General features: G+C 47.3%; 99 protein-coding genes, 2 pseudogenes and 2 riboswitches (1 of these 103 only partly in view). Of the genes and pseudogenes, 29 read left to right on the top strand and 72 right to left on the bottom strand.

From position 1 onward, the window contains the following. Nucleotides 1–329: 329 nt before the first annotated feature. From BM415_RS16035 to bcp, 8 genes are all read right to left on the bottom strand, one after another. Entirely contained in the window at nucleotides 330–1697 is a 1368-nt protein-coding gene (locus BM415_RS16035; protein ID WP_091159758.1) for an NCS2 family permease, read from the bottom strand. Between the two features lie 165 nt (nucleotides 1698–1862). Then, nucleotides 1863–1963: riboswitch (purine riboswitch) on the bottom strand. Nucleotides 1964–2212: 249 nt separating this feature from the next. Beyond that, entirely contained in the window at nucleotides 2213–3751 is a 1539-nt protein-coding gene (guaA, locus tag BM415_RS16030) for a glutamine-hydrolyzing GMP synthase (RefSeq protein ID WP_091159756.1), read from the bottom strand. 142 nt (nucleotides 3752–3893) lie between these two features. Further along, nucleotides 3894–6194, bottom strand: a complete 2301-nt coding sequence (locus BM415_RS16025; RefSeq protein WP_091159755.1) for a transglutaminase-like domain-containing protein — start codon at nucleotides 6192–6194, stop codon at nucleotides 3894–3896. A 28-nt stretch (nucleotides 6195–6222) separates the two neighbouring features. Further along, nucleotides 6223–7440 carry a DUF58 domain-containing protein gene (locus BM415_RS16020; protein WP_091159753.1) on the bottom strand — a complete coding sequence of 406 codons (1218 nt, stop codon included), beginning with the start codon at nucleotides 7438–7440 and terminating at the stop codon, nucleotides 6223–6225. A gap of 6 nt (nucleotides 7441–7446) precedes the next feature. Continuing rightward, complete coding sequence (locus BM415_RS16015; protein WP_091159752.1) at nucleotides 7447–8418, bottom strand: AAA family ATPase; 972 nt, start codon at nucleotides 8416–8418, stop codon at nucleotides 7447–7449. A gap of 191 nt (nucleotides 8419–8609) precedes the next feature. Further along, nucleotides 8610–9431 carry a TerC family protein gene (locus BM415_RS16010; RefSeq protein ID WP_091159750.1) on the bottom strand — a complete coding sequence of 274 codons (822 nt, stop codon included), beginning with the start codon at nucleotides 9429–9431 and terminating at the stop codon, nucleotides 8610–8612. A 343-nt stretch (nucleotides 9432–9774) separates the two neighbouring features. Then, nucleotides 9775–11190, bottom strand: coding sequence for a polysaccharide deacetylase family protein (locus tag BM415_RS16005; RefSeq protein WP_244533444.1), 1416 nt, complete (start codon nucleotides 11188–11190; stop codon nucleotides 9775–9777). Between the two features lie 302 nt (nucleotides 11191–11492). Continuing rightward, entirely contained in the window at nucleotides 11493–11966 is a 474-nt protein-coding gene (gene bcp, locus BM415_RS16000; RefSeq protein ID WP_091159748.1) for a thioredoxin-dependent thiol peroxidase, read from the bottom strand. 165 nt (nucleotides 11967–12131) lie between these two features. Between bcp and BM415_RS15995 the strand changes: the two genes are divergently transcribed. The 5 genes from BM415_RS15995 (at nucleotide 12132) to BM415_RS15975 (ending at nucleotide 18577) form a co-directional block, all read left to right on the top strand. Further along, nucleotides 12132–13151, top strand: coding sequence for an LCP family protein (locus tag BM415_RS15995; RefSeq protein WP_091159747.1), 1020 nt, complete (start codon nucleotides 12132–12134; stop codon nucleotides 13149–13151). Between the two features lie 240 nt (nucleotides 13152–13391). After that, a complete protein-coding gene (locus tag BM415_RS15990) occupies nucleotides 13392–14705 on the top strand; it encodes a glutamate-1-semialdehyde 2,1-aminomutase (RefSeq protein ID WP_091159745.1) in 1314 nt (437 codons plus the stop codon). Between the two features lie 176 nt (nucleotides 14706–14881). Beyond that, nucleotides 14882–15997 carry a GerAB/ArcD/ProY family transporter gene (locus tag BM415_RS15985; protein ID WP_091159744.1) on the top strand — a complete coding sequence of 372 codons (1116 nt, stop codon included), beginning with the start codon at nucleotides 14882–14884 and terminating at the stop codon, nucleotides 15995–15997. After that, on the top strand, nucleotides 15966–17423 hold the full coding sequence (locus BM415_RS15980; protein ID WP_091159742.1) for a spore germination protein: 1458 nt from the start codon (nucleotides 15966–15968) through the stop codon (nucleotides 17421–17423). Before BM415_RS15985 ends, BM415_RS15980 begins: the two co-directional genes overlap by 32 nt. Next, nucleotides 17420–18577, top strand: a complete 1158-nt coding sequence (locus BM415_RS15975) for a Ger(x)C family spore germination protein (RefSeq protein ID WP_091159740.1) — start codon at nucleotides 17420–17422, stop codon at nucleotides 18575–18577. Before BM415_RS15980 ends, BM415_RS15975 begins: the two co-directional genes overlap by 4 nt. Before the next feature lie 91 nt (nucleotides 18578–18668). On the opposite strand, the gene BM415_RS15970 is transcribed toward BM415_RS15975, so the two are convergent. The 11 genes and pseudogenes from BM415_RS15970 to BM415_RS15925 all read right to left on the bottom strand — a co-directional run bounded on the left by BM415_RS15970 (nucleotide 18669) and on the right by BM415_RS15925 (nucleotide 27588). Next, on the bottom strand, nucleotides 18669–19058 hold the full coding sequence (locus tag BM415_RS15970) for a sensory rhodopsin transducer (protein WP_091159738.1): 390 nt from the start codon (nucleotides 19056–19058) through the stop codon (nucleotides 18669–18671). A 28-nt stretch (nucleotides 19059–19086) separates the two neighbouring features. Continuing rightward, nucleotides 19087–19701: pseudogene (locus BM415_RS25605) on the bottom strand (rhamnogalacturonan acetylesterase); the annotation flags it as partial. A 15-nt stretch (nucleotides 19702–19716) separates the two neighbouring features. Beyond that, complete coding sequence (locus BM415_RS25600; protein WP_244533440.1) at nucleotides 19717–20286, bottom strand: hypothetical protein; 570 nt, start codon at nucleotides 20284–20286, stop codon at nucleotides 19717–19719. Between the two features lie 31 nt (nucleotides 20287–20317). Beyond that, entirely contained in the window at nucleotides 20318–20761 is a 444-nt protein-coding gene (locus tag BM415_RS15960; RefSeq protein WP_091159737.1) for a helix-turn-helix domain-containing protein, read from the bottom strand. 230 nt (nucleotides 20762–20991) lie between these two features. After that, the gene (locus BM415_RS15955) at nucleotides 20992–22260 is read right to left on the bottom strand and encodes an SGNH/GDSL hydrolase family protein (RefSeq protein ID WP_091159735.1); all 1269 of its coding nucleotides are present in this window, start codon (nucleotides 22258–22260) and stop codon (nucleotides 20992–20994) included. A gap of 161 nt (nucleotides 22261–22421) precedes the next feature. Continuing rightward, a complete protein-coding gene (locus BM415_RS15950; RefSeq protein WP_244533439.1) occupies nucleotides 22422–22673 on the bottom strand; it encodes a hypothetical protein in 252 nt (83 codons plus the stop codon). A gap of 68 nt (nucleotides 22674–22741) precedes the next feature. Further along, nucleotides 22742–23611 carry an inositol monophosphatase family protein gene (locus BM415_RS15945; RefSeq protein WP_091159814.1) on the bottom strand — a complete coding sequence of 290 codons (870 nt, stop codon included), beginning with the start codon at nucleotides 23609–23611 and terminating at the stop codon, nucleotides 22742–22744. A 204-nt stretch (nucleotides 23612–23815) separates the two neighbouring features. After that, nucleotides 23816–24811: a UV DNA damage repair endonuclease UvsE gene (uvsE, locus tag BM415_RS15940; protein ID WP_091159733.1), complete on the bottom strand. Its 996-nt coding sequence runs from the start codon at nucleotides 24809–24811 to the stop codon at nucleotides 23816–23818. 83 nt (nucleotides 24812–24894) lie between these two features. After that, nucleotides 24895–25215, bottom strand: coding sequence for a hypothetical protein (locus BM415_RS15935; protein ID WP_091159731.1), 321 nt, complete (start codon nucleotides 25213–25215; stop codon nucleotides 24895–24897). A gap of 107 nt (nucleotides 25216–25322) precedes the next feature. Continuing rightward, on the bottom strand, nucleotides 25323–26429 hold the full coding sequence (locus BM415_RS15930; protein ID WP_091159730.1) for a D-alanine--D-alanine ligase: 1107 nt from the start codon (nucleotides 26427–26429) through the stop codon (nucleotides 25323–25325). Between the two features lie 127 nt (nucleotides 26430–26556). Further along, nucleotides 26557–27588 carry an amidase domain-containing protein gene (locus BM415_RS15925; RefSeq protein ID WP_091159728.1) on the bottom strand — a complete coding sequence of 344 codons (1032 nt, stop codon included), beginning with the start codon at nucleotides 27586–27588 and terminating at the stop codon, nucleotides 26557–26559. Nucleotides 27589–27866: 278 nt separating this feature from the next. Between BM415_RS15925 and acnA the strand changes: the two genes are divergently transcribed. Next, complete coding sequence (acnA, locus tag BM415_RS15920; protein WP_091159726.1) at nucleotides 27867–30575, top strand: aconitate hydratase AcnA; 2709 nt, start codon at nucleotides 27867–27869, stop codon at nucleotides 30573–30575. 158 nt (nucleotides 30576–30733) lie between these two features. Here the strand turns inward: acnA and BM415_RS15915 are convergent, their stop codons facing one another. Continuing rightward, nucleotides 30734–32818 carry a helix-turn-helix domain-containing protein gene (locus BM415_RS15915; RefSeq protein ID WP_091159725.1) on the bottom strand — a complete coding sequence of 695 codons (2085 nt, stop codon included), beginning with the start codon at nucleotides 32816–32818 and terminating at the stop codon, nucleotides 30734–30736. 194 nt (nucleotides 32819–33012) lie between these two features. Between BM415_RS15915 and BM415_RS15910 the strand changes: the two genes are divergently transcribed. Both BM415_RS15910 and BM415_RS15905 read left to right on the top strand, forming a co-directional pair. Further along, nucleotides 33013–34251, top strand: coding sequence for an MFS transporter (locus BM415_RS15910; protein ID WP_091159723.1), 1239 nt, complete (start codon nucleotides 33013–33015; stop codon nucleotides 34249–34251). Between the two features lie 103 nt (nucleotides 34252–34354). Beyond that, on the top strand, nucleotides 34355–35785 hold the full coding sequence (locus BM415_RS15905) for an amidohydrolase (RefSeq protein ID WP_091159722.1): 1431 nt from the start codon (nucleotides 34355–34357) through the stop codon (nucleotides 35783–35785). Between the two features lie 149 nt (nucleotides 35786–35934). On the opposite strand, the gene BM415_RS15900 is transcribed toward BM415_RS15905, so the two are convergent. The 4 genes from BM415_RS15900 to BM415_RS15885 all read right to left on the bottom strand — a co-directional run bounded on the left by BM415_RS15900 (nucleotide 35935) and on the right by BM415_RS15885 (nucleotide 40681). Further along, nucleotides 35935–36789 (bottom strand): manganese catalase family protein, encoded by an 855-nt coding sequence (locus BM415_RS15900; RefSeq protein ID WP_091159720.1) that lies wholly within the window; start codon nucleotides 36787–36789, stop codon nucleotides 35935–35937. A gap of 236 nt (nucleotides 36790–37025) precedes the next feature. Next, on the bottom strand, nucleotides 37026–37505 hold the full coding sequence (locus BM415_RS15895) for a pyridoxamine 5'-phosphate oxidase family protein (protein WP_091159812.1): 480 nt from the start codon (nucleotides 37503–37505) through the stop codon (nucleotides 37026–37028). A gap of 159 nt (nucleotides 37506–37664) precedes the next feature. Then, complete coding sequence (thiC, locus tag BM415_RS15890; RefSeq protein WP_091159810.1) at nucleotides 37665–39455, bottom strand: phosphomethylpyrimidine synthase ThiC; 1791 nt, start codon at nucleotides 39453–39455, stop codon at nucleotides 37665–37667. A gap of 250 nt (nucleotides 39456–39705) precedes the next feature. After that, nucleotides 39706–39816, bottom strand: a riboswitch (TPP riboswitch). A 115-nt stretch (nucleotides 39817–39931) separates the two neighbouring features. Continuing rightward, entirely contained in the window at nucleotides 39932–40681 is a 750-nt protein-coding gene (locus BM415_RS15885) for an IclR family transcriptional regulator (protein ID WP_091159719.1), read from the bottom strand. Between the two features lie 351 nt (nucleotides 40682–41032). Here BM415_RS15885 and BM415_RS15880 point away from each other — a divergent pair, with 351 nt between their 5' ends. Continuing rightward, nucleotides 41033–42025, top strand: coding sequence for an alpha/beta hydrolase (locus tag BM415_RS15880; RefSeq protein WP_091159717.1), 993 nt, complete (start codon nucleotides 41033–41035; stop codon nucleotides 42023–42025). A gap of 183 nt (nucleotides 42026–42208) precedes the next feature. Then, on the top strand, nucleotides 42209–43426 hold the full coding sequence (locus tag BM415_RS15875) for a Fe-Mn family superoxide dismutase (protein WP_091159716.1): 1218 nt from the start codon (nucleotides 42209–42211) through the stop codon (nucleotides 43424–43426). Nucleotides 43427–43563: 137 nt separating this feature from the next. Here the strand turns inward: BM415_RS15875 and BM415_RS15870 are convergent, their stop codons facing one another. The 7 genes from BM415_RS15870 to BM415_RS15845 all read right to left on the bottom strand — a co-directional run bounded on the left by BM415_RS15870 (nucleotide 43564) and on the right by BM415_RS15845 (nucleotide 48959). Further along, on the bottom strand, nucleotides 43564–44379 hold the full coding sequence (locus BM415_RS15870) for a lipoate--protein ligase family protein (protein WP_091159714.1): 816 nt from the start codon (nucleotides 44377–44379) through the stop codon (nucleotides 43564–43566). 141 nt (nucleotides 44380–44520) lie between these two features. Beyond that, nucleotides 44521–44643 carry a zinc ribbon domain-containing protein gene (locus tag BM415_RS25820; RefSeq protein ID WP_285850266.1) on the bottom strand — a complete coding sequence of 41 codons (123 nt, stop codon included), beginning with the start codon at nucleotides 44641–44643 and terminating at the stop codon, nucleotides 44521–44523. 139 nt (nucleotides 44644–44782) lie between these two features. Next, nucleotides 44783–45376 (bottom strand): GTP cyclohydrolase I FolE, encoded by a 594-nt coding sequence (gene folE, locus BM415_RS15865; protein WP_091159712.1) that lies wholly within the window; start codon nucleotides 45374–45376, stop codon nucleotides 44783–44785. A 57-nt stretch (nucleotides 45377–45433) separates the two neighbouring features. Beyond that, nucleotides 45434–45694, bottom strand: coding sequence for a YneF family protein (locus BM415_RS15860; RefSeq protein ID WP_076314651.1), 261 nt, complete (start codon nucleotides 45692–45694; stop codon nucleotides 45434–45436). 103 nt (nucleotides 45695–45797) lie between these two features. Next, on the bottom strand, nucleotides 45798–47639 hold the full coding sequence (gene queG, locus BM415_RS15855) for a tRNA epoxyqueuosine(34) reductase QueG (RefSeq protein WP_091159711.1): 1842 nt from the start codon (nucleotides 47637–47639) through the stop codon (nucleotides 45798–45800). Nucleotides 47640–47721: 82 nt separating this feature from the next. Then, on the bottom strand, nucleotides 47722–48306 hold the full coding sequence (gene lepB / locus BM415_RS15850) for a signal peptidase I (RefSeq protein WP_091159709.1): 585 nt from the start codon (nucleotides 48304–48306) through the stop codon (nucleotides 47722–47724). Between the two features lie 227 nt (nucleotides 48307–48533). Continuing rightward, complete coding sequence (locus BM415_RS15845; RefSeq protein ID WP_091159708.1) at nucleotides 48534–48959, bottom strand: GNAT family N-acetyltransferase; 426 nt, start codon at nucleotides 48957–48959, stop codon at nucleotides 48534–48536. A gap of 516 nt (nucleotides 48960–49475) precedes the next feature. Between BM415_RS15845 and BM415_RS15840 the strand changes: the two genes are divergently transcribed. Then, nucleotides 49476–50087, top strand: coding sequence for a superoxide dismutase (locus BM415_RS15840; protein ID WP_091159706.1), 612 nt, complete (start codon nucleotides 49476–49478; stop codon nucleotides 50085–50087). A 268-nt stretch (nucleotides 50088–50355) separates the two neighbouring features. Here the strand turns inward: BM415_RS15840 and mutY are convergent, their stop codons facing one another. From mutY to BM415_RS15815, 5 genes are all read right to left on the bottom strand, one after another. Beyond that, nucleotides 50356–51510: an A/G-specific adenine glycosylase gene (gene mutY, locus BM415_RS15835; protein WP_091159705.1), complete on the bottom strand. Its 1155-nt coding sequence runs from the start codon at nucleotides 51508–51510 to the stop codon at nucleotides 50356–50358. A gap of 29 nt (nucleotides 51511–51539) precedes the next feature. Beyond that, complete coding sequence (gene acpS, locus BM415_RS15830) at nucleotides 51540–51932, bottom strand: holo-ACP synthase (protein ID WP_091159703.1); 393 nt, start codon at nucleotides 51930–51932, stop codon at nucleotides 51540–51542. 123 nt (nucleotides 51933–52055) lie between these two features. After that, nucleotides 52056–52865 carry an ammonia-dependent NAD(+) synthetase gene (gene nadE, locus BM415_RS15825; RefSeq protein ID WP_091159701.1) on the bottom strand — a complete coding sequence of 270 codons (810 nt, stop codon included), beginning with the start codon at nucleotides 52863–52865 and terminating at the stop codon, nucleotides 52056–52058. Between the two features lie 110 nt (nucleotides 52866–52975). Then, nucleotides 52976–53410 carry a BrxA/BrxB family bacilliredoxin gene (locus BM415_RS15820; RefSeq protein WP_076314658.1) on the bottom strand — a complete coding sequence of 145 codons (435 nt, stop codon included), beginning with the start codon at nucleotides 53408–53410 and terminating at the stop codon, nucleotides 52976–52978. Nucleotides 53411–53847: 437 nt separating this feature from the next. Beyond that, nucleotides 53848–55539: an ATP-binding protein gene (locus BM415_RS15815; protein WP_091159699.1), complete on the bottom strand. Its 1692-nt coding sequence runs from the start codon at nucleotides 55537–55539 to the stop codon at nucleotides 53848–53850. Nucleotides 55540–55780: 241 nt separating this feature from the next. On the opposite strand from BM415_RS15815, the gene BM415_RS15810 reads away from it, so the two are divergent. Next, the gene (locus tag BM415_RS15810; RefSeq protein ID WP_091159697.1) at nucleotides 55781–57043 is read left to right on the top strand and encodes a BaiN/RdsA family NAD(P)/FAD-dependent oxidoreductase; all 1263 of its coding nucleotides are present in this window, start codon (nucleotides 55781–55783) and stop codon (nucleotides 57041–57043) included. 154 nt (nucleotides 57044–57197) lie between these two features. Here BM415_RS15810 and BM415_RS15805 read toward each other — a convergent pair whose 3' ends face one another. The 6 genes from BM415_RS15805 to BM415_RS15780 form a co-directional block, all read right to left on the bottom strand. After that, nucleotides 57198–57665 (bottom strand): hypothetical protein, encoded by a 468-nt coding sequence (locus BM415_RS15805; RefSeq protein ID WP_091159695.1) that lies wholly within the window; start codon nucleotides 57663–57665, stop codon nucleotides 57198–57200. Between the two features lie 187 nt (nucleotides 57666–57852). Further along, entirely contained in the window at nucleotides 57853–59394 is a 1542-nt protein-coding gene (locus tag BM415_RS15800; RefSeq protein ID WP_091159809.1) for an MDR family MFS transporter, read from the bottom strand. A 108-nt stretch (nucleotides 59395–59502) separates the two neighbouring features. Beyond that, the gene (locus BM415_RS15795) at nucleotides 59503–60996 is read right to left on the bottom strand and encodes an ABC transporter ATP-binding protein (protein WP_091159694.1); all 1494 of its coding nucleotides are present in this window, start codon (nucleotides 60994–60996) and stop codon (nucleotides 59503–59505) included. Between the two features lie 13 nt (nucleotides 60997–61009). Beyond that, nucleotides 61010–61546: an ECF transporter S component gene (locus tag BM415_RS15790; RefSeq protein WP_091159807.1), complete on the bottom strand. Its 537-nt coding sequence runs from the start codon at nucleotides 61544–61546 to the stop codon at nucleotides 61010–61012. A gap of 337 nt (nucleotides 61547–61883) precedes the next feature. Continuing rightward, nucleotides 61884–62651 carry an energy-coupling factor transporter transmembrane component T family protein gene (locus tag BM415_RS15785; protein WP_170862511.1) on the bottom strand — a complete coding sequence of 256 codons (768 nt, stop codon included), beginning with the start codon at nucleotides 62649–62651 and terminating at the stop codon, nucleotides 61884–61886. Nucleotides 62652–62683: 32 nt separating this feature from the next. Next, nucleotides 62684–63247, bottom strand: coding sequence for a GNAT family N-acetyltransferase (locus BM415_RS15780; RefSeq protein ID WP_091159691.1), 564 nt, complete (start codon nucleotides 63245–63247; stop codon nucleotides 62684–62686). 189 nt (nucleotides 63248–63436) lie between these two features. On the opposite strand from BM415_RS15780, the gene BM415_RS15775 reads away from it, so the two are divergent. Further along, nucleotides 63437–64429 (top strand): alpha/beta hydrolase, encoded by a 993-nt coding sequence (locus tag BM415_RS15775; RefSeq protein ID WP_091159689.1) that lies wholly within the window; start codon nucleotides 63437–63439, stop codon nucleotides 64427–64429. A 147-nt stretch (nucleotides 64430–64576) separates the two neighbouring features. Here the strand turns inward: BM415_RS15775 and BM415_RS15770 are convergent, their stop codons facing one another. Next, entirely contained in the window at nucleotides 64577–64861 is a 285-nt protein-coding gene (locus BM415_RS15770; RefSeq protein ID WP_091159688.1) for a hypothetical protein, read from the bottom strand. Nucleotides 64862–65000: 139 nt separating this feature from the next. Between BM415_RS15770 and BM415_RS15765 the strand changes: the two genes are divergently transcribed. Beyond that, on the top strand, nucleotides 65001–65480 hold the full coding sequence (locus BM415_RS15765) for a GAF domain-containing protein (RefSeq protein WP_091159686.1): 480 nt from the start codon (nucleotides 65001–65003) through the stop codon (nucleotides 65478–65480). 194 nt (nucleotides 65481–65674) lie between these two features. Here BM415_RS15765 and BM415_RS15760 read toward each other — a convergent pair whose 3' ends face one another. Continuing rightward, complete coding sequence (locus BM415_RS15760; protein ID WP_091159685.1) at nucleotides 65675–67105, bottom strand: aldehyde dehydrogenase family protein; 1431 nt, start codon at nucleotides 67103–67105, stop codon at nucleotides 65675–65677. A gap of 179 nt (nucleotides 67106–67284) precedes the next feature. Between BM415_RS15760 and BM415_RS15755 the strand changes: the two genes are divergently transcribed. Further along, nucleotides 67285–67593: a hypothetical protein gene (locus BM415_RS15755; protein ID WP_091159683.1), complete on the top strand. Its 309-nt coding sequence runs from the start codon at nucleotides 67285–67287 to the stop codon at nucleotides 67591–67593. A 119-nt stretch (nucleotides 67594–67712) separates the two neighbouring features. Here the strand turns inward: BM415_RS15755 and BM415_RS15750 are convergent, their stop codons facing one another. Then, nucleotides 67713–69902 (bottom strand): heavy metal translocating P-type ATPase, encoded by a 2190-nt coding sequence (locus BM415_RS15750; protein WP_091159682.1) that lies wholly within the window; start codon nucleotides 69900–69902, stop codon nucleotides 67713–67715. Nucleotides 69903–70079: 177 nt separating this feature from the next. On the opposite strand from BM415_RS15750, the gene BM415_RS15745 reads away from it, so the two are divergent. Continuing rightward, the gene (locus BM415_RS15745; RefSeq protein WP_091159680.1) at nucleotides 70080–70457 is read left to right on the top strand and encodes an ArsR/SmtB family transcription factor; all 378 of its coding nucleotides are present in this window, start codon (nucleotides 70080–70082) and stop codon (nucleotides 70455–70457) included. A 163-nt stretch (nucleotides 70458–70620) separates the two neighbouring features. Here BM415_RS15745 and BM415_RS15740 read toward each other — a convergent pair whose 3' ends face one another. Next, nucleotides 70621–71781, bottom strand: a complete 1161-nt coding sequence (locus BM415_RS15740) for an AI-2E family transporter (RefSeq protein ID WP_091159679.1) — start codon at nucleotides 71779–71781, stop codon at nucleotides 70621–70623. Between the two features lie 682 nt (nucleotides 71782–72463). Here BM415_RS15740 and BM415_RS15735 point away from each other — a divergent pair. Then, nucleotides 72464–73744, top strand: a complete 1281-nt coding sequence (locus BM415_RS15735; RefSeq protein ID WP_091159677.1) for an ammonium transporter — start codon at nucleotides 72464–72466, stop codon at nucleotides 73742–73744. 321 nt (nucleotides 73745–74065) lie between these two features. Beyond that, nucleotides 74066–74551, top strand: a complete 486-nt coding sequence (locus tag BM415_RS15730) for a CarD family transcriptional regulator (protein WP_091159676.1) — start codon at nucleotides 74066–74068, stop codon at nucleotides 74549–74551. A gap of 61 nt (nucleotides 74552–74612) precedes the next feature. On the opposite strand, the gene BM415_RS15725 is transcribed toward BM415_RS15730, so the two are convergent. The 14 genes from BM415_RS15725 to chrA form a co-directional block, all read right to left on the bottom strand. Next, entirely contained in the window at nucleotides 74613–75596 is a 984-nt protein-coding gene (locus tag BM415_RS15725; RefSeq protein WP_091159674.1) for a Gfo/Idh/MocA family protein, read from the bottom strand. Between the two features lie 154 nt (nucleotides 75597–75750). Beyond that, nucleotides 75751–76062, bottom strand: coding sequence for an ArsR/SmtB family transcription factor (locus BM415_RS15720; RefSeq protein ID WP_091159673.1), 312 nt, complete (start codon nucleotides 76060–76062; stop codon nucleotides 75751–75753). A 57-nt stretch (nucleotides 76063–76119) separates the two neighbouring features. Next, nucleotides 76120–76521 carry a hypothetical protein gene (locus tag BM415_RS15715; protein ID WP_091159671.1) on the bottom strand — a complete coding sequence of 134 codons (402 nt, stop codon included), beginning with the start codon at nucleotides 76519–76521 and terminating at the stop codon, nucleotides 76120–76122. A 124-nt stretch (nucleotides 76522–76645) separates the two neighbouring features. Further along, a complete protein-coding gene (locus BM415_RS15710; RefSeq protein WP_091159670.1) occupies nucleotides 76646–77725 on the bottom strand; it encodes a copper resistance D family protein in 1080 nt (359 codons plus the stop codon). Nucleotides 77726–77727: 2 nt separating this feature from the next. Next, nucleotides 77728–78342, bottom strand: coding sequence for a copper resistance CopC family protein (locus BM415_RS15705; RefSeq protein WP_091159668.1), 615 nt, complete (start codon nucleotides 78340–78342; stop codon nucleotides 77728–77730). Between the two features lie 330 nt (nucleotides 78343–78672). Next, the gene (locus BM415_RS15700; protein WP_091159666.1) at nucleotides 78673–80286 is read right to left on the bottom strand and encodes a gamma-glutamyltransferase family protein; all 1614 of its coding nucleotides are present in this window, start codon (nucleotides 80284–80286) and stop codon (nucleotides 78673–78675) included. Between the two features lie 27 nt (nucleotides 80287–80313). Further along, entirely contained in the window at nucleotides 80314–81327 is a 1014-nt protein-coding gene (locus BM415_RS15695; protein WP_091159664.1) for an ABC transporter ATP-binding protein, read from the bottom strand. A gap of 1 nt (nucleotide 81328) precedes the next feature. Continuing rightward, a complete protein-coding gene (locus BM415_RS15690) occupies nucleotides 81329–82297 on the bottom strand; it encodes an ABC transporter ATP-binding protein (RefSeq protein ID WP_091159663.1) in 969 nt (322 codons plus the stop codon). A gap of 19 nt (nucleotides 82298–82316) precedes the next feature. After that, entirely contained in the window at nucleotides 82317–83147 is an 831-nt protein-coding gene (locus BM415_RS15685; RefSeq protein WP_091159661.1) for an ABC transporter permease, read from the bottom strand. Nucleotides 83148–83151: 4 nt separating this feature from the next. After that, nucleotides 83152–84102 carry an ABC transporter permease gene (locus BM415_RS15680; RefSeq protein WP_090725592.1) on the bottom strand — a complete coding sequence of 317 codons (951 nt, stop codon included), beginning with the start codon at nucleotides 84100–84102 and terminating at the stop codon, nucleotides 83152–83154. A gap of 176 nt (nucleotides 84103–84278) precedes the next feature. Further along, nucleotides 84279–85835, bottom strand: a complete 1557-nt coding sequence (locus tag BM415_RS15675) for an ABC transporter substrate-binding protein (protein ID WP_091159659.1) — start codon at nucleotides 85833–85835, stop codon at nucleotides 84279–84281. A gap of 111 nt (nucleotides 85836–85946) precedes the next feature. Continuing rightward, nucleotides 85947–86426, bottom strand: a complete 480-nt coding sequence (locus BM415_RS15670; RefSeq protein ID WP_244533436.1) for an Lrp/AsnC family transcriptional regulator — start codon at nucleotides 86424–86426, stop codon at nucleotides 85947–85949. A 421-nt stretch (nucleotides 86427–86847) separates the two neighbouring features. After that, nucleotides 86848–87999, bottom strand: a complete 1152-nt coding sequence (locus BM415_RS15665) for a metallophosphoesterase (RefSeq protein WP_244533435.1) — start codon at nucleotides 87997–87999, stop codon at nucleotides 86848–86850. 64 nt (nucleotides 88000–88063) lie between these two features. Beyond that, complete coding sequence (gene chrA, locus BM415_RS15660) at nucleotides 88064–89230, bottom strand: chromate efflux transporter (RefSeq protein ID WP_091159658.1); 1167 nt, start codon at nucleotides 89228–89230, stop codon at nucleotides 88064–88066. Between the two features lie 263 nt (nucleotides 89231–89493). Between chrA and BM415_RS15655 the strand changes: the two genes are divergently transcribed. Continuing rightward, the gene (locus tag BM415_RS15655; RefSeq protein WP_091159656.1) at nucleotides 89494–90126 is read left to right on the top strand and encodes an NAD(P)-dependent oxidoreductase; all 633 of its coding nucleotides are present in this window, start codon (nucleotides 89494–89496) and stop codon (nucleotides 90124–90126) included. 173 nt (nucleotides 90127–90299) lie between these two features. Next, the gene (locus tag BM415_RS15650; protein WP_091159654.1) at nucleotides 90300–90731 is read left to right on the top strand and encodes an Rrf2 family transcriptional regulator; all 432 of its coding nucleotides are present in this window, start codon (nucleotides 90300–90302) and stop codon (nucleotides 90729–90731) included. Nucleotides 90732–90777: 46 nt separating this feature from the next. On the opposite strand, the gene BM415_RS15645 is transcribed toward BM415_RS15650, so the two are convergent. Both BM415_RS15645 and BM415_RS15640 read right to left on the bottom strand, forming a co-directional pair. Continuing rightward, nucleotides 90778–91239 (bottom strand): Lrp/AsnC family transcriptional regulator, encoded by a 462-nt coding sequence (locus BM415_RS15645; RefSeq protein WP_091159653.1) that lies wholly within the window; start codon nucleotides 91237–91239, stop codon nucleotides 90778–90780. Between the two features lie 433 nt (nucleotides 91240–91672). After that, nucleotides 91673–92572 (bottom strand): SDR family oxidoreductase, encoded by a 900-nt coding sequence (locus tag BM415_RS15640; protein ID WP_091159651.1) that lies wholly within the window; start codon nucleotides 92570–92572, stop codon nucleotides 91673–91675. A gap of 284 nt (nucleotides 92573–92856) precedes the next feature. On the opposite strand from BM415_RS15640, the gene BM415_RS15635 reads away from it, so the two are divergent. Next, nucleotides 92857–93207, top strand: a complete 351-nt coding sequence (locus BM415_RS15635; protein ID WP_091159649.1) for a DUF485 domain-containing protein — start codon at nucleotides 92857–92859, stop codon at nucleotides 93205–93207. Next, the gene (locus BM415_RS15630) at nucleotides 93204–94754 is read left to right on the top strand and encodes a solute symporter family protein (protein ID WP_091159648.1); all 1551 of its coding nucleotides are present in this window, start codon (nucleotides 93204–93206) and stop codon (nucleotides 94752–94754) included. The genes BM415_RS15635 and BM415_RS15630 overlap by 4 nt, the downstream gene beginning before the upstream one ends. Before the next feature lie 131 nt (nucleotides 94755–94885). Here BM415_RS15630 and BM415_RS15625 read toward each other — a convergent pair. From BM415_RS15625 to BM415_RS15610, 4 genes and pseudogenes are all read right to left on the bottom strand, one after another. Next, nucleotides 94886–95053, bottom strand: a pseudogene (locus tag BM415_RS15625) (ArsB/NhaD family transporter); the annotation flags it as partial. Nucleotides 95054–95328: 275 nt separating this feature from the next. Then, a complete protein-coding gene (locus tag BM415_RS15620; protein WP_091159644.1) occupies nucleotides 95329–96951 on the bottom strand; it encodes an extracellular solute-binding protein in 1623 nt (540 codons plus the stop codon). A gap of 68 nt (nucleotides 96952–97019) precedes the next feature. Continuing rightward, nucleotides 97020–97937 (bottom strand): carbohydrate ABC transporter permease, encoded by a 918-nt coding sequence (locus BM415_RS15615; protein ID WP_244533433.1) that lies wholly within the window; start codon nucleotides 97935–97937, stop codon nucleotides 97020–97022. A 29-nt stretch (nucleotides 97938–97966) separates the two neighbouring features. After that, on the bottom strand, nucleotides 97967–98821 hold the full coding sequence (locus BM415_RS15610) for an ABC transporter permease subunit (RefSeq protein WP_091159799.1): 855 nt from the start codon (nucleotides 98819–98821) through the stop codon (nucleotides 97967–97969). A gap of 422 nt (nucleotides 98822–99243) precedes the next feature. Here BM415_RS15610 and BM415_RS15605 point away from each other — a divergent pair, with 422 nt between their 5' ends. From BM415_RS15605 to BM415_RS15595, 3 genes are all read left to right on the top strand, one after another. Continuing rightward, nucleotides 99244–100977 carry a sensor histidine kinase gene (locus BM415_RS15605; RefSeq protein ID WP_091159643.1) on the top strand — a complete coding sequence of 578 codons (1734 nt, stop codon included), beginning with the start codon at nucleotides 99244–99246 and terminating at the stop codon, nucleotides 100975–100977. A gap of 20 nt (nucleotides 100978–100997) precedes the next feature. Beyond that, nucleotides 100998–102626 (top strand): response regulator transcription factor, encoded by a 1629-nt coding sequence (locus BM415_RS15600; protein ID WP_091159641.1) that lies wholly within the window; start codon nucleotides 100998–101000, stop codon nucleotides 102624–102626. Between the two features lie 172 nt (nucleotides 102627–102798). After that, nucleotides 102799–103845: an NAD(P)/FAD-dependent oxidoreductase gene (locus BM415_RS15595; RefSeq protein ID WP_091159798.1), complete on the top strand. Its 1047-nt coding sequence runs from the start codon at nucleotides 102799–102801 to the stop codon at nucleotides 103843–103845. Between the two features lie 318 nt (nucleotides 103846–104163). On the opposite strand, the gene BM415_RS15590 is transcribed toward BM415_RS15595, so the two are convergent. The 5 genes from BM415_RS15590 to BM415_RS15580 all read right to left on the bottom strand — a co-directional run bounded on the left by BM415_RS15590 (nucleotide 104164) and on the right by BM415_RS15580 (nucleotide 107910). Then, nucleotides 104164–105075, bottom strand: a complete 912-nt coding sequence (locus tag BM415_RS15590; protein WP_091159639.1) for a class I SAM-dependent methyltransferase — start codon at nucleotides 105073–105075, stop codon at nucleotides 104164–104166. A gap of 56 nt (nucleotides 105076–105131) precedes the next feature. After that, entirely contained in the window at nucleotides 105132–105374 is a 243-nt protein-coding gene (locus BM415_RS15585) for an MFS transporter (protein WP_091159638.1), read from the bottom strand. A 41-nt stretch (nucleotides 105375–105415) separates the two neighbouring features. Beyond that, nucleotides 105416–105589, bottom strand: a complete 174-nt coding sequence (locus BM415_RS25595) for an Rrf2 family transcriptional regulator (RefSeq protein ID WP_280142874.1) — start codon at nucleotides 105587–105589, stop codon at nucleotides 105416–105418. A gap of 177 nt (nucleotides 105590–105766) precedes the next feature. Then, the gene (locus BM415_RS24755) at nucleotides 105767–105958 is read right to left on the bottom strand and encodes a hypothetical protein (protein ID WP_139237000.1); all 192 of its coding nucleotides are present in this window, start codon (nucleotides 105956–105958) and stop codon (nucleotides 105767–105769) included. Next, a complete protein-coding gene (locus tag BM415_RS15580) occupies nucleotides 105937–107910 on the bottom strand; it encodes a glycoside hydrolase family 127 protein (protein ID WP_244533428.1) in 1974 nt (657 codons plus the stop codon). The genes BM415_RS24755 and BM415_RS15580 overlap by 22 nt, the downstream gene beginning before the upstream one ends. Nucleotides 107911–108055: 145 nt before the next feature. Between BM415_RS15580 and BM415_RS15575 the strand changes: the two genes are divergently transcribed. From BM415_RS15575 to BM415_RS15565, 3 genes are all read left to right on the top strand, one after another. Beyond that, entirely contained in the window at nucleotides 108056–108925 is an 870-nt protein-coding gene (locus BM415_RS15575) for a helix-turn-helix transcriptional regulator (RefSeq protein ID WP_091159636.1), read from the top strand. Between the two features lie 144 nt (nucleotides 108926–109069). After that, nucleotides 109070–109612 carry an RNA polymerase sigma factor gene (locus BM415_RS15570; protein WP_091159635.1) on the top strand — a complete coding sequence of 181 codons (543 nt, stop codon included), beginning with the start codon at nucleotides 109070–109072 and terminating at the stop codon, nucleotides 109610–109612. Next, nucleotides 109593–110717: a DUF4179 domain-containing protein gene (locus BM415_RS15565; RefSeq protein ID WP_091159633.1), complete on the top strand. Its 1125-nt coding sequence runs from the start codon at nucleotides 109593–109595 to the stop codon at nucleotides 110715–110717. Before BM415_RS15570 ends, BM415_RS15565 begins: the two co-directional genes overlap by 20 nt. A 73-nt stretch (nucleotides 110718–110790) precedes the next feature. Here BM415_RS15565 and BM415_RS15560 read toward each other — a convergent pair whose 3' ends face one another. Further along, the gene (locus BM415_RS15560; protein ID WP_091159632.1) at nucleotides 110791–111027 is read right to left on the bottom strand and encodes a DUF6953 family protein; all 237 of its coding nucleotides are present in this window, start codon (nucleotides 111025–111027) and stop codon (nucleotides 110791–110793) included. 381 nt (nucleotides 111028–111408) lie between these two features. Here BM415_RS15560 and BM415_RS15555 point away from each other — a divergent pair, with 381 nt between their 5' ends. Then, nucleotides 111409–111948, top strand: partial view of a YitT family protein gene (locus BM415_RS15555; protein WP_091159630.1) — the 5' portion only. Its footprint extends 321 nt past the window's final position; 540 of the gene's 861 nt are visible here — the first part of the coding sequence; its start codon is at nucleotides 111409–111411; its stop codon lies beyond the right edge, outside the window.

Here is a 111948-nt window from a genome sequence, read left to right as displayed (position 1 = left end):
TTTTATTCAACTTCTGATCGAAGCTTACTTGCTGTGTTCTTGTTTGAACGGCTTATTTCTTGGCCGGAATTAGAATATACCATGCTCATAAAAATTATGCAACACTTTTTTTAAAAAAAATATATAAAACTTTCTCTACTCCATCAAACGTTTATGAACTTGATAATTATCTATATATAATGAACCAAAAATCCATTGTTCTCTCACAGATCAGTCACTATCAAGACCGCAGTATAAAATAAAGAGAACCCTATTCATCATGAACAGGATTCTCTCTACATTCAACATATTCGTAATACAGCACTCTGCTATATCTTCTATAATATATGTTACTCCGCACCTATAAAGATATATCTAATCAATACAATGATAAACAACACCCACATTAACCAATGAATCTTCACTTTGCGGCTTGTTGCAATGTTAGAGAACGCTGCGAGTACTACATAAGAAATAATACCAAGCGATATACCGTTAGCAATACTATTCGTCAGCGGCATCATAACGATTGTCAAGAACGCCGGGAACGCATGAAGGAAATCATCCCAGTCAATGTTGCGGACTTGACTCATCATCAGAACCCCTACAATAATAAGCGCCGGAGATGTCGCTGCAGAAGGCACGATCAGCGCTAGTGGAGCAATGAACAATGCCAACAGGAACATAATCCCTGTTGTTACCGCCGTCAGTCCTGTACGTCCACCCGCTTCTACCCCAGAAGAACTCTCTACATAAGAAGTAATTGTACTTGTACCAATAACCGCACCAGCACTTACGCCGACAGCATCAACGAGCATCGCTTTGCCGACAACTTTCTCGCCTTTTTCTTTATTCTTGAACAGTCCCATGCGTGTCGTAGTTCCAACCAAAGTGCCGAAGGTATCGAACAATTCGACAAATGTAAATACAAAGATAATTTCAAAGAGTCCAACCTGGAGTGCCGCTCCCAAATCCAGTTGGCCAAATGTCAAATCGTCAAAGCTAGGAAGCCAGCTTGCGGAGGACAATCCGCTTACATCCGTTACCCCCATCGGGATACCGATCAGTGTTGTTGCAACGATACCGATGAGCATTGCACCCTTCACTTTGATAACCATCAGTACTGCAATAATCAATAGTCCGATCAGCGTCAAAATAACGTCAGCATGTGTCAGGTTACCAAAAGCTAGATTAAAGCTGCCGCCTGGAACAGGACCTGCAATGTCAGTACCCGGATTCACATTCGCTACTACGATATTAGCCATTTTAAGACCGATCACAGCGATAAACAAGCCAATCCCGACGGTTATTGCCATCTTAATACTTTCCGGTACAGCCACGAGCAGCATCTGCCGGACTTTCGTTACCGTAAGTAAGATAAAAATCAAACCTGAAATAAATACCGCACCGAGCGCAGCCTGCCAAGTAATCGCGCCACCCGAGCTAAGTACGACCGTCATGAAATATGCATTAAGACCCATCCCGGGAGCGAGCGCAATCGGAACGTTTACTACAAGCCCCATCAATATGGTTATAAGACCTGCACCTACCGCTGTGGCAAAAAATACGCCGTTAGCCGGCATCCCGGCTCCGTCTGGTCCAAGAAATACATTGTTGACCACCAAGATATAAGCCATGGTCATGAATGTGGTTAAACCTGCAATAACTTCTGTTCTGACATTTGTCCCGTGATCCCTTAATTTAAAGAACCGCTCCATAATCCGAATATTCCTCCTTAGAGATAAGTCGGTTACCTTAAAACGACAAAAAGCCCGCAAAGATGTCTGATCTTCATGGGCTTACGCTAAAAAGAGACACTAAAGCAATCAAAAAGCAGCTTACACATGATTCCGATCATTGGACAGTGTCAGCACCTTCTGAAATTGCACTTCTCTTCTTTTCGTAGCCAGATCATTATGGTGATCTCGTAGAGACTCCCGGGCCAAATCCCCGAGATTATACGAAAAAGCATGTGTTTATTGGTTTTCCTTGTCTCATTCTAGGAGGGATATGTAAAATTGTCAATATAAAAATACGAATAATCCAAAGTTTAAATACTACCAATGTTCGGCAATTTCACGAACATGAAAATTAACAGAAAAGAATGACATGAATTTTCATGTTTTTTCTAAAAAAGGAAAATGAAGAGCCTTCGACACGATGTCGAAAACTCTTCTCATTATATACCGAGTTGTCTGATCCTACTCGATAATTCTATTCGAATTCGATAATCCTATTCCCACTCGATTGTAGCAGGCGGTTTGCTCGTCACATCGTAAACGATACGGTTTACGTTATCTACCTCATTGACAATACGGACAGAGATTTTCTCAAGCACATCCCAAGGGATACGCGCCCAGTCCGCCGTCATACCGTCGATGGACGTTACGGCACGTATACCTACAGTATATGAATACGTACGAGCATCCCCCATTACACCAACACTCTTCATGTTTGGAAGCGCAGTGAAATACTGCCAGATCTCACGATCAAGACCTGCTTTGGCAATCTCCTCACGCAGGATGTAATCCGAATCACGAACGATCTTCAGCTTCTCTTCTGTGACTTCACCAAGCACACGAATTGCAAGACCTGGACCAGGGAAAGGCTGACGATGAACAATTTCATCCGGCAATCCACACTCAGATCCCACGATACGCACTTCATCCTTGAATAGAGCATTAAGCGGTTCGATCAGCTTAAATCTCATATCCTCAGGCAGTCCGCCTACATTATGGTGAGATTTAATGGTTTGTGCTGTAGCGGTACCGCTCTCTACGATATCTGTATAGAGCGTACCTTGTGCCAAGAAATCAAAATCATCGAACTTGCTGGACTCTTCATCAAATACATAAATGAACTCATTACCGATGATTTTACGTTTTTTCTCAGGATCATCAACGCCTTCAAGCTTGGACATAAAGCGATCACGAGCATCTATCTTAACGACTTTCATATCAAACTTGCCAACAAAGGTCTCCATAACGCTCTCTGCTTCACCTTTGCGCAGTAATCCGTGGTCAATAAACATACAAGTCAACTGATCACCGATCGCTTTGTGAAGCAGGATCGCTACAACAGAAGAATCAACACCGCCGCTTAGCGCGCACAGTACCTTCTTGTCGCCAACCGTTTCACGAATATCACGAATCTTGTCCTCGATGAATGTTTCCATGCTCCAGTTGCCTTCACAGCCGCACACTTCATACAAGAAGTTACGAATCATATCGTTACCGTTCACAGAATGACGTACTTCTGGGTGGAACTGAACCGCAAACAAGTTGCGTTCTGGATGACTCATCGCCGCGATTGGCGCACTTTCCGTACCTGCGTCAAGACGGAAGCCGGAAGGCAATGTAACCACGTGGTCACCATGACTCATCCACACGGTTTGGTTCGCTTCAAGCCCTTTTGCAAGATGGGAGCCTTCATTAAACAGCACATCCGCTTTACCGTATTCACGCTTATGGGCACGCTCTACTTTACCTTCAAGCTGATGCGCCATGAGCTGCATACCGTAACAAATACCGAAGATCGGCAATCCCAGTTCATAAATAGCTGGATCTACATGTGGTGCATTTTCTGCGTAAACACTGGACGGTCCACCAGAGAAGACAATCCCTTTAGGTGCAATTTCACGAATCTTCTCAACAGGCGTGTTATATGGAAGCAGTTCGCTGTATACTCCGAGATCACGAATTCTTCTCGCAATTAGTTGGTTGTATTGTCCCCCGAAATCAAGAACAACAACAATTTCATTTGGCTTTATCATTACCGAGCCTCCCTCAATTAATGAGATTAATTATACTGAACGACAAAACCTAACGTCAAGGATAGCTCGTCCTCTTCATCATTAAGAAATAATGTAAATCAAAAAGTCACCACATCCAAAATGTATATTCGTGAACAGTTTATTATCTAAGTGACTTCGAAATCCGCAGACACCGCTTCATAAATGCTAAGCTGGCTACCCGAGAGAACGGCTCTGATGCATAAACCAGAGCCTCCCAATCTGCAGCGAACTGCCGTACCTCATCGTGTACGGGAGTACCGCCCAGAGGCAAGGCTGCGGTGTATTCACGCAGCGTAACCCCCTGCTCGCGCACACCATATTGCTGCGCGATTCGATCCCAGACCGGTGCTCCCACACGCAGGAGGCGCTCACGGTCTGGGAAGGCATGGCTGCGCGGCCAGATCAACCGCAGCCTGAGCCTTATCGCGGGGCTGTAGCTTCGCCCCGCATGCACCGCTGCCGCAAGCAACAGTGCGCAGGCAGTTGCCACAGACAGCGTCAACGGGTGCATAATGGCCGTTAATCGGCTTTTTAAAGCTCTGCTAAACTCGTGCACCATGCTCATTACATCTTGTGCCTCTGATTGCACAGCTTCGTTAGATTCGATGGATCCCGCAGCTCCAAGCTCTTCTAAGCCATATCCGGGAGTTGCCTCAAATGGAATCCACCCTACACTCGGAAAATACACCTCTGCCCAAGCATGAGCATCACCATGAGTCACCGTATACTTGTTTAATTGCTGATCACTGCGTTGCCCCGGGCCAAAACCCTGCACATACCTCGCTGGAATTCCCTGACTGCGAAGCAGCACAACCATTGAAGTCGAGAAATGATTGCAATAACCCTTTTTCGTTGTAAACAAAAAATCATCTACGAAATCCTTGCCAGCCTGGGGTACTCTAGTATCCAGACTGTAGGAGTAATTCGATCTCAAATAGGATGCTACCTTACTTACAGCATCATATCTATTCGTTGTTCCGGCTGTAATATGGGCTCCGAGCTCTCTAATCCGGTTTGGCAGAGTCTCCGGCAGCTGCAGATTCGTGCGTTTAATCTCTGCAGGATCGGCACCCGAAACTTTACGGAGGCTGCTTAGATCGTCGACAGGAACCAAAACATCTGCACTGTAGCTGGTCACAGACTTGTAGCCGTCTGACTGCATATCATCAAATCTTAAATTACCTGAGGCAAAATCACTCACTATATACGGAAACTGCTGGTTACCTTTATTTTGTCCAGCGTAATCTTTCTCATTCTGTGGAAAGTCGACACTCTCAGATTGTTGGAGGGTTATACGAACAGGCACTCCACCTGTAAAAATGTCTGTGCCACCCTGAGCTGGTGTCTGCAGCTCGACCGTTTGTTGGATCAGGCGAAAATAGGGATTCTCCTCAATCTCATCCTCTCGGATACGGCCAGTCGTGCTGATGTAATGTTTGAATTCCTCATCATTATATTCACCCTTCCAGCTTCGTCCATCATAGATTGAGCGGGACTGCCCTCTCCAGTAAGTCGCCACAGGACTGTATGCCGTAAAAAACACTTCATTGTTGGAAACAAGAGGCGCGCCCATGTCACTACCTCCATTGTCATACCCCGTCCTAGCCAAGGCGGATTCAGATGGTGATGATTGCAGTCCATCCGCCCAATCGATAAGACGTTCCCTTGCATCAGCCAGAACATTTGGATCAGGGGATTTGGCAGGAAGAACCGAAGACAGGGCAGCCGCACCTCCAACCAGAAGCGCAGATCCCATAGCAATTCCTATCCACATCAGATGGCGATTCTTGTCCTTGCCACGAATCGAGAAGCTCATACTGTTAAGCTTCGGAAGCTGCATGAGTGTTTGTAAAAATAAAAAACAGCTGATAATTCGAATCATTGCGTCTGTCTTACTTTCACCATTTATCAATTCAACACCGAAGACATACAAAGATGTCACCACACCAAATAACAGGACGGTTCTTAGCTGGATGACCAGTATTTGTACAGCACTCACAAACAAGGACCAGCCCAGCATAACCAATATCGTCTTCGTCTCATCACTTATAAGCCAGATGCCGTCATTATTTAACCAAATTGAGATATCCTGCTTGAGAATCAACGGATATTGAAGCATCCAGTCTACACCTGATATCTCCTTCACCATCCACCACAAGCCTATGAATGAAATGACAAACCGGATCAAAAGGGAGCTGCCGAGTGACAAGCTCCATGTACCGATCAGCAGCAAGAGAAGGGTCAGCACAATCAGAATAACGGAGGTCGGGCTCCTTAGATCCCCACTTATCCCTCCCGGCCTCAGCCATTCTAGAAACATAATAAATAAGGCAATTGAGGCCACTGCGCGGAAATACCAAGGTTCCTGATAAGCTGTTGCGGTACCGACTTCTTTCTGATCAAGACTTTTCTGATTGTACATGTAGTCATTCCTCCTCCCTTATGTCCTACTACACGGCATCGGTCCTTGAATTCATCCGATCAACGCCGATTCCGATCACTTCATATAAATTAACCTGTACATGCTGTCTGCTGTAATGCTCACTGATCATTTTATTCAATTCCGTTGACCTGCCAGTAATCATATAGATTTGGGAGCCTGGGGCAAGATTGCCATAAAAAGAAGGGGTATAGAGCCTGCTTCCCCTCTCCTGAGACTCAAGCTCTCTTCCTCGATCATTCCATGTCCCTGCCGGTTCAAGAGCTGCCAAATAATCCAATTGTTCAAAGTCTTTCGCTTGTCCGACAGGGGTGGTAGGTAAAGCGGTCCATTGGAGTTCAGATTTATTGTTGTCCTCAGCCCTATCCAAATTAAAAACGGTCAAATGAGCACCCCTCCCCTCTTCATATGAAGAACGGAGAAGATCCGCACAGGTAGAAACAGCTTTCTCATAGGCATCCCATGAAAACTGACTACCGCCTTCTGCCCGTTTACACACATAGGCATGGATATTGTTATCCAGCAGGAGATAGACCTGCCCGCCGCTCTGTTCCTCTGGAACCCGGACCTGCAGCTTCCCGCTGCGAGCCGTGCTCTTCCAATGGATATGACGGAGCGGATCTCCTTGGACATACTCTCTGACTTCTGTCCCTAATAAGGTCTGATGATAGCTTGAGTGGGAATCCTGACCTTCCCAGGTTCTCGTCAAACCAGAACGTACATGTCCCGAGCCTGACTGGAGTGATGGATGAACAATCAATGTACAGGGTGCCTCAATCAGACAGCTGCCTGTAAACCAACCGAACACATCTCCCCAGATCACCTTGCAGGTGTCAAACGCATACACTCCTCTATGCACCGCACGAATCGTATAGTTGTATTGATAGATGCGTGATCGTCCCGTAAAAATCAGCTGTTTATGTTCAAGCTGAGAATAAGATGCAGCCTCTTCAATTCTCAGCCAGCGGAGTAACAAAGGTACATCCGCCTCAAGGTAAATACGTACGGTCACTTTATCTCCAGCTGTTACTCTTTCCGCTTCCAATGTCCGCATGATTCGTATATTCCGCGGCTTCAGCCCGAGAATGATTAATCCATAACAAGCTATTGCTGTACAGCAAATCAAGAGAAACAGTAATGTGCCTCCACCTTGGATATGGTAAGCAAGCGACAAGCCAGCTAGCAGCATCACCATGAACAACCAGTTACGACAAGTCCTCCACAACATATTTCATCAGCCTCTTGCCCGCGCAGGCTGCTGAATTGGAATCGGAGTATCCTGTAGCAAGGAACGAACGATGGAGTCTGAATGATGATTGCGGGATAGCTCTCCACGACTCCGAATACGGTGAGATAGTACGGGAACAGCGACTTCCTTAACGTCATCGGGAATTACATACATTCGACCGTTCATGTAAGCCGCTGCTTGTGCAGCACACATCCAGGCAATGCTTCCTCTTGGACTAATGCCGAGTATGAGCTCTGGATGTATTCTCGAGTTTGCTGCAGTTTGAGCGATGTATTCCTTGATAATCGGATCGACAAAAACAGCCGATGCTTCCCTTTGCATTCTGACAAGCTCTTCTGCCAGCATAACCGGTCTGATTAATGAATCTCCCACTCCTCCCTGTCGGTTCATCATTTCCACTTCCTCATTCACCGTGGGATAACCCAAGCTCAGCTTCATCATGAAGCGGTCCAGCTGCGCCTCCGGAAGACGAAACGTTCCTTCGAATTGCAAAGGATTCTGTGTAGCCATAAGCAGGAAGGGCTTAGGCAGCGCATAGGTAGATCCGTCCACTGTTACACTTTTCTCTTCCATAGCTTCAAGCAGAGCTGATTGAGTTCTTGGTGCAGCCCGATTAATCTCATCACCAAGCACAATATTCGCCATAATGGGTCCTGATTTATATTCAAAGTCTCCTGTATTCGGCTTGAACACCGATGTGCCTGTAATATCAGAAGGCATCACATCTGAAGTGAATTGAATTCTTCCAAAGCTCGCGCCGAGACATGAGGCGATCGTCTTAATGAGCCTGGTCTTGCCTGTTCCGGGCACATCCTCCAGCAAAATATGGCCTCCCGATAACATCGCGATCAAGATCAAACGAATTACCTCTTTCTTGCCGACCATAACCGTCTCAACTCGATGCACCACTCTTTCAAGCAAACTTGCAGCATAATCGCTAGATTTTGAGAATTCCATTAACTATCCCCCTCCTTATTTGACGCAGAATAACGTCAGTTTCTCCCTTGTTTTACTTCTATTATTTCCAATCCATAAATGATATAGACACTAGAACGGCTAAAGTCCTTATAAATACAAAAAAAAGACCCAGAGTTCATATTGAACTCCGGATCTTTATCCATACTTCAAGCCATTAGTTTCTTACGATATTAATTAGATGTGTCTTTACCCGGCTGTACTTCCTCGACTTCCTTGGTTGCAACATCCTCGTCGGCAACTTCTCTCTTCGAAGAAGCGAACCATCCAATGACAGCAATCAACACAAGTACAATGTAGAAGCTTGCTTTCCATACAGCATTATGCGGGAAGTGCTCATCAATTAAACCTACATCAGGGTGAGCCAATGTGATTACAGCGAGCTTAACCCCTACCCAACCTACGATTACAAAAGCCGCAAGTTCGAGTCCAGGACGCTTCTGAAGCAATTTAACGAAGAAGGTTGCCGCGAAACGCATAATGACAAGACCGATAAATCCGCCTAAGAAGATAACGATGAACTGTCCGCCGTCCAGGCCGCCGATCTCCCGAATTCCACTTGGAGGTAGCGCAACAGCAAGAGCTACCGCTGCAAGAATGGAGTCAACTGCAAAAGCGATATCAGCAACTTCCACTTTGAGTACGGTCATCCAGAAGCCGGACTGCTTCTTCGCCTTCTCTGGCTTAGGCTTCGCATCCTCTGTCTGCCTCTTGCCAACAAAATGCTTGACCACATGATTTATGGAAATATACAAGAGGTAAAGGGCTCCGAGGGCCTGTACCTGCCACACGTCCACCAAGAATGAAATGATGAACAGCGATGCCAAACGAAATACGAACGCACCAAGCAAACCGTAGAACAACGCCTTTTTACGCTGATCCTCAGGCAGGTGCTTAACCATGATTGCGAGAACCAGGGCATTATCTGCCGCAAGTAATCCCTCTAGAGCAACGAGCACAAGCAGTACCCATGCATACTCTAACAACAGCTCCATGAAACATCCTCCTAGTAATAAAAATAAATTACAAAAAAACCTTCACCGGCTGGTAAAGGTCTCACAAAAAAGAGACCTCTACCACAGTCTTGTGGTAAAGGTCTCGCTAACAACGAATGGTTGCCAACAAAGCCGGGGACTATTCCCGAACTGACGACTTTGCTGTACAGCTACTCCCCTTTAATCACGTTCCTGCTTAACTGATATGATGATCAGCTAAACCGTGATATAAACATATTAAAATCAGAGCTTGAAGTCAAGCATTTTTTGACAATGCATGAATTCCAAGTCCTATCAACGGTTCGCTGTATTTGTATGCGTAAAATTGGAAATGATCTACTATTTACATAGCATAGACGACAACTTCGCCTGTTCCATGAGTCAGGGATTTCACCTCAAAATTGGCAGCATTTAGCAAGGTTCTTAATGGAAGCCACGTGACTCCGTTTTCCATATAAATATCAGCCTCTGCTGCGTATCCTTCTGCTGATGCAGTGACAAGCTGATCATCAGGTCTTACCGTAATTGCATTTTGTCCAAACACGAGCTCGGCACTGCGCTCTGCTGCATTCCACTTCACTGAGCCTCCGAATTTTTCGATCACATCTCTTAGAGGTACAATATACTGTCCATTCTGAAGCCGGTATTCACCGTAATTCAGTTCAGCCATCTGTTTTCCTGCCTCAATGACAAGCGATGGTCCTTCCTCGAAGAGTTCAGCGTTAGGAGCGATAACATTATTTATCCATTTGCTGCTAGGCTGAAACCTTTTCTTCGTCGATTCTTCATTCTTAACACGGAACTGGACCGGCTTCTTCGCAGGATCGAGTACCGCAAAATGATACTGGTGTTTCTGATAGTATTCAATAATTTCCGGCAAGGCTTTAACGGTCTCAGCATGGTTTCCGCCGTCATGCAGCAGAATGACCAGATCCTTATCTGTGCTAACCTCTGTTGCCTGCTGGGCGATTTCTGCAGCCGGGACTCCGCTGCGCTTCGAATCACCGCTGTCCACATTCCAATCCACAACGGAATAACCCGCTTGCTTCATCAGATCAAAATAGTTCTGGTCAAAATGCCCAAACGTACCTCCAGGTGCACGAACCAGCTGCGGTCTGCTGCCGGTAATAAGTCTAATTGCTTCTTCCGTTGTCTTAATCTGTGACCAAAAGTCGGGGAAATTATCATAAAGTTCATCGTAATCGTGATTATACGTATGATTGCCAATTGCGTGCCCCTCTTCATGCATCCGATAGACGAGTTCAGGATAAGTCTCTACATATTTCCCGAGCACAAAAAAAGTAGCCGGCACCTCGTAACTCTCCAAAATATCGAGTACTTCACTGGTGTGCTTCCCTGGGCCGTCATCAAAAGTTAGATAAACTGTTTTTTTACTAGTTTGAAGATCGGACTTCGCCGGTGTTTCTGCTGATGCTTCATTAAGCCGACTTTTAGATTCTTTCGCTACGCTCACTTGTGTTACATTTGCTTCCTGTTTGGTTGCTGCCAGCACGGCCGCCTCTGCAGGCTCCAGCTGGTTGATGCGGGTGTGGGCTGTATGAGTCCGTTGTGTGACTACCACTTTTGAGGCATTTTCCATATTGCTATCCTTAGCAATTGATGAACGATCATCCACATTGCTTTCGCTTTCCACAGACGAATTGGCCGAGCTAATGATTTGGGAGGGAACTATGTACGTTGTTATTGCCAGCACAAACAAGACAACCATACCTGCTAAAATACTCATTTTCGCTTTCATTCTCATTGCCCCCATCTTTTATATTCAATAAGTAGATTTTGAGATTCACAATGCTATCTTATGAAAAGGGCAACTAAAAAAGACTATAAAATTTCAAATTGCTAGATTCATATCCTGGATTAAGGAGACTGCTATATTTCACTCAGCCTTCAAAATAAAATATGGAGCGGATTCATAAAGTTCGTTTTGGGTTATTTCCTTATAAATCAATGCCTCATCCCTGACTAATTGGGTATGTTCTCAATAAAAAAAGCCGATCCTTGTTGGACCGGCGGCAGTATATAATACTTCTTAGCTAACGACTACTTCTCCATATTTGACTCGATAAAAGCAAGCGCGTCATCAATATGGCCCTTCACTCTAACCTTGCGCCACTCTTTCACTAATATTCCTTCTTCATCAATTAAAAAAGTGGAGCGAACGATGCCCATATACTCTTTGCCGTACAACTTTTTGAGCTGCCAGACGCCATACAATTCGGATACCTGGTGGTCCTCGTCTGACAATAATGTGAATGGAAGCTCATACTTAGCAATAAATTTATCGTGCCTGCTCGCAGGATCGGTACTTACCCCTAAGATTACCGTATTCAGTGTGCTGAACGATTCATGAGCATCTCGAAACTGGCATGCTTCATCCGTACAGGAAGCGGTCATATCCTTTGGATAAAAGTAGAGCACAACGCGTTTGCCAAGGTAGTCAGACAACCGCACCTTCTGTCCTCCACTTCCTTCAAGCACAAAATCAGGCGCTTTTGCGCCAATAGTTAGTTCCATGTTACAGCAGTCCCTTCTTCTATAGGTTAACTAATCCGTACAGGCAGAATTGATTTGTATCCTTAAAAGAACTTATAATGTACAAGATATCATATGTATATTAATGTAAATCAACGACTTCTTGACCTTTATATAATTCATGTGACTGTGAAAGGAAGAGCTCAGATGACCAAGAAGACCAAACGAATACTGTGGACAGCCGTTACCGTTGTGATCCTTGCTGTCCTACTGCCTGCAGCTTATTATTTTACTTCGGTTGTAAATGAACTTCAAGAATTGCAGAAAGAAGGCGAGGAGTCCCCTTTCTATAATGTAGAGAAGATAGATCAGGAGAAGACACCTGAGCCTCCAAAGTGGGAAGGTGAAGAACCTGTGAACATACTGCTCATGGGCGTTGACGCCAGAGGCATGGCGGAAGGCGAAATTCCGAGATCAGATACGATGATGGTTGCATCCCTCAACCCGGTTACCAAGAAAATTTCACTGTTCTCTCTCCTTCGTGATACATACACAATAATTCCCGGCTATGGCAGCGATCGCATCAATACTGCGATTACACACGGACCTAATGTAGCGATGCAGGCGGCAAGCGACCTGCTTGGCATACCTGTTCAATATTACGTATATACAGACTTCCAAGGCTTTATTGCGCTGGTCGATGCGATTGGCGGCATTGAATTCGAAGTCGAAAAAGATATGCACTATGTCAGCAAGGCTGATAATCATGAATATGATATTGATCTTAAGCAAGGCCTGCAGCATCTGGATGGTGAAAAGGCATTAATGTATGTCCGATTCCGGCATGATGCCATGTCTGATTTCTCAAGAACTGAAAGGCAGCGCGAGCTGATTGGCGCCATTGCCGATAAAATGCAGACAACAACGTCAATAGCCAAGCTGCCAACCATTTTAAATGAAGTGAATCCATACATCGATACGAATCTCACCTTAAACGACATGTGGAAGCTGGCTTCTCTTGGATATCAGAGCAATTTTCAGGGTAGTGAGCAGATTCCACCGATGAGCCTGCTTGTTGAAGAAAAAATTGGAGGGGCCGCTATTCTGAGCGTAAGAGATTCAGAAGAATTAAAAACCTATGTTCAGGAGATTGTTAATCCGACGGAAACTGAAAAGGTCAAGGATACATCGACCATCGACAAATCAGCCAGTGGTGAAAGCCAGTAGGCTGCGGTAATAGAAACAGCAGCAAGAAACACGAATGGTAGCAGACAGAGACAGAAGTCAACAGCACCCGTGGAAGAAGGCAGCGACTTAGCCGTAGCATTCAATCCTGCTGACCTCCCTGCCATTACAAATCGCAAAGTGCTATACTATAATGGATGCAAGCAAGGGCAGCGTAAGCTGCCCTTTTGAGTTGTCTGCCTAAGGGGTTACATCTAATAGAATACAGAAAGGATGAAACAAATGAATCGTACACAATCAGAGCATCATTACGCTGAGGCTCTTGAGCATATTGTTGGAGGCGTCAACAGCCCTTCACGTTCTTTTAAAGCAGTTGGAGGCGGTGCGCCTGTATTTATGAAGCGCGGAGAAGGAGCTTACTTCTATGATGTCGATGACAACCGCTACATAGACTACTTGGCAGCCTACGGTCCGATTATTACGGGACATGCCCATCCACATATTACGAAAGCTATTACGGATGCAGCAGTGAACGGAACATTATACGGTACGCCAACCACACTTGAGATCAAGCTTGCCAAAATGCTGAAGGAAGCCATCCCTTCTATGGATAAAGTACGCTTCGTCAACTCCGGTACGGAGGCAGTCATGACGACGATTCGGGTTGCCCGTGCCTATACGAAGCGTAACAAGATCATCAAGTTTGCCGGCAATTATCATGGCCACTCGGATCTGGTGCTCGTCGCTGCCGGCTCTGGACCTGCGACACTCGGAATTCCGGACAGTGCCGGCATTCCTGCCAGCATTGCTCAAGAAGTCATCACTGTGCCTTATAACGATCTTGGCGGTCTGGAAGAAGCACTTCAGACATGGGGCCATGATGTTGCTGCTGTAATGGTTGAGCCGATTGTCGGTAACTTCGGTATGGTGATGCCTAAGCCCGGATTTCTAGAAGGGCTGGTGAAGCTTGCCCACGAGCATGGCGCGCTTGTTATTTACGATGAGGTTATTACTGCTTTTCGATTCCACTACGGTTCGACGCAAACCTATGCGGGTCTATATAACCATGATTTGATCAAACCGGACTTGACCGCTCTCGGAAAAATTATCGGAGGAGGACTCCCTATCGGAGCTTACGGCGGTTCAAAGGAAATTATGGAGCAGGTTGCCCCACTCGGTCCCGCCTATCAGGCTGGAACCATGGCAGGCAATCCAGCATCGATCTCCGCAGGAATTGCTTGTCTCGAGGTGCTGAGTCAGGATGGCGTCTATGAGGAAATGGAGCGCTTGACGATCAAATTGACAGATGGAATCAAAGCGGCTGCTGATCGAAACGGCATTCCGCTTACGATTAACCGGATTCGCGGCTCGTTCTCTACTCATTTCTGCGATCATCCCGTTACGAATTATGAAGAGGCTCAGGATACGGATGGAGAAGCTTTTGCAGCATTCTTCCGCCATATGCTGAACCGCGGTGTCCATCTGGCTCCTTCCAAGTATGAAGCATGGTTTCTAACAACTGCGCACACAGAAGCAGATATTGATGCAACCATCGAAGCAGCCGAACAATCCTTTAAGGCAATGGCTGACGCCTAAACTATATAGCTATTATAGAAGCTGCGGCTTTCAGGGAACGATACTTCTGAAAGCCGCAGCTTTTTTACATACGCCATTTTTTCTTTATGAATGAAGTGTATACAGCTGGGCACCTTAAGTAAGTCTCTCGAGTTATATTCAAGGCAATCGTATCCAAACAAGAAAGAGGCTGTTTAATGTATCCAGTGAAACCTTCCTTTCTACAAGCGGCCATGCTGATTATGCTGTCTGTGGGTTTAAGCAATCATGTGTTTATTATTCCTGTTCTGCTGCAGGTGGCAGGACGGGATTCATGGCTATCTGTTCTGGTCTCTTCCCTGCCCATTACCCTGTTTATCCTGGTCGTATTTCTCATATCCAAGCAGCTGAAAACGAATACTCTGGCCGAATGGATCTCAAATAATCTGGGAAAGGCGGGAGGGTTTCTGTTCAAGCTGGTCAGCTCGGTATATTTTCTGCAGGTCAGCTACTTTACCTTCTATGACACGGCCATGTGGGCAAAGTCATCGTATTTGATGGAGTCCCCCATGTTTGTAATTGGATTGATTCTGGCGTTCCTTTCTGTATTTACAGCCTGCTTGGGAATGCGTACTCTAGCCTTTGCTTCTGGTATTTTGCTGCCTCTGGTCGTCATTTTCGGATTCTACGTGGCTACCGTTAACATGCAGTACAAAGACTATAATCGACTTCTGCCCTTATTCGAGCATGGCTATACTCCAATGTTTACAGGAGTATTTTATTGTCTGGCAGGGTGGTTTGAAATTGCGCTAATCCTGTTCATCCAGCCCTATCTCGCGAGTAAATTCAAGCTCTGGCAGCTGCTACTTCTCTTATTTATTATGATTGGGCTGACAGCCGGCCCGCTGACTGGAGCTATTACAGAGTTTGGTCCGAATGAGGCAGAACACATGCGATACCCAGCTTTCGAGGAATGGCGAATTGCCTCACTTGGGAAATACATAACTCAGACCGACTTTTTCTCCATTTATCAGTGGCTTGCTGGATCCTTCACCCGAATTAGTCTAGCCATGTATATTGCCATTGTGGTTTGGGACATTAAGAAGAAACGCAACCTGATCTTCATTATCTTGGGAGTCTTGATGAGTATAAGTTTGATTTATCCCATGAACGACTCACTTTTTCAGAACCTGCTCATTACCTTGATTTTCCCAGTCAATTTTGCTTACTTCAGCTTTTTAATCATTATTGCTCTCATGGCCATTCCCATCGGGAAGCTTAGGAAAAAAAGGAGGGGGAACAATGCAGCCGTACGAGGAAACAGCTCATCTTGACTTCGACAAGCTGAACACCTTGTTCCAGAACTGTGCCGACGTGGTCGTTCGCCAATTCACAGATATGTCCACGCCAATTACTCTGGTATACTGTGACGGACTAACAGATCAGAAAACGATTAACGAAATTGTATTGCCACGGCTCATCTCCGTGGATTTATCGGACAACTCCAGCCTCTCATCCAAGCTGGCTTTGACCTTGAATGAACTAGCCCTTCCTGTTGATCCAATTCAAATGGAAGAACCTATATTCAGTGGACAACTGCTGATCTTAACTGGAGAAGACGATCATTCTCGTCTATACACATTAGACATCTCCAGTATACCGGGCAGAATGCCGGAGGAGTCTGCCCTTGAATCGGCGGTGAAAGGGGCACGGGATGGATTTACCGAGGAGCTTTCCGTAAATGTGGGATTAATCCGGAAGCGGCTCCGGACCAAATCCTTCTGCTATGAGCAATTTGTTTTCGGCGAACGCTCCCACACCAAGATTGCTCTGTTCTACGTAGAAGATGTGATCAACCCCGAAATCTTAAAGACCATTCAGCAAAGGCTGAATCAGATTGATGTGGACGGACTCGTCGGATCCTCTATTATTGAACGAACCATAATGGGCAGCATCCCATCCATTCTGCCGCTGACGGATATGACCCAGCGTCCTGATTATGTTGTCACGTCGCTTCTTAACGGCCGTTTTGCCGTCATGATGGAAGGCTCCCCTGTCGCGAATATCGCACCGACAACACTATTTAACCAGATCCATTCGCCAGAAGATGCTAGCACCCCTTTTTTTATGGTCGCTATGGAACGGCTGCTTCGAATCTTCGGTCTGGTGGTGGCTTCTCTCTTCCCTGGTTTCTATATTGGTTTGACATCCTTTAATTTGGAACAGATTCCGCTGCCGCTGCTCGCCACGGTCGCCGGTACGCGGGTGGGACTACCACTCCCCGCGCCACTCGAAGCATTTATGATGATCGCCATGTTCGAATTATTCAACGAAGCAGGCAGAAGACTTCCCCGTGCACTGGGTCAAACCGTTACTGTCGTGGGTGGACTGATCATCGGAGATGCTGCCATTCGCGCTGGAGTTACTTCTCCAACCATTATTGTCGCTGTCGCTATCTCTGTCATCTCTTCCTATATGCTGGTCAACACGGTCCTTAGTTCCGTAACTTCACTGATTCGGCTGTTCGTGCTGGCGTTTGCTTCTTTTCTAGGGATGTATGGCTTCTTTATTGCAGCTTTCATTCTTGTCATTCATCTGGCCTCACTTGAAAGCTACGGCGTTCGCTACTTGTCTCCCGTCACACCGTTAAAGCTCGGAGATGCGATACAAACCGTTCTCATGAAGCCAAGCTACGGGCGCAAGAAACGACCTGAATCACTGCAAACTCAGGATAATACGCGTAACGGTAACGGCTCATGAAACTGAAAATGAGAATGAGGATACTACTGCTATGTTTTCTTCTCTCTCATATGCTTCTCCTTAGCGGATGCTGGAGTTCGAAGGAAGTTCAAAGCATCAACTTCATTACTACGCTGGGTGTCGATTATCGGGACAAGCAATTCATTGCTTACGCCCAGATTGTAGATTTTGCCAATATTGCGAAGCAGGAGGGACCTAACCAGAGAAATGAAGGAACGATATGGGTAGGTGAAGGAAAAGGGAAGACGCTGATGCTGGCAATCTATGATTTGTACCGCACTGCACAGCAGAAAACACTATGGACGCATGTAAAAGCCATCGTTCTATCAGAAAGTGTAATGAACGAGAAGCTGGAGGAAACGCTCAATGTCCTTCTTAACTCCGGTGAATTACGTTATACGCCATGGATGTATGGTACAAACGAAGACCTCCAAACACTGCTGACTGCCTCCTCCTTGCTGAACCAATCGGTTCAGAGCATCGAATTGTTCGAGCCTATTGCACTATATCGTCAGAGCTCGGAATACGAGCCGATCCGTATTCATTCTATGCTGGATGGTTTTCGTGAGCCTGCTTCCACGGTACTGATCCCTTCAGTTGCCACAGATATGGAGACCTGGAAGCAAGAGAGCAACAAGAAGGCACGGATGATTTACTTCAATGGCATCTATCTGATCTCCAAGAAGAAGAATATCGGGAAAGTCTCTGGACAGGAAGCCGATGGAGCCAGGTATGTCAGCTACCGCAAAATGCAGCAGTATCCCCTGGATCTTCAGCCTGAAACTAACAACTCTCAGGTAATGCTCATTCGCAATGCGAAGTCCAGTCTCTCAGTCGCATCAAGAGATCAGCATACCGTTACCTTCAATATTTCCGTCGATGCTGAAGCGAGTGTCCTCGAGGACAAGCAGCTCGCACCGGACGCTCAGCTGCAAAAGGATGTACAGCGTCGGATTGCAGAAAAAATCCGGTACACTTTCGAACAGACCAAGGCCAAGCAAATGGATATATACAGCTTGGAAGAGCATCTATATCGAAAGCATCTTGACTTGTGGAAGAAATTATCTAAGGATAAAGAGCACCCAGTCGCCAATTATGAGCTTGGGGAAGTGAAGGTGCATGTCCATTTGCTGAATACCACCACCTACAAGTAAATTGGATATAAGAAGAGGAATGACTAGTGATCTGTCATTCCTCTTCTTAATTTTATACAGGTCTCCATCAAGTGAAAATGGATGGGGAAATTTAGACCGGATAAGCCATCACACTCATTAATGCCAACTCCGGCTGTGTCGAATCCAGCCTGCTGTACTGCACAATGATCGGAACATCACTGTGAACCGTAATTGCATAAGGGACACCGGAAGGAATCTTCTGTCCTTCTGACTCAAGTCCCGCGGTTCGAACATGGCGAGTTCTTCTTGCAGGGATGACAGCCTCTATCCCCTCCAGCGGCTCCCTGTCTTCGAAATAAATGGTCATAACCAGATGGGCATCCTCGCTGCAGGTATTGAGAACACAGATACTTTCGTGACTCTCAAGGCTGCCGCTGCTGTCAGGCGGGATGTAGCCATCTGGTATCATCCACATAGTACGGCCAAGCGGCTCATATCCCTTTGCCTCTGATGGACTCATTGTCTTTATATCCCCTTTCTACTCTGCTTCAAGAAAGATAGGTATTACGAAGATACATTTGAAGCGGCTGTAATTGCAGTTCAGAAATGGCAGCTGCTACCTCTTTGGCCAGCCGCGTGGCTCCGCGGACAGAGAAATGGGTGTTGTCCTCAACTCCTGCCGGGTGATTCATGTATTCACCGGGATACGCCCATAAAAAATCATGCTTGCTTCCTTCCATGCCTGCTGCTTCAAACAGCTCTCTGCTTCGTGCCGCAAGGTCGATCATCGAAACGCCTTCCTCCGCAGCAAGCTCCTTAACAGCTGTAATATAGTCGCCATGCGTGTCAATCAGGCTTCCATCCTCATTAAAATATCTTCGGTGCACGGGTGTAACAAGAATCGGGTGAGCTTCATGGCGCCTTGCCGTATCTATGTATTGCTTCAGATACTCTTTAAAGGTTGTAAACGGCTGTGTCCCCCGCTGCGCATCCGACTTCTCGTCATTGTGACCGAACTGAATCAATAGGTAATCCCCAGGCTTGATACGTTGCTCAATCACTGCAAGTCTTCCCTCATCAATAAAGCTCTTCGTGCTTCGACCGGAATGCGCGTGATTGTCCACAACCACATCGTGCTTGAAGCAGGCAGGGAGCATCTGTCCCCAGCCAGAGTATGGCTAGCCTGCTGCAGGCTGGTCGCATACCGTTGAGTCTCCGGCGATAAATACCGTCAGTGTTTGATCGGCAGGCATAATCTCCATCGCATTAATCCGCGGCGCAGCTCCCGAGAAGGAGAGTCGTAATGAATCTCCTTCCCTTACATGAACGGTGCATTTCTCCTCGATCCATTGTCCTGGCGGCGTTTCAATCTCCGGGAGAATCAGCCTTCCTTCTCCTGCCTTTATAATCGTCCTCGTCTCTGCCAACTCATCGCCGATAATCAAATGAATTCGGTAACTCCCCGCAGGGACATCCAGACGAAATACAGCGTTCAGCGGAATGCAGAAGCTGTCCTGCAAACGCTTCCTGACTGATCCAAAGCCTCCCCGGTTTACAGCAACGCTCTGCTGATTGTCCGGAACTATTCGCTCTTCTGCACGGTCTCTTCCATATATTGTGCCGACGGATTCAAACCCATATCCCAGCTCCTCATCGTATATCATGCCAGGACGGATTCCAATGTAATCGCTTGCAGTATTGCCGGGACCAAAGTCAAATTTGAAATGGGACAATGTGCTTGTGCTCAAAGAGCTCATCCTCCTTACATTCTACAAAACATCATCTTGCCCTTCTCTTGTAATGAGACGGTGTCATCCCTGTCCATCTCTTAAATACCTGGCTGAAGTAACCTGAATTTCCACCAAAACCAAACCATTCCGCCAATTCAAAAATTTTGACATCCTCATCTTCCTGCTGGATATAGCTGCAGGCTTGTCGTATCCGGTATTGATTTAAATATTGGGAGAAATTAAGCCCTGTATCCTTCTTGAACATTTTACCTAAATAATCCGGATTCATGTACAGCATATGTCTTGCTACCGTATTCAGGGATAGATCGGCATCGGCATAGTGATTATGCACGAGTTCCAGCATGGAGGTGACAATCGCTGACTGTTTGACGCTGTCCTTCTCCTCTCTGAAGACACGAAGTCTGATTACAGGTGCGGACCTTTTGCTGCCGGACTCACGAGCACGGCTAACAACATGCTCCAAATTATTCATGCATTTGCACGCCTCCTTTATAGAAGCCTGACCTCTGTACGCCGGTAAATCGGAACAAAATCTGTGATGCAGAAATAAAAACCATTAAATCTTCTGTGTTTTTCTGTAGAAGTCTTTGTTGTTGATTATATTACATTTCAATAATTATTGTACAGTAAAAAAAGCTGCTCTTAAGAGAGCAGCTTCAGTCAGCCGTGACTAGGTGTGAACAGCTGCCATCGACTTAATAATTATGGATTGATAAAGACGGTCTTCAGCTTGGCATTGTACTGCACATCATAACCCAGTCCTTCTGCGATAAGGGCAAGAGGAACATAAGTCTTCGCTTCCTTGCCTACTTGATGAAGGAAAGGAGCATTCTTGACAGGGATCAGCTGACCATTTACAAGTACGTTCGGTTTATTAATCTGTATCTGAACACGATTTGCATTATACGTAATCAGCGTCGCCTTCGCTTCATGAATCCACTGGGATTTTGCGCCTACGGCACTTACAATATCCTGAATCGCCACATAGTTCTGATTGTTTCGCAGCACCGGCTTATACGGAGTATCCAGCAGCTTGCCGCTGACGATGATGTTCATCGGCTCCCCGGTCTCTGCCGCCTTTAATTTGACGTATTGCCCCCATATGGATTCTGCAAACACCTTGGCAATCGCTTCATAGCCGAGCTGATTTGGATGAAAATCCCGGCTGCCGATCATATGGGTCATCGTCCCCTCGCCTCCGGCGAACGCCTGGGCGATATGTGCGACCTTGATAGGAACGCCTTGAGTGCTGAGTTCAGCAGCCAGCGCATCCACTGTGCGGGTAAACTCAGCGCTTGCTTCCATCAGCTTGGCATAGAGACCTGCATTGCCCACCTTGGGGACCGGCTGATACTGGTCTGCCAGTACAATCATGGCATTACTGTTCATTGCGTGAAGCTGCTGAACAGCGGCCGTCACCTCTAAAGTATATTTTGCAAGCATCTCCTCAACTCTTTGATTCAAGTCTGAATCATTCATTCCGTCGGCTGTCACAAGCAGCTCAGATACATCATTGCCGCCGATCGTGATTGTAATGACATCTGCCTCAGTCACATCCTGTTTAATCTGACGGATGCTGACCATATAAGAAGCCACACGAGCATCTGGAAGTCCTGGCTGTATTTCCTCAGGGGTCACTGTCTCCTCGTTAAATATCGCTTGTGCAAACTCCTTCAATCCATTGCTTTTTAATCCGCCGATTCCGTAGTTTGTTACCACCGTCCGCTCATGCAATAGACCTTGTTCAAGCAAACGCTCGACGTAGCCGTAAGGAGCCGTAGAGTAATCCTCCATTCCCGGCTCATAACCTACCGTTATCGAGTCTCCGAGTGCAACAATCTTAAACGGCTCTTTGCTAGTCACTTCCTGCGCATACACCGCCGTATGCCAGGCGTACAAGAAGAGGCCCCCTGCAAATAGTAAGGCAAATCCTTGCTTAACCCTTCTTCTGAAGCTTGCTATTTTCATCATAAGTAACAATATCCCCCTCTCTCATGCCATGTTCCTTATTTTACCACCAAGCGTATTGAGGGAGATACTACTATTTCCGAACTTTACACGAAAAAAAGAGCCCCGATATCGGGGCATCTCTGCAGTATTAATCAATGAATAGGGTCAATGTGATTCTATCTTTATTCCTCGTCGGAACCCTTCTCGGATAAACCCGCCTTCTTCATATAAACATCATACCGATGATCTACTTCCTTCGCTATACGGCGAAACTTCTTCGTTTCTGCTACAATCGGATCGAGCTGCGTCTGAATGCGGATTTCGTGCTTCGGAGACATGTTCTGCCGCTCTCTTTCCTTGCGGTCTCCAAATTCAGGCTCTCCTTCAGTCAGCATTTCGCTAAGCTGGCGTTCCAGTTCACTTGAATCCTTCACGGTCCATCACTCCTTTGTTTTTGCATACATTATTCCACCGCAGAGGAGGTTGTTATGCAAGATCTGCATCAGTTTACGCCGGTAGCATTCTCTTCTGTAAGTGTACGAATGAGTTCCTCATGAATACGTCCGTTGCTTGCTGCAACATACCGAACAGCCAAATGATATGGGTTGCCTTGTGTATCCGTTACGATTCCCCCAGATTCTTGAACCAGCAGGGCCCCTGCAGCGATATCCCAAGGATTGAGCCCAATCTCGGTGTATGCGCTGAGTCTGCCTGCTGCCACATAGGCCAGGTGAAGCGCAGCCGAGCCTCCTGCTCTCAGATTGCGCACTTTGGGTGCCAGTGTCTTAGCAACACTCATGTTCGCAGGGAGCGCAAATTCGGGATCTGGAGGGAACCCAATCGCTACCAAGCTGTCTGATAAGCTTGCTTCACTAGAGACCTTCATCCGATCTCCATGAACATACGCGCCTTTCCCCTTCTCAGCTACAAAGAGCTCATCTCGAATAGGATCATAGATTACACCTACGATAACTTCACCGCGATGGGCAAGTGCAATGGATACGGAGAAAAAAGGAAAGCCATGCACGAAGTTTGTCGTGCCATCTACCGGGTCCACGATCCACAAAAATTCTTCCTCGCGTGCCGCCTCAAGCGCCTTCGCCGATGCTTCCGCTCCCGGCTCGACCCCCTCTTCACCCAGAATCGCATGGTCAGGAAAATGAGTGAGGATCAGCCTTCGAATCATCTGCTCTGCTCCTTTATCCACCTCGGTGACCAAATCCTGTGCAGAATATTTCGTCGCCATTTTAAAGGTAGAGCCGGCACGGCTCTTAATCCACTCTCCCGCTTTGGCAGCAGCATTAATTGCAACAGCAGTATAACTCTTACTAGTAACTACATATGGAATCTTCTGATTGTCGTTCAAAGCGATCACACTACTTTCTTTGTATCTTTGAGCTATACAGAATGAACTATAGCTAAGCTTATTATAATAGTAACGTCAAAAACGCGTTCTCGTTACACGTAAAAAGCCCTATTTCACAATTTTGTGCATTTTAGAATTTCACATAAATCCGCCAAATACAATCAATTAACCATATTAATATCAGCCTTGGCGAGATTGGCGAGCTGTCCCTTACATGCGAATTGTAGCTCCGTCTATCATTTCAAGGCCTTTCCCCGCCAGCTCTCCAAAATCCTTCATTAAATTAAATAGCGCTTCGTCTTTGCGTTTCGCTTCAATCATGACATCAATGGCAGGGGTCCGGTCTGCAATATGACGCAAGAAGTCGAGCAGCGGCTCCAGTACAACACCATCTGCATGGCTCCGGATATCCTTCTCATTCTTGGGACTCGATACATGAATTTTAGGAGGCAGAGGGCTCTCTGGAGAAGTGTCCGCCTGAGCATAAATCGTCTTCCATGTCTCTAGAATCTCATCCCACAACTCCCAAGGTGCTTCCCCGTCGTTATTCACCCACTGATGATGGATATCAAGCACCATCGGAAGGCCTGTCTTCTTGCATACCTCCAGCGTTTCGATTGCTGTGAAGGTCTTGTCATCATTCTCAAGCGTAATCCGCTGCAGTAACTCGGGAGGCAGGGATTCCGCATTGTCAACGAATCGTTCTGCTGCCTTCCTCTTGTCCCCATATGCACCGCCGATATGAATATTATTCTTCGCTCTTGCATCCAGTCCCATCGCATCGAGCATCGCCTTATGGTGCATTAGATCACGAATGGAGCTTCTCAGCACTTCCTCGCGAGGTGTACTTAACACCGTAAAATGATCGGGGTGAAACGAAACGCGCATCCCATGCTTTTTCACAAAATCACCGACCTCCTGAAAAGAGGGCGCTAATGCCGCAAATGGGTCCCAATCGGCCAAATCTCCGTGTGTAGCAAGCGGTATGAGCTTGGATGAGAATCGATAGACTTTAATATCACTTGCAAGATTATGCCTCAGCAGCCTGAGGGTGTTATGTAAGTTCTCGGCAGCAATGCGTTCGAGCTTGCGGATCGCTGCTTCCCGATCTTCTATTTTGTTAAAACTCGCCATCGTCATCGTCTTGGACGGAGACGCGTTCGCTACTACCATTGACATGGCGACATATCCGAATCGTACAATCATGGAAGCGGTTCAATCCCTTCGTCATAATAGTACAGTTATACCCTATGTGTTCGGATTAAAACCTTCTCGGAGCCTCACCCAGGCTACTTATTCTGATCTCCAAAAAACATTTCATCAGCAAGCGCAGTCTGAATCCGGGATTCCTCTTCGTTCAGCTTGCGTTCAAGCACCATTTCCACCTCGGTGACCTCTTGTCCTTGAAAATTAATCTCGGCAATGCAGCCCACAATCTTAACAATGGCAACCGCGGTATTCTCAGGAGTATAGGCAATGACCTTCTGCCCAGTGGGAAACACCCGAAATCCCTGTTTCACCATTTTGCCCCGGCCATATTCCAGCAGCTCGTAAAGCTCCTGATCGCTCTTAAATTTACAGACAGAATTAAACTCGGTTTGAAACCCCATCATCAATAACCTCCTGTATCCAAAATTCCGGGTCCACAAGATTGTCGTGAACTTCCTGTATATATGAAAAAAGGAGAGCATATCACTCCCCTTTGTTTCCTCATTGACTACCGGTTACCATTCTCGTAATTCAGCGCTTGTTTCAGGGCATACCGCTCCAGGGCAAGCTCAATCATCCGATCCAGCAACGCTTTGTAAGATACTCCCGTCTCCCGCCACAGCAATGGATACATGCTGAATGGTGTAAAGCCCGGCATCGTATTCACTTCATTTATAAGAAGTGCTCCGTCAGATCTGCGAATGAAGAAATCCGCACGTGTAATGCCGTTGCCTTCAATGGCACGAAATGCCTGCAGAGCAGCCTCACGAACACGGTCTGCCTCTTCCTCATCGAGCGGCGCGGGAATCAGCATCTGTGACTGGCCGTCGATATATTTTGCCGCATAATCATAATATTCACTGGAGGATACAATCTCCCCCGGAACAGAAGCGATCGCTTCCTCGTTACCGAGTACGCTCACTTCTACTTCTCTCGCATCTACAAACTCTTCAACGATGACTTTGATATCGTAGCGGAATGCGAATTCTACCGCTTGAACGAGCTCATCGCGATTACGCGCCTTGGAAATACCTACACTTGATCCAAGATTCGCTGGTTTAACAAACATCGGATAGCCCAGCTGGTCTTCCATCCCCACGATGAGATCATGACTCGAGCGTTTCCACTGCACATGATTAAAATACGCAAATTCACATTGCGGTAGACCCGCCTGTGCAAACAGCTTCTTCATCACGACTTTATCCATGCCTGCTGCAGAAGGCAGCACGCCTGCACCGACATAAGGGATATCAGCCATTTCAAACAAGCCTTGAATTGTGCCATCTTCGCCGTTCGTACCGTGCAGCAGCGGGAACATGACATCTAGTTCACCCTCGGTACCATACAGGCGTCCGAACACTAAATTCAGTGCATCTTTTGTTTCTTCGGCACTTCCACCGAGCTTAAGCTCATCTATACTGGCAGGAGGCGAAGTGAGCCTGTTTCCCCTAGCCCAGCTTCCCTGCTTCGATATAAAGAAAGGAATGATTTCATATTTATCAAAATCAAATGCGCTGATGACGGCAAATGCGGTCTGCAATGAAACCTCATGCTCTCCTGACTTACCTCCATAGACCACACCTACGGTCATCTTGTTGTGTTCACTGTGTACCATGACTTACCTCCGGTTTCTTAACGGTTACAGGTCCAAGGTAGAGAATCGTTTAGATTATCGTATCCGCCAAGGCCTACCGAATTATGCCAGTAGTATATTCATCCTAAGGATGAGCGTTACGCTTTTTTTAGGCTCCAAAAGTATCTGCGATGTGGAATAACCGGTATGTTGTGTTCTCTGTCCAGGCATAAGAATCCTTGTAGTCCCAATAACGATGCCTGCTGCTTACGGTGTTCGCATTCACAAGGGGCATTCCGCCTGCATCAAAAGCCGTTACAATCGTACTGTGCTGATACCTGCCGTCCCCATTCCAATCATAGAAAATAACATCGCCAAGCTGAAGCTGCTCCGGCCCGTCAACAAGTGTTGCTGTCAGCCCGTTATTATTCCGCGTAAGATAATTATTCAAACTATCAGATACGGCCCAGCTATAGCTCCATTGCTCTTTTCCGGAAGCGTAACCTTTATACCACCAGCCTGTTTCTCTCCTACCAGTATAGTTGATCGGCGCTCCCCCTGCAAAGAGACATTGAGATATATAATTGGTGCAATTCACTTCGAATTCTTCAAACTCCGGATTACCCGAATTCCACCATTGATCTGCATAAGCTACCGCATCCTCTCTACGGTATCGAACCAGTCTGGCAGGAATCCCTGGATACAGCACTTCTCTATTCAGCAGAGGCTTTCTCAGTATGCCTGCCTGCTTCGCATTCTCTGCTGCGATCAACGTTTCATAAGCGACGGGCTTTCGCTCCTGCACATCTCTAACAACACGTGATACGACCCAATGATTACCATCCTTGGTGAAGGTCAGCCGCTCCTTCTCAATGCGGTCCTCCCGGTGCGTCATCCCCCCCTTGGAGTAGAATAACCGGCTGTACAGCTGTACATCAACCACAGCTTCACCCTTGCGATCCGACAGTGTCCGGAGCAGCTTAGCGCTTGTCTCGCAGCGCAGGGGTACGGCCTGACGCTCGCGATACCACTGATCCAGCTTGGCGGCCCGCTTGCCTCTTTCCAGCAGGACAGCAAGATCTGTAATGACATACTGCTCCTGCTCCTTGTGATCAACTTCGCTCCGATTATACTCTTTCACATAAGAATACAAGATGTTCTTCCATTCGCGCTCCAACGGCCCATGTCCCCTTTCTTCCATTCCGTCTATCCTCTCGATCGTATGTTTACATTCTCTTTCCACTATATGATTAAGTTTATCTTGGTATGTACGGGGCCTATCCCGAGAGAGCTGAAGCATTCACTCCCCTGCAAAAATAGGCGTTTTTACGAGAAAAAAAACTTTACGCCAATGGATGAAAACGGTATACTAAAATCAAAAGTTCATTTTTTGAAATTACGTTTCATACTATGAAACTCCATGGACATTGATCGGAAAAAATGAACTTCTGGAATACTATTAATCAAGGAGGTACATCCATGTCTCAACAGAATCATTTCTCTGCTGCAAGCTCGCTTGAAGTCGGAGGCAAAACGTACCGCTATTACAGCCTCAAAACTCTTGAGGAGCAAGGACGCGGCGACATTTCCAAGCTGCCTTTCTCCATTAAGGTGCTCCTCGAAGCAGCCATCCGTCAGTTCGACGGACGCGCCATTACCGAAGATCATGTAAGCCAGCTTACAGGCTGGGCAGAAGGCAAAGATAACAATAAAGAAATTCCTTTTATTCCTGCACGTATCGTACTGCAGGACTTTACTGGCGTTCCAGTGGTCGTTGACCTTGCCGCCATGCGCGATACGGTGAAGAAAGCCGGCGGCGATCCGAAGAAGATCAATCCACTCGTTCCTGTCGATCTCGTCATTGACCACTCCGTAATGGTCGATGCATTCGGGACGAACAGCGCACTAGACTATAACATTAAAGTGGAATTTGAGCGCAATGAAGAGCGTTATCGCTTCCTTCGCTGGGCACAGACCGCTTTTGACAATTTCCGTGCAGTTCCTCCTTCTACAGGGATTGTTCACCAGGTTAACCTTGAATATCTCGCTTCCGTAGCCACTACCAAAGAGATCGACGGTGAAACGGTTGTATTCCCGGACTCTCTGGTGGGTACGGACTCCCATACAACGATGATCAACGGTCTCGGCGTTGTGGGCTGGGGTGTCGGCGGTATCGAGGCAGAAGCCGGAATGCTAGGACAACCTCTCTACTTCGTAACGCCTGAGGTTATCGGCTTCAAGCTGACAGGCAGTCTTGCAGAAGGTTCTACGGCAACTGACCTTGCCCTGACGGTTACCGAAATGCTTCGTAAGAAGGGCGTTGTCGGTAAGTTCGTTGAATTCTATGGTCCTGGTCTGTCCAACATCAGCTTGGCTGATCGTGCGACAGTAGCTAATATGGCTCCTGAATATGGCGCAACGGTAGGCTTCTTCCCTGTCGATCAGGAGACGCTGAACTACCTGCGTAATACAGGTCGTTCTGAAGAGCAAATTGAGCTGGTAGAAGCATATTACAAATCTCAAGGCATGTTCCGTACGAACCATACGGAAGATCCTGTCTTTACAGATACCATTGAACTTGATCTGGCCTCGGTTGTACCGAGCCTTGCAGGACCTAAACGTCCTCAAGACCGGATTGAGCTGTCTAATATGAAAGAGAACTGGGAAGGCATTGTCCGCACACCAATCGACAAGGGCGGATACGGACTGAGCGATGAGAAGATCGCAGAGAAGGTGCCTGTCTCCCATCCTGACGGTTCCAAGAGCGAGCTGAGCCCAGGCTCAGTTGTTATTGCTGCAATTACGAGCTGTACGAACACTTCCAACCCAAGCGTTATGGTCGGCGCTGGACTTCTTGCGAAGAAAGCGGTAGAACGCGGACTGACCAAGCCTGGTTATGTTAAGACCTCGCTGACTCCAGGTTCTCTCGTTGTTACAGAGTACCTGACCAAGGCAAATCTGCTTGATCCGCTGGAGAAGCTGGGCTTCAACGTTGCAGGCTACGGTTGCGCAACCTGTATCGGTAACTCCGGCCCACTTCCAGATGAAGTAAGCCAGGCGATTGCTGACAATGATTTGACCGTTGCAGCAGTACTATCGGGTAACCGTAACTTTGAAGGCCGTGTCCATGCCCAGGTCAAAGCAAACTATCTGGCTTCTCCGCCGCTTGTTGTTGCTTACGCACTGGCTGGTACGGTGAACATCGATCTGCAGAACGATCCGATCGGCTACGATCAGAGCAATCAGCCTGTATATCTCAAGGATATCTGGCCGACTTCTGCAGAGATTCAAGAAGCGATCAATACCTCGCTTAACGCAGATATGTTCCGCAATAAATACGCGAACGTCTTCACTGCTAACGAACGTTGGAATGCGATTGATGTTCCGGAAGGCGAGCTGTATGAATGGGATGAGAATTCCACCTACATCCAGAATCCACCGTTCTTTGAAGGCCTTGAAGGCGATCTGAACGACATCCAGAACATTCGTGATGCACGCGTGCTTGCATTGCTGGGCGATTCTGTAACGACAGACCATATCTCGCCTGCAGGTAATATTTCGCCAACCAGCCCGGCTGGTCTGTACCTCAAAGAGCATGGTGTAGAACGCAAGGATTTCAACTCCTACGGCTCTCGCCGCGGTAACCATGAAGTTATGATGCGTGGTACCTTTGCGAACATCCGTATTCGTAACCAAGTGGCACCAGGCACGGAAGGCGGGGTTACGAAATACCTCCCTACCGATGAAGTCATGTCCATCTACGATGCTTCCATGAAGTATCAGGAGAAAGGTAGAAACCTCATCGTACTGGCTGGTAAAGAGTATGGTACAGGAAGCTCCCGTGACTGGGCAGCCAAAGGTACGCTTCTCCTTGGCGTCAAAGCCGTTATCGCTGAGAGCTTTGAGCGGATTCACCGCAGTAACCTGGTAGGTATGGGCGTGCTCCCGCTTCAGTTCAAAGAAGGTTATGGCTGGTCCAGCCTTGGACTGAACGGCCGCGAAACGTTTGATATCGTCGGTCTCTCCAATGAGGTGACTCCAGGTCAAGAATTGACTGTAACTGCAACACGCGAGGACGGTACTACATTTGAGTTCCCTGTTATCGCGCGTCTTGACAGTATGGTTGACGTAGATTACTACCGCAATGGCGGTATTCTGCAAACTGTGCTTCGTCAGCTGATGAAATAATCCACGAATCAATAGTAAGGCCGTATCCTCTGCCCTTGGGCAGTTGGATACGGCCTATTTAAATTTCATATTTGTTTATCGAACGGCCATCTCCGCAAGAATGATAGATTCATCGGCTCTTGATAATTAGATGCATATCTCTAAATTTCCGGGCCAGTTCAATAGGTCTCGCTGAGATGGCAAGCCAGATATACCTTGAGCCAGTCATCGGGATCCCTTAAACTGACCTGCATCAGCTCCTCAATCTTATGCAGCCGGTGGTACAATGTGTTGATGTGAATATGCAGCTCTTCGGCAGCTGCTGAAGCTGAGCGATTTGCAGCCATGTAAGCTTTTAGCGTACGTACCAGATCTTCTCCCTGCTGCTTGCCCCTCGAATGCAGTGGAGATAGCACGCTCTCGATATAATGCTCAATCTTGGCAGGCTCCTGATTGAGAAACAACTGATTCACCCCGATATCCTCATAACGGGTGAGCCCCGTCTTTCGCCTGCGCAGCAGGAGGGACAAGGCGTCGAGTGCCTCATCGTTACTCCTAGCCACCAGGTCAAGACCGCTGTACAAGCCGCCAATCCCCCCGCTGACGGATTTGCCCGTTGTTCTTGCCCAACGCTCAGCAGCTGCTCTCATCCGATCCACCATTTGCTTTTGCTGAGCGATATTCAGCGCTGCTGCAATAATCGTCACTTTATCATGGGAGCCAAACAGCAGCTTGTCACTATGGCCGAGCTCTTTTTCTAAATCAAGTATCAATTTGCGCAAATCAATTTCGCGCTGCTTCAGATCCCCATGCTCCCCCAGAAGGTGAAGGACACTAACGAACAGAGGAGCATCCTTAGGCAGTCCAAAATTACTCATCTTGGCCGCTACACGTTCAGGCTCACGATACTGCACCAGCTCGTTAAAAAACTCATGGCTCCGTTTGTAATACATTTCTGTAGCGGAGTGAGTGTTCATTAGCTGCAGTGCGACGATAGCCCCTCCCTGCTCCAGTACAATATGATCCAGCGGCTCCATCGGACGAAGCAGCGGAATAACGAATACGCCCAGCAGCACCGGGCCATTCACCACAGGGTACAAATAATACGCATGATCATGACTGCCCGTTATCGTAACAGGAGCTTTATTGGATTCAAACAACTGAAACAGGTCCAGATGTGAGAGCTCATGCTTATCGACAGATGCAGGATGCCAGTTGTTCAACAGCAGGTCAACAAAACGTAGTGGCAGCTTCAGCATACCCAGCACTTGATCCACCAGCACCTCCACACTTTCTTGCCGAACAGAAAGCTTGGTAAACACATTGTGAATGTCGCTTCGTTTAACGAGATATTGGTTCGCTTCCCGCAGCTCTGAGTACATTCTGGCATTGGATATCGCAATGGCTGCTTGATCTGCAAAGCCCTGAAGATGCAGCAGGTCCTGATCATGAAAAGGTCTCCTTCCATCCTGCAGCTGATGCACCAGCATAACTCCAATCCGATCCCGATTCATCGTGACTGGGACCGCAATGACAGATATCACCTGCACCACATCTCCGCCAAAAGCGTTAACAAGATAGCTCAGCGTATCCTTCGGAACATCGTCCATCGCATCCAGGGCCGTTTTAGAGTTGTAAATCTTCCCCATTCCGCTGCTGAATACTTTACCTGTAATCCCCTGGGTGTGCCTTGTCTGAAACTGATAAATCGTATCTTTGATCCCAATGCTCGCCTTGGGTACCAGTCTCTTCTCCACCTCGTCATACATCATGAAGAAGCCGCAATCCGCAGCAGGGATAACCTTCAGCGCATTCTGCATAATGTGCAGGAGTAATTCATTCAGGTCAAGGGAGGAGGTCAGTGCCCGGAGACCTTCTAGCCATCGTTCATGATCAAGCTTTTGCTTCTCCAGCCTTCGCGTCAGCAGCTCAATTCGCGTCAGCATCACCAGCTGCTCAAGCTCACTGTCTGCCATCCCGCCTTCGGCTTCGATCAGCATCAGCATATGTCTCTGTTCTGAAGCATAATTCGGTGAAAAGTAGATGCATAAGAGCTCAGATTCTTGTACTTGCAAGGTACGGCATATGATTTCTTCCCTGTCCAGTTGAAACGGCAATAGCATTGCGGCCTTAAAATGCATCATGAGCCTATTGGCCCTGGCCGTTCCCAGCCACGGGTATAAGCTTCCGTCATCCTCCGTATAAAACCATGCGCCATAATCCGCGTTTCCAAATCTCTTCTCCAAAAATTGAGACAGATCCACTCTCAACACCCCTTCACAACCACACGATGTCAATTAACATAACATAAATAAATGCAATTTAACTGAAATTGTATTGTCATTGGAGATACCTACAATGTTCTATATAAAACATTAGTCATATGAACAATGATATTCGTTAACTCACATTATAAAATGTTACCATACTTAACACAATCGTTTGGAGGTGAGTTGCTATGAAAAAAGAGCCCAGCAGTAAATTGATACTTACCGCCTTATTTGCAGCCTGGATTGTCTCCTATATTGACCGAGGGGTAATCACTTTGGCTCTCAGCCAAATGGGGCAAGACATGAATCTGGATGCTTCGGCACTCGGCATTGTACTGAGCAGCTTTTTCGTCGGTTATGCGCTCATGCAAATTCCCGGTGGATGGCTCGCTGACAAGTTCGGTTCACGCAAAGTCATCGTCGTCGCTATCCTGTTCTGGTCCCTATTCACCGGTTTATCCGGCGCCGCTTGGTCCCTAGCCTCTCTACTCGTGATTCGTTTCCTCTTCGGGATTGGGGAAGGAGCCTATCCTTCTGCCAGCACCAAAGCCATCTCTGATTATTTTTCCACAGAAAAACGTACCAAAGCCCAAACGACCATGATGTCCTCCAATGCACTCGGAGGAGCGATCGCCCCTATTATTTGTACACCGCTCCTCCTGTGGTTAGGGTGGAGACATACATTTCTCGCGATTTCCCTGCTTGGCGTTGTACTCGTTATATGGTTCCTCTACATCACTAGAGGATCTTCACACAAGAAAGGTGCTTCTTCTTTACCCAAAGCTGAAAAGGGTGTATACAAGGAGCTGCTTCGCAACACAACCCTATGGAAAGTAATGGCACTCTTCTTCTTTGCCAACATTGCCAGCTGGGGACTATCCTCGTGGATGCCTACCTATCTGATTGAGGCTCAAGGGATTGACCTGAAGGCAGCAGGTCTTGTATCCGCGATTCCAGCAGTGATCGCCGCTCTTGGTATGCTGGTCAGCGGACGGATTATCGATCGCATCGGAGCCAGAGCGAAGTATGTAGTGACAGGCTGCCTGTTCATGTATGCTCTATTCTTGTTCCTCGTTACTCGTGCCGGCGGACTCGCCGAAATTATGCTGTGTATGAGTCTTGCCATGGCGTTTGGCTCCTTCACACTGTCCTTTGTATTTACGCTGCCCCATCGACTGATGAAGCAAAGAGTGGTCGGTACAGCCTTTGGCATGATCAATTTTGGCGGACAGGCAGCAGGTATCCTATCTCCAGCTATTATGGGTTTTCTTATATTATCTACGAACTCTTACAACAGCGCCTTTTTATTCCTAACGGCATCCTGCCTCGTCGCTGCAATCATTTCGTTAACCATCCCTAGATTAAACAATCAGCCTGATGATCACATTACAGATCAACCAGCAGGTGCTTTGCCGGCAAGACACTGATTTTTTCCTGAGCTTTGCTTCTGTAGTCTCACTCAATGTTATACAGTTCTATGTTAATCGGCCATGGAAGCCTATAAAATTCACAAAACCGGAGGTATGAAGCATGAGCAAAACAAATCTGATACAAGCCCTTAACGCAGGTGAATCGCATTTTACAAAAATGGCTAAGGATATATGGGATCATCCCGAGGTCGGCTATACAGAATCCTACGCCTCCTCTCTTCAGGCTGGTTTTCTTGAAAAAGAGGGGTTTAGAATCACTGCAGGTGTGGGTGAAATTCCTACCGCCTTTGTAGCCGAATACGGTCAGGGAAGTCCGGTGATCGGCATCCTCGGCGAGTTTGACGCACTCCCTGGTCTGTCACAGTCCGTGAGTCCCGATCAGACTCCAATCAATACCGGTGGTCCTGGACATGGATGTGGTCATAATCTGCTAGGAACCGCTGGAGTAGAAGCTGTCACTGCGCTTAAGCAGCTCATTCACGAAGGAGCGCTCCCCGGTACAATTCGTTATTATGGCTGCCCTGCTGAAGAACTGTTATCCGGCAAGACCTTTATGGCCAGAGATGGCGTGTTCGATGATCTCGACTGTGTACTTACCTGGCATCCAGGCAGCTCCAATATGGCGGCCAACTACAGCATGCAGGCGCTGACCGGTGTCGAGTTCTTCTTCTCAGGGCGTACGGCACACGCCGGAGCCGCCCCTCACCTGGGCCGCAGTGCCTTGGATGCGGTTGAGCTGATGAATGTCGGCGCCAATTACCTTCGTGAGCATGTGCCGGACGGCAGCCGAATTCACTATCAGATTACAAACGGCGGCCAGGCGCCGAATATCGTACCAGATGCGGCAAGCGTATACTACTTTTTACGTGGAAAAGACCGAACAGCAGTAGATCATTTGCTCGACCGTCTCATCAAAATCGCCCAAGGTGCAGCAATGATGACAGAAACGAGTGTACACTGGGACATCAAGGCTGGCTGCTATGATACACTGCCGAATGCCACGCTGAATGATCTCATGCATGCTCAAACCGAAATTGCAGATCCTATCCTTTATACTCCGGAAGAAGAAGTGTTTGCCGAACAGCTGCTTAAAAGCATTCATCCAGATGTCCTGGCAGCCAATCCAGAAGCTGCGATGCGCTCTGACAAATCCATTCTACCGACAGAATTTATCAATAATAAACAATTCTTTGGTATAACGATGGGCGGCTCTTCTGATGTAGGTGATGTGTCCTGGATCGCACCGATGGGTCAGGTCATGACGACTTGCGCTCCACTGGGGGTTCAAGTCCACACTTGGCAGGCCACCGCCTCCTTCGGCTCTTCCATTGGAATGAAGGGGATGCATTATGCCGCGAAGCTGATGGCTCTATCTGCTTATGATCTGCTTCTTAATACAGACGGAGTAATTGAACAGGCCAAAGCCGAATTCAAGGAAAGAGTGAATGGCATCACTTTTAAGGCAGGAATTCCTGCTGAAGTGAAGCCTCCGGTGCCGGCGCATATCAAATTGACAGTACCGGCAGGATAATCTTACGGCCGCAGGCTGAGAACTTACAGGTGGATGCCTAGCAGATTTCGTTTCCATTAGAAAAACTCCAGATCCTCGCTGCCAGGAAGCGAGGAGAACTGGAGTTTTTCTATTTAGCTTCGCATTATTTTCACATAGAAACCAGGCTGTTATCTGTTTAAGTCGTTAAGACCTGGAGCATGCTCGTTCGGCATGTCTGGCAGCATAGGTACCGGATGTCCGATTGGAGGGGCCGTTACCTCAAGCTCCCCGCCATTACGGCTAGGGGATTTTCCGCTGAAAATCTCCCCAATCCGGGTATCGTCCAGCCTAAAGTTAAATTGTGCGTTATGGAAGCCCATGTCTACATATTTTCTGCACTCCGGATACTTGTGGATATCATAATTAGGCACCGGGAACAGCTTGCCCCACTCTACACCAAGCGTCTCAAGCGCTTTGGCGAACGCGTTCTGATGCGCATTGTCCCGCACGATGAGAAAGGCTAAGGTTTCTCTGAACGTCTTATTGGAGCTCATCTCATAAATACGGGACTTTTGCAGAACACCCGTCGATTCAAGCACCAGATTATCCATAAGGTCAGCCACGAGATTGCCATGGTTGTATACATAATTGCCCATCCACGGATTTCCGGCTGCATCTACAGGCAGAGACCCTTGCGCACCAACGATGAAGTGATGCGGATTCGCATGTCTAACAGCCTCATCTAGCGGAGCACCATCAACACCCGCGTCGCCAGGCGTCTCCTCACCTGATCCGTTCAGGAGCTGATTAATCGTCGTCTGCACCAGCTCGACATGGCTGATCTCCTCCAGAAATACACCTCGCATCAAATCACGATATTGGGTCTTATTCCCGCGGAAATTACTGCTCTGAAAAAAATACTGCATCATCGTACGCATTTCACCGAACCTTCCACCCAAAGCTTCTTGCAGCACCTTAGCCGCAGCTGGATCTGGCTTGTCTGGCACGATAATGTTGATGAGATCCTCTTTATAAAAATACACAGGGAACACCTTCTTTACTGGAAAATTTTGAAGTCATCCTATTTTGTTTCAAGAGTTCCTGCTTTATGCAAAATGAGGAAATCACGAAATCTTACAGCCCCCTAAGAAGGAGTGTAATTTATGAATATCGGTTCTCAAATATGAAGTTGATTCACTGCATTAAATATGAAGCACACAAAAAAGTGGGGGCCCCCATATGAGGACCCCCTGGTAAGTATGATCATATACAAGCTCCGTTACAGATCTACGGTCTTGTTCAAATCCATCTCATTTTTGCCTGTCATTTTGTTAATAAGATTCTTGACCAGCTTGGTTTTGCTGCCTGTTTCCCAATATTCGGCGGTATCTGCCTGAATCTTAATGAGCACCAGCGAAGGATCATCATAGGAAACATCAAGCAGCATCTCATAGGCTTTGTTCCAAAATTCCTTCACTTTCGCCGGATCCTGAATCAGCTCCGCTTCCCCCCGAATGGAAACATAGGATTTACCGACATAGGCTACATTGACCAACGGATTCTGAATCAATTCCTGATATTTGTTTGTGTCCTTTTTCGTCAAGAACCAAAGATCTCCGTCGAATTCAACCTCCTGAGTCTTCATCGGACGGGAGACAAGCCCTTCTGTTGTTACAGTTGTCAGCATCGCTGTATCTATACCTTTGATCAAATCTCTCACCGTCTCAATTGCTTCTTGATTCGCTACTGGAGTATTCATAAATGCGATTCCCTCCTTGGCATCATATGAAATTTTGACAGCTGTCATATCGCTCTCACATTCCTATGGCTCTCACATTTATTTTACCCAACTAGAGAATCTGCAATCTGTGAAACGGCCTCTCTCATTATTTTCCTAATGTAAACGGTAAGGATCTAATCACCTGTTCTGACCACGATATTCCTCCGCCTTCTCCTGCATGCCTGCATGAATCGCTTCCTTCTCACTAACTCCTTTGGCGGATGCCATATTCCGAATATCCTGAGTGATGCGCATACTGCAAAATTTCGGACCACACATGGAACAAAAATGCGCTGTTTTTGCACCTTCGGCTGGAAGAGTCTCATCGTGGTAGGATAGAGCACGCTCCGGATCAAGAGACAGATTGAACTGGTCCTTCCAGCGGAACTCAAATCTTGCCTTGGAGAGGGCATCGTCTCTTTTTTGTGCTCTTGGGTGACCCTTGGCCAGATCGGCTGCATGGGCAGCGATTTTATAGGCAATGACCCCCTCCCTCACATCGTTCTTATCAGGTAGTCCCAAATGCTCCTTCGGCGTAACATAACATAGCATGGAGGTACCAAACCAACCGATCATCGCCGCTCCAATGGCAGACGTAATGTGATCATATCCGGGAGCAATATCTGTTGTAAGTGGACCCAGCGTGTAAAATGGGGCTTCCTGGCAGATCTCCATCTGCAGATCAACGTTCTCTTTGATCTTGTGCATAGGCACGTGTCCCGGACCTTCGATCATCACCTGTACATCATGCTTCCAGGCGATCTGCGTCAGCTCCCCGAGTGTTGCCAGCTCAGCCATTTGAGCCTCATCATTGGCATCATAGATACTGCCGGGTCTCAGTCCATCTCCAAGTGAAAAAGCAACATCATATCTGCTCATAATTTCACAGATCTCTTCAAAATGAGTATACAAAAAGTTCTCCTGATGATGCGCCAGGCACCATGCTGCCATAATAGAGCCGCCCCGTGACACAATTCCGGTCATTCGCTCTGCTGTCATTGGAATATATCTGAGCAGTACTCCCGCATGGATCGTAAAATAATCAACTCCCTGCTCCGCTTGCTCAATCAGCGTATCTCTGTAAATCTCCCAAGAGAGTTTCTCCGCCTCCCCGTTTACCTTCTCCAGCGCTTGATACAGTGGAACTGTGCCTATCGGCACAGGAGAATTGCGGATAATCCATTCTCTCGTCGTATGAATATGACGGCCGGTCGACAGGTCCATGACCGTATCCGCTCCCCAGTGAACGGCCCAGCTCATCTTCTCCACTTCCTCCTCAATAGAAGAGGAAACTGCAGAGTTCCCGATATTCGCATTGATCTTGACATGGAATCGGCTTCCGATCAGCATCGGCTCACTCTCCGGATGGTTGATGTTAGAAGGCAGGATTGCTCTTCCTCTGGCAATTTCACTCCTTACAAACTCCGCTTCAAGCCCCTCCCGGATTGCGGCAAACTCCATCTCAGGGGTCACGATCCCTTTTTTGGCATAATGCATCTGAGTCACACAGCGTCCTGACTTGGCTCGAAGCGGCTGCCTTCTGACGCCCGGGAACACCTCTATCTCCTGCTGCGCACTTCTATCGGACCGAATCCCATTATCCTCTGGACGGATTGCTCTTCCTTCATAAAACTCAACATCTTCACGCTCAAGTATCCAATTCCGGCGCAGCAAAGGAAGACCCTGACGGATATCGACTTCACCGTTCAAATCTCCCATCGGTCCGCTTGTATCGTACACCCGAAATGGCTCATTCTGCTCTACTCCTTGGGGCGTACTGGTGGGATGAAGTTCAATTTCGCGCTCAGGTACAGCAATGTCCGGGCGCGATCCTTGAATGTATACCTTCTTGCTCGAGGGGAATGGCTGGAGCCTTCCAGATTCACCCTTCAAATGCTCTTCTCTTAAAGCCGATGCCTCTGTGTTCATTCCTGTGTTTGAATGATTCATACGTGCTTCCTCCTTTGTTCGAGTTGGGAAGCCCTCTCCTGAGCTGTGTTTGAAAGACAGAAGCTATACAAACGATAGCCAGTTATATAGAAGCTGCAGCAACAAAAAGAGCTGATTCCCACAGGGGGAATCAGCTCTAATCCATATAAGATCTTGTGTTGTGTACAGGCTAATGGAGCTGCATAGGTTAATAGCAGAACCTTCACCATATATCACGGATCTTATCGATATTTATCGCCAATTACTTCCCTACGCTGGTATGATCCAGATCAGGTACAAAGAGTCCGGCACCTTGCAGTACCATCTCAGCCCGGCATTTCGGGCTCCCCTAGTAAATTGTTATTGTTATTCATGTTTGACCCCTATCCTTCGTCTAAATTGAGGTCCATACAAGATTATCTCATTCACAGCACATTTTCAACCTTTATTCTCCATTCGTTCATTACAAAGGAGAGCTACCTCAGCATAAATCCCATTTGCGCGGCTGTCTCCATAACAATAGGTGCGTATTCCCGAAGCGTCTCTTCCGACAGCCTGCTTATCGGTCCGGATAAAGACAAGGCCGCTGCCACATTGCCCTTGCGATCAAAGATCGGCGCTGATACGGCTGCTGCTCCAGGCTCTCTCTCTTCATAGCTCGTTGCATATCCCAATTCCCTGATTTCTTGCAGCTGACTCAAATAAATATCTTGATCAACTGACAAGGGGGTATCAAAATTGCGTATCAGCTGCTCCTGCTCTTCTCTTGCTGCAAACGCAACCAACACTTTACTCGATGCTCCAACCGACAATGGCAGCCTTACACCTACAGGTGCTACCCTTCGAATCGCTTGATTGCTCTGCACGGCCTGAACGCGTATCCGTTCATTGCCATCCTTCAAATACAAGCTAACCGTTTCTCCCAAGCGATCACGAAGGCGCTCCATTGCAGGCAGCAAGAGGATGGCCGGGTCATCACTCTGGGACATATGTGCCGCAAGCTCCCAAATTCGAATGCCAAGCCGATACTTCTCCGTCAAAGGATTACGCACAACAAATCCCCTGTCCTCAAGTGTTGTCAGCAAACGATGCACCGTACTTTTATGTAAACCGATCTTGCCAGAAATTTCGGTAAGACCCAGATCTGATTGCTCTGTAAAGCATAACAAAATGTCCAATGCCCTCTCGACCGCTCGTACCGTTAATTTGCGATCTTGCTCTTCCATGCATAATCCCCTCTCTGTTTCATCACGTGAAACCTGGTTACATAAATTATAAGAGAATTGATGACCAAAGTAAAGATTTAATTGAGAATTAATCTCAATTAAACAAGCTCATTTCTCTCAACAATCGATCATAATGGAGAGATTTTGGAATAAGTCTTCCTTCACTTGACAAACATTTTTCACCATTAATTTCACTTACATTACAAGTGTGTAACAATTAGTCCCAATCAATTGACTTTAGACAGGACGCATCATAGGATAAAGAATAAAGTTATACCAACCTCATCTTTGTTCACAGGTTGGATTTAGTAAATTAGTCCTATTTAACATTCTTCTGGAAGGAGGAGTATGATGTTTCCTATATCCGAGAATAGATCTCTTAAGCAGAACGTATCAAGTGCTCCTCCCGCACTTTCCACTCGGCTCATCCGTTTTAAGCATATCGTGGTTGCCCTAATATTATCGATCATATTCTTTCTCGTATTTTGCTTTATTGCTCTTCATGCCTATATCGCATGGGTGTTATCCTACCCGGCGGTAGCTCCGGTGTATTCAAACCCCATGCTGTCCAAGGGGATGGAGTATGAAGAGGTGACTTTCCCTGCCTCAGACGGAAGCCGGAGCGTTAGTGGATGGTACATCCCTGCAGAGGAGAACAGCAGCAAAACAATCGTGTTCAGTCACGGCTATGGAGCTAACCGGGAAGAATCATGGATTCCCATGTATGATCTGGCCCATTACGCTCATCAGCAAAATTTTAATGTCATTATGTTTGATTACGGCTTCGCTTCCCAAAACACAAGAGTCGTTGCTACCGGAGGAAAGGCAGAATCGAAGCAGCTTCTTGGCGCAGTTCAGCTCGCTAAGCAAAAAGGAGCTCAAGAAGTTGTCGTATGGGGCTTCTCTATGGGAGCAGGGACAGCTCTTCAGGCCGCCCTTCAAACAGAGGACATTGATGCCATGATTCTAGACAGCACGTTCCTGCTGGAGCCGGATACGCTGTATCATAATATACAGAATCAGATTGATTTGCCGAAGCAGCCTACCCTACAAATTCTAACGATGCTGTTCCCGATTCTGAATGGCACCAGCCTAAACTCCATTCCTTATCAGGAGGTAAGTTCGAAAGCTTATGATATTCCTATCTTCTTCATCCACGGAACCCAGGATGAGAAGGCCCCTTATCCAATGGCAGAGCTCTTTGCGAGCAACCAGACCAATCCGAACTCTGATGTGTGGATCGTAGAGGAAGCACGTCATGAGCTCATATATAGAGAGCATCCCAGAGAGTACTTGAACAAGGTTTCTTCATTCCTTGGCGGTATAAGTCTCGCTCAAAAATAGATCAAGCTGAGGCACCTTTAAAAAGGTGCCTTTTTCATATCCTTTTTTATATCCTCTCTTATTTTGACAAGTCATCATAGTACAAGCTCTAATGAGAATAAGTATACGTTAGATCATTACGCCGTCTGCTGCTATGCACAGTATTTGTTTGAATAAGAATCCATCTTGGGAGGTGCCGAGCTTATGGAGCTCAGTTATGGACCCTATTTACCGCTGCGCGCGTTAGAAGAAATTCGGTCTTGGAAGGATACTGAAATGGGATGCACAAATATGATCACATCGATTGCACCGGAGCTGGAGGATGCCTATGTGAAGCTTCTCAATGAATGGGGAAGCGTATTCCAACGATCTGCCTCTGCAGCAGATGATCTGCTGCAGAGGGTAAGAACGGGCGTGCAGCCGCCGGATGATTATGCGCTTGGTCAGCTGGATGTGCTGCTTGCCGCTTCGTTTAACCAATCGAAGGAATTCCATCGTCACCTCGGGCACATTCTTGAGCATAGCGCAGCTCTATCAGGTAACCCTGCTGCGGAGGTTGTATTTCGATACATCCAGGACCAATCAGAGCAGACTGTGAATAAACTCCGGGGACTGGACCATCCGGCTGCCATCTCCCAGAGAGTAAGACCTGGAAGCACCTGGAACGAAGAGCCCTTCCCTTACCCGGACGTAACAGCACCGCGAACCGGAGCTTCTGAAGAATTGGTTCAGGAATTATCTAAAGCTCTCACTGTATCCGATATCGCCGCAGAAGACGCCTCTCCTCCTACATCTCCTGTTCCGATTGGGGGGCACAAGCTGCCGCCACTGCCTTATCCCTATAATGCGCTAGAGCCCTATATTGATGAGAAAACGATGCGCATCCACCATGACAAGCATCACAAGACCTATGTAGATGATCTTAACATCGCTGAGAAGAAGCTTCAGGAAGCACGGCAAACCGGAAATTTTGATCTTGTGAAGCATTGGGAACGAGAGTTGGCCTTTAACGGAGCAGGACATTATCTCCATACCATCTTCTGGAACACAATGAACCCGAATGGCGGTGGAAAGCCTGTCGGGTCACTCGGAGAACAGATCAGAAAGGATTTCGGGAGCTTTGACGCATTTAAGAAGCACTTCACAGAAGCAGCGAACAAAGTAGAAGGCGGTGGCTGGGCTGTATTGGTGTGGAGTCCAAGAGCGCACCGGCTAGAAATATTACAAGCGGAGAAGCATCAAAATTTATCCCAGTATGATATTGTTCCTCTGCTTCCACTGGATGTGTGGGAGCATGCCTATTATTTGAAGCATCAGAATGAGCGCAAGAAATACATTATGGATTGGTGGAACGTCGTATATTGGCCTGCCGTTGCGGAGCGATTCCAGGAAGCGCGCAAGCTGAAATGGACTCCTTATTGACAGTAAAGAAAACATAGAGTCAACCCCACATAGATTCTGACAATAATCAGAACGAACGATATAATCGCATCCCTATTCTCAAAGTAAAAGACCTCGCTCCGAGGTCTTTTATTGTCACTGCACCTTTTTTGAGGAGCTTAATCGTAACGCTCTTTTAATACGGCGACCGTGCGTTCCACGTCAGATCGAGGAACCGATGGCCGAACTCCGGTATATACCTTCTCTGCCGAGGCACTAATGACTTCTATTAATGACTGCATATACGCCTCAGCAGAGGGTACGCCTGACAGCTCGTTTAGACTTCCCATGCTTCCGTACTTCACTTGAGGATAGCCCTCTTCCGCATCTCCAGCTGCCTGATCATAGAACTGGATGATGTCCTCTGTCAGCTCATCCCCTTTTCCTTCTATGATGATAAAGCCGGTAACAAGATAGGCTTTGGCCAACCGGCGCTGGGCAATTCCGCAAAATTTCCGTCCCTCTATAGCGATATCATAATCTCCCGGGCAATATGCCCCTTCGATTTCTCCTGCTACTGCTTGACCGCCCCAGGGAAGAATAGCCTTCCGAATATAATCAACCATGGATTTAAAATCATCATGGATGTTAATTGCTTGTCCAGGATTCGGTAGAATGAGACTGAAATTAACCACTCCTCTTGTCAGTCTGACCGCTGCACCTCCGGAAGGACGCACACAGGAGCTTATACCTTTGTTCTGAAATCGCTGCATCGCTTCCTCGGCCTTCTTCAGCCTACGGTCTCTGAGACCGATGACAAGTGCATTCTCATGACGCCAGAGATGAGCGACAGGGCGATGCCCCAGCCCCACTTGCCTGCACATGACCTCTTCCCATGCAAAGGCTTCAAGCACGTCCTCATCCTTCTTCATGAGCGGTGATTCCCAGATCTGGATCTCCTTGAATTTGCGAAGCAGTGTATCTTCCGTTGACATATGAGCCCTCTCCCCCTATTGAACACTCCCACCACCTAAAGAGGCGGGGGATTCTTTTTGTCAAACCCATCGGTTTGAAGTTGTCTACTTGTCAGTACCCCAAGAGAAGCTGTGGTTCCCATAACTTGTTGAGCTTAGCGGCTATACAGCGACTCGCTTAATATTTTGAGCGGCATTGTCATCCCGATCATGGCACGTCCTGCAGGATGGACAACTCCATTCCCGTATAGATAGAAGTTTGACCTCACCAGTTGTGTGGCACATTTGTTGTACAACAACCCTATGCCGGTTTCCGCATAAGTTGTATTCCACTTGTCTAGGAATTGCTTGAAGCGGGGGGATTCTCGCTAGGGTATGATAAAAAAGCCTTGATCAATACGATCAAGACTTTCGGTATTCGAAATTAACCTTTAACAAGAGACAAAAACTCCGCCCGAGAAGCGGCATTATCCCGGAATGTACCACGCGTAGCAGAAGTTACCGTCTTGCTGCCCGGCTTCTTCACACCACGAGCACACATACACAGATGCTCTCCTTCTACAACAACCATAACACCGTTCGGTTTAAGCGCGTCCTCAAGGATGTCTGCAATTTGAGAAGTAATCCGCTCCTGCACCTGCAAACGGCGAGTTACGGCCTCAACCAATCTTGCAAGCTTGCTAAGTCCGACAATTTGTCCACTTGGCACATATCCGATATGGACCTTGCCGAAGAAAGGAGCCATATGATGCTCGCATTGACTGTAGTACACAATATCCTTCACAATGACGAGCTCCTCATGGTTCTCATCAAAAGTTACACCAAGTACATCTCTAGGATCTACTTCATAGCCCGCAAAAATTTCTTCGTACATGCGGGTAACTCTAGCCGGTGTTTCCAGCAGACCTTCACGTTCTGTGTCCTCACCGATCAGCTTCAATATCTGTTCAACATGATACTCAATCTTCTCGCGATTCGCGCCGACAGATGAGTTCATGTAATCTTTAACTCCAGCCATTCCTTCTTCCTCCTCCCAAGCGGCATACACCTGTACCTGGCAGGCAAGATTGCAGCATTATCTTTTTCTTCCCTGATTCTTGCGCATAGGCGGCTGCATCTTGCCTGCACCGTTTCCGCCTTGCTGGGATTTCATCATCTGTTGAGCACGCTGCATCTGCTTGCTGTTCAAATTGTAGCCCATTTGTTTTGCCATTTTTTGTAGAGCTTCAGGATCACTCTGCATCTTCTCAAGCTGCTTGCGCAGATAAAATGCACCGATAAAGAATCCCCCAACGAGGCCCACAATTAGTGTAATAATGGGAATAACGATATCCATACTTATACACCCCTGTTTTTCGCTTGATTGCTATTTTTAACGCATCATACACGATATCATAGCATGTAGAAACGCGGCTAGCAAACGCAATTTGGTGTTAGAGTCAATTCGAAGACTGCCCTTCCAATGAGAGCAGGCGTTCCTTCACATGAAGTCCTCCAGGGTATATCGTTACTCCTCCCTCACTGCCCGTCAAGCGGTGATGAGGAATAATAATTGGAAGCGGATTTTTGGATACAGCCGCCACAACCGAACGGACAGCTTTCGGTCTTCCTATCTTTTCCGCTAATCCGAGACTTGAGACATGCTGACCATATGGAATTTCTGTGAGTGCCTGCCATACCTGCAGCTCAAACGGAGTTCCTCTAAGATCCAGCTGAAGCTGGAACTCTGTACGCTCTCCAGACAAATATTCCTGAAGCTGCCATGTCGCTTCCTGGAAACGGGATGGGTCATGTACAAAGTGATATTCACCCAGCCAAGTTCGAGCCCATTGCTGCAGGTGCGCCTCTCTTACGGTATAGTTACCAAAATCAAGCCTTGCAAGTCCCTGCTCCGTAGCACAAAGTGTAAGCTCTCCGGCCTCAGTTGATATTTCATGATAATAGACCGGCTCACCCGTAAGCTTGGTAACAGGAGTAGGCTTCCAGGCTGCCTTGTTGTCACTGCGATATAGAGCCATATTCGATTCATTGTTACTGCCTTCAGATGAATTGGTTTCAGATGAACCAAATTCAGCCGCAAATTCTACTTCGGACTTCTTCTTCTCGGATAGAGGCCCCATCAATAGCTTCTCTTGGGCTCTCTGCAGCATGTTCAGCACGTTCCCATCTTGTTCTCTTGCAGCAGCTTCCGATATCACATTCATTGCTTCTTCTCCTCCTATTTGGCTGAGCGACCAAGCAGCGGTTCCTCTCAGTTCGGGACGAGGATCCCGCAGTAATACTTCGCTCAGCTCTGGTACGGCGCTTTGATCTTTAAAATTACCAAGCGCGATGACGGCATTGCGTTGTATTGGTTTTTTACCTCGCCAAGCGGCAGAGCTGTGTCCAAACCGTTCCTTGAATTCCTTGTTGCTCAGGGAGAGCAGCGGTTTAAGCAAAGGCTTGACAATCTCCGGGTCTGGTGCGAATTCAGGATGATGATCCCAATTTTTCCCTCTATTCTTCGGGCATACAATCTGGCATGTATCACAGCCGTACAGCCGATTCCCGATCTTCTTCATATATTCTTCGTCCAAAAAGCCTTTGGTTTGCGTCAAAAAAGAAATGCACTTCTGGGCATTCAGCTGTCCCGGGCCAACAAGCGCTCCTGTAGGACAGGCATCAATGCACTTCGTGCATTCACCGCATCCCTCCGTCACTGGTGCATCCGGTGTAAAAGGAATGTCTGTTATGAGTTCCCCGAGAAATATCCATGAACCGAACTTGGGTGATATGATCGCGCAGTTCTTGCCGCTAAAGCCGATTCCCGCCCGCTCTGAAACGGCCCGGTCCACTAGGACACCTGTGTCCACCATATTCTCAATGCGCGCCTCCGGAACCTTCTCCTGGATAAAGGCGGTGAGCTTGTCCATCGCTGCCCTCAGAACATGATGGTAATCCTGTCCCCACGCTGAGCGGGCCAATATCCCTCTATAGCTGCCAGGCTCCGACTTTGGCGGATCCTTCATCTTGGAAGAGTAGGCAATGGCAATGGCGATGAGAGAAGCAGGCTTACCCGATTCGAGCGCGGGATTGACCCGTTTCTCAATATCAGGCTCTTCAAATCCTGACTCATAGCCTTTGGCGCGATGCTCCAGCAAAATGGAACGCAAGGATTCAAAGGGTTCCGCTGAGGCAAATCCAATATCATCAATTCCAAAAGACGGCGCTGCCTTAATTATTTCCTGCTTCAGCCACTCATAATGTACTCCAGGGCTTACGAGCGAGTCTCGACTAATCATATTATCACCTCTAATCAAATCAATTTCATAATACCTTTAGCTCTCACATATATAACTGTATAGCCTAATCTTTCCTTCTAATTCACAGCTTCTTCATATCGCTCATCGGCCAAAAAATAAATTCGGCTTTCCCGACAATTTCTTCAGCCGAAACACTCCCAAATGAACGACTATCCTTGCTCTTACCTGCATGCCTGTTATCTCCCATTACAAAGTAACGGCCTTCTTCAAGCTTGACTGGACCAAAATCCGGATCCTCTATTAGTGTATTTGTATAAGGTTCCGTCTGGGGCTCTTCGTTGATATATAGTACGTGTTCCCGAATTTCTACCGTTTCCCCGGGAATACCAATAACTCTTTTGACAAGAAACTCCTTACGATCAGGTGTATGGCTTGGATCATGCAGCACTACGACGTCGTAACGCTTAGGCTTATCAAATTCATATACAATCTTATTAATGAACAAACGATCTAGTTCAGCAAGGGTTGGCTGCATCGATTCGCCCTTAACAATCGAAATATTGAAGACAAACAAATTAAGAAGCAGCATCAGTACGATAGCAATCAAAATGGTCTTAAGCCAATCCAGAAGCTCTCCGGACAGAGTTGAGCCTGAAGAGGATGTTGTCGCCGTATTCTCTATGTCTGGCGGTATTTCGCGGCTCATTTGCTTCTATCACCTCAAGGTTAAAATATAAAAATGCCATATGAATAGAAAAGCATATCTCGGTTCCATTTGCAATTGGAAGCCAAGATATGCCTATTATGGATTGAAAATAAATTAGACTAAAAAATAGAATAAAACCGTGTTCTCTCTCTATATCTGATCTCGTTCATTGCTTGAACATGAGACGCCAATCTAGCAAACCTATACACTGCATTCAAAATGCCTTGTTAGCTGTGTGCCAAAATACTAAGATTCTGAAATGCCTTCATGACCTGACTAGCTCCGTAACCCATTGCTTCATACAGCGGCATCGCGGCTTTGTTATGCTCGTCACCGGCGACCCACACCCCTCTAACCTTGCGCTGTTGGAAACGTTGTTCAAGCGCCTTAACCAGGGCTTTTCCAACACCTTGACGTCTGAAATCAGGGTGAACTGCAATACGATAAATACAACCATGGTTCTGATCAATAGTACCGATTAAAGCACCGATCAGCTCCCCACCCTGCTCAGCAACCATAATAAGGTCTGAATCCCAGGACAACTGGCGAGCGAAAGGACCCATCGTGTTCTCAAAGCAATCTTCCGACAAAGCAGCCGCAAGGAGCTCTGTCACACCATTTGCGTCACTCAACTGAAAGGAACGAACGTTCATCTGCTAAATCTCCCTTTTCGTTATCTTTAGTGAGGTTTTACAAAAAAGGCACGCCCTTTTTACCAAAAACCCGATGATGATCCATCTGAATATATTAGAATGATATGTACAGACGGAAAAACCGGCAAAAGCCGGCCGAAACATCTGCCACGCCTATTAAGGAGAGCCAGAAATGTTCAGGAAATGATAATATGACAAAAAACGAGATATATCTTCTTCATCGTCCATTAAACCACACTTTGCTCCAGAAAACACGCTTTTTCTTCTGTAAACGCTTAATATCAAGCGCTTACATTTTAATTGCTAAACTTTGTATATTTGGTGTTAAACTAGTTAACACAGTAATATAGTTTCAAGATAGTTTTGTTAATTTCATGTTATGTTAAAAACCTTCTATGACAACTTAACAAACAAAAATGTTGATTAAATAGGCTGAATAAGGTTTAATATAAGTGTCGAGGGGAAATCTAGATAAAGATTTAACCTTTAATTTATTTTTTAGGAGGAATTTCAATTATGGCATTTAAATTACCAGCACTTCCTTATGCAAACGATGCATTAGAACCACATATCGACGCTCAAACGATGGAAATCCACCACGATCGCCATCACAATACTTATGTAACGAACCTGAACGCGGCTCTGGAAAGCGCTCCTGAGCTTCAAGAGAAATCCCTTGAAGACCTGCTTGCGGACCTCAACAGCGTACCTGAGAGCATCCGTACGGCAGTCCGTAACAACGGCGGCGGTCATTACAACCACAGCCTGTTCTGGGAAATCATCGGACCTAACGGCGGCGGCGCTCCTACAGGCGATATCGCTGCAGCAATTGACAGCGAGCTTGGCGGCTATGACAAATTCAAAGAAGACTTTGCAAAAGCAGCAACAACTCGTTTCGGCAGCGGCTGGGCATGGCTTGTTGTCGGTAAAGACGGCAAACTGGCAATCACTAGCACACCTAACCAAGACAGCCCTGTATTCGAAGGCCTGACTCCAGTTCTTGGTCTGGATATATGGGAGCATGCTTACTACCTGAAATATCAAAACAAACGCCCTGACTACATCGGTGCATTCTGGAATGTAATCAACTGGGATGAAGTAAACAAACGTTACGCTGCAGCGAAATAAGAATTAATTCCTCTGCAGTTAAACAGCGGTACCCGCTGTTTACTTTCTAAAGAAGCAGTCTAGAATAAAGCGGCAATCGCCGTTTTACTCTAAGACTGCTTTTTTTCTCATACTCGGTTACGCTAATCAGGATATATCCAAGAACCGTCTTAGGACTGTTTCTTCCCCTGCACTTGAGACCGAGATCCAGGTTCGTACCACAAAAAAGAGCATCTGCCATAAGGTTAATCCGGTTCTCCCAGGTCCTCGGCGATGCTCTTCCCATCTATTATTCATTCACTATATTAAAATAATCTCGTAATAATTTCAGAAACACATTCGGAAATGCCATGGTATCCATATCCTTCGGCTCGATCCAGCGGTACAAATGTCCCTCATCAGTGTATGCTTCAACCTGCTCTGCCACCAGGGAGGATGTCAGCACAGCTTCCTCCTCCGTACAATGATATACCTGCAGGTTCCAATGTATATGGCTAAATGTATGCTCGGCCATTCTCCAGAACGAGTTAGGCTGTACGTGATAGCCCTCCTCAAGCAAATGTCCGGCGATCCGATCCATCGCAGGCTCATGAGGAACCAGATGGGCAAGCTCGCCGGGTGCAGATGCCTGCATATGAGGCAGCTCCCACATCTTGGCCAGCAAGCCGGTCGCAGGACGCTGACGAACCAGCACCTTCCCTTCATTCCCACCCGTGCCGACAACGAGGGCAGCAATTCGCTGTTCAGGACGAGGGGGCTTAGCCTTTTTCTTCACAGGTAGTGTCTCTTCCCGTCCCTCAATCCGTCCCGTACACATCTCCATCACCGGACAAGTCAGGCAATGTGGAGATTTCGGCGTACATACGAGCGCTCCAAGCTCCATTAACGCCTGATTGAAATCTGACGCTCGTCCCTCTGAAATGAGCTCCTCCGCCAGCGTCTCCATCTTGACTCTAGTGCTGCCCTTCATAATGTCATCTTCAATCAGGAAATAACGTGACAGCACTCGCATTACATTTCCATCCACAGCAGGCTGGGCTTGATTAAATGCGATGCTGAGAATCGCGCCTGCCGTGTAAGGACCGACGCCCTTCAGATTAAATACTGCATCCTTCTGATTCGGTACTTCTCCGCCATGCTGCTCCATCACTTGTCTTGCAGCTGCCTGTAAATTACGAGCACGAGAATAATATCCCAGCCCCTCCCAGAGCTTCAGCACGTCTTCCTCAGGTGCCTCTGCCAAATCCTGAATCGTCGGGAACCGTTCAATAAAACGCTGAAAATACGGAATCACCGTATCCACCCTTGTCTGCTGCAGCATGATCTCCGACACCCATATATAGTAAGGGTCCCGATGCCGCCGCCACGGAAGATCGCGCTTATTTTGCATATACCAATGAAGCAGCTCCGTACTAAAGAACTTTTTTGCATGACTATAATTCATTCGATTATAAATCTCCTATTCTGTATTACTCAGATCCGTTCAACGATGGCGAACGCGGCTGCGACGCTTGGCTGATGCGAGATGCTGAGATGAACCATGTAAGCAGGCTCGCCGCTAAGTCCAAGCCGTTTCCAAGCTGCCCCAGAGATCGTCACAGTCGGCTTGCCCAGCTCATTCGGCAAAATCTCAATATCCTGGAAGCCCAGCAGCTCCCCGATTCCGCAGCCGAACGCTTTGGATATGGCTTCCTTCGCCGCAAACCTTCCGGATACATATTGAACCTCACTCTGCATACGCGAACCGAGTACCGCTCTCTCCTCTTCTGTAAGCACGCGGCTGAGAAATCGGGAACTATGATCACCCTTCATAATTCGAACAACCCGTTCGGTTTCAAGCACATCGTTACCAATCCCATAGATCAAGCACTTCACCACCTTTAATATCCTAATCTATTGTATCAGTTGTATGGACAAATCAAAAACCCTCGTCAGGGCAGTAAATTGTCCCATATTACGAGGGTTCTCTTGCTTATAGGCAGCCGTTAATTAGATACCCGGAATGGCATTCCGTTTGTGTGCTGTGCGAAGGTATGCTGCCTCAAGCTTCTCTCTTGCTTCCGCATTAATCTCCTTGCCTTCTAAGTAGTCACTGTTGTCATCATATGTAATGCCAAGTTCCTTCTCATCGGTCTGACCTTCCCATAGTCCTGCTGTCGGCGCCTTGTCCAGTACCTCCTGCGGCACGCCAACATAGGCTGCAATTTGTCGGACCTGACGTTTATTAAGGCTAGTCAGCGGCGTGATATCAACAGCGCCATCGCCCCATTTGGTGTAGAAGCCCGTAATTGCTTCCGATGCATGATCTGTTCCCACAACGAGCAGATTCATTTCGAACGATAGTGCATACTGTACAACCATACGGGTTCTGGCTTTTACATTCCCTTTGCCTTGCGGCGTCATATGACGCGGAGTTCCAAGAGATTTGAAGCCGTGCTCTACTTCAAGAGCAATCTCGTTAACCGCTTCTTCAATATTCGTCTCCACCGTATATTTTAGGTCAAATGCCTTCGCTACAGCATAGCTGTGAGCAATATCCACTTGTTCTCCGTATGGCTGGAACACGCCCAGTGTCTTGAATTCTTCACCCTTCTCCTCTGTCAGTTCATCCGTAGCTTGTTTGCACAGCGCTGTCGCGACCGCACTATCAATACCGCCGCTGATCGCAATAAGCAGCCCTTTTGTGCCGGACTTAAGGACGTACTCCTTCAGAAAATTGACCCGTTTCCGAACTTCTTCTTCCACGTTGATCTCTGGTTTCACTCGTAATTCTGCGATGATTTGCTCTTGCAAACTCATGTTTACGCACCCCGTCTCTAATAGATTAGTAAGTATAGATAATGGAAAAAGCCAAAACGCCCCGTAATTTCGGGGCTAATCCGAAAGAATCGGGGCGTTATGTAACTAACTTATTTGCAATACTGATTAAATGCTCCCACCAGATCAGCCGCAATTTCTTCAGCGGAACGATTCTCGATCTGATGACGCTCGATAAAGTGCACCAGCTCTCCATCCTTCATCAAAGCAATGGAAGGGGAAGATGGCGGATATGGAGCAAAATATTCACGAGCCTGTGCAGTGGCTTCTTTATCCTGACCTGCAAACACCGTAAACAAGTGGTCAGGGGTTACTTCATTCTCAAGTGCTCTGGCTACACCAGGACGTGCTTGACCTGCTGCGCAGCCGCAAACCGAGTTGACAACAACAAGCGCAGTTCCTTCAGCACCCGGTAGTTTAGCTTCTACTTCTTCTACGGTACGAAGCTCTTCAATACCGAGGCGTGTCAGTTCGTCCCTCATCGGTTGAACCATATCTTTCATGTATTGGTCAAAAGACATTGACATGTTCTATTCACTCCTTCACTAACTTTTATTATACATTCCTATGTTGTGAACGCAAGGGATGAACATGTCAAACATGAAGATGTAATTGCGACATCTAAGATCTGTATGACCAAGAATGGCCATGAATCTCATGCATTAACCCTACGTTGCCGGGAAGTTGTCACCGTCGAGCTTCTTATCAACGACTTGACCTTGCCCTCTCTGGTTTTTCTTGTTGGACTGCTTCTGGATTTCCTGTTGTTTGGAATCATTTTTTGCCATGGGAAACTCTCCTTTTTCGTTTCAAGATTAGGATTCCCATCCGTTAACTAACAGATGGCCATGTTTATTATGACTCCAGACGTTCGTTTCTATCCTTTATACAGCCATAGTCCCTACTCTATACATACGCCTCCATTGTCCCTAAGAAGAAGCGGCGTATGTGTAAAACTGTATCTCTACAGTTTAAAAACAACCGTGAATATCGTGCCTCGTCCATCACCAGAGTCCACCTGGATGGCAGCATTGTGCCGTTCCGCAATACCCCGGCATAACGCAAGCCCGAGACCCGTGCCCTTCGATTTGGTCGTATAGAAAGGTTCGAACAGCTTCTCTTGAACTGCCGGCGGAATTCCCGGACCTTCGTCTATAACCCTAAGCAGAATTCGATTCTGCTCACATGATGTCTCGATATAGAGTGTTCCCTTGTTATCCATGGCCTCCATACCGTTACGCGCCAAATTCAAGATCAGTTGCTTCATTTCCTTCGAGTTCAGATGATATTTAGGTATCCTTTCACTCAAGTTAAGCTTAACCGTCTGCCCCCTCATGTTCGCATCAGCCTTTAGCAGCGGGAGCATATCGTGGATAATATCATGTAAATGAACTTCTTCCTTCTCGACGATCCGATTTTGAGCAAGGGATAAAAAATCAGTTATAATTCCGTTGGCCCGGTCTAATTCTTCCATAACAATCCGATAATAGTGATCAAGCGACCGGGGACTTCTCTCATGCATTAATTGCAGGAATCCTCTTACGACAGCCATTGGATTCCTGACTTCATGTGTGATGCTCGCAGCCATTTGTCCAACAAGGCTGAGCCTCTCTATATGCGCAAGCTCGTTACGGAGATTCTCAAGCTCAGTAATATCCTGAAGCACGAGCGAGGTTCCAATCAGGGTTCCTTCATAGGGATCTCTTACCGGTGAAATCAAGGTATGGAAGATGTATGGTCCAACATTCAAGTACTCTGATGAGATTTCTCCACTCTTCGATGCAATCCGGATTCTCTCTGTTACCCGTGACCCGTGCTCTTGTCCGACGATCGATTCAATGCGCTTGCCGATTATATCAGACTCACTATTCATGCCCGGATTTCTTCTGCGCAGCACATCAAGCATTCGTTCATTCATATTCACAATTCGCCCATCGACATCAAAAGCGACGACTGAGACAGGAATTGTGTTCAACAGCTGCGTGTTTAGATTGGAATGGTGTATGAACTGCCTGCGTTTAGCTTCCATCTCGGAGGCAAGCGCTTGCTGCACGAACTGCAGCTCTACGAATTGAATAATGGCGAGTCCTGTAATCAGAGACAATATCGAGTAGACGAGAGAATATAGGATAAAATCAATTTGAACCGAATCCACCTTGGAGAAATAAGAAGCATATGCAGCAGCCATGCTGATCATTGCGAAGAGTGCAAATGGGATCAGGAACCGCTTTCTTTTGCCTTCCAGGCTCTCTTGCTTGAAGCGTTTTGCCAACAACAGCATAATTGGATATAACAAGATGCCCGATTGAAGAAAGATCAAAAGGTCATTCCACAAATCTGTTGTAAATACAAACAATAACGCGCTAAAAATCGACACAATTAGACCCGCGAAAGTGCTTCCATAAAGAATTGCCAACGTAACAGCGAGCGTATCTAAATTCAAATACAGGGAATCAAATAAAGTCGTAGAGAAAATAACACAAAACACAACGGATATCATGCATGCCAGCAGTAAATGCCTCTCTGTAGCCCTTGACCTATGAGAGAGATTAATATTATTAACCTGACTGCTCATGTGCCCAATAAATAACGAAAAGAGAAGTGGGGTAATTCCTGCAAGCAGGATCTGCAGCAGAATATTCTTGACAGCAAACACAGGCGTTTATCTCTCCTCTCATTTCGTTCACTGACAATCGAGCTTATGTAACCTGATTAAAACATAGGCGACAGTATATTACAATATTTTCTATGTACAGTTATGCTATTGGATCATTTCATCAAACATTAAAACGATGAACTTGTATCTAATAAACAAAATATAAACAAAAAACGACAACGATCGGCTAATCTGGTACGATGTTTGAAGGAATTTGTAATGAAGAGGAGTTTTCTTAAATATGAAAAAAGTAATTGTCATCGGTGGAGGACCTTCCGGCCTTATGGCTTCCGTTGCCGCTGCTGAGCATGGTGCATCGGTTGTTCTCGTTGACAAAGGCAATAAGCTGGGGCGCAAGCTCGGAATATCCGGGGGAGGACGCTGCAATGTAACCAATGCCAAAGATCAGGATGAGCTGATCAAGCATATTCCCGGTAATGGAAAGTTTCTATACAGCGCATTTCAGCATATGGATAATCAAGGAATTATGCGTTTTTTTGAAGATCTCGGCATCCCCTTGAAGGAAGAAGACAACGGAAGAATGTTTCCTGTGTCTGACAAAGCCAAGACAGTCGTCGATGCATTGATCGGCAAAGCAAGCTCGCTTGGTGTGAAGATGCTGACAGACTCTCCTGTAGCTGAGGTTATCTACGAGGAGGCCCGAGTTGCTGGTGTGAAATTATCTTCGGGGAAAGTTCTTGCAGCTGAAGCAGTGATTATAGCTACAGGAGGCAAGTCCGTGCCGCAAACCGGCTCAACGGGTGATGGATATCCTTGGGCGGAGGCCGCTGGCCACACCATAACCGAGCTGTATCCAACAGAGGTTCCTATTACCTCTAATGAAGCGTTTATCGGTTCACGGGAGCTTCAAGGTCTGAGTTTAAGCGATGTCGCACTGTCTGTTCACGACGCGAAGGACAAGACGGTCATTCGGCACGAGGGTGATATGATCTTTACCCATTTCGGGCTGTCCGGTCCCATTGCGCTGAGATGCAGCCAGTTCATTCGCAAGGTGCAGAAGAAGACAGGCACGAAGAACGTCATCATGAAACTGGACCTGTACCCAGCTTACTCATTATCCAAGATGGAGCAGGATCTGAAGCACAAGCTCGAATCTGAGCCTAAGAAAGCCATCAAAAACGCACTGAAGGGGATTGTACCGGAGCGGCTGATTCCTGTGGTATTGACAAAGGCAGAACTGGACGGTGAGACAACCTATCATCATCTTCCTAAAGGCGCTGCAGAGACACTGGCTGCCGTCATAAAAGGAATGCCCATTCAAGTCAACGGAACACGTTCGCTTGCAGAAGCATTCGTCACCGGCGGTGGGGTGCATTTGAAGGAGATCTATCCCAAGACGATGGAATCTAAGCTCATGCCTGGCCTCTATTTCTGCGGCGAGATCCTGGACATTCACGGCTACACCGGGGGTTATAACATTACCTCCGCCTTCTCTACAGGCTATACGGCGGGCAAGCACGCTGCTATGGAAGACACCTATTAGGGTCGTAAAGTAACACTTTAGATAAGCGATAAAAAGCGACCCCCATTAATCCGCATCTTCAGATACGAATAATGGGGGTCGCTTTTTTGGTGTGCAGGTCCTATTTTCATGTAATGGAACCTATGCGTAATTTAAGCATGTAACAAGGTTAAAATTACGCCTTCACGCTTCCGGAGAATCCGCCAAACGAACCGCCGAATTCGGTGTCCTCGGTTCTGTTATGCTCTTCCGCAAGCTCTGCGCCATCATCCTGAGATTCTAAGTCGTAGCCCGATGACTCCATTCCATAAGGCGAGTCCGAGTAGCCCGCCATATAGGATTCGTCCAAATCCTCATTCACCGTATGCGCAGGAATCGGCGTATAGGCAAACTCCGTATCGCTCATCTGATTCATCTCTGGAGTCAAGGCCTCGTGCACCTGCTGATTGCTGTCATCCTGAACCTCTCCGCCATAGGCTTCTATAATTTCAAGTGCTGAGGTTACATCCTGACGCTCAATGTTGACATCCATCATGCCTCCGCCGATCATATTCGGCTTATAACCTAGCTCCACGAGCATATCAAATGCCCCGCGGGCCTTCTGCTCATTCTCAAATTGAACGAGAAATGCCGCATCATTCACCTGTGCTTCACCCTTTCCATCTATTTTTTAAGCTACTGTTAACTGTGCCCATCACGCATAGGTTAATATTCCACAAGGAGCAGTAAATTATAGTAAACAATCCATTTAAAAATACCCATATAAAGACTGATATATATAGCAGTTCATCTTCACGAATTGAATAAGAACAAAATACATGATCTTCTTATCATGAATGCTCTTCATCCCGCTTGCCTGCAATCTGCACCTGTCCAGCCACTCCTGACTCGACCGTTGACGGGGGCTGCTTACGCAGTCCCGCTGTCACTATAAATCCACAAATTCCAATGATAAACATGATGAGGAACAAAGAATGCAGGCTCAGTTCGAGTACATGCTGAAGTAATGCCTGAATCCTCTCTGGCAGCTCAAGCGTTCCGTGCGGAGCCAGAATGGTATTGATATCCTTCTGTGTTACGCCCTGCTCTGATAAATCCATCGCTTCCGTATGTGCTGAGATTCGCGAGTTCAGCCATGTTCCAAATGCCGCTGCCCCAATTGTTTGTCCTAGTGTACGCATAAATGTATTGAGTGCGGTCGACGCTCCTCTCTGCCGGTACCCGACAGAGGATTGGGCAATAATCGTAAATACAGTGAAGGAGAAGCCGAAGCCCAATCCATAAACGAACATATAGAAGAGCAGCAGCCAGCTCGGCGAATCCCCGCTGAGGAAGATCAGCCCGGACGAGCCGGCAACAATTCCGGTCAACCCGATCAGCGATGTATAGCGTGATCCAAGTCGCATCAGCAGCCTTCCTGCAAATATACCGCCAATCAGCCACCCGATAGACATCGGTGCAAGCGCCAATCCTGATGTCGTGGCGTTTCCGCCCTGCACCCCTTGTATCCATAATGGAAGATAACTCGTTAGACCGATCATCAGTGCGCTTGTCAGCAGGCCCGCAATGTTGGACAGTGTAACATTCCGTATTTTAAATAGCTCCAGCGGCACAATCGGCTCTTTTGCCTTCCTTTCCACGATTAAAAAAGCAGCCAGAAACACCACCGCAGCCAGAAACAGTGTCACGATAAAGGGTGATCCCCAAGGATAGGAATGTCCTCCAAGGGACAATGCAATGAGCAGGGAAGTAATGCCCACTGTAAAAGTAATAGCTCCCAAGTAGTCAATGTGCACTTTTTGCTTCACAATATCTTCCTTCAAATATGTACCCACAAACCACAACGCCAGCAGACCAAACGGAATATTGAAGCCGAATATCCACGGCCAGCCCAGGTAATCTACAAAATATCCGCCAATCAGCGGTCCCAAGAGTGACGAGATACCCCAGACAGAGCTGATCATGCCCTGAACCTTGCCGCGCTCCTCAATACTGTATATATCCCCGATAATCGTAAATGTAACCGGGACGACAGCACCTGCGCCAATCCCTTGAATCGCCCTAAACAGAATCAAGCTCTGCATATTCTCTGCGTAACAGCAGAGCAGGCTTCCGATCAAAAATAGTCCTACTCCAATTAAAAAGACGGGCTTACGCCCGAACAGATCACTGATCTTCCCAAAAATCGGCGTACTGACCGCCATCGTCAGCAGATACGAGGTGAAGATCCAACTAAGAAGCGATACATCACCCAGATCACTGACGATGGTTGGACCTGCCGGACCGATCACCGTTCCTTCAATCGCGGACAAGAACGTAGCGAGCAGCACACCCGCCAGAATAAAGCCCCGATTCGGAATACTCGTCCTTATATTCAAAATCTTTGTACCTTCTCTCTATAATTTACATCGCTTATTCCATCATAACATGAGCTTACTTGCCATGAAATAATGAAGTAAAGTTTCGAGAAGAGGTGATACTTACCTCTGCACTTCCAGACGACCGTCTGCAAGCTGCCATATTTGATCGGCATAAGCGGCTAATAGCTCGACATCATGTGTAACCATCAGGACAGCTGCACCGTCATTCAACTTATGTCTGCACAGATGTATAAGAGCCTGAATGCCGATGTAATCAAGACCTGCTGTCGGCTCATCGAAGATGTAGAGCTGCTTCGGGACCACCAACTGGGCGATTACGCTGAGCAGCTTCTTCTCGCCGCCGCTGAGCAAGTAAGGAGAAGCGTCCTTTTTGTGAGCCAATCCGGTTTCCTTAAGCAGAGACGTCGCTGCTGCAGCGTGAGCTTCTGGAATCTTGTCATCCTTCTTCAACGAGAGGGCTCCCCGAATTCCGTAGATGCATTCCTCCCACACGGTACTCGCGACGAATTGATGCTCAGGCTGCTGAAATACATATCCCATCTCTCTGGACAGCTGATGAACCTTGAGAGCAGCTATATCCCTGCCTTGAAAATACAGGCTCCGCTTCGGCACCGGAAGCAAGCCCATCATGAGGCGGCTCAGGGTCGTCTTGCCTGAGCCGTTCTCGCCGGTCAGCAGGGTCCACTGACCTGCTGACAGCATACAGTTCACCTCCTGCAGCGCCCTTCGGCCAGCAGGATAGGTGAACGAGAGCCACCGTGCCTCAAGCAGCGGGGGCTGGCCTTGGGCCCGCGCCTCCCGCCCCGCAGCATCGCTTGCGGGCGGCGGCAGCAGGCCCAAGGCCGTAAGCTCCGCGGTGTGATCGCGGAGCAGCTCTTGCGGCGTGCCGTCGAAGCGCACGGCACCGCCATCCAGCACGATCACGCGCGTTGCCTGCAGCGCGTGATCGTCAAACCGGCCGGACGCGGTGATGAGCGTCCGGCCCTGCTCGTGCAGCGCACGGCACAGCTGCACGAGTCTCTGCTGCGCCGGCGGGTCGAGGCTTGCCGCCGCATCGTCGAAGACGATCACCTCCGGTGCCAGCGCCAGAATGCTGCTGATCGCTGTACGCTGCTTCTGCCCGCCGGACAGCTTGGACACTTCATCGAACCGCTTCTCCTCAAGGGACACGGCGCGGAGCGCTTCATTCACCCGCTGTTCCAGCATCGAAGGAGCCAGGCATAAATTCTCCGGGCCAAAGGCAACCTCGTCTTCGACAATGCCCTGAACGAGCTGTGCATCCGGGTCCTGAAAGACCAAGCCGCAGACCGCCGCAATATCGGCAATAGAAGCGACTGCCGGGTCCATCCCACTAACCCCGACCTCTCCCGAGCGTTTCCCCCCACCTGATCGAGGCAAATACCCATTAAGCAGCTGACACACCGTAGATTTACCGCTTCCGCTGCCTCCAATCAGGGCAACCCACTCCCCTTGGAGAATGGAAAAAGAGAGGCCGTGCAGCACCGGGCTGGCCTCTCCTTCGTATTGATAGCTGACATTTATGAATTCAATTATGGGCTTATGAATCGTATGATTAATGCGTATATCATCCATCATTTCCGCTCCCTTACACTTCTAACGGTTCAGATGGTTGATACCTCTTTAAGAGACCCGTGCGAATCAATCCATCCCCAAGCACTTTCGTCAGCCACCCGCACAGCACGGCCCCGCTGATAACACGGGTAACGAAGGCACTGATTAATACCGGCCAGCCCCATGCGGTATATCCGAACATTTGCGCTGCAAAGACAAACCATAACGGTACTAGCGCCGCACCTGCAGTCAGCATGAATGTCAGATTCCATTTCTTATACCGGGTTATCCAGCATAGTCCCTCCAGGACAACCATATAGCATAGTGCAGCGACGATGATGGAAGCCAGACCGTAGGCGGAGCCTATAAAGCTCTGCACTAGTGCTCCTATACTGTATGTAATGACTGCCGTCCCCGGCTTGCGAATAATATAATAGGCAAGTAATCCATAGATCATATATAGTCCGACAATCGTTGATGTTGCAATGGGACCTCCGAGATTGTTCAGCATTTTGTTCACGACGGACATATAGAAGGTCATTGCCCCATTTGCTGTCGCCAGCATAGCCATAAGTACAATGTCCAGGGTAGTAAACGCTGCAAAATGTCGTTTAATTCGAAATTCTTTTTTAGACACGATCCTCTCTCCATTCTGTTCAGATGTGATATGACGATATACTCATACTGATGAGCAACACTCCGTTGAACTGATCCTGAGCATGCTTCTACTGTAATTAATTTATAGACATGCAGTTTAATTGTCAACATAAATATTGTTATTGAAGGTTAACAATAAGACCGGAATAACCCGCTCCCCGTCTATATCACACTTAAATTGACATCCCCATACCCATATCTCGATTAACTTGAACTCATTTCCACGCTTTTAAAAAGATGATGCAATGCACTCACTTCACTTCCCCCATCACGCCAATCAGTACCAGCAGAAGTACACTGCCACCCGCCATCCACGGACCATAACGCGAGAACACGCGAACCCTTAAATACGTACGCTCCGGATAGGCTCCAAACCCTTTTGCCTCCATGGCTCCGGCCGTTTGCTGCACTCGCCGTATACAGTTCACCAGAATAGATACACCATAATTCCGATAATAACGAAGCTTGTTGCTGATTCCTGCTCTCGCTTCGCTTCCTCTCACCTTGTGCGCCTGAGCAATAACTCTTCCCTCCTCTTCCAGTAAAGGCAGAAACGTGAGGGCAATCGAGACGCCAAACGCAAACCGGTATGGAACCTTCAATCGCAGCGTCAGCGAATGAACAAAATCACGCGGATCGGTTGTTGTAATAAACAGCAGAGATGAGAGAAACAAATTAAACATACGCAAGGAAAGTGCACCTGCCAGCAACATGCTGTCCTCTGCTATATGAATTGGACCCAGCTCCCATAACGTTTCCTTCCCAGGCACCGCGAGTGTGGTTAAGACAAAATACGGGAGACCAAAGCTAAGCACGAAGAAGACCGCTTTCCTCAGCTGAGAGAAGGGCAGCCCTGCTCCTAATCTACCTACAGCCAGCAGTATCAGGAACATCAGTCCTTGCACCAGCAAATGCTCCGAGTTCAGAACGGCCACGGTCCACGCCGCAAGCATCACCAATTTGCTCATAGGGCTGATCTGATGCAGCAGAGAGGTCCCCCTCCGATATTGAAGCAGCATGACTCCAAATTCCTCCTTCATTTTTCAGATTTCTATCTATATTTCCATTCCTCAAACAAAATGGAGTGCATTTGCATATCCTTATATCCAGTCGATGTATAGTGCAGCTGCCTAAGCAGGCCTTCACACTGAAATGACAGAGCATGAAGCAGCTGCTGTGAAGCTGTATTTCTTGGATCAACCAGCGCTTCAATCCGATTGAGTCCCATCGTCTCAAATCCATATTGCAGTACAGCTTGGAGCGCCTCTGTCATATAACCCTTGCGCCAATGGGAGGAAGCCAGCTCATAGCCAATCTCGCCACGAAATGCACCTTGAAGCTGCCAATAATTATATCCGCAGCTGCCGATTACAGCACCGCTCTCTCTGAGGATAATGGCCCAACGGAAGCCATCCTCCGTCTTGGATGCCTGATCCAGTAAATCAATCATATCCTCTGCTTCCTGAACGCTGTGCATCGCTGCGATGTTCATATAGGTTGTAACCTTAGGATCGGACCAAATGGTGTAGATCTCTTTGCTATCTGTTCGCGTAAGCTTGCGTAGCAGCAAACGCTCCGTCTTCAGCTCAGGAATGTAACCGCCGCATACATACATCACTTCATACTCCTTCAGCTAATGTACTAATGTACTGGAATGGATATCTCCAATTGTAGTTTATCTAATCACAGGATTGAAATGGTGGCAAGCGTTTAATAATAGGTAACTGAATTGAAGTGGACACGAATGACCACTGTCATTTTAACAAATACTATTGCCGATGTTGAAAGGAGGGTCTTCTCACATATGTATCAAATCGCTTTTTTGCTCCTCTCGGTCTATTTCCTCATTGAAGGCATCGTTTCGTTTGGATTCAGACAGATGATACGGATGAAAGTACGCAGCGAAGATTATCTATTTTCACTCCTTGAAAAAGCCGGTGTGTATCATCGCTCCGATTTCAAGAAGCTTCAGAAGGAGGATGTATGGATACGAAGCCTAGATGGACTTAAGCTACATGGGGTAATGATCGAGCCGAATCCCTCCTCCAAGCGCTGGATGATTATCGTTCACGGCTATACGGCCTCGCACTTTATTTCAACCCAGTATATCCAAATGTTTCAGGAGTCCGGCTTTAATCTCCTGCTTGTAGATCAGCGCAGACATGGCAAGAGCGAGGGAATCTACACGACGTTCGGCTATAAGGAAAAATACGATATTGAAGACTGGGTGGAATTTGTAAATCAACGTGCTGGCGAGAACTGTGTTATTGGTCTGCACGGTCAATCCTTTGGCGGAGGCACTGTACTGGAATACAGCGCAATGGCTGCTTCTAATGTCAGGTTCATTGTTGCGGACTGCCCCTATTCCGATCTGACCGAGCTGATGAAATATCAGCTGAGAAGAGTTCGTCTCTATCCTGTATCCTGCTTCTACTATTTGGTTAGCCGGCGTGTTATGAAAAAAGCAGGCTTCCGTTTCGAGCAGGTATCTCCGACGAAGGCTGTACAAATCAGCGACATTCCCACCCTGTTTATTCACGGTACAGAGGATCGCTTCGTACCTACGAAGATGAGCGAGGATTTATATACAGTTAAAAAAGGGTTCAAAAGGCTGCTCATGATCGAAGGTGCTGTCCATGCCAACGCTTATATGGTCAACCCGCAATTATATCGTACACAGGTTGCTGAGTTTATTGACGAAGTACTAGAGCGTGAGCATATTCAGCTATATCCTTCATCCTCTCTTCAATCCTCCTCTGCTTCGGTGGAACAGCCGCTGCGGACCCAATGGGGATGAAGAAGATGATGATGTAAACGAAAAAAGTCCGATACCCCTGAAGTGAACTTCCTGCAAGCGTGTCAGTAATGACAGCGAGGGAGCATCATTTTAGAGGTGACGGACTTTTTTTGCTGATGACCCAAATGAATAAGCCACCGGAGTAAACTACACTTTATTCGTTTCTCCCACTTCAGAGCACACGGTGTTCAGAACCGTCTGAATTTCCTTGAATTCATCAATTCCCGCACCTGTAATGCTGAATTGTTCGTTATGGGAAGTCAGAAAGTTCTCCTGCGTCAGTCTCTCCAGCTCCTGTTTCACTTCCCGTTCACCGACTCGGTAGTCTAACGCCTCCAGCCGTGTCAGGACGTCTGAAACCGTCAGATCCTCCGTTTGAGCGAGATGAAGCATATGAATACGAATGAATAAATTTTGCACATCTGCGAGCATAGTTCATAACCCCTTTCCGACTTCGCTTACAGTATTTACTTCACCAATCCTCTTGCTTAAGAAACGTCAATCCCTTACAATGACAAGGATATCCACTTAAAATTATAGCTACGCTATTTATACCGGAAGGTGATAAGAAATGTTCCACACGATGACTTATGAAGGTACCCGAAGCGAGCAGTACCAAGCTGTTCTTGATCAATTGAAGGGCTTAATTTATGAAGAACCTGATGCAGTAGCTAATATGGCCAATGCCTCCGCTCTGCTGAATGTATTCCTTAAGGACATTAACTGGGTCGGATTCTATGTATACGATGGCACAGAGCTTGTACTAGGTCCCTTCCAAGGACTGCCTGCCTGCATTCGTATTGCGCTTGGACGCGGCGTGTGCGGAACAGCTGCAGGGGAGCGCAAAACTCAGCTTGTTCGTAATGTTCATGACTTCCCTGGACACATTGCTTGTGATGCAGCGACGAACAGCGAGATTGTCGTGCCGATTGTGAAGAATGGCGAACTGTTTGGCGTGCTTGATATCGACAGCCCGCTGCTTAACCGTTTCGACGAAGAAGATCAGGCGTTCCTGGAGAACTTTGTTAGTATTCTGGCAGAGCAGCTGTAGAACACTTGGTTGTTATAGAATTATAGAACCGAAGGCGTTCATGATAAACAATAGCCTATTGTTCAACACCAATAGCATGGCATGATGTTCTCATGCCATGCTCAACTTATCTAGAAACCCGGCCTCTTTTTTTGCTAAAGAGCGCGGGTTTCTTTTTATTAAATATGGCTTGCCTTATATTAATGTTCAAGGTCCTATAAGTTACGATTCATGACAACGAGCTTCAGCTCTGTCATTGCTTCTACGGCATATTTGATACCCTCACGTCCATATCCGCTCTGCTTGACGCCGCCGTATGGCATATGATCCAGCCGGAATGTCGGGATATCGTTGATGATCACTCCTCCTACTTCCAATAAATCAGCCGCCTTCAGCGCGTGATGAATATTATTCGTATAGATCCCTGCTTGAAGCCCGTATACCGAATCATTCACCTTCTCAATTGCTTCATCAATGGAGCTCACTTCATGGACCACAACAACGGGTCCAAACACTTCCTGACTGGACAGCTTCGCCGAATGCGGAACATTCGTCATTATCGTTGGCGCAAGTACTCGTTGTGAGACCTCACCACCGGTAATGAGCTCAGCACCTTCACTGACAGCTTCCCGGATCCACTCCAGTACTCTGCTCGTATCCTCCTCCGAGATCAAGGCTGACACATCCGTAGATGAGTCTAGCGGATCGCCCGCATTCAGCGCCTCTGTCTTCTCTCTAAGCAGCTCGATAAATGATGAAGCTGCCGACTCGTGCACATAGATCCGCTGGACCGAAATACAGACTTGTCCCTGATAAGCAAATGAGCCTTGTGCAATACGTTCAGCAGCAGCCTCCAGATTGTTGATCTCCTCATCCACAATGACAGCTGAATTCGAGCCCAGCTCCAGCGTCACCCCTTTGAGCCCGGCCTTCGCTCGAATCCCCTTACCTACACCAGGACTGCCAGTAAAAGTAATATGCTTGACCCGTTCATCAGTCACCAATATATCTCCAATCGTTTTGCCGCTCCCGCTCACTACATTGAGAGCCCCCTTGGGCAGTCCCGCCTCCTCAAACAGTTCAGCTATGAAATAAGCGGATAACGGCGTCTGACCCGCTGGCTTAAGTACAACCGTATTCCCTGCGGCCAAAGCCGGACCCAGCTTGTGTGCAACCAGATTCATCGGGAAGTTAAACGGGGTGATAGCCCCGACCACACCGACCGGCTCTCTCATAGTATAAGCGACTCTCCCCTCCCCTCCGGGTGCGGCATCCATCGGCAGAGACTCTCCTTGGATCCGGCGAGCTTCCTCTGCTGCAAAACGGTACGTTTCTATTGTTCTCTTGACCTCGGCTCTTGCTGCCTTCATTGGCTTAGCCGCCTCTCTTGCTATAAGAACGGCTGCTTCCTCAAGCCGATGATGGAGCAGGTCCACAACCTTATTAAGTATTGCAGAGCGTTCATGCGCCGGCATACGCCGGGTCACCGCATAAGCTTCTTCGGCACTCGCAATTGCAGCTTCTACCTGCTTCTCCTCAGCCACAGCGATCTCTGCAATAGCCTCCCCGGAATAGGGGGAATACAGCGTCTTCCACGAGGCTCCTTCTATCCATTCTCCTCCGATATATAACCGTTGTTTGTGCATATTATTTCCTCCTCATTGACAAAAATCTATTGATAATGTTCTGGCTCTTCGTCTCCATCTCTATTACCCAGCGAGCTTACGCCCAGCTCTAGCAGCATACATAGGGTCAAGCCAGAAGGACATAAAATAAACAAACTAATGTGAGGACGATGGGTCCTAGACACGAAAGGGGCAGCACCATGAAATACCGTGTTATAGGTGTATATGGATCAGATGCCATCTCCAATCCTTCCAGGCCAAAATACACTGTCATCATCGTCAATAGCTCAGATATTGCTTATTTTGTATTTACCGAAATTCTGGTCAATTCATGCTTGTATGCAGCACTCAGTTATATTCATGCCCCTTCCCCAATGCTGACCAGCATTGCCGGTACCGCTGCTTTCAAACGCTGGGTTATACGCTCCCCGAGGCACCGCCAGCTTACGATCAGCAGCAACCGGAGAAAAGCAAACAAGCTGAAAGCCTTGCGAAAAGCGGGAGCATAAAGTGTAAATCTTATTCCTTGGACAGCATAAACTGCTATAAGAAATTACCGGATGAAACCAAAAAAGCTTATTCTCTCACAGTGAGAGAATAAGCTTTTTTGAACCTGTATGCAAAGGGTCTAGCCTTTATATTTCAAGATCCGCATGGAATTGAGCACGGCAAGCACCGTAACGCCTACGTCGGAGAATACTGCCTCCCACATCTCTGCAATCCCAAAGGCCCCAAGGATGAGAAACAGCCCCTTCACCACAAGAGCAAAGATGATGTTCTGCCAGATGATCACTCTCGTCCGTTTCGCGATACGGATCGCCGTGGCAATCTTCGAAGGTTCATCTGTCATAATGACGATATCAGCGGCCTCAATTGCAGCATCCGAGCCGAGCCCACCCATGGCCGCACCGACATCAGCGCGTGCAAGCACTGGTGTATCATTAATACCGTCTCCAACGAACATTACCTTCTCCTTGGCCGGCTTGTTCTCTACCAGCCGTTCCAATTGCTCCACCTTGTCAGCGGGGAGCAGCTCTGCATGAATCTCATCTATACCGAGCTTCTCTCCCACCGTCTCCGCGACGGAACGTGCATCTCCGGTCAGCATAACCGTCTTCGTTATATTCAGTGCCTTTAGTTCCTTAATAGCTCTTACGGCATCCTGCTTCACCTTATCAGAGATAACGATATGCCCTGCATAGCTTCCGCCTATCGCAATATGAACTACAGTACCGTGCTGCACTGGCTCTGTATATGGAATCCCTTGCTGCTCCATAAGCTTCTTATTTCCCGCAAGCACCTCAGTACCGTCAAGCAGCGCTCTGATCCCATATCCGCTTAATTCTTCATAGCTTCCGATCAGATCTTGGTTCAGATCATGACCATATGCGATTCGGATGGATTCAGCAATGGGATGATTGGAATGATACTCTGCATAGGCTGCGTACTTGAGCAGCTCTTCTTGATCCTGCTGCGCGGTTTCTGCCGGATATATTCCCGTAACCTGAAATACACCTTCTGTCAGCGTTCCCGTCTTATCGAAGACGATCGTTGTAACATCACCTAACGCCTCCAAGTAATTGCCGCCTTTGACCAGCACCCCCGCTCTCGAGGCTGCCCCAATCCCTCCGAAGAAACCCAGTGGAATGGACACCACAAGCGCACATGGACAAGATATGACTAGAAAGACAAGTGCACGGTAGAGCCAATCAGAGAATTCCGCCCCACTGATCACTAGTGGCGGGATTACAGCCAGCAAGGCTGCAACAATGACGACAATTGGCGTGTAAACACGAGCGAATTTGTTAATAAACGTCTCTGTAGGTGCCTTTTTGCTTGTTGCATTTTGAACGAGCTCCAAAATTTTAGACACCGTCGATTCACTGTAATCCTTGGATACTTCCATGGTAAGCACACCATTTAGATTCACGAAGCCGCTCAGCACTTCACTGTCTGGCGCAGCTTCTCTTGGAACAGATTCCCCTGTAAGTGCGGAAGTGTCCATCATTGAGGTTCCGCTGATCACCTTGCCGTCGAGTGGTACACGCTCTCCAGGCTTTACAACTATGCGTTCGCCAATTCTTACCTGCTCTGGGGACACTCTGACTACACCCTCCGCTGTCTCGAGGTTAGCATAGTCAGGACGTATATCCATTAATGACTGGATCGACTTGCGTGAACGGTTTACCGCAAGACTTTGGAACATCTCACCGACCTGGTAGAACAGCATTACAGCAACGGCTTCAGGATATTCCTGGATAGCAAAGGCTCCAATCGTCGCTATGGTCATTAGGAAATATTCGTCAAACAACTGTCCCCTTGCGATATTGCGAACCGCCTGCCATACAACATCACCGCCGACCAGCAAATACGCAAGGATGAACAAACCAATCTCAGCATAGCCTGACATGGGTACGAGAGCAGCAGCTACTGCAAGCCCTGTGCCGACGGCAAGGCGTGCACCCCGTTTCCACAGCTTAGCAGCTCCTGTGTCATGATGATGTCCTGCATGTGAATGGGAAGCACCATGGTCATGACCCTCTTTATGACGATGAGCTGCTGCATCTGCCGGTTCGATAACCGACACACGAATATGCGGCTCAATTCGCTTTACTTTCTTGGCAGCTTCAGCGAGCACTTCCTCTGATCTGTCCGCATCGGCAGTAATGCTCATTCTCGTCGTTGCAAAATTGACAGCAACGGAAGATACTCCACCGATCTTGCCTACACCCTCTTCGATCTTACGGGCACAATTGGCACAGTCCAGTCCTTCCAGAAGCAGATCTTTCTTTATTTGACTTGTATTAGTACTCACCATGTGTCATCTCCTCTTCCCGTCAAACAACATCAATATATGAGCAATCATTCATATGTTATGAATCCATTATATGCAACGAGCCAAAAAGAAGTCAATCTTTTGTGTTCTTAAAATTTATCTTTATGCACACCACCTCATTTTGGCTATAATAGAGCTATTAAAGAGGCGGTGATATACATGAAAGAACAAAAAGCAATCCCTGTCGTCGAGGAATGCGAGCCTACCTGCTTCGGAACCGAGGCACAGCTTGATCTGACGAAGATGTCCCTGATAGATAAACCAACTTCTGTTCAAATGGCGGATTGGTTCAAGGCATTCAGTGACCCAACACGTCTTCGGATAATAGATGCACTTCTACAGCGCGAATTATGCGTTCATGACCTGACTGTACTGCTTGAGATGGGCCAATCTGCTATCTCTCATCAGCTGCGTTCTCTGCGCAACATGCGTATTGTCAAGCGTCGCAAGGAGGGCAAGACGGTTTACTATTCCCTGGATGACGGACATATCGAGCAAATTTTTATCCAGACACTTCAGCATATTAAACATGAATAAAGTTAATTTCATCACGCCTTTAGCTGCGATGTGTTATGAAATTGATTCAATAGTATGTAAAAAGAACACAGCAAAAAAAGCGCTCAGTGGAATCAGGCTGCATAGCCCTGATATCCTGAGCGCTTTACGTTTTATAAAACGTATTTCCCATTTTCTCAATTCGTTATCGTTTGGAGCTGTCTTCTCGATTCTCCGGATCATACAGGCCCGATTGGTCCTTAAACCAGTTAAAGAGATGGGTGAAGACCACCTTCAGCACGGCGTAACCTGGTACCGCTAGCAGAATGCCGACCACTCCAAACAGATTGCCTGCTGTCAGAATAACGAAGATAATCGTAATCGGATGAACCTTAAGCGATTTACCCATAATCTGAGGTGAAATAAATTTACCTTCAACGAGCTGTACAATCGTCCATACCGCAATCATCTTGAGCAGCATGATCGGCGAAGTCACCGCCGCTACGATCAGAGCAGGCGTGATGGCAATAGCTGGACCGAGATAAGGTACAATTGCGGTACAAGCAGCAATGACCGCGAGAATCAATGCATAATCAAGTCCGATGATGATGTAGCCGATGTATAGCAGAACACCGATACAGAAACTGACAATAATCTGACCGCGGATATAAGAGCTGATCTGATGATTAGATTCAGAGAGCACTCGGGAAGTGCTTCCGCGGATATTCGTAGGCAAGAAAGACAGCAAATAGCTAGGGAGCTTCTTCCCGTCCTTCAGCAAGTAGAACAGAATGAAAGGTACCGTGATGATCGCGAGAACGGTTTCTGTCAATACACCCAGGAAGCCTCCAATCCCCGTAACCGTCGAATCTACAATGGTGCTCACTCGCTCGGACAGACTTCCCACAATATCATTGAAATTAATGCGGAGGGTCTGCTCAACCTGCGTTAAGTAACCTGTACCTATAAATTGTTCAAATTGAAGCACAACATTCTCGTAATAAACAGGGAAGTTTCTAACCAGATCTGTGATCTGCTGACGAACGACCGGTATGACCGCCAGAACAACAATAGTAATAATTGCGGCGATCAGCAGATATAAAATAAGTATAGAGTATACGCGCTTCACTCTGCGTCTCTCAAGAATATCCACAATCGGATTAAGCAGATAGTATACAACACCCGTTAATATGATGGGCAGTATAATCGTCTTGAGCAAAACTTCAATCGGGAGAAAAATAAAAGATATTTTGCTGAACACCATGACATTCAGCCCAACTAATAAAACGACCAGCAGGAACAACACGAATTTATTGTTAAGAAAAAATCTCTTGAACCTGTCTGGCCACACCTTCTCTTGTTCCATGCAGCCGCATCCCTCTCTAACTGTATAAAAGCTCCAACCCTTCCTACATACATTCTACTGAAAATAACGTAACAATAATACGGTCATCTCCAATTTTCGTTTCAATAATTCTTTAAGCCCTGCTTCATGTTAACTATTCTATCAATTACTCCTCCTCATTACTACTTCAATACCATTCTATAAACGCTAACCAAAGTAGGAATTATACAGTGTATTCGCATGCCATTCTTACTAACTAGGTGATAAAGTGCAAATGAATATGCAAATTTTATGAAAAAAGAAGAAAATACAAAAGATCTTATGTTAGATATATTGACAACAAGTGCTTTTGCACCTAAAATACGGTCAGAGCCTTTAAATAAGGAACCTTAAATCTTCTGAGATTCATTGGTAACTAACTGGCTGGTTGATCAATAATGTTTCATACTCTGCTTCATCTTTTTGTAGAATACGTAAACGTTCTGATCCAGGCGAGTACAGGTTGTCCGTGTCTCAACGGCCAAGTCATTACCTTTGCAGCTGAATAGAGTGATTTCACGAAACAAGGTTATTTCGACACTCAGCTCTATTCTGAAGCGACTAGGCTATTTCGAAGGTTGTGATTTACAGATTAAGGTTGAAGTAACGGATGTTAAGAAGTAAGAAGGGGCGCATCACACATCATACACAAGGAGTGAATCAGATGGAAATCGGAATTAACAGCATATGGGTAATGCTAGGAGCTATTCTTGTACTGTTCATGCAAGGCGGATTTATCTTGCTCGAAGCAGGATCGACTCGGATGAAGAATGCCGGGCACGTCGCAGGTAAAACGATCTTTACAGTAGGTATTGTGTCCGTAGTATTCTGGGCAGTAGGATATGCACTTATTTTTGGTGGTCAAGGTAATTCTTTAATCGGCTGGGGAGATTACTTCTTCTTTAATGAACCGGAGGTTCCGGCTGACAGCACCGTAGCACCAACCGTTATGTTCATCTTCCAATTGGCTTTTGCAGCAGTCTCAATGTCCATCGCATGGGGCGGCTTCGCAGAGAGAGCTAAGCTTTCCGCTTACTTGATCTTTGCAGCACTGTTCTCTATCCTTGTATATCCGGTTATCGCTCACTGGATCTGGGGCGGCGGCTGGCTCGCGGATCACGGGGATCAAGACTTCGCCGGATCTACCGTTGTCCATTTGACGGGTGCTTGTGCGGCGCTTGCAGCCACACTTCTGCTCAAACCACGTATCGGTAAATATAATAAAGATCGCAAACCTCTCAATATGCCTGGTCATAACCAAGTCTTCACTACACTCGGTGTTATGATTCTGTGGGTAGGCTGGTTTGGATTTAACGCAGGCAGTACGATTACAGTTGAAGATGGAAACTTCTTCGGTTATGTCGCTATCAATACTCAGCTCGGCGCAGCAGCCGGTGCGGTAGCCGCTCTTCTGATCGCTTGGGCTGTTATGGGTAAAGCGGATGTATCCATGATGCTGAACGGTACTCTTGCTGGTCTCGTTGCTATTACTGCGTCTTGTGCTTATGTAGATTCTTGGGCAGCAATTGTGATCGGTCTTATCGCTGGTGTCCTCGTATTCTTCAGTATCCGTATGTTTGAGAACCTTGGCATCGACGATCCCATTGCAGCACTTTCCGCTCATGGTACGGCAGGGATCTGGGGAACACTCTCCACTGGTTTCTTCGCAACGCCAGAGCTCGTTGAGAAGCTGGGTGTTGGTAATGCGGGTCTCTTCTACGGCGGCGGCTTCGGTCAGCTAGGCGTTCAAGCTATGGGCGTTATCGCTTGTGGACTATACGCTTTCATCGTATCCTATGCAATTCTCTGGGTAATGAAGAAAACGATCGGAATTCGTGTATCGGAAGAGGAAGAATTGATCGGTCTGGATATGAGTGAGCACGGAACTTACGGTTATCCAGAGCAGTTGTCCGTAGAGAACAACAAAACAAACGCAACACTTTAAATTTAGATAAGTTATAGCAGTATCCAATCCGGGCCCAGGTCGAATATGACCTGGGCCCGGACTTTTATTAAGTTAAATATGCTCAGCTATAGTCTCCCGTCATTTTCCTGCGCCATCAAGAAAACATAGCTATGCTATAATAGAAACAGAGATGCCTCGGTATTCTTTAAATTAAGCTCCAAGTCTCAAGCAAAGTTGTTGGAGGATAAGATAATCATCGATCTTAATCGCGCCTAGCTGCCGTTACGATTATGATTGTTGATGCTTTCACTCCATTAAAAGTTAACATCTTTAGATCTTAGAGAAAAGGGGCCTTTATTTATGTATCAAGTGGGAGATATTGTTTTTTATCCAATGTACGGCGCAGGTTTTATTCATTCTTTAGAAGAGAAAGAATTTCTCGGTGAGAAACAGTGGTATTTTGTGGTTCACATTGACCACCCTTTAATGAATGTAAGCATACCTGTAGCGAAAATAGATTCACTCGGAATTCGCTGCATCAGTGATGAAGCAACATTGATGCTGGCTAAAGCTATTTTCCAAGAAGAATGCGAAGAGATCCCCTCGAATCCGAACACAAGGCAACAAATGATGCTCGGCAAACTGAAAACCGGAGACATTTGTATGGAGATTCAAGTTATCCGTGATCTAAGCAAACTGATGACTCGCAAAACTTTGGGATGGACGGACAAAAACATGCTGAACAATGCCCGAAAGCTCGTGATCAGCGAGCTCATTTATGCTCGGAATGTTTCACCAGAGCAAGCAACGGAGTTACTTAACGATTCTCTTGTTGCTCTAAATTAAGATTAACCCGGCAACGCAGAGGATGCTCGCGTTCCGGGTTTTTTGGTTTAACAGTCTATCCTCAGCGATCAGCGGGATAAACGAGTCCAATCTGCTTGCGGACTGTATCCATAATCTCCATTGTTATGCTGGAATGCTGGTGAGAATTATTCGCCGATTCCAGTTCACCGCTGCGAATGAGCCTGATAAACTCTGCCGCTTCATACTTCATGGCGGGTGCATCATCTGGACCCGATATTTGCAAGGAGTCACCATTTCTATATCGTACGGTTACCGCTCCGGGTACATTAATATGATCAATGATCATGCTGCCCTCTTCACCTTGGATCTCCGAGGGCAAATAGGAATTGGTGATCTTCGAATAGCTGATCACACCCTCCATGTCTTTGTATTGAAGCACGATGCTGCCTTCGCCATCTACTCCCGATTCCAGCATAACACTCGTCGCTTTGACATTCTCCGGCTGTCCGAACAATACCACCATTGGATAGATGCAGTAGATCCCGATATCCATTAGTGAGCCATTTGAGAACTCAGGCTTGAATGCATTCTGAATATCCCCTTGCTTGTAGGCATCATAGCGAGATGAATACTGACAGTAGTTCACTATATATTTACGTACTTGTCCAAGCTTGAGAATATGCTCCTGCATCGCCTTGAACCCTGGCATAAGCGTTGATTTCATAGCTTCCATAAGTACAACCTTGTTGGCCTTAGCCGCAGCAATCATATCTGCAAGCTCTTTGCTGTTTGATGCCACCGGCTTCTCACACAGAATATGCTTACCGTGCTGCATCAAGAGAACCGCCTGCTTACTGTGATACGAATTCGGACTTGCTATGTATACCGCATCCAGCACGTCGCTTTGAGCCATTTCTTCAAGATCGGTAAATATATACTCCGCACCATACTGTTCAGCGAATTCCCGTCCTCTCTCCTCTGTACGCGAATAGACTGCTGTCAGCTTAAAATCAGGAAGAGTCGATGCCGCTTCAATAAATTGAACCGTGATCTTATTCGTTCCGATAATTCCAAAACGCACCATGTTACCTCACATCCTCTCTTTATCCGGCCCATTATAACATATTTTCGTGAAAGGATAGAATTCGTCATTTTCGTAATTCTCCATATTAAAAATGCAACCGCAGAAATCTATATATCGAAAATTCTAGATTATATAGAACGAAGAACTCCTTTCTTTATAAGTTGTTTGTCAGCTCTTCACAAAATTGTTTAATGACATCTTCATTGCGTCTATAATACGTCCACTGTCCCACTCGTTCCGATATGAGCAGCCCGGCCTTCTGCATTGCAAGGAGATAGCTTGATATAACCGATTGCGCAAGTCCGGCCTTTGCTTGAATATCGCCAACACATACACCCTTTGATACATCTCCGTTAGGCGGACGATGATACTTCTCACCGAAATGCATTTCCGGGTTCTTAAGCCACTCCAGAATCTCCCGACGCGTCTCATTCGATAACACTTTATGAATCGTTATAGGTTCCATGAATATAATTATATCTGCTCTCATTCATTTGTAAACAAGAGGAGAGGTTGTCTAATATTACGGTATGTAACCTCTGAGTGATTCTGCTCTTGATCCCGCCAAGTAAGCTGCATTAAATCTGCCCAGCAGCCTGGCAACATATTCAAACTGGGCTTGGGATGAAGGCGGTGTGCCTTCGAGGTATTCCATCCAGATCCATATAGTTCCATCCTTCTGTTCTTCAACGAAGTAGCCTTTGGGGGCATAGATCTCATCAGGAAGTGAGCTGAGCAGCTCCGCTTCATAGATGAGAGCTTCTCTGCACCAGTAATTGTGATGCTGGGGATTATCCTTTTCCGAGCTGGCTTGCTGAATCACCTTTAATACGAGTGACCATGCATGCGCAGTGTGATCAATCATAGCTGAACCATGCAAATGATATATTCCACTCGTCGTGAAATTTGTCGAGCGTTGAAGCATTATATTCTTCTGTTTCTCCTCAATTCCTTCATGAAAAAACCCCTTTCGTTCAACCAGTGTTGTTCATCTCATGGATGTACACCTGTTTCTGACGAAAAGGGCTGCTGATTGTTTCTTTTGATTTTTATTGCACACACAGCATAACTGCGGCATAGCCGCTCATTACAAATACAAGTCCTGCAATCAGGGAGCTGCCGGGTCTTAATCTATCCCCTCGGAACGAGTACACGATGTATCCAAGACTGAGCAGCGCGATTACCACGGGGATGATGGCCCAAGCGGTAAAGCTCATGGATAGAGGAAGACTTGCCTCCGGATGCAGCAGTGTAAACATAGCTGACGGCTCATTGTATTTAAGCGTCTCCGCCACTTCATGCGGAGGTGCCTGCAGCTTCATAAATGCCGTGAAGCCAAAGACGAGAAGCACAATAATGGCTTCCGCTCTAAGCCAAGGGATTGGATTAAAGCTAGGGTTCGACTTTAATTTGTGCTTATAGATGAATCCGTTGCAAAAACCGAACACGATCAGCGGAATGAACAGCAGATGCTTCATTAGCAGCGCTTGACCATAGGATAGCATCCAGGAGTTCACATACTCCGGCGTCGTGTATGACATGGTCATGAGACCGGAGACCAGGATCATGAGCACACCGCCAATGGCTACAGGTGTGTACCACTTCAGGAATGCCGTCCAGTTCCTCGCCTCTTGCGTAAACCAGGCGATCACAAGCAGAACACCAACCCATACCGCTACACCGAGCATATGCAGAAACTGTATTGCCGCTCCTGCTAGCCCGGCGATCGCTCCCAGATGGCTGGACCATCCGAAGATGGCAATGATACAAATGGTAATCAGTACCGATGGATACAGCACCTTATTCTCCTGCAGCGAGTTCTTGAACAACAGAAATTGAAGCAGAAGCAGGGTACATAATCCGACGACAATTAAATAGGCTCTGCCCTCTTTGAAAGTAAACAATACAGTCGATATCGCTTGACCATAACCGATGCTTGGCCCAAATCTCACAATAATCTGCAGGAGAGGAGCAGACGCGAGCAGGATGATGCCAACGATACTCAAATTTACTGTCCAGCGCGGAATCTCTACCAGCGGCTTAGAGCCTGCCGGTGCAAGCTGCACCAGTAGGCTCCCCATTAGAAATGCATAGCAGATATATAATAGTCCATCGCTCAGGAAAGACATGTTTATTTTTTACCTCTCTTACGCATCGCTACATAAACGCCCGCAATAACGATGACCACTACGATAGCGATCCAGATGCCTGTATTGTTTCCGCCGGATGCGGTCTCAGGCTGTGCTGCCTCTGTAGTATTCTCAGCTGCTTCCCCTGCGGAAGCCTCCGTACTTGTATCCGCTGCAGGCTCCTCTGTACCTTGTTCATCGTTAGATACAGGAGTATCTCCGTTATTCTCCTCTGCAGGCGGTGTGTCTGCTTCCGGCGCTGTCTCAGGTGTATTTACGGTAAAAGCAACGCTGCCTTTGACCTCATGGCCATCTTCTCCGATTATCGTCCAGTTCGCTGTGTAATTGCCATTCGCAAATGGAGCACTAGCTGCTCCTGTAAGCACATTCCCTTCGACTTCAGTAGAAGCCAGTTCTACCTTGTCACCATTCTCACTTACGACTTCTACCGTACTCAGCTGCTCAATCGGTCCTTCGAATGTCAGCTGAACCTCTGTCAGCTCTGCAGTGACTTCTTCCCCATCGGCAGGCAATGAGCTTTCAAGATGCGTATGCGCAAACGCCGCTCCTGGCATCAGCAGTAGGAATAGGACTAGCATTAAAACGACTTTTTTCATAATTATCGTTCCTTTCTGTGTTGAGTATTCAATGAATGGGCCTTATGTACATCAGCATAACTTAAATGACTTGAAATGTTGAATAGCCCACTCGGGCCATTCAAGACAGCAATGTGGGACCAATTATCTCAAAATTTGAACAAAATGCAACAGATTCATCCTACTGATATATATTAGACAAGTTTAACCTATACCCATCCTTTACTCGCCAAAAAAACCTTAACCGAATGAAGTATTCATCGGGTTAAGGTTTAATTCAGTAAAATGATTTATGAAATGGATTCAAATATTAAATATATACAGCAGTTCTATATATAGAAGAAAAAATAATTACCAAGCTGCAATGGTGCCATCTGTACGGTAATCCGTACCTCCTACAAGCACTCCATTTTCGTTGTCCCGCACAATAATTTGTCCTCGGCCAAAGCCGCCTGTACTGTTCGCCCGTCGGATATCATGACCTTTTCTAGCCAGACTGAGCGCAATATGATCTGGGAAGTTTGGTTCAATCTCCACCGTCTTGCCTTCGATCCACTGCCAGCGAGGTGCATCCAGTGCAGACTGCGGGTTCAGATTAAAGTCAATCATGTTCATCACAACCTGCAAATGACCCTGCGGCTGCATGAATCCACCCATGACACCAAACGGTCCGACCGGCTTGCCATTTTTCGTCAGGAAGCCTGGAATAATGGTATGGTAGGATTTTTTGCCGCCTTCGAGCCGGTTGGCATGCGTCTCATCCAGTGAGAAGGAATGTCCGCGGTTCTGCAGACCGATTCCTGTACCTGGAACTACAACACCGGAGCCAAAGCCCATGTAGTTGCTCTGGATGAAGGAGATCATATTGCCTTCGCCATCCGCAGCGGCCAGATAGACGGTACCGCTTCTCGCTGGATTACCCGGCTCCGGCTGAATCGCCTCTTCACCGATCAGCGCTCTCCTGTCTGCAGCATAAGCATCGGACAGCAGCTCCTCTACGGTCACGCTCATTTTGTCGGGCTGGGTAATGTAGTTCAGCCCATCCGTAAAGGCCAGCTTCATCGCCTCCATCTGCAGATGATGAGTGTCCACGGTATCACGTGCAGTGAACTCATCCTTCTTCAGCATGTTCAGCGCAAGCAAAGCGACAAGCCCTTGGCCGTTCGGCGGAATCTCCCATACGTCGTAGCCTTTATAATTCACAGAGATCGGATCTACCCATTCTGGATAATAAGCAGCCAAATCCTCTTTACGAAGGAAACCGCCATGCTCACGGGAGAAGGCATCGATCTGATCGGCAATTTCTCCCCGGTAGAAGGATTCTGCTCCTGTCTCCGCAATAGCGCGAAGGGTCTTCGCATGTCCAGGCGATTTCCAGATCTCTCCGATCTCTGGAGCTCTTCCTTCCGGCGCAAAGGTCTCAAACCAACCTGCATATTCAGGACCTGTCAGCTTCTCCTTGAACTTGTTATAGGCCAGATTCCAATAATAACCCAGCGTTGGTGTCAGTGGAAAACCATTCTCCGCGTAGTCGATGGCAGGCTGCAGCACCTCCGTCAGCGGCAGCTTGCCGAAGCGGTCAGATAATGCCTTCCATGCCGATGGCGTACCAGGGACGGTGACCGGAAGCCAGCCGTAGGTCGGCATCTTGTCATGTCCCTGTTCCTTCACTGCCTCAATGGAAATACCCGCGGGTGAAGGTCCGCTTGCATTCAAGCCATGCAGCTCGCCTTTGGTCCAGACAATGGCAAATGCATCTCCGCCGATTCCATTCGAAGTCGGTTCAACAACGGTAAGACAGGCTGCTGTTGCAATAGCTGCATCAATCGCATTGCCTCCACGCTTCAGGATGTCGAGCCCTGCCTGTGCGGCGAGCGGCTGTGAGGTAGCCACCATTCCGTTCTTTGCGTAGGTTGCATTGCGCTGGGATGTATATGGGTAGGATAATGGGTCGAACGTCTTCATGGATGATTTCCCCCTTGATAGATTGAACTAGTGTACAACACCTTGAGACTCCTTGGCCCGCAGGCTCTCGAGTATTTGCTCTGCATAATGACAGGACACCTGATGCCCTGCGCCAATATCTCTTAGCTGTGGCGCTGTTGTCTTACATTCTTCTGTCGCAAAGCGGCAGCGCGGATGGAACGTACAGCCTGACGGCGGATTTGCCGGACTCGGCAAGTCGCCAGTCAGCAGGATACGCTCTCTCTTCAGCCTTGGATTCGCCTGTGGCACCGCAGATAAGAGTGCCTGGGTATACGGATGACTCGGATTTGCAAACAAGCTCCGCTTATCTGCAATCTCTACAATTCGGCCAAGATACATAACGGCGACCCGGTCGCATAAATGCTTGACGACGGACAGATCGTGAGAGATAAACATCAGGGTAAGGTCAAAATCCTGTTTCAAGCTCTTGAGCAGATTCAGCACCTGTGATTGAATGGAAACGTCCAGAGCCGATACCGGCTCATCGGCAATAATCAGCTTCGGATTCAGCACAAGCGCCCGAGCGATCCCGATCCGCTGGCGCTGTCCGCCGGAGAAGTCATGCGGATGACGGTCCAGGTGTTCCTTTTTCAAACCGACGATCTCAATAATCTTCTCCACCGTCTCATTCCGTTCCTTCGCTGTACCTATCTTGTGAACCGCTAAGGATTCGAGCAAAATTTTACGGATCGTCTTTCGCGGATTGAGCGAGGCGAACGGGTCCTGGAACACCATCTGGATATCCCGTCTTGTCTTACGCATCTCTTCTTTGCCCAGCTGCGCGAGGTCCTTGCCGCCGAAGATAACTTCCCCTTCTGTCGGCTCGTTCAATCTCATAATGGTTCTGCCGGTCGTTGATTTACCGCAGCCGGATTCCCCTACGATGCCAAGCGTTTCCCCGGGATAGACTTCAAGGTCTATTCCATCAACGGCGCGGACATGTCCGACGACTTTATTGAAGGCTCCTGCATGAATTGGAAAGTGCTGCTTGAGACCTTTCACACGTAGTATTGGTTCCATCTTACTCATCCCCTTCCGCATACAGCCAGCAGCGGCACTTCTGTCCGTCCAGCTTGAACAGTGAAGGCTCCTGCTCCTGACAGATCGGCATCACCTTGCTGCATCTTGGAGCAAAGCGGCAGCCCTTCGGCATCTCATGTGCCAGCGGAACTGAGCCCGGAATGGTCTCCAGGAACTCCACCTCTTCCGTCAGTTCTGGAATAGAATTCATCAGACCAATCGTGTACGGATGCTTCGGATTCTCGAACAGCTCAAATTTCTCCGCTTCTTCCACGACCTGTCCCGCATACATGACGATAACCCGGTCGCACATCTCAGCTACCACACCTAGATCATGTGTGATAAGCATGATGGAGGTATTCGTTTCTGTCTTCACTTTCTGCATCAGTTCCAGGATCTGTGCCTGAATCGTTACGTCAAGCGCCGTCGTAGGCTCGTCCGCAATAATCAGCTTCGGCTCACAGGACATCGCCATGGCAATCATCACCCGCTGCCGCATCCCGCCCGAGAGCTGATGAGGGTACTCGCCGTAGATTTCTTCTGCACGCGGCATACCGACGGCCTTCAGCATTTCAATTGCCCGTTCTTTGGCTTCCTTCTTCGATACCTTCCGGTGCAGCAGCACCGCCTCCTCGATCTGATGACCGACAGTTTGAAGCGGATTAAGCGATGTCATCGGCTCCTGAAAAATCATCGCGATATCGTTACCCCGGATCTTCTGCATTTGTTTCTCCGAAATATCCAGCAGGTTGTTTCCTTTGAATAAAATTTGTCCTTCTGAGGCTCCATTACCTGCCAGGAGCCGCATGATGGACAAGCTCGTCACGCTCTTGCCGCAGCCGGATTCGCCCACGACGCCAAGCGTTTCTCCTTCATTTATGGAGAAGTCCACGCCATCAACGACCGCGACTTGTCCATAATCAGTCTTAAACCGCGTTCTTAGCTGTTGTACATCTAATATAGTTGTCATGGTTTACGGACCCCCCTTTCTATTTCCTTGCGCGCGGATTAAGGAACTGCTGCAATCCATCGCCAAGCAAGTTAAATCCAAGTACAACAACGAAGATCGCCAGACCCGGATACAATGTTGCGTAAGGCGCTACACTCATCAGGCTTTGCGCCTGATTCAACATACTTCCCCATGATGACGTCGGCGGCTGCACACCCAGTCCCAGATAAGACAGGGAAGCTTCGGCCAGAATTCCGCTCGCCATCGTCAAGGTCGCCTGAATAATGATGGGTCCCAGCGCATTGGGTAAAATATGACAGAAGATGATCCGCCCGTCCTTCGCACCCACCGATTTGGCTGCATGCACATACTCCATGTTGCGGAGGCTAAGCACCTGTCCTCTTGTGATCCGTACAAAGGTAGGGGCAAAGCCGATACCAATCGCCAGCATCGCATTACCGAAGCCGGCTCCAAGGACCGCCGAGAGTGCAAGTGCCAGAATGAGAAACGGAAAGGCTTGAAACGAATCGACAATCCGCATCACGACCCACTCGTCCCAGAACCCCCGGTAATAACCGGTGAGCAGTCCAATCGGTACCCCGATGCAGACGGCAATGGCTACAGACATCAGCGCTGCTTTGATGGAGATTTGCGCTCCGTATACGACGCGGGAGAAGATGTCCCGGCCAAGATCATCCGTACCGAACAGATGCTCACTGCTTGGCTCTTGCAGAATTTTGTTATAGTCCTGCATATTTGGATCGTAAGGAGCAATAGAGCTCGCAAATAAGGCTGTTAGGATAAGAATAAGGATAATGACTGTACCTAGGACACCAAGTCCGGATTTAAAGAACTTTTTGAACTTTTTCATCCGTCTATGCCCCCTTACCTGATTTGATGCGCGGATCAATGACCGCATAGAGAAGATCCACAATGATGTTGATCACGACCACAAGAAGCGCCGATACAAGAATAGCGCCCTGCACCGTTACATAGTCACGTTTGAATACAGATTCGACGATTAGACGGCCGAAGCCAGGAATCGAGAAGATGGACTCCGTGATGACAAGACCGCCGATGAGACCAGCAATGAGAATACCCGAGCTTGTAACGACAGGAATCAAGGCGTTTCGCAGCACATGCTTGAATATGGTCGCCCATTCATTGAGTCCTTTTGCTTTGGCTGTACGGACAAAATCCATATTAACAACCTCAACGAGCGAGGAACGAAGCATCCTCATTAGTTCAGCTGATTCCCTGAGCCCTGTTGCAATACAAGGAAGAATAAGTGCTAATAGATTGGCCTTCCAGTCGACGGAAAAAGGAACGTAGCCCGATGACGGAAGCCAGTTGTTTTCGACGGTAAAATAAATAATGAGCATCATGGCGAGCCAGAAACTCGGAATACTCATGCCGCCAAGCGCTCCAAAGGAACTGAGATAGTCAAGCCAGGTATTGCGTTTGACTGCGGCAAGTATCCCTGCGGGTACTGCGATCAGCAGTGCGACAATAAAGCTTCCGATCGTCAGCTGTATCGTTGCAGGCAGCCGCTGTGCGATGAGTTCACTTACCGGTACATGGTCTGTAATCGATGTCCCCAAATCTCCCTGAAGCACATTGCCAAGCCAAGTAAAATACTGCTGTACAATCGGCTTGTCGAGGCCAAGCTCTGCTCTTAGGCTGGCGAGCGCCTCCGGTGTAGCCTCTTGACCCAGAATGACCCGGGCAGGATCACCTGGTATCAGATGGATCAAGGAGAAGGTCATGATCGACACCAGGAACAGAATGGGGATCGCGAGTAAAATACGCTTTAATACAAACATCATGAGCTCTCTCTCCCAATTTTGTTTATTTGGCAAAAAATCATTATCAATGACACAAGAAAGCGAAATTTGAATTCCGCTTTCTTGTTGTGTTAGAGTGTTATTTTGCAGGCTGAGAAAGGGATTATAGGCTTTAGAGGTGAGATGCTAAACATCCTAAATTCCTTTTCTTTGGGCTGTTATTGAATATCCAAGTTCGCTGTACGGATGATGCCGTCAGGAATATAAGTAAAGTTCTGAACCTTGTTTGATACACCAAATTTATCGTAGTTGTGATAGATGTAGACATAGCTTCCGTTCTCATGAACGATATCCATCGCCTGCTGGTACAGCTCTGCACGCTTCGCTGTATCCTGCTCCGCACGTGCGGCAATCAGTGCTTCATCAAGCTCCGGCTCGGAAATGCGGCCTTGGTTGTTCGGCATGCCAGTTACCAGGAAGTCATATACGTTCTGATCCGGGTCAATCCTGCCGGACCATCCCAATTGCATCGCTTCGAAGTTACCGCTGTCGCCATTCTCCAGCATCGTACCGTACTCGACTTTTTCAAGTTCAACGTTGATCTTGTGTGCCTTCAGCATGTTCTGAACAACGGCAGCAAACTGCTCGTTCTCAGTCGTTGTAGAAATTTGCATTTTGAAGCTGAAGCCATCCGGCTTGCCGCCTTTTTCAAGCAATTCTTGAACTTTAGCTGCATCTACTGCAGGAGACTTGTCCTGCTCTTCATTGTAAGCAAGGCTGCCTGGTGCAAATGGAGTATGTGCCGGTGCACCGTAACCGTCGAACAATACTTTGACAATCGCTTCACGATCAAGAGCCAGATCGACCGCCTGACGCAGGTATTTGTTCTGCAGGTCCCCTACCGTGTTATTCAAATGAATCCCTTGGAAGCCCATGTTCGCTTGTGCAACCACAGTCAGGTTCGCGTCATTCTCAACAGTAGGAATTTCCTTCACCGGAATTTCATCAATAATATCGACAACGCCGGAGCGAAGATTCTGTACCGCCGCACTCGTGTTGGTGAACACTTTGTAGTTCACTTCGTCGATCTTCACTTCATTCTTCCAATAGTTCTCGTTCTTCTTCAAAGTCACGTGGTCGCCGCTTACCTGCTCAACGAAGGCAAATGGACCTGTTCCTACCGGATTCTTAACATAGTTATCTCCATGCTCCTCAACTGCTGCCGGAGATACCATCATGCCGGAACGATCAGCCAGAACGGACAGGAATGGAGCAAATGGCTCCTTGAGCGTAATCACTACCGTCAACTCATCCGTTGCTTCCACGGTATCAATCGAACTCAGCTCACTGATCCGCTTCGAGCCTTCCTGCTTATAGCGCTCCAGATTAAATTTAACTGCCTCTGCATTAAACTCGCTTCCATCCTGGAAAGTGATACCGTCATGAAGCGTTAAAGTATACGTAAGACCATCTTCAGAAACGGTATATTCCGATACGAGCATCGGCACTACCTCGCCATCCGCATTTACATCAAACAGCTTGTCGTAGATACTGTTCTGTACCTGGCGATCATAGAGGGAAGACGATGACATCGGATCTAGACTTGGAGGGTCAGCCTTCAGACCAATGTTAAGTACCTTAGGACCTGTAGTTGATCCTTCAGCTCCCCCTGTATCCGTTGCTGTTTCTCCACCGCCTCCACCGCATGCAGTTAATACAAGCAAGCTGCTCAGTACTGCAGATGACAAAAGCTTGTTCATTTTTTTTGTAAACATCTTCATGACCTCACTTTTCTATAGAATAAATTTATAACCAGTCCCTTGATTAGGAACAGATTGGAATGAATAATGTGCATAAATATACATTGGTAATAAAAAGATGAAGCTCTAGCGGACGAACTTCAACTTTGATTTGAGAACCTTGAGCTCCATGATGACATTGGTACGTGTAATGCCTTTGACTTTATTCAACTTTTTCATTAGAAATTCGGAGAATTCATCGGTATCCTTCGTGAATACTTGAAGCATAAGCTGATATTCACCGCTAATCAGGAGCATCAGCCTGACCTCGGGCATTTCGTGAATTGCTTCCGTGACTTCCTCCATCATTTGATTCTCTACAGCGATAAAGATCAGCGTTTCAGAACGAATACCGGCTTTTACCGGATTGACGATTCCTACCAGGCTGAGAACACCTTCATCCTGCATCTGCTGAACCCGGAGCCGAACGGTCTTCTCTGTTACGTTTAACTCTTTGGCAATTTGGGTAAAGGGTATACGGGCATTCTCTTGCAAGAATCCAACAATACCTCGGTCCAGATCATCGAGACCGGAATACATTGCCCGCTGATGTTCTTCTTCAGTCACTTTTAGTGCTCCTTCTTCGACTCATTTCCTCGTCTCATTTCCTAATTACATAATAATTAGTTATTTCCGAGTCTATTTACGATACTTTTTGTGTGAATTGGTACGAATTTAGTTTTTCTGATATTAAAGCAGGATGACATTAAAATCAAGCGTTTTTCCAACAAAAATCGACAGATCTCACATAGATGAAATTTATTATATAAATAAATTTAATTTATCTCTTTTATTTTCTATCGAATTCACCCATTTATCTCTTTCAATCTCGATTTATTTATTTATTATTTTAAAGCGGTATCGCATTGCACCTTTTACATAACGATGTGATGTAGATGTTAATTTCTTCTTTAATTTGGAAAGCGGCAAACAAAAAAACAGGCGTCATGATTACCATGACGCCTGTTTTGATGATGAAGCGAACCCATTAACCTTCTAATTTGAGCTCTATCTGAATGACCTCGGAACGGCTGGCGATCCGAATAGGAGGTCCCCAGGAGCCGAAGCCGGAGGATACGATCACATGCATCTTATCCTTGAGCATATAACCCCAGTCCAGCTCAAACAATCGCTTGGTAATCCAGTGATTCGGGGCAAATTGTCCTCGGTGGGTGTGACCGCACAGCAGTAAATCAGCTCCCGCTTCAGCCGCCTTCTCAAAAGCATACGGCTGATGATCCAGCAGGATAATGGGCTGTTCATGATCCAGCGGCTCCAGCAGCTCGGCTACAGGGAGACGTCTCTTCGGATCTGTCTTCTCCGCAGTAAGATCCTTTCTTCCGGCAATCTGGAGGACTCCTCCCGCCGTCGTCACCGTCTCGTCCTGCAGAACCCGAATGCCGAGCAGCCCCATTTCCTCTACATACTGATCAATGTGACCCCCATAATATTCATGGTTTCCAAGAACAGCATACACACCATGCTTCGCCGTAAGCTTCTTCATCCCTTCCGACATCTTATTCCTGAGAAAGGGTTCGATCGAATCGTCCAGCACATCTCCGGCAAGCAGAATAAGGTCAGGCTTCATTTCATTCATAATGGATACAAGTCTGCCGAGGTGACGGTTACCGACGATGTTTCCCAAGTGGATATCCGAAGCGACAGCAATGCGATATGTTCCAGGCTGACCTTCCGGTTTCTTTTTGTGAATCGAAATTTCATGCTGCCGTACAATAGGACTCCAAGCGTTATAGGAGCCTGCTAGAAGGAACAGAACAAGCAGCCCTATAGCCAGCCAGCCGATAACCGGAATATATAATGCCTCTTCTACGCCTGCCGTATGACTGATCCATCCAGCAATGTCTGCGATCGGAAGCACGATAATGAAGAACTCCAGCAGCGCGAAGTAAAAGGAACCGAGCACCTTCATAAAGCGCCCTGCATGCCCGAGCCATTTAATCCGACCGATCCCATAGCCAAGTGCAATCATTGTCATGATGATGCCCAGCCATAACGGTGAAACGGTCTCGAAATACTGTGTAAGGAACAGATAGATGTTCCAGCCGATATACGTATTGATGCCTGCAAAAACGACCACAAAGAGCAAAATATTAATTACCATTCGTCCCGTAATCCTCATCCTGATCCAAAAGCTCCTTTATCCCATAATACGATCATATCAATCTATCTCGATTGTATTATATCTATGGATTTAAAGCCATTCCTCCAAATAATCCGATCAGCACGATGATCCATGGGGGCAGCTTCCACCAGACCAGCATGACGAACAGGACGAGCGCAAGTGCGAAATCATAAGGACCGCGTACAGCAGAAGTGAATACCGGATCATAAAAGGCTGCGAGCAATAGTCCGACAACTGCGGCATTCACGCCTTTCAGCGCGCCTTGTATTCCACTTCTTCCTCTAAGCTGCTGCCAGAAAGGAATCGCCCCTATGATCAGCAGGGCACCTGGGAGAAATATCGCTACGGTGAAAATTACAGCTCCGAGCGCTCCCTCCATTATTGTTCCCAGATAAGAAGCAAACGTAAAGAGCGGACCCGGTACCGCCTGTGTCAGGCCATAACCAGCCAGGAAGGCATCTGCATCAATCAATCCTTGCGGGACGAGTTCCCTCTCCAGCATGGGCAGAACGACATGCCCCCCGCCGAAGACGAGAGCTCCCGCCCGGTAGAAGCTGTCAAAATAAGCAATCCAGGCAGAACCGGAAATTTCACTCAGCAGTGGCAAGCCGAAAAGAAGCAGAAAGAACAGAACAAGACAGAAGATGCCCAATCCCTTCTGTATCGGCGCCTTCTCCGCTGATGGGGTGCTCTCCTGCTTCCCTCGAAACAGATAGACGCCTGCGAGGCCTGCTGCAATGATGAGCGAGACCTGTGTAATCGCAGATGGCCATATTACGACCAGGACACATGCAAGAGCCGCAATGGTCATTCGGCTCCGGTCTGGTGCAAGGTTCTTTCCCATACTCCAGACGGCATGTGCCACAATAGCGACAGCAACGATCTTAAGTCCATGCATCCAGCCGATTTCAACGATGCCTGACTGCTGTAATAATGAAGCCGCAATAAACAAGGCTAGTACAGAAGGCAGCGTAAACCCAAGCCAGGCAATGATCCCTCCAAGCACGCCTGCCCTCATCATACCTACACCCATTCCGACCTGGCTGCTCGCCGGGCCCGGCAGGAAGTGACTTAACGCAACCAGATCTGCATAGGTACGTTCATCAATCCATTTTCGCCGCATTACATATTCATTGTGAAAGTAACCGAGGTGGGCAACCGGTCCTCCAAATGAGGTGAGTCCGAGCTTCAGTGCAGTTGTAAATACCTCCCATAGCCGTGTTCCCATGTTAGATATATGAATCTCCTCCTTAATGATCTAATCTATGCCTACAAAGATGTACAGCTTCGGCAATCTCTAATTCATCTAGGTTCTAAGCAAACCGTAGAAATTATAGCAGTGAAGTGTTAGGGCAATGTTAAATTAAAATTATTGCTGTTGTTGACAACACCTTAGACTTGTAACTATAATGATTACAAGTTGTAATCACCATAGTTACAGGTGGTGAGACTTTGAATAACAATTGAGTAAGCATAGGAGGAGAATGGCACATGAATATTGGAGTTATTGGAGCAAGTGGCAAAGCAGGCCGGCTCATCGCAAGAGAAGCGGCAAGCCGTGGTCACAGCGTCACCGCTATTGTCCGTGATGCGAGTAAAGTCTCTGAATTTCCTGTCATTGAGAAGGACGTGTTTCAAATTACAGAAGAAGATATCCAAGGCCTAGACGTCATCGTTAACGCTTTTGGCGCAGCTCTAGGGCAAGAGCATCTGTATGTGGAGGCAGGGCAGGCTCTTATCCGGCTGCTAAGCAATACAGACATTCGTCTTATTGTGGTTGGCGGCGCAGGAAGCCTATATGTAGATGATCAGAACACCACACGACTGGTCGATACACCCGAATTCCCGGCAGCGATTAAGCCCACCGCATTCAACGCAGCGAAGAACCTTGAAGATCTGAAGGCATCTGAAGATTTGGATTGGACCTATATGAGCCCTGCTGCATTCTTTGATCCCGAAGGTTCACGCACTGGTTCCTATCAGTTAGGACAAGACCATCTGATCCTGAACCAGCAAGGTAACAGCTATATCAGTTATGCAGATTATGCGGTGGCACTCGTTGATGAGATTGAAGCAGCAAACCATAAGCATCAGCGTTTTACAGTCGTATCTGAACGAAATTAATAGTTTCTATATATTGAGAATGGAGAAGTCTAAGATAGACATCTCCATTCTTTTCGTTTACTTATCTGATCGATTCTTTGTTTTGATTAGTTAAGATATTGATTCTGCGGCTTGCGGTTATAATATACTGATGTATACTGCGTATATAAGACGTACAAAGGAGTTATCCGTTTATGATTACCAGCCGATTCTCTGTAGGCATTCATATATTGACACTGCTGTACTACAATAAGGAAGGCGTAAATACATCAGAATTTATTGCCGCAAGTGTGGGAACGAACCCGGTCGTAATCCGCAGAATTATGGGGATGCTGAATAGAGCCGGACTTGTGGAAGCTAGACCCGGGGTGGCGGGCGCAAAGCTTAAAAGAGACATTTCCGACATTACGCTGCTTGATATCTATCATGCCGTTCACGCCGTTAACGAGAATGCGCTGTTCTCACTTCATGACTCACCCAATCCTGCCTGCGAAGTAGGGCGCAGTATTCAAGGAAGTATTGAGCCCATCTTTACTGCTGCACAAAAGGCCATGGAGGACCAGCTTGCACAGGTCAAGCTCAGTGATATCGTAAATGATGTAGTACAACAAGCAGCTCAAAAATAAACATTGAAAGGACAACCCGAATGGTAATCGGATTGTCCTTTTTTTGTTATGCATTAGGCAGCAAGGGTGTATGCTGCTCAAGCGCTGTATTCACTTTTACTTCTGAGAAAATAACATGCGTCATCGTATTGGCATACGTCGAAATCGCGTCAATAAACTCTTCAATCTCATCCAGCTGGCTGACGGTAAGCAGTACCATATAGCATGACTTGCCTGCGATCCGGTAACAGGATAACACCGTGGGATAACTCTCAATAAATGGCTTAAAGCGCTTATGGTCTCCATGCTGCAGCGTCACTTCAATCAGGCAGTCCATCGTAAAGCCGAGCTTCTTGCGATTGACCTGTATGGTATATCCCTCAATGAGCCCTTGCTCCTCCAGTCGCTTGACCCTTTCCGTCACCGAGGGTGCTGACAAATTAACCAGCCTTCCCAGCTCTCTCATAGAGAGACGCGCATCCTTCTGAAGTTCGGTCAGAATAGACATGTCGATATGATCTATTTTCATTTGTAAATCAAACCCTTCATATTTCATTCCATTTATAAAGCATTACACTGTTTATACCTTAATACTTTTATGCAAACAATGCAATTATCCCGATAAAATAGATACTATGAAAGGGCGTGATCCAACTGATAAACAACGTAAAAAACAGCTGCAACGAGCAAACTCCCTCAAGAAATATTCATGGCAAGCCAGCTGAAATCTCTGAAACAGAAGTCTATACAACACCTCAAGATCAAACAAAGCGGGGAAAAACCTGGAAACACTACCTCCATGAGATCCTGAAAGGAATAGCTGTATTCAAGTAACAACGAGTAATTTATATTAAAAAGCACCGGAATCTCATCATCCGAGCTCGACCAACGTGATCAACTCCCCATTTTTTGAGCCCATTATAACACGGGGCGCTGATGCTGATTGAAAATTGGTTACAAGACTAGGAACCCACCATGGTTCCCCCGTTTACATGCAGAACCTGGCCTGTAACATAGCTGGAATCGTCGGAAGCCAAATAGACGTAAGTCGGCGCCAGCTCAAAGGGCTGACCGGCACGCTTCATCGGCGTATTTGCTCCCAGCGTCTTGATGTACTCTGCCGGATAGCTCGCAGGCTGAAGCGGCGTCCATATCGGACCCGGGGCAACCGCATTTACGCGAATTCCACAGCCGACCAGCTGCTCGGACAAGGACCGCGTGAAGGATACCATCGCTCCCTTGGTGGAGGAATAATCAATGAGAAGCGGATTCCCCGCATATGCGGTAACCGAGGTTGTCGAGATGATCGAGCTCCCAGGCTTCAAGTACTTCAGCGCTTCCTGTGTCAGAAAAAAGCTCGGGTAAATGTTCGTCCGGAACGTATCGTCCAGCTGCTGTGCTGTAATCGATGTGATAAACTCCTGCGGAAACTGCACTGCTTGATTAATAACGAGAATATCCAGTCTACCGAAGCAATTCGCCGTTTCATTCACAACAGCCCGGCAGTGCCCTTCATCTCGAAGATCGCCAGGAAGCAGAAGACAGCTCCCTCCGTACGCCTCAACCATTCGCTTCGTATCTTCTGCATCCCGATGTTCATCCAGATACGGAATCGAGACGCTTGCGCCTTCCTTGGCAAAGGCAATCGCCACCGCTCTGCCGATTCCACTATCCCCTCCGGTAATGATCGCAATCTTCCCTTTGAGCTTGCCACTCCCTACATACCCTGGATTGTCTGCAATCGGCAGCGGGTTCATAATGTATTCGAACCCGGGCTGGCGGTCCTGGTGCTGAGGTGGGAACGTAATGGGAACTTTTTCGCACTTCACTTCCTTACCATAGTATGGATACATGGGAATCATATATAAGCCTCCTGTTTAGCCGTTTTCTCTCGGAGCATTATATGTACCCATCCGCCTATTGGAAACTTGCTTTTTAATAAGAAAAATTTGTATTACCGCGTTTACGCTTGTAGTATAATAACATTGTTTTACAGAAAAACCTTTATTACTAGAATCAATTTCCTAATACCTCTTCGTTTCTTTAATGAAATTGATTCACCAATATTAAAATGGGGGTGAATGATTGAGCTTTGAGCTTTCACTGTTTTAAAGCGCTTACACTAATAGAATGCGAGGGATTGCATATGGAAAGTAACTTGCAGCAACGTGAGCCTGCCAAGTCAAAACGTTCTCCCGAGGAATATTCTAACATTGCTAAGTCTACTTATTTTCAACAGCTGCTTCGAGACAAGAAACGCTTTATTCTTCCTTTCACGATCTTCTTCTTCTGCTTCTATTTTGCTCTGCCAATTCTCACCTCCTACACGACGATTCTGAATACACCGTTTATAGGAAGCATCACCTGGGCTTGGGTACTGGCCTTTCTTCAATTTATCATGACATGGGCTTTCTGCATGATCTACTACAAAAAAGCTTCCAAATTCGATCAGCTGTCAAGTCAAATCATTGATGAGGAAAAGAGAGGTAACCTATGAATACAGCTGCTTTTATCATGTTTCTCGTTATCGTCGCCGCCACACTGCTCATTACGTACTGGGCTTCGAAAAAAACGACATCCGCAAGTGATTTCTACACGGCTGGCGGAGGCCTGACCGGCTGGCAGAACGGACTCGCTATCGCCGGAGACTATATGTCTGCTGCCTCCTTCCTAGGCATCGCCGGCATGATTGCTCTATCCGGTTTCGATGGATTCTTCTACAGTATCGGCTTTCTCGTCGCTTATCTGGTTGTCCTCTTTCTGGTGGCTGAGCCGCTGCGGAACCTGGGCAAGTACACCTTTGCCGACATGATTGCCGTTCGTTTCCACATGAAGAAGATCCGGGGCTTCGCCGCCTTTAATACGATTGCCATATCCATCTTCTATATGATTGCGCAGCTGGTCGGAGCGGGCGCCCTGATCAAGCTGCTGCTCGGGATTGAATTTACGACCTCTGTCATTATCGTCGGCATTCTGATGACGGTTTACGTTATTTTTGGCGGGATGCATGCAACGAGCTGGGTACAGATTGTTAAGGCCTTTCTGCTGATGGGCGGAACCTTCGTAATATCCATCCTGGTACTCTACAAATTCGATTTCAGCATTACCGGCATGTTCTCACATATGACTACTGCCACGCCGCATAACGAGAGCTTCCTGAATCCAGGAATCAAATACAAAGACGGTCTGGATACACTCTCCTTGACCATGGGTCTGGTGCTTGGAACGGCCGGATTGCCGCACATTCTGGTCCGTTTCTTCACTGTAAAAGATGCCAAAACTGCGCGCAGCTCAGTCGTATATGCAACCTGGGTTATCGGTATCTTCTATGTCATGACGATCTTCCTTGGCTTCGGTGCTGCCGCATTCGTAGGCAACAGCGCCATCATCGCCCAAGATCAGGCAGGCAACATGGCAGCACCGCTGCTGGCACAGGCCCTCGGCGGGGACATGATGTTTGCTTTCATCTCCGCTGTCGCGTTCGCCACCATCCTTGCGGTCGTTGCGGGGCTCGTGCTCACCGCGGCTACGGCGTTCTCGCATGATTTTTACAATCAGATATTACGCAAGGGTCAGGCGACGGAGAAGGAGCAGATGAACATGGCTCGTTATGCTTCTATCGGAATCTCCATTCTATCCATCCTGCTTGCGCTTGTTGCACGGAATCTGAATGTGGCCTTTCTCGTCTCCCTTGCCTTTGCCGTCGCTGCCAGCGCTAATCTGCCGGTCATTTTATACACGATCTATTGGAAAAGATTCAACACCAACGGCGCCATATGGGCCATGGTGGTCGGACTCGTCACATCGGTGGGCCTTGTGCTCGTCAGTCCGAATGTGATTCATCCAGATGCAGGCAAAGCGATCTTCACGGGTGAACCCCTCTATCCTTTCTCTACCCCAGGGCTGATCTCAATCCCGCTTGGATTCCTAGCCGGCTATGTTGGAACGCTGCTCTCCCGCAAGAAAACAATAGAGGAAGACAACCAAACGAGCTATGACGAAATTCTGGTCAGGTCCAATACCGGACTGGATAATACGGTTTAGCTGAAACAATCTCATAGTACTACTTTAGATGTCCTCCGGTTGCAGCCGGAGGCATCTTTAATTTGTTCACTTCAACTAACTGCGACCTACGCTGTTTTTGAACTCGGAGCGAAACTTCGCGTTGAATCCTGCGTTTTATGTGTGGCAATGTGGAACAGAATTGCAATGATTCCTGCTACCACTGATACCGGAACACCTACAAATTCACACACAAAATATCCAATGAGCAGCAGACCCAGCACATACCACGAAATATGGAACAACTTCGGGTCCTTGATCGCTTCAGACGGTGCCTTCAGCTAATATTGCTGAAGCCACAAATGACAACCCCCATACACACAAACTACAAAATATATTATGTATTAATCAACAACTTGACTCACCAAAAAGACGAACGAATTTGATTCATCCTCATTTCACTTCTCGAAACAAGTTCGATATGCCGAACATCATTATATAAGTATTGGCTCATGGTTCACAATCATTTCTGAAATGCCATAGTCAGACGAAGAAAAGCACCCCTCATCGGAGTGCTCTTTGGAGTGCTCTTCCCTAGTCTTAGGAAAGAATTCAATTACTGCACGCTCGTATACCTCGCATACGCTTCCGTCCGGATCTGAACCAATCGTTCCAGTCCCATATCATTCAGCTGCTTAAGGTAACCCTCCCACTCTGCATCAATCGTGCCTTCTGTGATCCATTTGGCACGGTTGGTACGGACATAACCATCAATATCCGTCGTCAGCGTCGGCAGCTCCTGAAACTCCTCGCTGCTGTACATGACATTCGGGAATGGTGTCGTCACATAGTCAGCTCCCAGCTTATCAATAACCAGCTTCAGACCGTCGCCGACCGTTTCATCCAGAATGATGTTCTGTTCAAAGCTCGGACTGACATATTTCGGGCCAAAATCTCGCAGGGATTGCTCCCAATACCACGCATCTGCGCTCGTTCCTTCCGGAGGGCTCATCAGTGCATACGTACCATCCTCCTTCTTCTCAATGACAGTACCGATCGCTCCCCAGAAGTTCTGAATACTGGCTTCATTCGTATAGAACTGATCTGCCCAGCGGGCGACGACCTCAGGATATTTGCTGGAGGTTGTGATCAGCAGCTCGTTGCGTCTGAAGCTGAGCCCCACAGGGTCTCCTGCCTGATAACGCTTCCCATCCGGACCGGCCAGGGTCGGGATGGCCTCATATTCATCCTTCCATTTGCCGAACACCGCATCCGGTATCCACTGGTTCGTGAACCCGATAAGAGCAGCATCCGGATTCTGATGCTTCGCTGTAGACATTGTGTTATCCTGCGTGAACAATTCAGGATCGATCAAGCCTTCTGCATACAGCTGATGCGCCCATTTAATCGCTTCTTTATATTGTTCGGTTATCGGATAGAACACCGGTTTGCCATCCTGAATCATCATGCTGCTGGCATTAATATCGGTAATGCCAAATGGACTCAGCAGATCACTGCTGATATCGCCCGAGCCGCTGATCGGAATTTCATCCTGCTTGCCATTTCCGTTCGGGTCCTGCTCCTTGAAGGCTTTGAGCACCTGATACAGCTCATCCGTCGTTTCAGGGACTTCAAGTCCCAAACGGTCCAGCCATACCTTGTTAATAATCGGCTGATTCATGGACTTCGGTCTCGAAGGCAGCCTTGCCGGCAGCGAGTAGATTTGCCCGTCCGGGAAGGTACTGATCTTCTTCAGCTCGGGAGTCTCTTCCATCGCGGCCTTCAAATTCGGCATATACTGATCGATATACTCATCCAGCGGGCGGAAATAAGCCAAGTTGTTCACAATATCCGAATCCGAGAATACCGCATCGCCTAAGATCACGTCGGGGAGCGTACCGCTCGCCAGCATGATCGACTTCTGCTCTCCCCAATCATTGGAGGACATGACCTGCCAGTTGATCTTGACATTGGTCTGCTGCTCCAAGTCCTTAATCCATTGATTCTGCGTAAATGTATCCCCCATATTCCCCCACCGCACAGTCAGCACATCCAGCGTAATCGGTTCGTTAACGATAGGCAGTCCTTCTTTATTAAAAATCGCTTCATCCACTGCCTGCTTCTCTTCTCCCGTTTCACTGCTGCTGCAGCCGATCAGTCCAAGGAGCAGTGTTGACGCCAGGACAACGGAGGTCAGCATTTTCATACGGTATTCTCTATTCCTATACTTCATTCGCATATTCATCGATCCCCTCATATAAGATCCAGACCAGATATCAGCGCATTACATAAGTCATGACAGCTATGCTATTGCTTCACGGCGCCAATCATCACCCCCTGATTGAAATACTTCTGTACGAATGGGTAAATGCACATGATCGGCACCGTCGCCACAATAATGACCGCATAGCGCATCAGATTGGCAAGTCGCAGCGCGACAGCCGCTGCTTCTCCGGTTCCCATGCTCGACTGCATCTGGTTGGTAATCAGGATATTTCGCAAGATAAGCTGCAGCGGATACAAATTCGGATCTTTCAAATAAATGAGTGCATTAAAATAGGAATTCCAGTGGCCCACCGCCGTCCATAGCGCGATAACTGAAATAACCGCCTTAGAGAGCGGAATTACGATCTGCAGATAGTACCGCAAATTGCCGCAGCCATCCAGCTGTGCCGCTTCCCACAGATCTTCAGGGATACTGTGCTGAAAAAAAGTCCGGGCAACAATAATGTTATACACCGCAACCGAGAACGGGAGCACCATTACGAGAAAGGTATCATACATATGGAAGTCCCTGATCGTAAGGAAGGTGGGAATGAGCCCGCCATTAAAAAACATCGTGAAGATAAAAAAGAGCGAGATGGCTCTGCGGCCAAACAGATCCTTACGCGACAATGCATAGGCTGCGGATATGTTTACCACAAGGCTGATAACTGTACCAATGACGGTATATAGTATCGTGTTCCGGTAACCAATCCATATATTCTCATGCTTCAGCAGTTCCTGATAGCCTGCCAGTGTGAACCCTTTGGGGAACAGCCACACCTGGCCGTTCGCCACGGCTGCCGGATCACTGAATGATGCAATGATAATAAAATATATTGGATACATAAGCAGAATGAGCAGCATGACGGCAAACACATACAAGGCAATCTCCAGCACTCGATCCGAGGAACGATTGTTAACAGGCCGGGCAGCTTGCCGGGGCGATTCCACATTGTCCACTCTTCATCCCTCCTCTCCCTGTAAACTTCCTACCACAGGCTGTTTTTGCTGTATTTCTTCGAAATCTCATTCACCATGATGAGTAAGATGAAATTAATGATCGTATTCGCGAGGTTAATAGCGGACGAGAAGCTGTACTGGCTGCTGAGCATCCCTATCTTATATACATAAGTGGAGATGACTTCACTTGAGGAGATGTTCAGATTGTTCTGCATCAGGTAGACCTTCTCGAATCCGACACCCAGCAGGCTCCCCACTCTCAGGATGAGCAGTGTGACGGCCGTCGGCATGAGCATCGGAAGGTCGATATACCATATTTTTTGCCAGCGGCTTGCCCCGTCCATCGTGGCCGCTTCGTACAGACTCGGGCTTACGGCGGACAATGCCGCAATGAAGATAATGCTGTCCCAGCCGGTATGCTGCCATACATCCGACCATACATATACGCTGCTGAACAATCCTGGTGATCCCATCAGGTTAGGAGCCTCCGCGCCGAACAAACGATAAATGTGACCGATGAGCCCTGTGCTTGGTGACAAAAGGATCAGCAGTAATCCCACCATAACGACGGTCGAAATAAAATGCGGCATATAAGTTACGGTCTGAAAAAACCGCTTGAACCGGTTCTCCCTCATCTGGTTGATCATCAGTGCCAGCATGATGGGAATCGGAAACGTAGCCAGACTGTACAAGCTAAGGATCAGCGTGTTCTTGATGGTCGTATCAAATTGATAAGAATTAAAAAATTTCTCGAAGTACTTCAGTCCTGCCCAAGGACTGCCGCCGATGCCAAGAGCCGGACTGTAATCTTTAAAGGCAATGACGATGCCATACATTGGAATGTAAGCAAATAGCAGCAGCAAAACTACAGCAGGCAGCAGCAACAAGTATAGACCCCAGTTCCGTTTAATCTGCAGCAGCGCAGGTGCTCTTTTTCGATGACTCGGTTTAACACTTAAATCCGCTGTTCTCACATCCGCTCCCCTTTCCCGCCAGCCTACTCATCAAAGCGCTTTCATAAGCAGACTGGTGATTCCCTCTTCCATGTCTTGAGTATACTCCGCCTGAAGGGTAGGTACTGGACTTGTAACCAAGAGGATTCGGACTTTTCTTGTATCTTGCTGCCATATACTGTCCAGGTGAAGCTTGTGCACTATAGGGTATTACAGACTTTTTCATGCGACGATCCAGACTTTGTTCATATTTGCTCTGACAGCCATGTTCTTTTGACGGGAGAGGAATTATAATATCAATACCATATAATAAAACGCTTACATACTTAAGCGTCAGGAAAGGAAGCTTGACGATGGATAGGGTTATCAAGCATGCGCACCGCAGGTCACATCCCATCCGGCATTATGTCAAAATCACGCTTCTGATCACGATCTCCGCGCTTCTGCTTGATCTCGCCATCAGCATGGCCTCCATCTCGATCGTCAAACAGCAGTCCACACGTTACCTCCAGGATACCGCGGATCTCTATCTCACCAGAATTAATCATGACTTTGATTATATCAATCATTATATGGGCTGGACGCTGGCCAACGACGACAACATCGAAGCCTTGCTGCCGAAGCGACAGAGCGGTAACTACGACGATTTCCTCGAAGCGAGTGATAATCTGCGCAAGCGATACACGGAGCTGCAAAAAAATTACGGACCCGCGTACAATTTCTTCTATTATTCCAAGGAAGAGAAGCTGCTCCGCAATTATGCGCCCATGAGCATCACTTATCCCGAATACCAGGAGCTCGGGCAGCAAATGGTCAGCTATACAAGCGATCCCAATGTCTATGACAAGTTCTATTCCAACTGGACACCCATCCTCATCCAGGATAAATACTACATTATCAATATCGTGCCTTATCATGAGCAGTACCTGATGTGCCTTATTTCTGCGGATGATCTTATCGCACCTCTAAGACAGATTAATTTAGGAAAGAACGGGTTCTCTACCCTGGTTGATCAGGACGGCAGGATCTTATCCAGTCCGGCAGCAGATATGGAACCGAGCCAGGGAGCCGGGTTCACCTTTCCTTTCATCTCGGGTCCACGGACGACCGTAAGCAAGGCGTTCACGGATTCTACCATTAATGTGAAGATGATCATTGAGTTCGGCGCCTTTGAGAAGATCATGGTGGCCCAGCTCTTGATCCTGCTCCTGTTCGTGATCGTTGCGTCCTCCCTGATCGTTGTCGTCCTGTATTTGAAGGGCAGGGTGCTGAAGCCGATCCAGCAATTTTCCAGGAATCTCTCGAAGATGGCAGAGTCCAGTGAGCCGCTGGAGTTCACCAGCAGCCCTATCATTGAGCTGTCAGAGGCGGGCTTGCAGTACAGGAAGCTCATCGAGCAAATTAAACAGATCAAGATTGATATGTATGAACAGGAGCTCTCCAAGCAGCAGATTCAGCTGGATTATATGAAGATGCAGATCAGACCGCACTTTTTTCTAAACTGTCTCACCAACATCTACAGTATGGCCCAGATGCAAATGCATAAGGAGATTGAATACATGACCCTCTCCACCTCCTCGTACTTCCGGTATATTTTTCAGAATAACGATCATTTTGTACGACTTGGAGACGAGATTGAACATGTTACAACTTATCTTGAAATACAGAAGCACCGGTATCGGAATGCCTTCAGCTATGACATTAGCGGGAGCGACAACGTCCGGGAGCTGATGCTTCCTCCACTTGTGCTTCAGACCTTCATTGAGAATGCCGTTAAATATGCTGTTTCCAGAGATAACAAGCTGCAGATTCAGCTTCGATTGGAGCAGGAGATTTATATTAACCGCCGTGTACTCAAGATTGTCATTGAAGATTCAGGCCCCGGATTTCCATCAGAGATTCTGGAGCAGCTTCAAGCCGGTCTGCCGCTTGAGATGCTCCAAGGTCATAGAATCGGGATTATGAACACGCTGAAGCGGCTGGAGTCGCTGTATGAGGGAGAAGCAAGGGTTCATTTTTCTAATCAGATGAATGGCGGTGCCTGTATCCAATTATTTCTGCCACAGCCTTTGCAAAGCCTAACTTGAAGAAGAAGGAAGGTGCACACATGAATGTATTGCTTGTGGATGATGATTATTTTGTCGTTGCTGCACTGGAGCAGAAGATTGACTGGAGTGCTCTATCCATTGATCAGGTCTACACCGCCTACAATATAGCCCAGGCTCGAGAGATCTTCGTGCAGCACGATATTGAGATTATGATATGCGATATAGAGATGCCGCAGGGCAGCGGACTCGAGCTTCTCGCCTGGATTCGGGAGGAGAACTATGCAGTCCAGACGATCTTCCTAACGAACTATGCCGACTTTAATTACGCGCAAAAAGCGATTGAGCTGCAGAGCTTCGACTATTTTCTGAAGCCGATCGCCTTCGATAAGCTGACCCTGATCCTGTCCAAAGCGATATACAAGGTGAGGGAACAGCGAAGGAATGAAGCAGCGATCAAGGAAGGGCTGCTCTGGCAGAAAAATCAGCGCAAGATGGTTGAGCATTTCTGGCGACAGCTCAGTACCGAGAAGAAAAATGCCCCGAGCACGGCATCGCTTGCTGAAGCGATCATAGAGCAGAATCTTCCTTACCAGTTGTCTGATCTGTTCCTTCCTTTGCTAATATCCATCTACGCCTATGACCAGAGCCTCGGTAAGGAAGACAAAGACCTATTCAATTATGCTCTTCACAACGTACTCACGGAGCTATTTCATCACCCCTCCTTCGCAGTAGAATCCATGATTGAGGTCAAAGACAATCACTATTTCGTCATCCTAAGATGGACTTCAGCAGAAGAAGCTGCTCTCATTGAATCGGCCAGTGCCTCCTTTATCCAAAAAGCAAACCGCTTCTTGAAATCCGATGCCTCGTGCTGTATCGGAATCACTTCCTCCCTGTCACAGCTATATCAGGGAATACAAAATTTACTGCGGATGAACGAGGAGATTATCAAGCACCGTAATCAAACGCTATATCTGGAACAGTATCCTCAGACAGAAGCAATCAAGGCTGTCGTCTATGCAGCACCGGACCTGTCGCGTCTCGAAGAGTGGCTGAGTAAAGATGATCCGGCTTCGTTCTTGAACGAGGCAAAGCGTTGTCTGTATGACCTCATTGCACACGGACAAGATCAAATCTTGAATGCTTCCGTACTCCGTCTGTTCCGATTGGACATGATCCAGATCGTCTATTCCTATCTGAAAAGCAAGGAAATTCAGGCCCATAAGCTGTACACGGGAAAGCTCCATGATCAGTTATACGCAGCATCCCTCTATTCAATAGAGGATATGGAGAAGTATATCGAGTACCTTGTCAAGACGGCCGCGGAATACCGCCGTTATGCGGCGCAGCAGGACTCTGTCGTCGAGGAGATCAAGCAGCATATTCATAAGCACTGCGGTGATGAGCTGACAAGGAACAGTTTGGGGGAAATGGTGTATCTAAACCCCGATTATTTGGCACGCATCTTCAAGAAGGAGACCGGCATATCGCTTGGCGCTTACATTATTCAGGCCCGGATTAGAAGCGCACGCCAGCTGCTTGAGAGCACATCGTTATCCGTCTATTCCATCGCCGGAAAAGTCGGCTATGCCAATTACCCCTATTTCTCCAAGCTGTTCAAGCAGGATGTGGGCTGCACTCCAACCGAATATCGCAAGCTGAGGCAGGAAGCAGCCACCAGCATGTAATCCTCTGCATCCGCGAAATCGCTAAGGCCCGCAGATCCATAGTGGATCGCGGGCCTGCTATTCACATACCAGATATCAATTGACGATGATAATCGTTATCAACTATAATAGGCGAAGATAAACCCGATCGGCAATTGTACAACTGACTATGCGGAAAGAAGGAACGTAAATGATGAGCGAAGAGCTTGAATTATATGATGTAACGATCATCGGCGGCGGTCCTGCCGGTATGTATACCGCTTTTTACAGCGGAATGAGAGATTTGAAGACCAAGCTGATTGAAGCCAGAGAAGAGCTGGGCGGCCGAATCCTAATCTATCCCGAGAAGATGATCTGGGATGTGGGCGGACTAACCCCTACTCTCGGTAAGGATCTGATCAAGCAGCTTACCCAGCAGGCCATGACCTTCGATCCTACGATTGTACTTGGACAGCATATTACTGGGCTGGAGCGTCAGACGGATGGAACGATGATACTGACATCAGCAACAGGTGAGCGTCACTGGACCAAGACCGTTGTTATGGCCATCGGCTACGGTATTCTCGAGATGGCGAAGCTCGAAATTGAAGGTGCAGACCGCTATGAAGTAAGCAATCTGCATTATACGGTACAGGAGCTGGAAGTATTCCGCGGCAAACGTGTTCTCATCTCCGGCGGCGGTGACTCTGCCGTGGATTGGGCGAATGCACTGGAGCCGATTGCAGAGAGTCTGATCGTCGTTCATCGGCGGGATCAATTCGGCGGTCATGAACGCAACGTCGTCAAGATGAAGGAATCCTCTTGTAAGGTACGTACACCTTATGCCATTGATTCACTGCACAGCGCGAACGGAACGGATATTAACGAAGTGAGCATCCGCCATGTGGAGACGGGTGCACAGGAACGTATCGAAGTGGATGCTGTCATCGTTAACCATGGGATGCGGTACAATTTCGGCCCGATTAGGGAATGGGGCATTGAAATGGGAGATTGGACATGCAAGGTAGGAAGCAGCATGAACACAAGCATTCCGGGTGTATTTGCTGCAGGTGATTTTGTTGATTTTGAAGGCAAGGTGCGTCTCATCGCAGGTACATTCACCGATGCCGTGAGTGCACTGAATGGTGCGAAGCTGTACATAGAGCCTGAAGCCGATAAATACGCCTACGTCTCCTCCCATAACGCTAAATTCAAAGAGAAAAACAAGCAGCTGGGTGTCGTAGAACAACATGAACACTAAGATAAGACCGGTCCTTCTGTGAAGAAGGCACCGGCTTTTTTTATTCGCAGAACTTGAGGACAAGATATTGATATTTCGTGCTAAAATGCTGCAAAAGCCTAAACCTGTACAGCCTTTAGTATATAAGAATACGTGATCTCAAAAATGAAATGAGGAATGGTCTTATGACGCAATCAACTACAGCCTTCTCAACGCTACACCCGGAGACAGTGGTTGCTATTATAAATAAAATGATTAAGTTTAGATACTTTTTTTCAAGCTCATAGTGAACCTCCTTTCGAATATGTAATTAATGCATGCTGTTACAAGGGTATTTCTCTACGAATTCATCTTTCCGTGTTTTTTTGAGAAATACATGTTTTGATCTTCCAATTTAACAAGCACTTTACCGAAACGCCCGCCTTGATAAACCGTTACTGGATCGGAGGGATAATTTTTATCAAGGTAGTCTTCAATAATGCGATGCGTTTCTATATCTACAGGATATTGATAGATTTTCAACCAATTTAAAACCTCTTGTATTGCCGTTTCCCGGGATACTTCAGCTGTTTTCATTTCTTTAGTTACGAGTGAGTGAAAGGCATACCCCTTCAGATAAAGCAGTTGCATCAAGTAAATCATTTCTGAATTATGAGGCTTTGTATATGGATGTTTCAGATTCGATAATATTTCGTTAGTGAGGCTGTGTTCCCTTGGTCCTGCGGATAAGCTGATATAACAAAATTTGCTGGCGCAGCTCAAAATTCTCTCCACACTTTCCCAATCTGTTACAGCAGGGCACATGGACACAAACACAAAATCAAAGGCCTTCTCCCAGCCCTCCTTCTCAATATCAATATTTTCAAATACGTCCTTCACAATGTCTATTTTGCCCCTGGCCCACTTTTGACTGTTTTCCTCCAGCAGTTTCACAAAGGGCAGAGAGGGCTCAACAGCTGTCACTTGTGCACCTCTTTCTGCAAAGGGAATAGAAAAGCCTCCGGATGCGGCTCCAATATCTAAAACAGAAGCTCCTTCAAGCGTTACCCCTTGTTCTTCCAACCAGCCTATAATCCGTTCTGTGCGCTGCCTTCCCTCTTCGTTAAAGCATTGATCATTGTACTTTTGAGCAGTAGCATCAAAGCTGCGTTCTGGAACAATTCCAGCTGCTTTCATCATATTTACGCCTGTCATTGAATCCTCTCTCCAAGCTTTTTCCCAATTCAATTCATCAAAAATGCTGTTCAACATAATAAAGCTCCTCCATTTCCCGTAATTATTATTAGCGGCGGCAGTTTTTTAAAGCGTTAAAATATGGTTGAAAAGTTATGCAAATATCGTAGTCCAATCACCAGAGAGAGCACTAGAACAGGAAGAGTTAACGCAAATATCCAGTTCCACCCCAATTTCTCCAGTAATAGACCTGAAATCGTCGGTCCAATAGCTGGAGCAACAACCAAAACCATTCCAATTAAGCCGTATGCTCCCCCTCTCTTCTCTGGGTGAATAATTATAAGTACGGTACTGTACATCAACGGCAGCATAATCATGGAGTTTAAGGACTTCTTTTATCTGTAATTATAGTAAAAAATTATTGAATCTCTTTGGCAAGATCAGCCAAGGTCATATTTCTAAAATAATTCTCCATCTTATTTTCTCCTTGCAATATTATCCTTTGATTGGGGCATTGGGGACCATGGTCAAAGCTGCAATCAAACAATGAAGCAGTACCTTCAATTGCCTGAATGACGTCCAGGAACGAAATATCTGCCCAATTACTTTAATTCCTCTCACCTTCATGGACTATATCTATCTATAATATCTGTATTAATCCTTTTGTCAACCTGCATAGCATTGCAAGAAAATATACCTCAAGTTCATATGTAGTAACATCCAGTGAACCCGTAACTATATAAATTATCGTAAACGAAACTTTTCTCTCTCAACCGTTAACACTGCCTCCGTATGGAGTTGAGATATTGGATATATCAGCAACACAGCCTCTATGAGAGTGAGGTACAAATTGTACATTTACCGCGAGCAAAGAAGCCTGATCAAATAAATGATCAGGCTTCTTTCTATATTTTATAGCTGTACCATGAATGGCTTCCCTTACAATCGTTCTTTTACCCATACGGACATTTCACCCATATCCCGGTTCGCCCAGGCATAATACGGGATGAATTTAATCTGCGCCTGCTTAAGGGGTACCTCCACATCAAATTGATACAGCGCTTGACCCCAATCGTCCATATTCATCCGCAGTGCTTCTCCCGAGATCGCTTTGATTCCCCCAGCAATCGCCGGTTCATCTAATACATTCAGTTCGGTATTCTGCGGCAGGATCAGCTGCTGAAGCTGCGCCCCATTATCTGCTTCCTCAATGCAGTACACGAGCGGACCGCGCTGCAAGGCAACCTTGCCTGCGTTTCCTTTGACGAGAGGATGACTTCTGACGCGTTTAATCGGCATCTCCATCACAAGCTCAATCTGGTCACCTGATTCCCATACGCGTTCAATGACGGCATAACCACTCGCGATCTTATTCGTCACATCGTAAGCCTCGCCATTAACAGTCACCTGCATGTTTACTGCCCACTGCGGCATACGGAGTGCGATTCCAAATTCTGCAGACCGCTCTACTTCCACCTCGAAGCGGGCCTTACCTTCCCAAGGCATGCTGGAATCCTGCTTCAGCACCATCTTCGTACCGGCAACTTCGATCGCTGCTTCACCACCTATATATAGATGGGTATATACTGTCTTGTCCTGCACCGAATAGATATATTCACCAAGGGAAGCCAGCAGTCTTGCAATATTCGGCGGACAGCAGGCACAGCCAAACCACTCCTGACGAACAGGCCTGATATGATTGTAATTGTGGTTTGCACCGTTGCACACCTTAGGGTTTACCTCCAGCGGGTTGACATAGAAGAAGTGCTTGCCGTCTCTGGACATCCCCGCAATGACAGTGTTGTACAGGGCACGCTCCATCACTTCTGCGTAAGCACTGTCAGGCTCAAGCTGCAGCATGCGCTGCGCGCTGAATACAAGACCAATCGAAGCACAAGTCTCGGAATACACCGTATCATTCGGCAGATCATAGTCCACCGAGAAAGCCTCGCCCTGAGCCATGGAACCGATACCGCCCGTAACGTACATTTGCTTGGAGACGATATTATCCCACAGCCTCCGGCAAGCCTCAAATAGTGCTGCATCCCCTGTTTCACGCGCTACATCCGCCATACCGGCGAGCATATATACGACACGCACGGCATGGCCGACTGCCACATTCTGCTCCCTCACCGGTTTATGAGCCTGATAATAGGCTTCATTGAGCTGCAATTTATTATTACTCCATATGGTGGTCCAGCCCCTGCGCTCTGCTTCTGCCTCGAAGAAGCTTGGCTTCTGCCCTCTCTCATCAATGAAATATTGGCTTAATTCCAAATACTTCTTCTCACCCGTCACTTCATACAGCTTAACCAGTGCAAGCTCAATCTCCTGATGACCATCATAACCTTGAATCTGATCCGGACCATACCCGAACACACGCTGGATGTCATCCGCCATTCGGCAGCAAATATCGAGCAGCTTGCGCTTGCCTGTTGCCTGATAATAAGCAACACCTGCTTCGATCATGTGACCCGCTGTGTACAGCTCATGGCATTCCGTCAGATTCGTCCACTTCTTATCCGGTTCTTTAATCGTAAAGTATGTGTTCAGATAACCGCTGGACTGCTGGGCATCCCCGATGATATCAATCATGCCGTCTGCAATCTGCTCCAGATCCGCATCCCGCTCGTTTATCAGCAGATAAGCCACAGCCTCCAGCCATTTCGCCACATCTGTATCCTGAAACACATAGCCGTAGAATTCCCCTTCCTGTAGACCTGCGGCAATCTTAAAATTGCTCACCGCTCCACTTCGCTCTGCACCTTCCACCTGGTCATTAATCGCTTCCCATTGATAGGGCACCACCACGTCCCTGACTAAATCTATGTAATAGCTCCAGAAGTCGTCCTTAATGCTTACTTGCTTCATGGATACCGGCTTTATTTTGTTCATACCTGCAGTTTGTCCCATATGTATTTTGCTCCTTTTCATCAGAAGTTGATTCCATTTACTGTTCGACTTCATTTTATGCGTTACAATGGAACAAGAATATAGCTGATACCAACCTGATTTTAATAAAATATCACACAAACATATAGATAAGGAGTTCATGTACATGCAAGGGAATGGACATATTTATTTTGCTGCCCCTCCCCTGCCCTATTATTTGGAAAGTGGTGTGACGGTATATGAAGCTGGAGATCAGCATCCGAACCGTAACAACCTCGGGATCTTTGATCTGATCCTCGTGGAGTCGGGGTGTCTCTATATCGGGGAAGAAGGAGCTTCCTGGGCACTTACATCAGGGCAGACCCTGCTGCTCCTGCCGGACAGGCATCATTATCCTGTACAGCCGTCAACCGGGCATACCCGATTCTACTGGGTACACTTCCAGGCTGTAGGAGAATGGATGCAATCGGAACAGGAAGGGTTTCTCATGAATCAGAACGCACACTATGAGCGTTATCAGACCAATCCCTATATGCTGCATCTGCACAAATCCTGGACCCTGCCCTATCCCGAGCAAGCGTATCGGCTCATGAAGAAGCTGAATGCAGCAGCAACAGAGCGTCAGTCCCGTGCATTTTGGACTCAGCAGCAGACCTTCGAGGAGCTTCTCCGCATCATGGATATACGGCAGAACGATGCCTTTGCAGGCCCGGTTATCGCCCTTGCAGAGCAAGTAGAATCCTACATTAAGAATCATTACCGTTCCGAAATCACGAGCACTACGCTGACGGATGCCTTCAATTTTCACTACAACTACATCACGCGCTGCATGAAGCAGGTATATGGAGTAACTCCTGGAGAGTATTTGATGAAATACCGCCTGGAGCAAGCGAAGCTGCTTCTGCTGCAAACCGAATGGCCGATCGCCGAAATTGCCGTCCAGGTCGGATTCGAGAATATCCCCTATTTCTCGGCCTGCTTCAGCCGACATATCGGTGTGTCCCCTACCAAGTTTCGCAAGCAATATACGAAATAAGCTGCTATCGTCCATGAGACGTGCCATGTCGCACGTCTTTTCCTTATTCCAGACTTGGTCAGAGATAAATAAATTTATCATGTGACCACTATTGATCGTCACCAGTCTAAATAATATCAAGACAAAAAAGTGAAAGGAGCACACATGGTGGAGATAGAAGCATTAGCCGCAAAAGCAGCAGAAGGCGATTCCGATGCATTTGTAAAGCTTGTACAGCAGCTGGAAGGATCACTGTATTATATGGCGAGATCCATGCTGGGCAAGGATGAAGATGTCGCAGATGCTATGCAGGAGACGATATTAAAAGCCTTTAAATCGATTCACACTTTACGGGAGCCGAAATTTTTCAAGACATGGATCTATCGAATTCTCATCAATGAATGTAACAATATCGGATCCAAGCGTTCCCGTACGATCACTTACGCCGAAATCCCAACAACAGCCTCTTCGATGGGCGGCTACGAGATGGTAGATCTAAGAGAATCCGTTGAACGGCTGGAGGAGTCCCAGCGCATCGTAGTCATTCTTCATTATTTTGAAGACCTTCCGCTCCGTCAGGTAGCTAAGGTACTCAGCATTTCAGAAAGCGCCGTTAAGATGCGGCTGTCAAGAGCACGTGAGGCTCTGCAGCGCAGTTTACCCAATATACATGAAGGGAAGATAAGCTATGGCAGCATTGGATATTGAGAAGGAATTAAATAAGGTCGATGTGAGCAGTACAGAGATGTCACCCCTAGTCCGGGCAAGACTTGATGAGACCTATGCCTCTCTGTCTTCCCAGAAGCAGGCTACAACCCGGAGAAGATCCTCCACATTACGCCGGGCAGGCTTAACCGCAGCAGCAGCAGGCATTTTGGGAATCGGCATATTTGCTTCCGGCTTCGTATCTCCGGTTATGGCAGCTTCAATTAAGAGCATTCCAATCATCGGAAGCATCTTCAGCATTATTGAGACAGACAGCGGCCTGCGTGCCGGCGGCGAGCTGGGATTCGCCACTAGTGTAAACAATGAGGTCACCTACAAGGATGTGAAGCTCGAAGTAACAGAGACACTGTATGATGGCACACGAGCAGCATTTATTGTGAATGTGACTGCACCGAATTTGGTTAACGGAACCTATGATACTGGCAGTAAGAAGATGAAGCTCAGCAGTGCTATTGAGAACGTAGCTCTAACCATTAAAGGGCAGACAGAGGGTGAACAGGCAGCTGTCTTGCAGGGCGGAATCTTCTATGGAGGTGCGGGTGAAGCCCATCCTAATACACTTGTGTTCGAGCAGGTGCTGGACTCCTCGGATACGAACACCTTGCCAGACCGCTTCACCTCGAAGGTCAGCATCAAGCTGGACGGAATAGATCAGGAGTTCACCGTCGATGTCCCATTTGAGAAGAACAATACAGAAGCAATCACACTAAATTCGAATACGGCCGTGACGAAGGAGGATCTTACCTTTAGCGTCGCAAGTGTCTCCGTGTCACCTATTACGACCCGACTGACGACTTCTATCGCACTGAATCGTACCAGCTCATTGACTCAGCAGGAGGAAGAGCGCTTACGTAAGGTTGGAGTTGCGGTCTATGATGATCAAGGCAGAAGACTGACGGCATTATCCGGGGATGGGGTTTACGAGGGTAATCGTCTTATTTTTGACCGACGCTATGCTTCTATGTCGGGTGAGAGTAAATACCTTGTTATAAAGCCATTTATGATTAAGGATGATTTTGCAGAGGAAGTGCAGGAAGATCAGTTTATTGCAGAATTGGAAACCAAGATTGACCTGTCAGGGAACTAAGGATGTAATTTAAAAAGAGATAAAAAAAACAGACTGCGGTATGCAGTCTGTTCTCTTTAAGTTCTGTATTTTCTCAAGTCCAAGCCCATAGAAATCCATCTCGATCCCAGGCAATTCTCCCTTTATGAAGCTTACGAAAAGCCTTCTTCACTTCCTTCTCTAAGGAGGCATTTCCATTCTCATTCACATATACAAACTCTTCTCCAAAATGCTCACGTACATATGCAATCGCCTCTGTCTGATAGAGATTCCCTTTGAACCGGATCGTCTCTACCATCCATTCCGCAACCTGCTGTGGTGTATATTCCATATATTTTTGTACTCTCCTTGAGCTATAGCTTATTTTATCCCATACGGTCTCATACCCATACATGATCTTTAACTTCACTACTTTAATTATCCAATGCCATGCATATTTCATAGGATGAACTTTCTTTTGCGTATAGATTCATGATAAATTAAAAGATGTGCCATTTGATACCTATTTAAAAGTGGATGATATAGGATGCTCCTATTTTAATCTATCATCACTTATAAATAAAGATTTTGCACAAATCCAATAAGGAGCTTAGATCTCCTAAGATGAAATTGCATGATGCAAAGTCCTTAAATACATATAAAAAAGATTTAGCATTGAGCATATATCCGGCTGGATCGCTGCCATGCAAAATCAATGGTAAAGGAGAGTTACATGAAGAAAAACGGGTTGCTGGAACACATTCGCAAGATCATTATGATTATTATCGGGGCAGTCATCACCGCTTACGGGCTGGAAGCCGTACTCATTCCAAACGATGTCATCGACGGAGGTGTGACAGGACTCAGTATTATGGGGTCCTCTCTATTCGGGCTTCCATTAGGGGTATTTCTCTTTGTCTTGAATATTCCTTTTGTATATCTAGGCTATAAGCAGGTCGGCAGGACTTTCGCCATTATGAGCGTTGTTGGTATTGTCGCTCTGTCCGTATCCACTGTTGTTCTGCATCATGTGGATACCATCCTGGGACCAGAGGACCCGCTCCTCATTGTCTTGTCCGGCGGCATGCTGCTTGGGATCGGGATCGGGATCGTGCTTCGTAACGGCGGTGCGCTGGATGGCTCTGAAGTACTGGCCGTGCTCGTCTCCCGCAAGATTCCTTTCTCTGTCGGAGATATTATTCTATTCCTTAACGCCTTCGTCTTTATCGCTGCCAGCTTCGTTTACAGTCTGGAAAGTGCGCTGTACTCTGCT

The organism is Paenibacillus sp. 453mf, assembly GCF_900116105.1.
Classification (GTDB): Bacteria; Bacillota; Bacilli; order Paenibacillales; family Paenibacillaceae; genus Paenibacillus; species Paenibacillus provencensis.
The sequence above is the reverse complement of the archived record's forward strand: the minus strand, read 5'-3'. Positions and strand labels throughout refer to the sequence as shown.

Coding starts and splice junctions, on each gene's coding strand:
- BM415_RS16035 (WP_091159758.1), bottom strand. CDS start 1,697: ATGGAGCGGTTCTTTAAATTAAGGGATCACGGGACAAATGTCAGAACA.
- guaA (WP_091159756.1), bottom strand. CDS start 3,751: ATGATAAAGCCAAATGAAATTGTTGTTGTTCTTGATTTCGGGGGACAA.
- BM415_RS16025 (WP_091159755.1), bottom strand. CDS start 6,194: ATGTACAATCAGAAAAGTCTTGATCAGAAAGAAGTCGGTACCGCAACA.
- BM415_RS16020 (WP_091159753.1), bottom strand. CDS start 7,440: ATGTTGTGGAGGACTTGTCGTAACTGGTTGTTCATGGTGATGCTGCTA.
- BM415_RS16015 (WP_091159752.1), bottom strand. CDS start 8,418: ATGGAATTCTCAAAATCTAGCGATTATGCTGCAAGTTTGCTTGAAAGA.
- BM415_RS16010 (WP_091159750.1), bottom strand. CDS start 9,431: ATGGAGCTGTTGTTAGAGTATGCATGGGTACTGCTTGTGCTCGTTGCT.
- BM415_RS16005 (WP_244533444.1), bottom strand. CDS start 11,190: ATGAAAGCGAAAATGAGTATTTTAGCAGGTATGGTTGTCTTGTTTGTG.
- bcp (WP_091159748.1), bottom strand. CDS start 11,966: ATGGAACTAACTATTGGCGCAAAAGCGCCTGATTTTGTGCTTGAAGGA.
- BM415_RS15995 (WP_091159747.1), top strand. CDS start 12,132: ATGACCAAGAAGACCAAACGAATACTGTGGACAGCCGTTACCGTTGTG.
- BM415_RS15990 (WP_091159745.1), top strand. CDS start 13,392: ATGAATCGTACACAATCAGAGCATCATTACGCTGAGGCTCTTGAGCAT.
- BM415_RS15985 (WP_091159744.1), top strand. CDS start 14,882: ATGTATCCAGTGAAACCTTCCTTTCTACAAGCGGCCATGCTGATTATG.
- BM415_RS15980 (WP_091159742.1), top strand. CDS start 15,966: ATGCAGCCGTACGAGGAAACAGCTCATCTTGACTTCGACAAGCTGAAC.
- BM415_RS15975 (WP_091159740.1), top strand. CDS start 17,420: ATGAAACTGAAAATGAGAATGAGGATACTACTGCTATGTTTTCTTCTC.
- BM415_RS15970 (WP_091159738.1), bottom strand. CDS start 19,058: ATGAGTCCATCAGAGGCAAAGGGATATGAGCCGCTTGGCCGTACTATG.
- BM415_RS15960 (WP_091159737.1), bottom strand. CDS start 20,761: ATGAATAATTTGGAGCATGTTGTTAGCCGTGCTCGTGAGTCCGGCAGC.
- BM415_RS15955 (WP_091159735.1), bottom strand. CDS start 22,260: ATGATGAAAATAGCAAGCTTCAGAAGAAGGGTTAAGCAAGGATTTGCC.
- uvsE (WP_091159733.1), bottom strand. CDS start 24,811: ATGATTGTACGATTCGGATATGTCGCCATGTCAATGGTAGTAGCGAAC.
- BM415_RS15935 (WP_091159731.1), bottom strand. CDS start 25,215: ATGGGGTTTCAAACCGAGTTTAATTCTGTCTGTAAATTTAAGAGCGAT.
- BM415_RS15930 (WP_091159730.1), bottom strand. CDS start 26,429: ATGGTACACAGTGAACACAACAAGATGACCGTAGGTGTGGTCTATGGA.
- BM415_RS15925 (WP_091159728.1), bottom strand. CDS start 27,588: ATGGAAGAAAGGGGACATGGGCCGTTGGAGCGCGAATGGAAGAACATC.
- acnA (WP_091159726.1), top strand. CDS start 27,867: ATGTCTCAACAGAATCATTTCTCTGCTGCAAGCTCGCTTGAAGTCGGA.
- BM415_RS15910 (WP_091159723.1), top strand. CDS start 33,013: ATGAAAAAAGAGCCCAGCAGTAAATTGATACTTACCGCCTTATTTGCA.
- BM415_RS15905 (WP_091159722.1), top strand. CDS start 34,355: ATGAGCAAAACAAATCTGATACAAGCCCTTAACGCAGGTGAATCGCAT.
- BM415_RS15895 (WP_091159812.1), bottom strand. CDS start 37,505: ATGAATACTCCAGTAGCGAATCAAGAAGCAATTGAGACGGTGAGAGAT.
- thiC (WP_091159810.1), bottom strand. CDS start 39,455: ATGAACACAGAGGCATCGGCTTTAAGAGAAGAGCATTTGAAGGGTGAA.
- BM415_RS15885 (WP_091159719.1), bottom strand. CDS start 40,681: ATGGAAGAGCAAGATCGCAAATTAACGGTACGAGCGGTCGAGAGGGCA.
- BM415_RS15880 (WP_091159717.1), top strand. CDS start 41,033: ATGTTTCCTATATCCGAGAATAGATCTCTTAAGCAGAACGTATCAAGT.
- BM415_RS15875 (WP_091159716.1), top strand. CDS start 42,209: ATGGAGCTCAGTTATGGACCCTATTTACCGCTGCGCGCGTTAGAAGAA.
- BM415_RS15870 (WP_091159714.1), bottom strand. CDS start 44,379: ATGTCAACGGAAGATACACTGCTTCGCAAATTCAAGGAGATCCAGATC.
- BM415_RS25820 (WP_285850266.1), bottom strand. CDS start 44,643: ATGTGCCACACAACTGGTGAGGTCAAACTTCTATCTATACGGGAATGG.
- folE (WP_091159712.1), bottom strand. CDS start 45,376: ATGGCTGGAGTTAAAGATTACATGAACTCATCTGTCGGCGCGAATCGC.
- BM415_RS15860 (WP_076314651.1), bottom strand. CDS start 45,694: ATGGATATCGTTATTCCCATTATTACACTAATTGTGGGCCTCGTTGGG.
- queG (WP_091159711.1), bottom strand. CDS start 47,639: ATGATTAGTCGAGACTCGCTCGTAAGCCCTGGAGTACATTATGAGTGG.
- lepB (WP_091159709.1), bottom strand. CDS start 48,306: ATGAGCCGCGAAATACCGCCAGACATAGAGAATACGGCGACAACATCC.
- BM415_RS15845 (WP_091159708.1), bottom strand. CDS start 48,959: ATGAACGTTCGTTCCTTTCAGTTGAGTGACGCAAATGGTGTGACAGAG.
- BM415_RS15840 (WP_091159706.1), top strand. CDS start 49,476: ATGGCATTTAAATTACCAGCACTTCCTTATGCAAACGATGCATTAGAA.
- mutY (WP_091159705.1), bottom strand. CDS start 51,510: ATGAATTATAGTCATGCAAAAAAGTTCTTTAGTACGGAGCTGCTTCAT.
- nadE (WP_091159701.1), bottom strand. CDS start 52,865: ATGAGTTTGCAAGAGCAAATCATCGCAGAATTACGAGTGAAACCAGAG.
- BM415_RS15820 (WP_076314658.1), bottom strand. CDS start 53,410: ATGTCAATGTCTTTTGACCAATACATGAAAGATATGGTTCAACCGATG.
- BM415_RS15810 (WP_091159697.1), top strand. CDS start 55,781: ATGAAAAAAGTAATTGTCATCGGTGGAGGACCTTCCGGCCTTATGGCT.
- BM415_RS15795 (WP_091159694.1), bottom strand. CDS start 60,996: ATGGATGATATACGCATTAATCATACGATTCATAAGCCCATAATTGAA.
- BM415_RS15790 (WP_091159807.1), bottom strand. CDS start 61,546: ATGGCTATGCTGGCGACAGCAAATGGGGCAATGACCTTCTATATGTCC.
- BM415_RS15785 (WP_170862511.1), bottom strand. CDS start 62,651: ATGCTGCTTCAATATCGGAGGGGGACCTCTCTGCTGCATCAGATCAGC.
- BM415_RS15780 (WP_091159691.1), bottom strand. CDS start 63,247: ATGTATGTATGCGGCGGTTACATTCCTGAGCTGAAGACGGAGCGTTTG.
- BM415_RS15775 (WP_091159689.1), top strand. CDS start 63,437: ATGTATCAAATCGCTTTTTTGCTCCTCTCGGTCTATTTCCTCATTGAA.
- BM415_RS15770 (WP_091159688.1), bottom strand. CDS start 64,861: ATGCTCGCAGATGTGCAAAATTTATTCATTCGTATTCATATGCTTCAT.
- BM415_RS15765 (WP_091159686.1), top strand. CDS start 65,001: ATGTTCCACACGATGACTTATGAAGGTACCCGAAGCGAGCAGTACCAA.
- BM415_RS15760 (WP_091159685.1), bottom strand. CDS start 67,105: ATGCACAAACAACGGTTATATATCGGAGGAGAATGGATAGAAGGAGCC.
- BM415_RS15755 (WP_091159683.1), top strand. CDS start 67,285: ATGAAATACCGTGTTATAGGTGTATATGGATCAGATGCCATCTCCAAT.
- BM415_RS15750 (WP_091159682.1), bottom strand. CDS start 69,902: ATGGTGAGTACTAATACAAGTCAAATAAAGAAAGATCTGCTTCTGGAA.
- BM415_RS15745 (WP_091159680.1), top strand. CDS start 70,080: ATGAAAGAACAAAAAGCAATCCCTGTCGTCGAGGAATGCGAGCCTACC.
- BM415_RS15740 (WP_091159679.1), bottom strand. CDS start 71,781: ATGGAACAAGAGAAGGTGTGGCCAGACAGGTTCAAGAGATTTTTTCTT.
- BM415_RS15735 (WP_091159677.1), top strand. CDS start 72,464: ATGGAAATCGGAATTAACAGCATATGGGTAATGCTAGGAGCTATTCTT.
- BM415_RS15730 (WP_091159676.1), top strand. CDS start 74,066: ATGTATCAAGTGGGAGATATTGTTTTTTATCCAATGTACGGCGCAGGT.
- BM415_RS15725 (WP_091159674.1), bottom strand. CDS start 75,596: ATGGTGCGTTTTGGAATTATCGGAACGAATAAGATCACGGTTCAATTT.
- BM415_RS15720 (WP_091159673.1), bottom strand. CDS start 76,062: ATGGAACCTATAACGATTCATAAAGTGTTATCGAATGAGACGCGTCGG.
- BM415_RS15715 (WP_091159671.1), bottom strand. CDS start 76,521: ATGCTTCAACGCTCGACAAATTTCACGACGAGTGGAATATATCATTTG.
- BM415_RS15710 (WP_091159670.1), bottom strand. CDS start 77,725: ATGTCTTTCCTGAGCGATGGACTATTATATATCTGCTATGCATTTCTA.
- BM415_RS15705 (WP_091159668.1), bottom strand. CDS start 78,342: ATGAAAAAAGTCGTTTTAATGCTAGTCCTATTCCTACTGCTGATGCCA.
- BM415_RS15700 (WP_091159666.1), bottom strand. CDS start 80,286: ATGAAGACGTTCGACCCATTATCCTACCCATATACATCCCAGCGCAAT.
- BM415_RS15695 (WP_091159664.1), bottom strand. CDS start 81,327: ATGGAACCAATACTACGTGTGAAAGGTCTCAAGCAGCACTTTCCAATT.
- BM415_RS15690 (WP_091159663.1), bottom strand. CDS start 82,297: ATGACAACTATATTAGATGTACAACAGCTAAGAACGCGGTTTAAGACT.
- BM415_RS15685 (WP_091159661.1), bottom strand. CDS start 83,147: ATGAAAAAGTTCAAAAAGTTCTTTAAATCCGGACTTGGTGTCCTAGGT.
- BM415_RS15680 (WP_090725592.1), bottom strand. CDS start 84,102: ATGATGTTTGTATTAAAGCGTATTTTACTCGCGATCCCCATTCTGTTC.
- BM415_RS15675 (WP_091159659.1), bottom strand. CDS start 85,835: ATGTTTACAAAAAAAATGAACAAGCTTTTGTCATCTGCAGTACTGAGC.
- BM415_RS15665 (WP_244533435.1), bottom strand. CDS start 87,999: ATGAGGATTACGGGACGAATGGTAATTAATATTTTGCTCTTTGTGGTC.
- chrA (WP_091159658.1), bottom strand. CDS start 89,230: ATGGGAACACGGCTATGGGAGGTATTTACAACTGCACTGAAGCTCGGA.
- BM415_RS15655 (WP_091159656.1), top strand. CDS start 89,494: ATGAATATTGGAGTTATTGGAGCAAGTGGCAAAGCAGGCCGGCTCATC.
- BM415_RS15650 (WP_091159654.1), top strand. CDS start 90,300: ATGATTACCAGCCGATTCTCTGTAGGCATTCATATATTGACACTGCTG.
- BM415_RS15645 (WP_091159653.1), bottom strand. CDS start 91,239: ATGAAAATAGATCATATCGACATGTCTATTCTGACCGAACTTCAGAAG.
- BM415_RS15640 (WP_091159651.1), bottom strand. CDS start 92,572: ATGATTCCCATGTATCCATACTATGGTAAGGAAGTGAAGTGCGAAAAA.
- BM415_RS15635 (WP_091159649.1), top strand. CDS start 92,857: ATGGAAAGTAACTTGCAGCAACGTGAGCCTGCCAAGTCAAAACGTTCT.
- BM415_RS15630 (WP_091159648.1), top strand. CDS start 93,204: ATGAATACAGCTGCTTTTATCATGTTTCTCGTTATCGTCGCCGCCACA.
- BM415_RS15620 (WP_091159644.1), bottom strand. CDS start 96,951: ATGCGAATGAAGTATAGGAATAGAGAATACCGTATGAAAATGCTGACC.
- BM415_RS15605 (WP_091159643.1), top strand. CDS start 99,244: ATGGATAGGGTTATCAAGCATGCGCACCGCAGGTCACATCCCATCCGG.
- BM415_RS15600 (WP_091159641.1), top strand. CDS start 100,998: ATGAATGTATTGCTTGTGGATGATGATTATTTTGTCGTTGCTGCACTG.
- BM415_RS15595 (WP_091159798.1), top strand. CDS start 102,799: ATGAGCGAAGAGCTTGAATTATATGATGTAACGATCATCGGCGGCGGT.
- BM415_RS15590 (WP_091159639.1), bottom strand. CDS start 105,075: ATGTTGAACAGCATTTTTGATGAATTGAATTGGGAAAAAGCTTGGAGA.
- BM415_RS15585 (WP_091159638.1), bottom strand. CDS start 105,374: ATGATTATGCTGCCGTTGATGTACAGTACCGTACTTATAATTATTCAC.
- BM415_RS24755 (WP_139237000.1), bottom strand. CDS start 105,958: ATGGGTAAAAGAACGATTGTAAGGGAAGCCATTCATGGTACAGCTATA.
- BM415_RS15580 (WP_244533428.1), bottom strand. CDS start 107,910: ATGGGACAAACTGCAGGTATGAACAAAATAAAGCCGGTATCCATGAAG.
- BM415_RS15575 (WP_091159636.1), top strand. CDS start 108,056: ATGCAAGGGAATGGACATATTTATTTTGCTGCCCCTCCCCTGCCCTAT.
- BM415_RS15570 (WP_091159635.1), top strand. CDS start 109,070: ATGGTGGAGATAGAAGCATTAGCCGCAAAAGCAGCAGAAGGCGATTCC.
- BM415_RS15565 (WP_091159633.1), top strand. CDS start 109,593: ATGGCAGCATTGGATATTGAGAAGGAATTAAATAAGGTCGATGTGAGC.
- BM415_RS15560 (WP_091159632.1), bottom strand. CDS start 111,027: ATGGAATATACACCACAGCAGGTTGCGGAATGGATGGTAGAGACGATC.